The sequence below is a fragment of the Pseudomonas sp. AP3_22 TE3818 genome, assembly GCF_053628995.1.
In genome coordinates this window covers 1516881-1632223 of record NZ_JBRJHL010000001.1, presented here as the reverse complement: position 1 = coordinate 1632223, position 115343 = coordinate 1516881, and the positions used below count along the sequence as shown (strand labels likewise).

General features: G+C 58.1%; 102 protein-coding genes, 4 tRNA genes, 2 pseudogenes and 1 riboswitch (1 of these 109 only partly in view). Of the genes and pseudogenes, 50 read left to right on the top strand and 58 right to left on the bottom strand.

What is annotated here, in order from left to right:
* Window positions 1-131 precede the first annotated feature (131 nt).
* Entirely contained in the window at window positions 132-599 is a 468-nt protein-coding gene (locus tag AB7M25_RS07615; RefSeq protein ID WP_104449059.1) for a TlpA disulfide reductase family protein, read from the bottom strand.
* A gap of 114 nt (window positions 600-713) precedes the next feature.
* On the opposite strand from AB7M25_RS07615, the gene arsC reads away from it, so the two are divergent.
* The 3 genes from arsC to AB7M25_RS07600 are packed head-to-tail and all read left to right on the top strand — an operon-like array spanning window position 714 to window position 2087.
* Window positions 714-1067 (top strand): arsenate reductase (glutaredoxin), encoded by a 354-nt coding sequence (arsC, locus tag AB7M25_RS07610; protein WP_104449060.1) that lies wholly within the window; start codon window positions 714-716, stop codon window positions 1065-1067.
* A complete protein-coding gene (wrbA, locus tag AB7M25_RS07605) occupies window positions 1064-1660 on the top strand; it encodes an NAD(P)H:quinone oxidoreductase (protein WP_104449061.1) in 597 nt (198 codons plus the stop codon). Before arsC ends, wrbA begins: the two co-directional genes overlap by 4 nt.
* 1 nt (window position 1661) lies before the next feature.
* A complete protein-coding gene (locus AB7M25_RS07600) occupies window positions 1662-2087 on the top strand; it encodes a DUF2069 domain-containing protein (protein ID WP_429388511.1) in 426 nt (141 codons plus the stop codon).
* 100 nt (window positions 2088-2187) lie between these two features.
* Here AB7M25_RS07600 and AB7M25_RS07595 read toward each other — a convergent pair whose 3' ends face one another.
* Both AB7M25_RS07595 and ttcA read right to left on the bottom strand, forming a co-directional pair.
* On the bottom strand, window positions 2188-2862 hold the full coding sequence (locus tag AB7M25_RS07595; protein WP_429386340.1) for a DNA-3-methyladenine glycosylase I: 675 nt from the start codon (window positions 2860-2862) through the stop codon (window positions 2188-2190).
* A gap of 128 nt (window positions 2863-2990) precedes the next feature.
* A complete protein-coding gene (gene ttcA, locus AB7M25_RS07590) occupies window positions 2991-3815 on the bottom strand; it encodes a tRNA 2-thiocytidine(32) synthetase TtcA (protein ID WP_015096458.1) in 825 nt (274 codons plus the stop codon).
* 283 nt (window positions 3816-4098) lie between these two features.
* On the opposite strand from ttcA, the gene AB7M25_RS07585 reads away from it, so the two are divergent.
* Window positions 4099-4701: a Yip1 family protein gene (locus AB7M25_RS07585; protein ID WP_015096459.1), complete on the top strand. Its 603-nt coding sequence runs from the start codon at window positions 4099-4101 to the stop codon at window positions 4699-4701.
* 157 nt (window positions 4702-4858) lie between these two features.
* Window positions 4859-5353, top strand: coding sequence for a SprT family zinc-dependent metalloprotease (locus AB7M25_RS07580; RefSeq protein ID WP_007980095.1), 495 nt, complete (start codon window positions 4859-4861; stop codon window positions 5351-5353).
* Window positions 5354-5473: 120 nt separating this feature from the next.
* Here the strand turns inward: AB7M25_RS07580 and AB7M25_RS07575 are convergent, their stop codons facing one another.
* Together AB7M25_RS07575 and AB7M25_RS07570 are read right to left on the bottom strand one after the other, a co-directional pair.
* The gene (locus AB7M25_RS07575; protein ID WP_429386336.1) at window positions 5474-6655 is read right to left on the bottom strand and encodes a CaiB/BaiF CoA transferase family protein; all 1182 of its coding nucleotides are present in this window, start codon (window positions 6653-6655) and stop codon (window positions 5474-5476) included.
* Window positions 6656-6799: 144 nt separating this feature from the next.
* A complete protein-coding gene (locus AB7M25_RS07570) occupies window positions 6800-8134 on the bottom strand; it encodes a dicarboxylate/amino acid:cation symporter (RefSeq protein ID WP_429386334.1) in 1335 nt (444 codons plus the stop codon).
* A gap of 338 nt (window positions 8135-8472) precedes the next feature.
* Here AB7M25_RS07570 and AB7M25_RS07565 point away from each other — a divergent pair, with 338 nt between their 5' ends.
* Window positions 8473-9471 carry an AraC family transcriptional regulator gene (locus AB7M25_RS07565; protein ID WP_454237136.1) on the top strand — a complete coding sequence of 333 codons (999 nt, stop codon included), beginning with the start codon at window positions 8473-8475 and terminating at the stop codon, window positions 9469-9471.
* Between the two features lie 151 nt (window positions 9472-9622).
* Here the strand turns inward: AB7M25_RS07565 and AB7M25_RS07560 are convergent, their stop codons facing one another.
* From AB7M25_RS07560 to AB7M25_RS07550, 3 genes are all read right to left on the bottom strand, one after another.
* A complete protein-coding gene (locus tag AB7M25_RS07560; RefSeq protein WP_218479517.1) occupies window positions 9623-10969 on the bottom strand; it encodes an ATP-binding protein in 1347 nt (448 codons plus the stop codon).
* A complete protein-coding gene (locus tag AB7M25_RS07555) occupies window positions 10966-11643 on the bottom strand; it encodes a response regulator transcription factor (RefSeq protein WP_218479515.1) in 678 nt (225 codons plus the stop codon). Before AB7M25_RS07555 ends, AB7M25_RS07560 begins: the two co-directional genes overlap by 4 nt.
* A gap of 120 nt (window positions 11644-11763) precedes the next feature.
* Window positions 11764-12366 carry a hypothetical protein gene (locus AB7M25_RS07550; protein WP_454237135.1) on the bottom strand — a complete coding sequence of 201 codons (603 nt, stop codon included), beginning with the start codon at window positions 12364-12366 and terminating at the stop codon, window positions 11764-11766.
* A 146-nt stretch (window positions 12367-12512) separates the two neighbouring features.
* On the opposite strand from AB7M25_RS07550, the gene AB7M25_RS07545 reads away from it, so the two are divergent.
* Both AB7M25_RS07545 and AB7M25_RS07540 read left to right on the top strand, forming a co-directional pair.
* Complete coding sequence (locus tag AB7M25_RS07545) at window positions 12513-13304, top strand: dienelactone hydrolase family protein (RefSeq protein ID WP_454237134.1); 792 nt, start codon at window positions 12513-12515, stop codon at window positions 13302-13304.
* Between the two features lie 212 nt (window positions 13305-13516).
* On the top strand, window positions 13517-14242 hold the full coding sequence (locus tag AB7M25_RS07540) for a 4'-phosphopantetheinyl transferase family protein (protein WP_454237133.1): 726 nt from the start codon (window positions 13517-13519) through the stop codon (window positions 14240-14242).
* A 124-nt stretch (window positions 14243-14366) separates the two neighbouring features.
* Here the strand turns inward: AB7M25_RS07540 and AB7M25_RS07535 are convergent, their stop codons facing one another.
* On the bottom strand, window positions 14367-15977 hold the full coding sequence (locus tag AB7M25_RS07535; protein ID WP_258682191.1) for an ATP-binding protein: 1611 nt from the start codon (window positions 15975-15977) through the stop codon (window positions 14367-14369).
* A complete protein-coding gene (locus AB7M25_RS07530; protein WP_102699803.1) occupies window positions 15974-16696 on the bottom strand; it encodes a response regulator in 723 nt (240 codons plus the stop codon). Before AB7M25_RS07530 ends, AB7M25_RS07535 begins: the two co-directional genes overlap by 4 nt.
* Window positions 16697-17436: 740 nt before the next feature.
* Between AB7M25_RS07530 and AB7M25_RS07525 the strand changes: the two genes are divergently transcribed.
* Window positions 17437-20328, top strand: coding sequence for a ribonucleoside-diphosphate reductase subunit alpha (locus tag AB7M25_RS07525; RefSeq protein WP_007980117.1), 2892 nt, complete (start codon window positions 17437-17439; stop codon window positions 20326-20328).
* 271 nt (window positions 20329-20599) lie between these two features.
* Here the strand turns inward: AB7M25_RS07525 and flgE are convergent, their stop codons facing one another.
* The 6 genes from flgE to AB7M25_RS07495 form a co-directional block, all read right to left on the bottom strand.
* Window positions 20600-21913: a flagellar hook protein FlgE gene (flgE, locus tag AB7M25_RS07520; protein ID WP_428609640.1), complete on the bottom strand. Its 1314-nt coding sequence runs from the start codon at window positions 21911-21913 to the stop codon at window positions 20600-20602.
* A 31-nt stretch (window positions 21914-21944) separates the two neighbouring features.
* Entirely contained in the window at window positions 21945-22667 is a 723-nt protein-coding gene (gene flgD, locus AB7M25_RS07515) for a flagellar hook assembly protein FlgD (protein WP_454237132.1), read from the bottom strand.
* A gap of 15 nt (window positions 22668-22682) precedes the next feature.
* The gene (gene flgC / locus AB7M25_RS07510; protein WP_007980123.1) at window positions 22683-23126 is read right to left on the bottom strand and encodes a flagellar basal body rod protein FlgC; all 444 of its coding nucleotides are present in this window, start codon (window positions 23124-23126) and stop codon (window positions 22683-22685) included.
* 3 nt (window positions 23127-23129) lie between these two features.
* A complete protein-coding gene (gene flgB / locus AB7M25_RS07505; protein ID WP_454237131.1) occupies window positions 23130-23537 on the bottom strand; it encodes a flagellar basal body rod protein FlgB in 408 nt (135 codons plus the stop codon).
* Window positions 23538-23904: 367 nt separating this feature from the next.
* The gene (cheR, locus tag AB7M25_RS07500) at window positions 23905-24732 is read right to left on the bottom strand and encodes a protein-glutamate O-methyltransferase CheR (protein ID WP_007980127.1); all 828 of its coding nucleotides are present in this window, start codon (window positions 24730-24732) and stop codon (window positions 23905-23907) included.
* A gap of 45 nt (window positions 24733-24777) precedes the next feature.
* Window positions 24778-25710: a chemotaxis protein CheV gene (locus AB7M25_RS07495; protein WP_015096472.1), complete on the bottom strand. Its 933-nt coding sequence runs from the start codon at window positions 25708-25710 to the stop codon at window positions 24778-24780.
* A gap of 83 nt (window positions 25711-25793) precedes the next feature.
* Here AB7M25_RS07495 and flgA point away from each other — a divergent pair, with 83 nt between their 5' ends.
* The 4 genes from flgA (at window position 25794) to AB7M25_RS07475 (ending at window position 28403) form a co-directional block, all read left to right on the top strand.
* Window positions 25794-26552, top strand: a complete 759-nt coding sequence (gene flgA / locus AB7M25_RS07490) for a flagellar basal body P-ring formation chaperone FlgA (protein ID WP_429386322.1) — start codon at window positions 25794-25796, stop codon at window positions 26550-26552.
* A 169-nt stretch (window positions 26553-26721) separates the two neighbouring features.
* On the top strand, window positions 26722-27048 hold the full coding sequence (flgM, locus tag AB7M25_RS07485; protein ID WP_007980134.1) for a flagellar biosynthesis anti-sigma factor FlgM: 327 nt from the start codon (window positions 26722-26724) through the stop codon (window positions 27046-27048).
* 48 nt (window positions 27049-27096) lie between these two features.
* Entirely contained in the window at window positions 27097-27564 is a 468-nt protein-coding gene (locus AB7M25_RS07480; RefSeq protein WP_218479498.1) for a flagella synthesis protein FlgN, read from the top strand.
* Window positions 27565-27656: 92 nt separating this feature from the next.
* Entirely contained in the window at window positions 27657-28403 is a 747-nt protein-coding gene (locus tag AB7M25_RS07475) for a flagellar brake protein (protein WP_429386320.1), read from the top strand.
* Between the two features lie 64 nt (window positions 28404-28467).
* Here the strand turns inward: AB7M25_RS07475 and AB7M25_RS07470 are convergent, their stop codons facing one another.
* The 4 genes from AB7M25_RS07470 to AB7M25_RS07455 form a co-directional block, all read right to left on the bottom strand.
* Entirely contained in the window at window positions 28468-29856 is a 1389-nt protein-coding gene (locus AB7M25_RS07470; protein ID WP_429386319.1) for an MFS transporter, read from the bottom strand.
* A gap of 70 nt (window positions 29857-29926) precedes the next feature.
* Complete coding sequence (locus AB7M25_RS07465; RefSeq protein WP_429386348.1) at window positions 29927-31171, bottom strand: glutamine synthetase family protein; 1245 nt, start codon at window positions 31169-31171, stop codon at window positions 29927-29929.
* A gap of 201 nt (window positions 31172-31372) precedes the next feature.
* Entirely contained in the window at window positions 31373-32065 is a 693-nt protein-coding gene (locus tag AB7M25_RS07460; RefSeq protein ID WP_429386317.1) for a sensor histidine kinase, read from the bottom strand.
* Window positions 32062-33666, bottom strand: coding sequence for a response regulator (locus AB7M25_RS07455; RefSeq protein ID WP_429386316.1), 1605 nt, complete (start codon window positions 33664-33666; stop codon window positions 32062-32064). Before AB7M25_RS07455 ends, AB7M25_RS07460 begins: the two co-directional genes overlap by 4 nt.
* A 1013-nt stretch (window positions 33667-34679) precedes the next feature.
* Between AB7M25_RS07455 and AB7M25_RS07450 the strand changes: the two genes are divergently transcribed.
* A complete protein-coding gene (locus tag AB7M25_RS07450) occupies window positions 34680-36905 on the top strand; it encodes a calcium-binding protein (RefSeq protein ID WP_454237130.1) in 2226 nt (741 codons plus the stop codon).
* A 288-nt stretch (window positions 36906-37193) separates the two neighbouring features.
* On the opposite strand, the gene AB7M25_RS07445 is transcribed toward AB7M25_RS07450, so the two are convergent.
* A tRNA-Arg gene (locus tag AB7M25_RS07445) sits at window positions 37194-37270 on the bottom strand.
* A 290-nt stretch (window positions 37271-37560) separates the two neighbouring features.
* Between AB7M25_RS07445 and AB7M25_RS07440 the strand changes: the two genes are divergently transcribed.
* Together AB7M25_RS07440 and AB7M25_RS07435 are read left to right on the top strand one after the other, a co-directional pair.
* Entirely contained in the window at window positions 37561-37791 is a 231-nt protein-coding gene (locus AB7M25_RS07440) for a hypothetical protein (protein ID WP_429516600.1), read from the top strand.
* 21 nt (window positions 37792-37812) lie between these two features.
* Window positions 37813-37992: a PA3371 family protein gene (locus AB7M25_RS07435; protein ID WP_413427698.1), complete on the top strand. Its 180-nt coding sequence runs from the start codon at window positions 37813-37815 to the stop codon at window positions 37990-37992.
* Between the two features lie 92 nt (window positions 37993-38084).
* Here the strand turns inward: AB7M25_RS07435 and AB7M25_RS07430 are convergent, their stop codons facing one another.
* Complete coding sequence (locus AB7M25_RS07430; RefSeq protein WP_429386311.1) at window positions 38085-38294, bottom strand: hypothetical protein; 210 nt, start codon at window positions 38292-38294, stop codon at window positions 38085-38087.
* A 110-nt stretch (window positions 38295-38404) separates the two neighbouring features.
* Here AB7M25_RS07430 and AB7M25_RS07425 point away from each other — a divergent pair, with 110 nt between their 5' ends.
* The 3 genes from AB7M25_RS07425 to AB7M25_RS07415 all read left to right on the top strand — a co-directional run bounded on the left by AB7M25_RS07425 (window position 38405) and on the right by AB7M25_RS07415 (window position 39474).
* Window positions 38405-38731 (top strand): Arc family DNA-binding protein, encoded by a 327-nt coding sequence (locus tag AB7M25_RS07425; RefSeq protein WP_003178899.1) that lies wholly within the window; start codon window positions 38405-38407, stop codon window positions 38729-38731.
* 91 nt (window positions 38732-38822) lie between these two features.
* Window positions 38823-39191 (top strand): hypothetical protein, encoded by a 369-nt coding sequence (locus AB7M25_RS07420; protein WP_454237129.1) that lies wholly within the window; start codon window positions 38823-38825, stop codon window positions 39189-39191.
* Entirely contained in the window at window positions 39181-39474 is a 294-nt protein-coding gene (locus tag AB7M25_RS07415; RefSeq protein ID WP_454237128.1) for a hypothetical protein, read from the top strand. Before AB7M25_RS07420 ends, AB7M25_RS07415 begins: the two co-directional genes overlap by 11 nt.
* Here AB7M25_RS07415 and mgtE read toward each other — a convergent pair.
* Complete coding sequence (gene mgtE / locus AB7M25_RS07410) at window positions 39437-40879, bottom strand: magnesium transporter (protein ID WP_007971042.1); 1443 nt, start codon at window positions 40877-40879, stop codon at window positions 39437-39439. The genes AB7M25_RS07415 and mgtE overlap by 38 nt on opposite strands.
* 321 nt (window positions 40880-41200) lie before the next feature.
* Between mgtE and AB7M25_RS07405 the strand changes: the two are divergent.
* A pseudogene (locus AB7M25_RS07405) lies at window positions 41201-41419 on the top strand (cell envelope protein SmpA); the annotation flags it as partial.
* A gap of 19 nt (window positions 41420-41438) precedes the next feature.
* Here AB7M25_RS07405 and AB7M25_RS07400 read toward each other — a convergent pair.
* The 7 genes from AB7M25_RS07400 to ltaE form a co-directional block, all read right to left on the bottom strand.
* Window positions 41439-41515: transfer RNA gene (locus tag AB7M25_RS07400), tRNA-Arg, on the bottom strand.
* Window positions 41516-41587: 72 nt separating this feature from the next.
* Window positions 41588-41664: transfer RNA gene (locus AB7M25_RS07395), tRNA-Arg, on the bottom strand.
* A 107-nt stretch (window positions 41665-41771) separates the two neighbouring features.
* Window positions 41772-41862, bottom strand: a tRNA-Ser gene (locus AB7M25_RS07390).
* A 62-nt stretch (window positions 41863-41924) separates the two neighbouring features.
* Window positions 41925-42113 (bottom strand): carbon storage regulator CsrA, encoded by a 189-nt coding sequence (gene csrA, locus AB7M25_RS07385; RefSeq protein WP_002554426.1) that lies wholly within the window; start codon window positions 42111-42113, stop codon window positions 41925-41927.
* Window positions 42114-42301: 188 nt separating this feature from the next.
* Window positions 42302-43543, bottom strand: a complete 1242-nt coding sequence (locus tag AB7M25_RS07380) for an aspartate kinase (RefSeq protein ID WP_007971040.1) — start codon at window positions 43541-43543, stop codon at window positions 42302-42304.
* A 91-nt stretch (window positions 43544-43634) separates the two neighbouring features.
* Window positions 43635-46256: an alanine--tRNA ligase gene (gene alaS, locus AB7M25_RS07375; protein ID WP_454237127.1), complete on the bottom strand. Its 2622-nt coding sequence runs from the start codon at window positions 46254-46256 to the stop codon at window positions 43635-43637.
* A gap of 146 nt (window positions 46257-46402) precedes the next feature.
* A complete protein-coding gene (ltaE, locus tag AB7M25_RS07370) occupies window positions 46403-47407 on the bottom strand; it encodes a low-specificity L-threonine aldolase (RefSeq protein ID WP_429561096.1) in 1005 nt (334 codons plus the stop codon).
* Between the two features lie 285 nt (window positions 47408-47692).
* A riboswitch (FMN riboswitch) is annotated at window positions 47693-47863 on the top strand.
* Window positions 47864-47966: 103 nt separating this feature from the next.
* On the opposite strand from ltaE, the gene AB7M25_RS07365 reads away from it, so the two are divergent.
* Complete coding sequence (locus tag AB7M25_RS07365; protein WP_102699825.1) at window positions 47967-48476, top strand: 6,7-dimethyl-8-ribityllumazine synthase; 510 nt, start codon at window positions 47967-47969, stop codon at window positions 48474-48476.
* 127 nt (window positions 48477-48603) lie between these two features.
* Here AB7M25_RS07365 and astE read toward each other — a convergent pair whose 3' ends face one another.
* From astE to AB7M25_RS07330, 7 genes are all read right to left on the bottom strand, one after another.
* Complete coding sequence (gene astE, locus AB7M25_RS07360) at window positions 48604-49614, bottom strand: succinylglutamate desuccinylase (protein WP_429386303.1); 1011 nt, start codon at window positions 49612-49614, stop codon at window positions 48604-48606.
* Window positions 49615-49626: 12 nt separating this feature from the next.
* Window positions 49627-49914: a topoisomerase II gene (locus AB7M25_RS07355; protein ID WP_103397753.1), complete on the bottom strand. Its 288-nt coding sequence runs from the start codon at window positions 49912-49914 to the stop codon at window positions 49627-49629.
* A 61-nt stretch (window positions 49915-49975) separates the two neighbouring features.
* Complete coding sequence (gene astB / locus AB7M25_RS07350; RefSeq protein ID WP_429386300.1) at window positions 49976-51322, bottom strand: N-succinylarginine dihydrolase; 1347 nt, start codon at window positions 51320-51322, stop codon at window positions 49976-49978.
* Between the two features lie 153 nt (window positions 51323-51475).
* Window positions 51476-52945, bottom strand: coding sequence for a succinylglutamate-semialdehyde dehydrogenase (gene astD / locus AB7M25_RS07345; RefSeq protein ID WP_454238338.1), 1470 nt, complete (start codon window positions 52943-52945; stop codon window positions 51476-51478).
* Window positions 52942-53967, bottom strand: coding sequence for an arginine N-succinyltransferase (gene astA, locus AB7M25_RS07340; RefSeq protein ID WP_008049558.1), 1026 nt, complete (start codon window positions 53965-53967; stop codon window positions 52942-52944). Before astA ends, astD begins: the two co-directional genes overlap by 4 nt.
* A gap of 82 nt (window positions 53968-54049) precedes the next feature.
* The gene (aruF, locus tag AB7M25_RS07335) at window positions 54050-55069 is read right to left on the bottom strand and encodes an arginine/ornithine succinyltransferase subunit alpha (protein ID WP_007971023.1); all 1020 of its coding nucleotides are present in this window, start codon (window positions 55067-55069) and stop codon (window positions 54050-54052) included.
* A 214-nt stretch (window positions 55070-55283) separates the two neighbouring features.
* Complete coding sequence (locus tag AB7M25_RS07330) at window positions 55284-56504, bottom strand: aspartate aminotransferase family protein (protein WP_007971021.1); 1221 nt, start codon at window positions 56502-56504, stop codon at window positions 55284-55286.
* A 310-nt stretch (window positions 56505-56814) separates the two neighbouring features.
* On the opposite strand from AB7M25_RS07330, the gene AB7M25_RS07325 reads away from it, so the two are divergent.
* Entirely contained in the window at window positions 56815-61767 is a 4953-nt protein-coding gene (locus tag AB7M25_RS07325) for a dermonecrotic toxin domain-containing protein (RefSeq protein ID WP_454237126.1), read from the top strand.
* Between the two features lie 12 nt (window positions 61768-61779).
* On the opposite strand, the gene argR is transcribed toward AB7M25_RS07325, so the two are convergent.
* From argR to acs, 6 genes are all read right to left on the bottom strand, one after another.
* Window positions 61780-62772: a transcriptional regulator ArgR gene (gene argR / locus AB7M25_RS07320; RefSeq protein ID WP_429516592.1), complete on the bottom strand. Its 993-nt coding sequence runs from the start codon at window positions 62770-62772 to the stop codon at window positions 61780-61782.
* A gap of 234 nt (window positions 62773-63006) precedes the next feature.
* On the bottom strand, window positions 63007-63771 hold the full coding sequence (locus AB7M25_RS07315; protein ID WP_046042317.1) for an ABC transporter ATP-binding protein: 765 nt from the start codon (window positions 63769-63771) through the stop codon (window positions 63007-63009).
* A gap of 37 nt (window positions 63772-63808) precedes the next feature.
* On the bottom strand, window positions 63809-64507 hold the full coding sequence (locus tag AB7M25_RS07310; RefSeq protein ID WP_008004231.1) for an ABC transporter permease: 699 nt from the start codon (window positions 64505-64507) through the stop codon (window positions 63809-63811).
* Window positions 64504-65193 (bottom strand): ABC transporter permease, encoded by a 690-nt coding sequence (locus AB7M25_RS07305; RefSeq protein WP_007971008.1) that lies wholly within the window; start codon window positions 65191-65193, stop codon window positions 64504-64506. The genes AB7M25_RS07310 and AB7M25_RS07305 overlap by 4 nt, the downstream gene beginning before the upstream one ends.
* A 91-nt stretch (window positions 65194-65284) precedes the next feature.
* Window positions 65285-66061, bottom strand: a complete 777-nt coding sequence (locus tag AB7M25_RS07300; protein WP_429386289.1) for an ABC transporter substrate-binding protein — start codon at window positions 66059-66061, stop codon at window positions 65285-65287.
* A gap of 700 nt (window positions 66062-66761) precedes the next feature.
* Window positions 66762-68717: an acetate--CoA ligase gene (gene acs, locus AB7M25_RS07295; RefSeq protein WP_454237125.1), complete on the bottom strand. Its 1956-nt coding sequence runs from the start codon at window positions 68715-68717 to the stop codon at window positions 66762-66764.
* A 498-nt stretch (window positions 68718-69215) separates the two neighbouring features.
* On the opposite strand from acs, the gene AB7M25_RS07290 reads away from it, so the two are divergent.
* From AB7M25_RS07290 to AB7M25_RS07275, 4 genes are all read left to right on the top strand, one after another.
* Window positions 69216-69479 (top strand): DUF2790 domain-containing protein, encoded by a 264-nt coding sequence (locus AB7M25_RS07290; protein WP_429516588.1) that lies wholly within the window; start codon window positions 69216-69218, stop codon window positions 69477-69479.
* A 188-nt stretch (window positions 69480-69667) separates the two neighbouring features.
* Entirely contained in the window at window positions 69668-69943 is a 276-nt protein-coding gene (locus AB7M25_RS07285) for a hypothetical protein (RefSeq protein ID WP_008049543.1), read from the top strand.
* A 527-nt stretch (window positions 69944-70470) separates the two neighbouring features.
* Window positions 70471-71718 (top strand): ribonucleotide-diphosphate reductase subunit beta, encoded by a 1248-nt coding sequence (locus AB7M25_RS07280; protein WP_007978181.1) that lies wholly within the window; start codon window positions 70471-70473, stop codon window positions 71716-71718.
* 480 nt (window positions 71719-72198) lie between these two features.
* Window positions 72199-72423, top strand: a complete 225-nt coding sequence (locus AB7M25_RS07275) for a DUF2188 domain-containing protein (protein ID WP_454237124.1) — start codon at window positions 72199-72201, stop codon at window positions 72421-72423.
* A gap of 84 nt (window positions 72424-72507) precedes the next feature.
* Here the strand turns inward: AB7M25_RS07275 and AB7M25_RS07270 are convergent, their stop codons facing one another.
* From AB7M25_RS07270 to dcm, 3 genes are all read right to left on the bottom strand, one after another.
* Window positions 72508-72939: a very short patch repair endonuclease gene (locus AB7M25_RS07270; RefSeq protein WP_454237123.1), complete on the bottom strand. Its 432-nt coding sequence runs from the start codon at window positions 72937-72939 to the stop codon at window positions 72508-72510.
* A 160-nt stretch (window positions 72940-73099) separates the two neighbouring features.
* The gene (locus tag AB7M25_RS07265) at window positions 73100-74311 is read right to left on the bottom strand and encodes a type II restriction endonuclease (protein WP_454237122.1); all 1212 of its coding nucleotides are present in this window, start codon (window positions 74309-74311) and stop codon (window positions 73100-73102) included.
* Window positions 74312-74478: 167 nt separating this feature from the next.
* Window positions 74479-75915 carry a DNA (cytosine-5-)-methyltransferase gene (gene dcm, locus AB7M25_RS07260; RefSeq protein ID WP_454237121.1) on the bottom strand — a complete coding sequence of 479 codons (1437 nt, stop codon included), beginning with the start codon at window positions 75913-75915 and terminating at the stop codon, window positions 74479-74481.
* A 577-nt stretch (window positions 75916-76492) separates the two neighbouring features.
* Here dcm and AB7M25_RS07255 point away from each other — a divergent pair.
* Window positions 76493-77002 carry a BRO-N domain-containing protein gene (locus tag AB7M25_RS07255; RefSeq protein ID WP_454237120.1) on the top strand — a complete coding sequence of 170 codons (510 nt, stop codon included), beginning with the start codon at window positions 76493-76495 and terminating at the stop codon, window positions 77000-77002.
* Between the two features lie 81 nt (window positions 77003-77083).
* Here AB7M25_RS07255 and AB7M25_RS07250 read toward each other — a convergent pair.
* A pseudogene (locus AB7M25_RS07250) lies at window positions 77084-77472 on the bottom strand (hypothetical protein).
* 311 nt (window positions 77473-77783) lie between these two features.
* Between AB7M25_RS07250 and AB7M25_RS07245 the strand changes: the two are divergent.
* From AB7M25_RS07245 to AB7M25_RS07225, 5 genes are all read left to right on the top strand, one after another.
* Entirely contained in the window at window positions 77784-79250 is a 1467-nt protein-coding gene (locus AB7M25_RS07245; RefSeq protein WP_454237119.1) for an ATP-binding protein, read from the top strand.
* The gene (locus AB7M25_RS07240; protein ID WP_454237118.1) at window positions 79251-81941 is read left to right on the top strand and encodes a Z1 domain-containing protein; all 2691 of its coding nucleotides are present in this window, start codon (window positions 79251-79253) and stop codon (window positions 81939-81941) included.
* Window positions 81931-82914 (top strand): PD-(D/E)XK motif protein, encoded by a 984-nt coding sequence (locus AB7M25_RS07235; RefSeq protein WP_454237117.1) that lies wholly within the window; start codon window positions 81931-81933, stop codon window positions 82912-82914. The genes AB7M25_RS07240 and AB7M25_RS07235 overlap by 11 nt, the downstream gene beginning before the upstream one ends.
* Window positions 82911-84986, top strand: a complete 2076-nt coding sequence (locus tag AB7M25_RS07230; RefSeq protein ID WP_454237116.1) for an AIPR family protein — start codon at window positions 82911-82913, stop codon at window positions 84984-84986. The genes AB7M25_RS07235 and AB7M25_RS07230 overlap by 4 nt, the downstream gene beginning before the upstream one ends.
* Window positions 84987-85099: 113 nt before the next feature.
* Entirely contained in the window at window positions 85100-85609 is a 510-nt protein-coding gene (locus tag AB7M25_RS07225; RefSeq protein WP_454237115.1) for a BRO-N domain-containing protein, read from the top strand.
* A gap of 313 nt (window positions 85610-85922) precedes the next feature.
* Here AB7M25_RS07225 and AB7M25_RS07220 read toward each other — a convergent pair whose 3' ends face one another.
* On the bottom strand, window positions 85923-89426 hold the full coding sequence (locus tag AB7M25_RS07220; RefSeq protein ID WP_454237114.1) for an alkaline phosphatase family protein: 3504 nt from the start codon (window positions 89424-89426) through the stop codon (window positions 85923-85925).
* A gap of 151 nt (window positions 89427-89577) precedes the next feature.
* Entirely contained in the window at window positions 89578-91344 is a 1767-nt protein-coding gene (locus AB7M25_RS07215; RefSeq protein WP_454237113.1) for a SulP family inorganic anion transporter, read from the bottom strand.
* 262 nt (window positions 91345-91606) lie between these two features.
* On the opposite strand from AB7M25_RS07215, the gene AB7M25_RS07210 reads away from it, so the two are divergent.
* A complete protein-coding gene (locus AB7M25_RS07210) occupies window positions 91607-92572 on the top strand; it encodes a hypothetical protein (RefSeq protein WP_454237112.1) in 966 nt (321 codons plus the stop codon).
* Window positions 92573-92691: 119 nt separating this feature from the next.
* Window positions 92692-93009 (top strand): helix-turn-helix domain-containing protein, encoded by a 318-nt coding sequence (locus AB7M25_RS07205; RefSeq protein WP_007978167.1) that lies wholly within the window; start codon window positions 92692-92694, stop codon window positions 93007-93009.
* A 144-nt stretch (window positions 93010-93153) separates the two neighbouring features.
* Here the strand turns inward: AB7M25_RS07205 and AB7M25_RS07200 are convergent, their stop codons facing one another.
* Window positions 93154-94212: an MBL fold metallo-hydrolase gene (locus AB7M25_RS07200; RefSeq protein WP_429386269.1), complete on the bottom strand. Its 1059-nt coding sequence runs from the start codon at window positions 94210-94212 to the stop codon at window positions 93154-93156.
* 215 nt (window positions 94213-94427) lie between these two features.
* Here AB7M25_RS07200 and AB7M25_RS07195 point away from each other — a divergent pair, with 215 nt between their 5' ends.
* On the top strand, window positions 94428-95039 hold the full coding sequence (locus tag AB7M25_RS07195) for a TetR/AcrR family transcriptional regulator (RefSeq protein WP_429386266.1): 612 nt from the start codon (window positions 94428-94430) through the stop codon (window positions 95037-95039).
* Between the two features lie 124 nt (window positions 95040-95163).
* On the top strand, window positions 95164-95694 hold the full coding sequence (locus AB7M25_RS07190; protein ID WP_429386264.1) for a DUF1003 domain-containing protein: 531 nt from the start codon (window positions 95164-95166) through the stop codon (window positions 95692-95694).
* A 6-nt stretch (window positions 95695-95700) separates the two neighbouring features.
* Here AB7M25_RS07190 and AB7M25_RS07185 read toward each other — a convergent pair whose 3' ends face one another.
* Window positions 95701-96642: a LysR family transcriptional regulator gene (locus AB7M25_RS07185; protein WP_454237111.1), complete on the bottom strand. Its 942-nt coding sequence runs from the start codon at window positions 96640-96642 to the stop codon at window positions 95701-95703.
* Window positions 96643-96657: 15 nt separating this feature from the next.
* On the opposite strand from AB7M25_RS07185, the gene AB7M25_RS07180 reads away from it, so the two are divergent.
* A complete protein-coding gene (locus AB7M25_RS07180) occupies window positions 96658-97365 on the top strand; it encodes a CTP synthase C-terminal region-related (seleno)protein (protein ID WP_429386258.1) in 708 nt (235 codons plus the stop codon).
* Window positions 97362-97685 carry an antibiotic biosynthesis monooxygenase family protein gene (locus tag AB7M25_RS07175; RefSeq protein WP_429516563.1) on the top strand — a complete coding sequence of 108 codons (324 nt, stop codon included), beginning with the start codon at window positions 97362-97364 and terminating at the stop codon, window positions 97683-97685. The genes AB7M25_RS07180 and AB7M25_RS07175 overlap by 4 nt, the downstream gene beginning before the upstream one ends.
* Window positions 97686-97800: 115 nt before the next feature.
* Here AB7M25_RS07175 and AB7M25_RS07170 read toward each other — a convergent pair whose 3' ends face one another.
* Window positions 97801-98127, bottom strand: a complete 327-nt coding sequence (locus AB7M25_RS07170) for a DUF2025 family protein (protein WP_116583291.1) — start codon at window positions 98125-98127, stop codon at window positions 97801-97803.
* Window positions 98128-98338: 211 nt separating this feature from the next.
* Between AB7M25_RS07170 and AB7M25_RS07165 the strand changes: the two genes are divergently transcribed.
* The 4 genes from AB7M25_RS07165 to AB7M25_RS07150 all read left to right on the top strand — a co-directional run bounded on the left by AB7M25_RS07165 (window position 98339) and on the right by AB7M25_RS07150 (window position 103119).
* Window positions 98339-99463, top strand: a complete 1125-nt coding sequence (locus AB7M25_RS07165) for a glycerophosphodiester phosphodiesterase (RefSeq protein WP_454237110.1) — start codon at window positions 98339-98341, stop codon at window positions 99461-99463.
* A gap of 208 nt (window positions 99464-99671) precedes the next feature.
* Complete coding sequence (locus AB7M25_RS07160) at window positions 99672-99980, top strand: PepSY domain-containing protein (protein WP_102700541.1); 309 nt, start codon at window positions 99672-99674, stop codon at window positions 99978-99980.
* A gap of 201 nt (window positions 99981-100181) precedes the next feature.
* Window positions 100182-101204, top strand: coding sequence for a transporter (locus AB7M25_RS07155; protein ID WP_454237109.1), 1023 nt, complete (start codon window positions 100182-100184; stop codon window positions 101202-101204).
* A gap of 304 nt (window positions 101205-101508) precedes the next feature.
* Entirely contained in the window at window positions 101509-103119 is a 1611-nt protein-coding gene (locus AB7M25_RS07150; RefSeq protein ID WP_429386246.1) for an inorganic phosphate transporter, read from the top strand.
* Between the two features lie 103 nt (window positions 103120-103222).
* On the opposite strand, the gene AB7M25_RS07145 is transcribed toward AB7M25_RS07150, so the two are convergent.
* Window positions 103223-104119: a LysR family transcriptional regulator gene (locus AB7M25_RS07145; protein ID WP_429561082.1), complete on the bottom strand. Its 897-nt coding sequence runs from the start codon at window positions 104117-104119 to the stop codon at window positions 103223-103225.
* Between the two features lie 121 nt (window positions 104120-104240).
* Between AB7M25_RS07145 and AB7M25_RS07140 the strand changes: the two genes are divergently transcribed.
* Window positions 104241-104999, top strand: coding sequence for an SDR family NAD(P)-dependent oxidoreductase (locus AB7M25_RS07140; protein ID WP_429386241.1), 759 nt, complete (start codon window positions 104241-104243; stop codon window positions 104997-104999).
* 140 nt (window positions 105000-105139) lie between these two features.
* On the opposite strand, the gene AB7M25_RS07135 is transcribed toward AB7M25_RS07140, so the two are convergent.
* Complete coding sequence (locus AB7M25_RS07135; RefSeq protein ID WP_218478159.1) at window positions 105140-105571, bottom strand: multidrug/biocide efflux PACE transporter; 432 nt, start codon at window positions 105569-105571, stop codon at window positions 105140-105142.
* A gap of 90 nt (window positions 105572-105661) precedes the next feature.
* Here AB7M25_RS07135 and AB7M25_RS07130 point away from each other — a divergent pair, with 90 nt between their 5' ends.
* Window positions 105662-106516: a LysR family transcriptional regulator gene (locus AB7M25_RS07130; RefSeq protein WP_429516556.1), complete on the top strand. Its 855-nt coding sequence runs from the start codon at window positions 105662-105664 to the stop codon at window positions 106514-106516.
* Window positions 106517-106618: 102 nt separating this feature from the next.
* Here AB7M25_RS07130 and AB7M25_RS07125 read toward each other — a convergent pair whose 3' ends face one another.
* The 3 genes from AB7M25_RS07125 to AB7M25_RS07115 form a co-directional block, all read right to left on the bottom strand.
* On the bottom strand, window positions 106619-107854 hold the full coding sequence (locus AB7M25_RS07125; RefSeq protein ID WP_429386233.1) for an RNA polymerase sigma factor: 1236 nt from the start codon (window positions 107852-107854) through the stop codon (window positions 106619-106621).
* Between the two features lies 1 nt (window position 107855).
* Window positions 107856-108200, bottom strand: a complete 345-nt coding sequence (locus AB7M25_RS07120; protein ID WP_429386231.1) for a YciI family protein — start codon at window positions 108198-108200, stop codon at window positions 107856-107858.
* Window positions 108201-108266: 66 nt separating this feature from the next.
* Window positions 108267-108692 (bottom strand): YybH family protein, encoded by a 426-nt coding sequence (locus AB7M25_RS07115; protein WP_007985193.1) that lies wholly within the window; start codon window positions 108690-108692, stop codon window positions 108267-108269.
* Between the two features lie 141 nt (window positions 108693-108833).
* On the opposite strand from AB7M25_RS07115, the gene AB7M25_RS07110 reads away from it, so the two are divergent.
* Together AB7M25_RS07110 and AB7M25_RS07105 are read left to right on the top strand one after the other, a co-directional pair.
* Window positions 108834-109319, top strand: coding sequence for a GNAT family N-acetyltransferase (locus AB7M25_RS07110; RefSeq protein WP_429386228.1), 486 nt, complete (start codon window positions 108834-108836; stop codon window positions 109317-109319).
* A gap of 600 nt (window positions 109320-109919) precedes the next feature.
* Window positions 109920-110978 carry a hypothetical protein gene (locus tag AB7M25_RS07105; protein WP_429386226.1) on the top strand — a complete coding sequence of 353 codons (1059 nt, stop codon included), beginning with the start codon at window positions 109920-109922 and terminating at the stop codon, window positions 110976-110978.
* Window positions 110979-110994: 16 nt separating this feature from the next.
* Here AB7M25_RS07105 and AB7M25_RS07100 read toward each other — a convergent pair whose 3' ends face one another.
* Window positions 110995-111627, bottom strand: coding sequence for a hypothetical protein (locus tag AB7M25_RS07100; RefSeq protein ID WP_454238386.1), 633 nt, complete (start codon window positions 111625-111627; stop codon window positions 110995-110997).
* A 91-nt stretch (window positions 111628-111718) separates the two neighbouring features.
* Here AB7M25_RS07100 and AB7M25_RS07095 point away from each other — a divergent pair, with 91 nt between their 5' ends.
* From AB7M25_RS07095 to AB7M25_RS07080, 4 genes are all read left to right on the top strand, one after another.
* Entirely contained in the window at window positions 111719-112330 is a 612-nt protein-coding gene (locus AB7M25_RS07095) for an MATE family efflux transporter (RefSeq protein WP_429516738.1), read from the top strand.
* Window positions 112331-112419: 89 nt separating this feature from the next.
* Window positions 112420-113478, top strand: coding sequence for a hypothetical protein (locus tag AB7M25_RS07090; protein ID WP_429386225.1), 1059 nt, complete (start codon window positions 112420-112422; stop codon window positions 113476-113478).
* Window positions 113475-114311 (top strand): inositol monophosphatase family protein, encoded by an 837-nt coding sequence (locus tag AB7M25_RS07085; protein ID WP_429386223.1) that lies wholly within the window; start codon window positions 113475-113477, stop codon window positions 114309-114311. Before AB7M25_RS07090 ends, AB7M25_RS07085 begins: the two co-directional genes overlap by 4 nt.
* Window positions 114312-114334: 23 nt before the next feature.
* Window positions 114335-115343: the 5' portion of a radical SAM protein gene (locus AB7M25_RS07080; RefSeq protein ID WP_429386221.1), read on the top strand. 128 nt of this gene lie beyond the right edge of the window; only the first 1009 of its 1137 coding nucleotides appear in the window; it begins with the start codon at window positions 114335-114337; its stop codon lies off the right edge, out of view.

Genomic DNA, 115343 nt, shown 5'->3' with positions numbered 1-115343 from the left:
CTGCGAAGCAGCCCTAAACTCAGCCACAGCGCTTAATCAGATTCACGGTTTACGACTGCTACGCAGTCGAACGGGGGCAAGCCCCCTCGCCACAAAAAGCCCGCTCGCCAGCAGTAAATACAATCCTCTGATCAATTCTTCGCCTGCAACGCCTCAAGCTTGGCCATCACCCCCGCCGCCGTCTGTTCACCCATCAACTGCTCACGCACCTTGCCCTTGTCATCGATGATGTACGTCACCGGCAATGCCTCGCTGCGCGGCAATTCGAACAATTCGGCAGGGTCCTGGGCCAACACCGTGAACTTGATCCCCAGTTTCTCGCTCGCGCCCTTCAGTTCCTGCCCCTGGACGTTGTCGAAGTTAACCCCGAACACACCGATTTTCTTGTCCTTGAGTTGTTCGGCCAGGGTGTTCAACTCCGGGATTTCGGTACGGCAGGGTCCGCACCATTCTGCCCAGTAGTTGAGTACCAGCCATTTGCCATCCAGTCGATCGGCGGCGATCTTGTGGCCGTCCTGGTCGATGCCATAGTCATTCCCGCAGCCCCCCAGCATCAACGCTCCGATGATCGCCAATGCTGCTGCCAGTCGCCTTGTCATGTCGTGTTCCTTGTCAAAAATTGAATGCGCCTGCGACCCATCGCCTCTCACGGTTCTGGATTGCGCGCTGCACAGTTAGAATAGCTGCCACCTTACGCAAGATGCGACCCGCTCATGACCGATCTGACGCTTTATCACAACCCGCGCTGCTCGAAATCCCGCGGTGCGCTCGAACTGCTTGAAGCCCGTGGCCTGACCCCGACCGTGGTGCGTTACCTGGACACTCCGCTGGACGCCACGCAAATCCAGCACCTGCTGGGCAAGCTGGGGATCAGCGCGCGGCAACTGCTGCGCACCGGCGAGGACGAGTACAAGACCCTCAATCTGGCCGACGGCAGCCTGAGCGAAGCGCAATTGATCGCCGCCATCGCCGCTCACCCGAAACTGATGGAGCGACCGATTCTCGAAGTCGGTGACAAGGCCGTCATCGGTCGTCCACCGGAGCAGATCCTGGAACTGTTGCCATGAGTGCACCTTACATTCTGGTTCTGTACTACAGCCGCAGCGGCTCGACCAACGAAATGGCCCGGCAGATCGCCCGTGGTGTCGAACAGGCCGGGCTTGAGGCCCGCCTGCGCACGGTGCCAGCGATTTCCACCGAGTGCGAAGCCGTTGCGCCGGAGATTCCCGACGAAGGCGCGCTGTATGCCAGCCTCGACGACCTGAAGAACTGCGCCGGCCTGGCACTCGGCAGCCCGACCCGCTTCGGCAATATGGCCGCGCCGCTCAAGTACTTCCTCGACGGCACCAGCAATCTGTGGCTCACCGGCGCCCTGGTGGGTAAACCGGCCGGCGTATTCACCTCCACCGCGAGCCTGCACGGCGGCCAGGAGACGACCCTGCTGTCGATGATGCTGCCATTGTTGCACCACGGCATGCTGATCACCGGCCTGCCGTACAGCGAATCGGCACTGCTGGAAACCCAGGGCGGCGGCACGCCCTACGGCGCCAGCCACCACGCCGGTGCCGACGGCAAAAGCGGCCTGGATAGCCATGAAGTGGCTCTGTGCCGCGCGCTGGGCATGCGCCTGGCCAAGACTGCACAGAAACTGGAGAGCTGAAGTGGCCAGGAAGCCGAAGATTCTCCCCGCCATTGACTGGCTCGAGCCGCGGGTGCGGGCGATGCGCGTCATCAGCCTGCTGTGCTTTTTGGGGTTGGTGGGCCTGCTGTGCGTCTACTACCTGCTGATCGCCGACCTGCATGGCGCCCGGCCATGGGTGATTCTGCTGATCGAACTGGTGCCACTGCTGATACTGGCGCCGGGCATGATCGTCGGCAGTCCTCGCGGGCATTCATGGATGTGCTTTGTGGTGAACCTGTATTTCATCAAGGGCGCATTGGCCGCTTATGACCCGAACCGGCAAATCTTCGGCTTGCTGGAGATGGGCGCAAGCCTGGCGGTGTTTTGCTCGGCACTGTTGTATGTGCGCTGGCGTTATCAGTTGAACCGCAAGCTGGCGGGTGAAGGCGAGATTTCCGTCGCCTGATCAGTCGCCCTCGCGAGCAAGCCCGCTCCCACAGGGGGATTTGTGAACGCCACAGATCCCATGTGGGAGCGGGCTTGCTCGCGAAGGGGGCGACTCGGTCTTAATGATTCACTGTGTAGGCCAGCATCATCGAAATCTGGCTCATCGGCCGCCCGCCACTTTCCACATGCCACTGGTTGAACACGTCCTGCACCAATGCCAGGTCGCGCAGACTGCTCGGCACCTTGTCGATGATGTCTTGCGCATTCAAAGCCGCGACCACGTCGTAGCTCGGCACAAAGGTGTCCTTGCCGATCATCCGCAGGAAGCGCGGGGCTGACAGGCCACCCAACTGATGCCCGCGTTTTTTCAGGAAGGTCCAGAGCCCGACGATATCGGTCACCGGCCAGTCGGCGATCAGTTCGCCGAAGCTGCCCTTTTCATGGGCCACGTCCAGTATGAACTGCGCATTGCGCGGCACACTCTTGAGCTTGCCCAGGTGACGGATGATCCGCGTGTCCTGCATCAGCCGCTCAAGGTGCTCGGCGCTCATCAGCACGACTTTTTCCGGGTCGAACCCGAAGAACACTTCTTCGAAGGCCGGCCACTTGGCGTCCACCAGGCTGTGCTTGAGCCCGGCGCGGAATACCCGTAGCGCCATCATCGAGAGGTAGCGATCGTCGCTGATCTTGCGCAATTGCGCCGGGGTTTTGGGAACGGGCAGATGGGCTTCCAGTTCAGCCGCTGAACCGAAGCGGTTCAGACAGTATTCATTGAGCCACTTGTAATCACGCATGCCCTCTCCTGAGGATTGAAACGAAAACCTGAGTGGGAGCGGGCTTGCTCGCGAAGGCGGTGCGTCATTCAACATTGATGTCGACTGACACTACGCATTCGCGAGCAAGCCCGCTCCCACAGTTTTAATCAGAGGTTGACCACGTTGACGAAGCGCGATGCAGCGCTTTCGTCGATCTTGAGGCTGGTGAAGTCAAACAGGTTGCGGTCCGCCAGTTGCGACGGGATCACGTTCTGCAGGCTGCGGAAAATGCTCTCGGTACGGCCCGGGGTCTTGCGTTCCCAGTCCTGCAGCATTTCCTTGACCACCTGACGCTGCAGGTTTTCCTGGGAACCACAGAGGTTGCACGGAATGATCGGGAATTGCTTGAAGTCCGAGTAGGCCTGGATGTCTTTTTCGTTGCAGTAGGCCAGCGGGCGGATCACCACGTTTCGACCATCGTCGGCGCGCAGCTTCGGCGGCATGGCCTTGAGCGAGCCGTTGAAGAACATGTTCAGGAAGAACGTTTCGACGATGTCGTCGCGGTGGTGACCCAGGGCCATCTTGGTCGCGCCAATTTCATCGGCAAAGGTGTAGAGCGTGCCGCGACGCAGGCGCGAGCACAGCGAGCACGTGGTCTTGCCTTCCGGAATCAGCTCCTTGACCACCGAATACGTGTCTTTCTCGACGATGTGGTACTCGATACCCAGCTCTTTCAGATAGGCCGGCAGCACATGTTCCGGGAAGCCCGGCTGCTTCTGGTCCATGTTCACGGCCACGATCTCGAACTTGATCGGCGCGACCTTCTGCAAGTGCATCAGCACATCGAGCATGGTGTAGCTGTCCTTGCCACCGGACAGGCAGACCATGACCTTGTCGCCGTCTTCAATCATGTTGAAATCGGCAACCGCCTCACCGGCCTGTCGGCGAAGGCGCTTTTGCAGTTTGTTCTGGTTGACCGTGAGAGTGCCCATGACGCGAAATCCGTGAGGTGTGACGAAAGGCGGGCATTTTACGCAAAAACGCCTCAAGGGCGAAGTGCAACGCCAAAAGGGCTGCCCGGCACAGACCCGGTGGCGATTAACATGGGGGTTTACAGCGCGATTTGCTCTAAAGCCCCTACTCCACCCGGGGAAACTCCTCCCTATACTGCGACATAAGGTCGCTTACAAATTTCAGACCTGTGACTTGCTTGGCCGCATTGGCCCGTAGGCGCTCCACTGGGGGGCGACGGTAAAGACAAGAGGAGTGACTGGCATGATCCATCACGTAGTGGGGCTCTTCACCCACCCTGACCAAGAATGGAAAGAAATCCGTGGCGACCAGGAGGAAAGCATCAGCCACATGTACCTGACCCATACGCTGATCCTGGCGGCCATTCCCGCCGTGTCTGCCTTTATTGGCACCACACAGGTCGGCTGGGTCATCGGCAATCGGCCTCCCGTGATGTTGACCGTAGAAAGCGCGATATGGATGACGGTCATGTCGTACCTGGCGATGCTCGGGGGTGTCGCGGTAATGGGCGCATTCATTCACTGGATGGCCCGCACCTATGACGCCAACCCAAGCCTGGCCCGCTGCATTGCGTTTGCAACCTACACCGCGACCCCCTTGTTCATCGGCGGCCTCGCGGCCCTGTACCCGCACTTGTGGCTGGGGATGATCGTCGGCACCGCAGCCATCTGCTACACGGTGTACTTGCTGTATGTGGGCTTACCGACGTTCATGAACATTCCATCTGACGAGGGCTTCCTGTTTTCAAGTTCTGTGCTCGCCGTAGGCCTGGTGGTGCTGGTCGCCATCATGGCGTTCACTGTGATTGTCTGGGGACTCGGCGTGGGGCCGGTCTACACCAATTAGCCGCTCATCACCGAAAATCAGAACTGCCGACAAAGGCCGCCGCGAGGCGGCCTTTTCATTCTTCAGCAACGAGAAAGCCCACGACCATTCGGCGACCTGGTGATTCGCAAGGCCCGAGGGTTGCGGCATACTCGACCGCTCTGGAGATCCATCAAGCATGCCCGAGCAACTCAATTCCCGCGTCGAAGACTGTTTCCAACTAGCCGAATCCTTTTTCAAACGACCTTTCAAGCGCCCTGTGGTGAGCCTCAAGCTGCGCGGACAAAAAGCCGGTGTCGCGCATTTGCACGAGAACCTGCTGCGCTTCAACCCGCAGCTGTACCGGGAGAATACCGAGGATTTCCTCAAGCAGACCGTGGCCCATGAAGTCGCGCACCTGATCGCCCACCAGCTGTTCGGCGACCGCATCCAGCCCCATGGCGAAGAGTGGCAGTTGATCATGCGCGGCGTGTACGAACTACCACCCAACCGCTGCCACACCTATGACGTCAAACGCCGTAGCGTGACTCGTTACATTTACAAATGCCCGTGCGCCGACAGCGACTTCCCGTTCTCGGCCCAGCGCCACAGCCTGGTGCGGCAAGGGCGGCGGTACCTGTGCCGGCGGTGTCGCAACACCTTGGTGTTCAGTGGGGAGATGCGGGTCGAGTAGCGAGATTTGCGGTGGCTGTACTGGCCTCTTCGCGGGCAAGCCCGCTCCCACAGGGGACCTCCGGTATGGCATAGATCCAATGTGGGAGCGGGCTTGCTCGCGAAGAGGCCGAAGCAGACGCTAGAGAATCACCTTGGCTCGCCGCAATTCAGCAATCCGCTCAGCACCAAACCCCAACTCCCCTAACACCTGATCCGTATGCTGCCCCAGCGCCGCGCCGATATGCTTCGGCTCAGGCAAGCCCTCTGAAAACTTCAGCGGACAAGCCATCTGCGCCTGGGTTGAGCCATCGTCCCGCGGCACCTCGGTCACCAACTCCCGCGCTTGCAACTGCGGATGACACAGCGCTTCTCCCAGGCTCAACACCGGTTCGACGCACGCATCCAGCTCAGCGAACAGCGCACGCAACTCGGCAAAATCATGCTTTTCAAATTCGACCCTCAACGCGTCCTTTAGCTGTTTCTGGTGCGCCGGTTGCGGTGACAGGCCGAGGCCAGCCAGTTCCTCCAGCCCCAATGCCGTGCACAACTGCTTCATGAACACCGGCTCCAGGCTGCCCACCGACAGCCAACGCCCATCCCGGGAGCGGTAGTAATCGTAAAAACTGCCGCCATTGAGCACCTGGTTTTCCGGCCCCGGCTCGACGCCACAGGCCAGATATCCGGCACCCGCCAGCGCATTCAGGCTGAACGCGCAGTCGGTCATGCTGACATCCAGGTGCTGGCCCTGACCGGTTTGCTGCCGGGCGATGACCGCCGCCAGCAAGCCAATCACCCCGTGCAGCGAACCACCGGCGACATCCGCCACCTGCATGCCCAACGGCAGAGGCCCACTGTCGGCTCGGCCGGTGTAACTCGCCAGCCCGGACAAGGCCAGATAGTTGATGTCATGGCCGGCGCGGTCCTTGTAGGGGCCGGTCTGGCCGTAGCCGGTGATCGACACGTAAATCAGTTTTGGGTTGATCGCCTTCAGGACGTCATACCCCAGGCCCAGTCGCTCCATGACACCGGGGCGAAATTGCTCCAGCACGATGTCGTAGTCCTGCAACAGCTGCTTGATGACATCCAGCGCCTCAGGCTGTTTGAGGTCCAGGGCGAGGCTGCGCTTGTTGCGGTTGAGGTAGGCATGACTGGCCGATACCCCTTGATCGTGGGGTGGCAACACCCGCAGCAGATCCAGGCGGGTCGGTGATTCGATGCGCAGCACTTCGGCGCCCATGTCCGCCAGCAGCAACGAGGCGAACGGCCCCGGCAGCAGTGTCGAGAAATCCAGAACTTTGAGTGATGCCAATGGACCGAGCATGAACGTTCTCCCTTAACAATGCCTCCAGCCTAGGCAGCCAACGACATTGCAGCAATCACCTTATGCGCCACTTGCAATGACCGTTACGCTCAAACGCCGGGCATGAAAAAACCCGCCGAAGCGGGTTTTTCATTACAACAAGGCTTACTTGGCGTTCGTCGGGGTTGCCCCTTCGACGTGGCCCAAAACATCGTCTTTAGGCTCGTCGGCGATGCCGCGACCGCCCGAGGCCAGTTCCGCTTGCAGCACGTCGGTGTCCAGTTCCTTGACCCACTTGGCCACAACGATGGTCGCCACGGCGTTACCGATCAGGTTGGTCAGGGCACGGGCTTCGGACATGAAGCGGTCGATACCGAGGATCAGCGCCAGGCCGGCAACCGGCAGGTGGCCGACGGCGGACAGGGTGGCTGCCAATACGATGAAGCCCGAACCCGTTACACCGGCGGCGCCTTTGGAGGACAGCAACAACACCACAAGCAGGGTGATCTGGTGCGTGATGTCCATGTGAGTGTCAGTTGCCTGGGCAATGAACACCGCGGCCATGGTCAGGTAGATGGCAGTACCATCGAGGTTGAACGAGTAACCGGTCGGGATCACCAGACCCACGACGGATTTCTGCGCGCCCAGACGCTCCATCTTGACCAGCATGCGTGGCAGCACCGATTCCGAAGAAGAAGTGCCGAGCACGATCAGCAGCTCTTCACGGATGTAGCGGATCATCTTCAGCACGCTGAAGCCATGCATGCGAGCGATGGAGCCCAGCACGATCAGGATGAACAGCAGGCAGGTGATGTAGAAGCACGCCATCAACTGACCCAACTGCACCAGCGAGCCGACACCGTAGGCACCGATGGTGAAGGCCATGGCACCGAAGGCACCGATCGGCGCGAGCTTCATGATCATGTTGATGATGTTGAACATCACATGGGCGAAGCGATCGATGAAGTCCAGCAGCGGCTTGCCGTAGGCACCCAGGCGATGCAGGGCGAAACCGAAGATCACCGAGAACATCAGCACTTGCAGGATGTCGCCCGTGGCGAATGCGCCAACGATGGTGGCCGGAATCACGTTGAGGAGGAAGCCGATCACACTTTGATCAGCACCAGCCGCTACGTAGGTAGCGACTTTGGAGGCATCCAGGGTGCTTACGTCGATGTGCATGCCAGCGCCTGGCTGCACGACGTTGACCACGACCAGACCCACCAGCAAAGCGATGGTCGAAACGATTTCAAAGTAAAGGAGTGCGTAACCGCCAGTCTTGCCGACCGCTTTCATGTCCTGCATGCCGGCGATACCGCTGACGACGGTGCAGAAGATGATCGGGGCGATGATCATTTTGATCAGTTTGATGAACCCGTCACCCAGCGGCTTTACCGCCACACCGAGCTGCGGATAGAAGTGACCGAGCAAAACACCGATGACAATTGCAACGATCACCTGGAAATACAGGGATTTGTACAGTGGCTGACGAGTCGTCATTGCAAAGTTCCTCAAGGGTGTCCGGTGACAACATCCAACTGTTGCCCGCAACACCGCAATTGCGAACCCTCCTGCACTGGAGGGATTTGTTTTTTCGAGCTGCGCAACGGCAGGCATCTGCTCGTTGTATCGCAAGGCCCGTGCCACCTTCCGTAAAAACCCTGCAAGCCTTTTGATATCAGGGGTTGCAGCGAATTCCCTGTCACCGGGCGGTTACAACGGTGTGGCGGATTTCCGCCCTTCCACTAAAAGTCGTCCTGCAATTTGGCGGATATCCGCCCTGTTCATACCCGCAGTGCCCAGCTACCATCCGTCGTTCAACGGTCAGGCCTGCTGCCATGCGCGAACGCACCATCGCCAGTCATTTCGCCCGCGCCGCCCTGGGTGGTGCACGTCGGCACGGCTACGATTATTCGGGCCTGCTACAACAACTGGGAATCAGCCCCGAGTTGCTCGACGAACCCCGGGCGCGCATCACTCCAGAGCAATTCACCCAACTGATTCAAGCCTTATGGTTGGCACTGGACGACGAGTACCTGGGCTTCGGGCAAGCCCCGAGCAAACCGGGCAGCTTCGCGATGATGTGCCATGCCGTGATCCACTGCCGCAGCCTGGATAAGGCTCTCAATCGCGGCTTATTGTTTTATAGCCTATTCCCCGGGACTCCGCGTTTGACCCTGACTCACGAGGACGAATGGGTCCGCCTGAGCCTGGATGACTCGCAGCTTTGGGACCCGGACCACTTTCTGACCGAGGCCCTGCTGGTGATCTGGCACCGCTTCGGTAGTTGGCTGATCGGCCAGCGCATTCGCCTGGAGCAGGCCACGTTCAGCTACCCCCGACCGGAACACGGCGCCGAGTACGACCTGCTGTTTTCCTGCCCGCTTGAGTTTTCACGCCCTCAGAGCAGCCTGTTGTTTCACAGCCGCTACCTGGCCATGCCGCTGTTGCAGGATGAGCGCACTCTCAAGCATTTTCTTGAGCACTCCCCGGCAAACCTGCTTTCGCGTCCGGATGACGGCGACAGCCTGAGCAGCCGTTTACGCCGCTTGCTGAGCCGAGACAGTTCACGCTGGCCCGACCTGGAAGCCGTGGCCGCACACCTGCACATCAGCCCGCAAACCTTGCGCCGGCATTTGCGTGACGAGGGCACGAGCTTTCAGGAATTGAAGGACCAGTTGCGCCGGGACATCGCGATTTACCACCTGAGCCGCGCCGACCTGTCGTTGCAACAGATCGCCGAGCAATTGGGGTTTTCCGAACCGTCGGCGTTTCACCGGGCGTTCAAGAAGTGGACCGGGCTGACACCGGGGGCTTATCGGGCGCAGGAACACTGATTTCCAAGGCCGAGTTTTTGCTGTCTCCACTGGCCTCTTCGCGAGCAAGCCCGCTCCCACATTTGGCCCTGTTCCGTCAGAGGGAACGCGGTCGAATGTGGGAGCGGGCTTGCTCGCGAAGAGGCCAGTAGAAGCACAATCAAACTCCAGGTTAAACCACCGGAAAATGAATCCGGAACGCCGCCCCGCCCATCGGTGAATCCCCCAGGGTCAGCTGGGCGCTATAGCTCTCGATGATGTCCTTGACCACTGCCAGACCGATGCCCTGCCCCGGATGCTGACGGTCCAGGCGCTCACCGCGCTCGAGAATCCGTGCGCGCTGATCCGGCGGTACGCCAGGGCCGTCGTCCTCGACACACAACTCGGTGCCACTAAGGGTTTCACGCACGCTGATGCGTATTTCGCCGAGGCACAAGCGATAGGCGTTTTCCAGCAGGTTACCCATCATTTCCAACAAAGCGCCCTGCTCGATCGGTACATGGCAAGGGTCGGGCAGGTCGAACGCAACGTGCACGCGCTTGTCGCGATAGACCTTGTCCAGTGTGTCGCACAGACTTTTCAGCACCGGGTGCAAGTGCACCTGATGACGTACCAGACCGCTCTTGCGCAGGCTGGCGCGCTGCAACTGGTAGCTGATCTGCTGGCTCATGCGCTCGATCTGGGTTTGCAGCACCCAGGCCTGATCGCGATCCTCCGGACGCTGGGCCATGTCTTCACTAACGCCCTGCAACACCGCCAGTGGCGTTTTCAGGCTATGGGCCAGGTCATCGAGGGAATCACGGTAGCGACTGCGCTGCTCACGTTCACTGTGCAGCAAACGGTTGAGGGAGCCGGTCAGGCGTAGCAATTCCCGGGGATGCTCCTCGCTGAGGCTTTCGCGGGTACCACCTTCGATCTGGTCCAGCTCCTGACTCAAGCGCCGCAATGCCTGCAAGCCCCAGGTCAGGCCGATCCACAGCAATGCCAACAGCACCAGGAGTGCCGCACCAAAACCCAGATAGAGATTTTCCCGCAGGCCTTCGAGGGTCAGTTCGTACTCGCGAACCGGTTGCAGGGCCACGATGCTGAAGGCTGCACTTTTGCCGCCGAGCAACTTGACCTCGACGTCGTAGACGAAGAATTCCTGGCCGTTGGCTTCGCGGATGCGCGCAAACTCGTTGCCACGTCCGTCATAGCGTGGCTTGTAATTGATGCGTTCTTCCCGGGTTGCCTTTGAGCGCCAGACCAGATGCCCTTCACGGTCATAGATATAGCCGAGCAGTCGGCTGTCGGTGAGGTTGAAACGTTCGTCGGGCAATTGCGCCGGCATCTGCAGGCTGTTGTTCTCCACCCGGGCGGCGGAGATCAACGTGGTCACGTCCGATGCCAGACGCTGCTCGATGGAGTCCTGCAACGCCAGGCTGAAGGCGCCCTGCATCGCCGGCAACAACGCCAGCATGAACAACACCGCCAACAGCGTGGCGGCGAGCATCAAGCGAATGCGCAGCGAACGGATCAAGTGCAACGCTCATTGAACAGATAGCCCAGGCCGCGCACGGTGTCGATCGGCTTGAAGCCGCCCGGCCCCTCCAGCTTGCGGCGCAGACGGCCGACCAGCACCTCGATCACATTCGGATCACGCTCGTCGTCATCCGGGTAGAGCTGTTCCATCAAGCGGTCCTTGGGCACCACTTGCTGATGGTGGCGCATCAGGTATTCGAGAATGCGGTACTCATACGCGGTCAGTGCCAGGGGTTGTTCGTCGAGGGACGCCTGTTTGCGATTGAGGTCCAGCAAAAGCGGGCCAGCGACGATGGTCGACTGGGTGAAACCGCTGGAGCGGCGCAGCAAGGCATTCAGGCGAGCGTCCAGTTCTTCGAACTGGAACGGCTTGACCACGTAATCGTCGGCGCCGGCGGCCAGGCCTTCGACCTTGTCCTGCCAGTTGCCGCGCGCGGTGAGGATCAGGATCGGGAAAGTCTTGCCACCTGAACGCAACTGGCGGATCAGGTCGAGCCCGCTCATGCCCGGCAGACCGAGGTCGATCACCGCCAGGTCAAAGTTGAATTGCGCGGTCTGGTACAGCGCCTCCTCGGCGTTGGCCACGGACTCGACCACGTGGCCGCTCTCCGTCAGGCGGGTTTTCAGGTGATGACGCAGCAACGCTTCATCTTCGACGACCAGCAGTTTCATAACACTCTCCCGGGCAACTCAACATCTCCAGAGGCGCAACTTCGCACCTCAATAGCTAACATGGCAACGCCGGATCAGTCACTCGGACCGATCCGGCGCAGGCCGCTCACGAAACGCTTGTCAGAAAGCGTAGTTGGCGGACAGGTAGGTCTGGGCGCTGCTGGTCAGGTCCAGCGAACCCTGCTTGCTGCCACCGCGCTCACTCATCTCGGTGCTGGCGTTGCTGCGCAGGTAACGGTAACCCAGTTCAACCGAGGTGTTCTGCGAAACCTGTTGCAGCACCCCCACCTGGCCACCGATGGCGTAGCCGATATCGCTGTCGCGGCTGAAACCTGACGACTCCTGGGTCATTTTGGTCAGGCCCGCCGTGGCGCCGCCGAACAATTTGGTGCTGCCGCCCACCGGGAAGAAAAGATCGTAGCTGCCCAGGAGGTTTTCCTGACGCAGTTTAATGCCGTTGTGCGAGCCCGACACGTTGTCGTAAGTGGCGTAGTAACGGCCCTGGCTATTCTGCTGGCCCAGACGCACACCCCAGGTGGTGTCCTTGCCGATCACACCATCGGCGTTCGGGTGATTGAGGTTGTCGTTCAGTGCGTGGGATTTTTTGACCTTGTCGCTGGTCTGTCCAAGAGTAAGGCTGGCGAAGTTGTCGTCGGACGCGAAGGCTGCGGTGCTAGCGCCCAGAACCGTGAATGCCAGAAGCAGTTTTTTGAATGCAGTCATTGGGGAGTTTCCTCATGTGCCGTTTGTTTTTTGGGTACGGGGCAAGGTTACGCACCGCGCCCTGAACTCCCCCTGAACGCACTCTGAACCTGGGCTGAACCGCCCTTTCCCGAATGTTTCGACACGTTTCAACAGGAGTTCCGACCATGCGCATGTTCTTCGCCGCCCTCCTGCTGGCCTTGAGCGGGCTCAGCCAGGCTGCCATCCAGACCCGGGAAATCCCCTACCAAAGCGCCGACGGCACGAAAATGATTGGCTACTTCGCCTACGACGACACTCTCAAGGGCCCGCGCCCCGGGGTCGTGGTGGTGCATGAGTTCTGGGGCCTGAACGACTACGCCAAGCGCCGCGCCCGGGATCTCGCCGGCCTGGGCTACAGCGCCCTGGCCATCGACATGTACGGTGACGGCAAAAATACCGAGCACCCCAAGGACGCCATGGCGTTCATGCAAGCGGTGAACAAGGACAGTGCCGTGTCCAGCGCGAGGTTCCAGGCCGGGCTCGACCTGTTGAAAAAACAACCGCAAACCGATCCGCATAAAATCGCCGCCGTCGGCTACTGCTTCGGCGGTGGCGTGGTGCTCAATGCCGCCAGACAAGGCGTGCCACTGGCAGGCGTGGTGAGTTTCCATGGCGCGTTGGCGACCCATACGCCGGCAACGCCAGGCAGCGTCAAGGCGAAGATCCTTGTGGAACACGGGGCCCTGGACAGCATCGTCACCCCGGAAAACATCACGGCTTTCAAGAGCGAGATGGACAAGGCCGGCGCCGACTATGAATTCGTCAGCCTCGATGGCGCCAAGCATGGGTTCACCAACCCGGATGCCGATCGACTGGGCCATGGCGATCATGGCGGGCCGGACATTGGCTACAACAAGGCGGCGGATGAAAAGTCGTGGGCGGATATGCAGGCTTTCTTCAAAAAGATCTTTGGTTGACACCGCCCTCTGTGGCGAGGGGGCTTGCCCCCGTTGGGTGGCGAAGCCACCCCAAAACCTGCAATCGCATTGGGCCAGATAGGGCGCGGTTGCAGGATTTACGACTGCTTCGCAGCCGAACGGGGGCAAGCCCCCTCGCCACAGCAAGCTCCCTCACCACAAAAGCCATCTGCTACTACCCAGTCCCAAGCCAACCCGGCAAAATGCCTGACATGAATTCAACCCCCGCCCTGCCCATCTGCTGCACCCCCCTCGATGACCATTGGCCGCTGCCGTTCGCGCTGCCCAATACGGTTCTGTTGAGCACTCACTTCGATAGCGCCCGACTGGCCAGCGATGACTTTCAGCGCAGCGCAGTGGAGGTGCCGGCGAGCATTCAGCGCTCTGTCGCCAAACGGCAGGCGGAGTTTCTCGCCGGGCGGGTGTGTGCCCGGGCCGCGTTACAGCGCCTGGAAGGTTTGAGCGTCATTCCGGCCATTGGTGAAGACCGGGCACCGGTCTGGCCTGCTCATATCACGGGCTCGATCACTCATAGCACGGGCCGGGCCGCGGCGATTGTCGCGAACAAAAGCCATTGGCGCGGCCTGGGCATGGACCTGGAAAACCTGCTCAATGTCGAACGCGCCGAACGCCTGGCCGGGGAAATCCTCAACCCGCCGGAGCTACAACGCATGGCGCTCGGTCCTCGCGAGCAACGGGCCTTGCTGGTGACCCTGACGTTCTCGGTCAAGGAAAGCCTGTTCAAGGCACTCTATCCGATCGTTCAACAACGGTTTTATTTCGAACACGCCGAAGTGCTGGAGTGGCGTGAGTCGGGTGAGGTGCGGTTGCGACTGCTCACGGATTTGTCCCGCGAATGGAGCAACGGCACCGAGCTGGATGCGCAGTTCGGGGTCAAGGATGGGCAGTTGTTGAGTCTGGTCAGTATCAAGGCCTGACGATTTTCGGTGTTTGGCAGGGCCCCTTCGCGGGCAAGCCCGCTCCCACAGGTTTTGTGTCGTACACAAGTCAACTGTGGGAGCGGGCTTGCTCGCGAAAGCGGTTGAACATTCACCGAAAATCTCAACGCTTCTCCTGATTACGCGGCCAGCTCAGGCTGAAACACGCCCCACCCAGACTCTTGCTCTTGCCGATCAACGCACGCCCGTCGTGCCAGTGGATGATGCGCCGCACGATCGACAACCCGAGCCCATGCCCACCTGACGCACGGGTACGGCTGTCGTCCAGACGCAGGAACGGCGTGAAGATCTTCTCCCACGCCGACTCTGGCACCCCCGGCCCGTCATCCTCGATATCCACCCGGCAGCGCTGCTGCCCCACCTGATAGCTGATGGTCACCCGTGATTGCGCATGGCGCATGGCGTTGCTCACCAGGTTCTGGATCGCCCGGTGCAGATAACGCGGTTCGGCCTCGACCCAGGCATCGTCGTTATCGGCGGCCGACAGGCACAAACCCCGCTGTACCGTGACGTCGGCACGCAACGGCGCCAGTTCTTCAATCACTTGGTTGACCAAGGCATCCAGATCGATCCGCTGGAAGTTCAGTGCCGGAGAACCCTGTTCGAGCCGCGCGTAAGTCAGCATCTCGTCCACCAGCCGGTCGAGATCCTCGATGTCGTTGTCCATGCCCTGGCAGTATTTTTCCAGGGCTTGCGGCGTGGTGGCCGTGCCGATCATCTCCAGGCCAAAGCGCAGGCGCGCCACCGGCGTGCGCAATTCGTGGGACACCGCGCGCACCAGTTCGCGCTGGATCGCCAACAACTGCTGCAAGTGTTCGGCCATGCCGTTGAACGCCGAAGCCAGCCGCCCCACCGAGTCCGCGCCGCGCGCCGGCACGCGGGTTTCCAGGCTGCCCTGGGCAATGCGCGTGGCGGCGGCCTCCAGGCCACGCAAACGCCGCTCGAGCTGGCGCACCAACAGATAAACGATCAAACCGATCAGCGTCAGGCCCAGCGCGGCGATCAGCACCAGCCATTGCGGGGGATAAGGGTTCATCTGATACAACGGGCCGATTTCCAGGACCCACGGCGTGCCGACCATGCCGGCAAACACCCGGATCGAATCGCCTTCCTTGCCCAGCGCCATCACGGTGTCGCCCTCGGATACCCGACGGCTCTGGTCTTCGTCCATGTCCGCCTCGTCAACCGTGACCAGACGCAGGTCGAAGCCAAAGCCCTTGTCTTGCTTCAATTGCGCCAGACGCATGGGCTGATCGGCTACGGGGGTGCGCACCAGCTCATCGGTCAACAGGTAGATGGTCGCCCGGGCCAGTTGCTCGCTGATCTGCTGCACTTCCCCGGTCAGCATCAACTGTTCCTTGTCGCTGACCAGCTTGTAGACCTTCGCCGCGTGCGGGCCGGTCTGTTCCACCAATGCCTGGCCGCGCAACACACGGGTGCGCTGGGTAAGGTCGAGGTCAGTCTCGGCAAAGGTCTTCAGCGCCAGCGGAATGCCCAGCAACCGCTCCCACACCAGCAAGGCCCGATGGCGCTCGGTCTGGTTCATCGGTTGCAGGTTGTCGGCCATCAGCGAAAAGGTGCCGTGGGCCAGGCGCTCGCGGTATTGCTCGCTGCGCACCTGATTGAGCAGGTGCAACGCCAGCACACCAAGCACCGCCACCAGAATCAGCGCGGCACACATGCCGCCATAGATACGCAGGAAGATCGAGTTCACAGGGTCTGGTCTACGCAAGCCTCGGGAACGAACAGATAGCCTTTGCTGCGCACGGTCTTGATCAGCCGTGGATGCTCCGGGTCATCGCCGATCTTCGGGCGGATGCGCGAGATGCGCACATCAATGGAGCGATCCTGACCGTCATAACCGATACCTCGCAGCGCAGTGAAGATTTCTTCCCGGGAGAGAATGCGCCCGGCATTGGCCACCAACAGCCAGAGCAAGTCGAATTCGGCGCTGGTCAGCTCGATGCCGTTGCCCTGCAACCAGGCTTCACGCAAGGCGTTGTCGACGATCAGCGGGCCGAACTGCAGACGCCGCTGTTTTTCCGGGGCGACTTCGGGCGTTTCGCTACGGCGCAGCAAGGCCTGGATGCGCGCCAGCAGCAGGCGCGGGCGTACCGGTTTGCAGACGTAGTCGTCAGCCCCCAGGTCCAGGCCGAGGATCTGGTCGGTATCATCGGTGCGGGCGGTGAGCATCAGGATCGGGCCGTCATAACGGGCGCGGACCTTGCGGCAGATGCTCAAGCCATCTTCGCCGGGGAGCATCAGGTCGAGGATCACCAGGTCCGGTTGCTCCTTGATAATGCGGTTCGCAGCGAGGGCACCATTCCCTTCGATCGACACCCGCAGGCCATTGGCTTCCAGGTAATCGCGGGTCAGTTCGGCCAGTCGCTGGTCGTCCTCCACAATCAATACCTGCCAGGCTTCTTGCTCCACGGGTGACCTCTGCTTGCCAAAACCACTAATAAGGAAGGATCCGCCCGTCTTTTTGTAATGATTCGGGGGGACAAATATGTATACACGCTGAGCCGAATGTATAAACGCCGCCCGTCGAGAACACAAGCAGGTAAATGCGTTCGGACAACGCGGTTTTTTGTGATAGGGTTCGCGCCCTTAAAAATCCGACCGAGCGTTTTCGATCGCAGAAAATCACTGAAAAAAGGTCCGGTCCAGCAGCGTCGCGGCCTACACGCCGGTTCCCTCTTTCACACACAATTTACGCACAGGTTTATCCACAGGTAGTACGTTGCAATCCTCCCCTAAAACGCATTATCTTGTAGCCCGGCGCTAAAAAAACCCTAGATATAGGGTTTTGCGCAAAAAACCAAACACAAACCAGACACCAATTTCAAGCGCTTTTATTGCCTCTGTCCGGTTGAACCAAACGTATTTTCGAAAGACCAAACCGCGCATGCGGATGGCTACTGTGTTTCGGCCCCGAGTGGTGAAAACGGTACGGGTGTTGCAGTCCCAACTGTCACCTGCAAAGGACCAAGGTTTCAGGCCCAAGGCGTGAGACCAAAGACTTCGGCATGGAAGCGGCGCCCCATAAAGCCCCCTTCCTACTGTCCCGAAGTTGTTATGCCCGGCGCTCGCCGGTTGTAGTGCTTCAGGACGGAACGGTGGGCACCGTGATGGTGCCCAAACAAACATAGAGAATGTGGAGACACTCCCCCATGCAAACCGACACAACTCGCGAGAACCCGCAGGGCACCTTGCCGCAGGCCGCTGATTCGAATTCGGATCTGTCCGCCACCGCGCCTGGCCAACTGCGCGTGATCAAGCGTAACGGCACTGTCGTTCCCTACACCGATGACAAAATCACCGTCGCCATCACCAAAGCGTTTCTCGCAGTTGAAGGCGGCACCGCTGCTGCCTCGTCGCGAATCCACGACACCGTTGCCCGCCTGACCGAACAGGTCACCGCGACCTTCAAGCGTCGCATGCCATCGGGCGGCACCATCCACATCGAAGAAATCCAGGATCAGGTCGAACTGGCCCTGATGCGTGCCGGCGAACAGAAAGTCGCTCGCGACTACGTGATCTACCGTGATGCCCGTTCCAAGGAACGTGCCGTTCGTACCACCGAAGAGCCGGTACAAGCGCACCCGTCGATCCGCATTACCCGTGCCGACGGCAGCCTGGCGCCGCTGGACATGGGCCGCCTGAACACCATCGTCACCGAAGCGTGCGAAGGCCTGGAAGAAGTCGACGGCGACCTGATCCAGCGCGAAACCCTGAAGAACCTGTACGACGGCGTGGCCCTGACCGACGTCAACACCGCCCTGGTGATGACGGCCCGTACCCTGGTTGAACGCGAGCCTAACTACTCGTTCGTGACCGCCCGCCTGCTGATGGACACCCTGCGTGCCGAAGGCCTGGGCTTCCTCGGCGTCGCCGAAAGCGCCACCCACCACGAGATGGTCGACCTGTACGCCAAGGCGCTGCCGGCCTACATCGCCAAGGGTATCGAATACGAGCTGCTGAACCCTGAGCTGGCCTCCTTCGACCTGGAAAAACTGGGCAAGGCGATCAACCACGAGCGCGACCAGCAATTCACCTACCTGGGCCTGCAGACCCTGTACGACCGTTACTTCATCCACAAGGATGGCGTGCGTTTCGAACTGCCGCAGATCTTCTTCATGCGCGTGGCCATGGGCCTGGCGATCGAAGAGAAAGACCGCGAAGCCCGTGCCATCGAGTTCTACAACCTGTTGTCGTCCTTCGACTACATGGCTTCGACCCCGACCCTGTTCAACGCCGGTACCCTGCGTCCACAGCTGTCGAGCTGCTACCTGACCACCGTGCCGGATGACCTGTCGGGCATCTACCACGCGATCCACGACAACGCCATGCTGTCGAAATTCGCCGGCGGCCTGGGCAACGACTGGACGCCGGTTCGTGCGCTGGGTTCGTACATCAAGGGCACCAACGGCAAATCCCAGGGCGTGGTTCCGTTCCTGAAAGTCGTGAACGACACCGCCGTTGCCGTTAACCAGGGTGGCAAGCGCAAAGGCGCTGTGTGTGCCTACCTGGAAACCTGGCACATGGACATCGAAGAGTTCATCGAGCTGCGCAAGAACACCGGTGATGACCGTCGTCGTACCCACGACATGAACACCGCCAACTGGATCCCTGACCTGTTCATGAAGCGTGTCTTCGATGACGGCAAGTGGACCCTGTTCTCGCCATCCGAAGTGCCGGACCTGCACGACCTGACCGGCAAGGCCTTCGAAGAGCGCTACGAGTACTACGAAGCCCTGACCGAGTACCCGGGCAAGGTCAAGCTGTTCAAGACCATCCAGGCCAAAGACCTGTGGCGCAAAATGCTGTCCATGCTGTTCGAAACCGGCCACCCATGGCTGACCTTCAAGGACCCGTGCAACCTGCGCAGTCCGCAGCAGCACGTCGGTGTGGTCCACAGCTCGAACCTGTGCACCGAGATCACCTTGAACACCAACAAGGACGAGATCGCCGTTTGCAACCTGGGTTCGATCAACCTGCCGAACCACATCGTCGACGGCAAGCTGGACACCGCCAAGCTGCAACGCACCGTGAACACCGCCGTGCGCATGCTCGACAACGTGATCGACATCAACTACTACTCGGTGCCGCAAGCGAAGAACTCCAACTTCAAGCACCGTCCGGTCGGCCTGGGCATCATGGGCTTCCAGGACGCCTTGTACCTGCAGCACATCCCGTACGGTTCCGACGCTGCCGTGGAGTTCGCCGACAAGTCGATGGAAGCGGTCAGCTACTACGCGATCCAGGCTTCCTGCGACCTGGCCGACGAGCGCGGCTCGTACGAGACGTTCCAGGGTTCGCTGTGGTCCAAAGGCATCCTGCCGCTGGATTCGCAGCAGATCCTGATCGAGGCCCGTGGCCAGAAGTACATCGATGTCGACCTGAACGAAACCCTGGACTGGGCACCGGTTCGCGCCCGTGTACAGAAAGGCATTCGTAACTCCAACATCATGGCCATCGCACCGACCGCGACCATCGCCAACATCACCGGCGTATCGCAGTCGATCGAACCGACCTACCAGAACCTGTATGTGAAATCGAACCTGTCGGGCGAATTCACCGTGATCAACCCGTACCTGGTTCGCGACCTCAAGGCTCGCGGCCTGTGGGACTCGGTCATGATCAACGACCTGAAGTACTACGACGGTTCGGTGCAGCAGATCGAGCGCATCCCGCAGGAACTCAAAGAGCTCTACGCGACCGCCTTCGAAGTGGACACCAAGTGGATCGTCGACGCTGCCAGCCGTCGTCAGAAGTGGATCGACCAGGCTCAGTCGCTGAACCTGTACATCGCCGGCGCTTCGGGCAAGAAGCTGGACGTGACCTACCGCATGGCCTGGTACCGTGGCCTGAAAACCACTTACTACCTCCGTGCCCTGGCCGCGACCAGCACCGAGAAGTCGACCATCAACACCGGCAAGCTGAACGCTGTTTCCAGCGGCGGCAACCACGGTGAAGATTCGGTCCTGGCAGCGCCTGCCGGCCCTGCTCCAGTGCCGAAGGCTTGCGCCATCGACGAGCCGGATTGCGAAGCTTGCCAATAAGCTGAGCCGGTAAGCACTGAAAGGTGCTGACTAAAAACCCCCGATCTGCCTCTGGCGGGTCGGGGGTTTTCTTTTGCCTCAAGGAAAGCGGTGACTGATCTGACGCTTTCGCGGGCAAGCCCGCTCCCACAGGGAACCGATTCTTTCCAGATAAACATGATCAGCTGTGGGAGCGGGCTTGCCCGCGAAGAGGCCATCACCTCCAACACAAAACCACAGGCCACAAAAAAGCCCCTCTCTCGAGGGGCTTTTTATGCAGCACTGTCCAGCATCAAGTCATCTGAATGATGGTCTGCATGATGGTGCTTTGGGTCGAGATGGTCTTGGCGTTCGCCTGGTAGTTGCTCTGCGCCTTGATCAGGTCGACCAGCTCGTTGGTCAGGTTGACGTTGGACTCTTCCAGGGAATTGGAAACGATCGAACCCAGGGTGCCAGTCTGCGGCGCATCGTAGCCCGGGATGCCCGACGTGTAGGTTTCTTTCCAACTTGTGCCGCCTACCGGCTGCAGGCCTTGCTCGTTGGTGAAGCTGGCCAGGGAAATCTGGCCGATCGGCTTGGTCTGGTTGTTGCTGAAGTTGGCCAGCAGCACACCGCTGCCGTCAATGGTCAGGTTGGTGATCTGGCCAGTGGCGTAGCCGTTCTGCGCAGGAATCGAACGCGCGGTGTCGGCGTTGAACTGCGTGGTGTTGCTCATGGAAGTGGTCACGCCCGCCGGATCGGCGGCGGCGCCGTTGGCTGCCCATACACCGTTGGTCACCTTGCCTGGGACCCAGTTGGTGATCTTCAGATCCGGGCTGACGACAGGCGGAGTACCTGGAGTGGTAACCGAAACCAGCTTGCCACTCGAATCGAAAGCCATGGTCGAAGGGATTGGAGCCGTCACGGCAGGATCACTGCCATCCGGGTTGCGACCATCGATCAGGGTGTAGGTATCCCAGGTGTTCGGCCCCGTCTTGACCATGTACTGGTCCATGGGGTGCTGGTTACCCTGCGTATCGAAAACCGGGGTGGTGAACTGCTTGGTGTAAGTGGCGGGCTTGCTCGGATCGAACTTGTTGGCCACCACCGTCTGATCGATCACCGGCGCCGTGGAGTTCAGGTTGATCGTCGACGAAACGGTGCTGGTGGCCTTCGGCGCCAGGTTGGAGGTGTCGATTCGCAAGTCGGTCAACACGCCATTGAGAATCTTGCCATTGGCGTCCACACCGTAACCCTGCAAACGGGCCGTGCCGTCACTGTTGGTGACGTAGCCTTCCTTGTCGGTCTTGAACGTACCGGCACGGGTGTAGGTCAGCGAACCGTTGTTGTTCAGAACGAAAAAGCCGTTGCCCTGGATACCCATGTCGAGGACGTTGCCGGTGTTGCTCACGTCACCCTGGGTGAACTGCTGGGAAACGTTGGCCAGGCGTACGCCGTTGCCGATGGTCTTGCTGCCGGTGCCCAGGCGGGTCGCCGAGTACACATCTTCGAATTCTGCACGGGACGATTTGAAACCGGTGGTCGCGACGTTGGCGATGTTGTTGCCGGTCACGTCCAGTTGTTTGTTGGATGCAAAGAGACCGCTAAGACCGATGTTGAAAGACATGTTTCACTCCTTTGTGCCGGGTTAGTCGGCTTTACATACCAATGGTTTGTACTTTGGACAGGGCAACACTGCCCAGCCCGGCCAGATTGAGCATCAACTCACCGCCGGTCTGGCTGATGGTCACGCTGTTGACGGTCGCGGGCAGGTTGGTGATCAACGCGACGGACTTGCCATCGATCTCGGTCGTGGCGCCGAAGGTGTAGGTGCCGGCAGGTACCGTCTCACCCGCATCGTTCTTGCCGTCCCAGATGAAGCTGGCGTTGCCGGCCTTCTGCGAACCGAGGTCGATGGTGCGCACGGTCTTGCCGGTTGAGTCGGTGATCTTCAGGGTGGCGGACGCCACCGAAGACGGCACCACCACCGTGCCGCTCAGGCTCTTGGTGGTATCGACCACGGCCTTGTCGCCCGGCGCGATGACCGAACGGCCTACCAGCGACGACGCCTGCAAGGCCTGGGACGAGTTGTAGTTGCTGGCCAGGCCGCTCACGGTGTCGTTGAGCGCGGTGATGCCTTCCAGGCTGCTGAACTGCGCCAGCTGGGCCACGAACGCACCGTTGTCCTGAGGCTCCAGCGGGTTCTGGTTTTTCAGCTGGGTTACCAGCAACTGCAGGAACGCATCCTTGCCCAGGGCCTTGTTGCCCGAGGCGCTGCCGGCTGCCGAGGCGAGGCCGTCAGTCGTGGTGTTGGTCTTGATCGAAGAGTTGGCCAGGATGTCGTTGAGGCTCAAACCACTGGTGGAATCGGTAACACTCATCTGAGTCGCCCCTTATCACTGACCGAGGGTCAGGACTTTCTGCATCATGGTTTTGGCGGTGTTCATCATTTCGGCGTTGGTCTGGAACGAACGGCTCGCGGAAATCATGTCGGCCATTTCTTCAACCACGTTGACGTTCGGGTAGTAGACGTAACCCTTGGCATCGGCGGCCGGATGGTTCGGCTCGTAGCGCGCCTCGAGATTGCTCTGGTCTTCGACTACACCCAGCACCTGCACACCTTGGCCGGCGGCGTCCTGGCTCTGGAACAGCGAATCGCTGCCGCCGCTCTGGCCACCCTGGAACATGGTGGCGAACACCGGGTGACGCGCGCGATAGGTCTGGTCGATGCTCGACGAGACGGTCTCGGCGTTGGCGATGTTCGAAGCGACGGTGTTCAACCGCGTGGTCTGCGCACTCATGCCGCTACCGGCAATGTTGAAAACACTGGATAGAGACATGGCTTACTCTCCGCGCAGGGCTGATACCAGCCCTTTGAATTTGCTGTTGAGCAGGGTGAAGCTGGCCTGGAAGCCGATCGCGTTTTCCGCGTAGTTCGACTGTTCCAGCTGAGCGTCCACGGTGTTCTGGTCGATCGACGGTTGCATCGGCGTGCGATACAGCAACGACTCGTCGCCATTGCCCATGCCTTCAGCTTCGATATGCCGGCTGTTGGTCATGTTCAAGGCGAAGGTGCCGCTTTTGGTTTTCTCGTTCTGCTCGGCGAGCACTTTCGAGAAGTCCAGGTCCCGAGCCTTGTAGTTCGGGGTATCGGCGTTGGCGATGTTATTGGCCAGGACTTCGGCACGCTGGGCGCGGAAGCCCAGGGCTTGTTCGTGGATACCGAGCGCTTTATCGAAGCTGATGCTCATGTCGGGAAACCTTCGGGTGACCTGATTTTTCGTAGGATCGACATAGCAAGCCCCATGCCAATTCAAAAAACCCCGGAAACCGGGGCTTTGCCGGACATGGCAACGCGGCAATGCCAGAAAAGCGGCAACGGTTTTCCGCCGCCTGCCGCTTTTCTGCCGCTTGGCACCACTCTTGAGAACACCACCTCCCCCTGTAGGAGCTGGCTTGCCAGCGAAAGCGGTGTGTCAGCAAATTAAACGTCGGCTGACTCGACGCCATCGCTGGCAAGCCAGCTCCTACAAGGAGATTGAGACAACCGTGAGAAATCACCAGGCATAAAAAAACAGGAGCCCCTGAGGACTCCCGTTTTTTGACAATGCCAACCGTTCATTTCGCCTGGTAAATGATCCCCGGGCTGCACTGGACCATCTGGTAATGATCCGGCAAACCGTTCAACGCTTCGGAAGCACCGAGGAACAGGTACCCCCCCGGCTTCAACGTGCTGTGGATGCGCAACAGGATGTCCTTCTTCACCTCGGCGGAGAAGTAGATCAGCACGTTGCGGCAGAACACGATGTCGAACTTGCCGAGGCTCGCGTAACTGTCCAGCAGGTTGAACGAACGGAACTCCACCCGGCTCTTGATCGGCGCCTTGATCGCCCAGCGTCCCGGCCCTTTCGGGTCGAAATAACGCTGCAGACGCTCGGGCGACAGACCGCGGCCGATGGCCAGGCTGTCGTACTCGCCGGTCTTGCAGTTGTTCAGCATGGTGCCGGACAGGTCGGTGGCAACGATCTGTACGCCCATCCTCAACTGACCCATGTTGACCCGTTCGAACTCGTCGATGGACATCGACAGCGAATACGGTTCCTGGCCCGACGAGCACGCTGCCGACCAGATACGCAGGCGCTGGCCGGGGCTGGCCTTGATCGCTTCGGGCAGGACCTTGTTCTTCAAGACTTCAAACGGGTAGGTGTCACGAAACCACAGGGTTTCGTTGGTGGTCATGGCATCCACCACCTGTTCACGCAAACCGCTGCGCGGCTGGGTCTGCATGCGCTGAACCAGCTCCCCCAAAGACTTGATGCCTTGCTGTTCCATCAGTTTGTTGAGACGGCTGGAGACCAGGTATTGCTTGTTTTCACCGAGCAAAATGCCACAGGCTTTTTCCAGGAATACCCGGAACTGTTCGAAATCCAAATTACCCGTAGACAATGATGCCGCCTCTTAAATCGTGTTGACTGCCAGGGGCGCAGGCCCCTAGCTGATATCTGCTGCTTTGATCCGGTCGACTACCCGGGATGCCAGGTCATCAGGACGGAACTTGGCCAGGAAGTCATCGGCACCGACCTTCTTGACCATCGCCTGATTGAATACCCCCGACAACGAAGTATGCAGGATGATATGAAGCTTTTGCATGCGCGGGTCGTTGCGGATTTCCGCCGTCAGGGTGTACCCGTCCATCTCCGGCATCTCGATGTCGGAGATCATCATCAGGAACTCTTCTTCCGGCTTCTTGCCCTCGTCGACCAGTTTGCGCAGGTAATCCAGCGCTTGCCGACCATCGTTCAACGCCACCACTTCGACGCCGACCGTTTGCAGGCAACGCGTGACCTGCTTGCGCGCCACCGAGGAGTCGTCGACCGTCAGCACGCGCAACGAAAGCGCCTTGTGCTGGGTTTCGACATCCACCACGCCGACGGAAATCGCTTCCGGCGTCGGTGCCACTTCCGCGAGTACCTTCTCGACATCGATGATTTCGACCAACTGATTGTCGACCCGCGTCACCGCCGTCAGGTAGTGATCGCGCCCGGTGCCCTTGGGTGGCGGATGGATCTCCTCCCAGTTCATGTTGACGATGCGCTCCACCGAGCGCACCAGGAAACCCTGGGTCTTGGTGTTGTACTCCGTGATGATCACGAACGGATTGTTCTTGTCCTTCAACGCACCGGAGCCGGTCGCCATCGCCAGATCAAGGATCGGAATGGTCGCCCCCCGGATGTTCGCCACGCCGCACACGACAGGACTGGACTTGGGCATCAGCGTCAATTGGGGGCATTGCAGCACCTCCCGAACCTTGAATACGTTGATCCCGTACAGCTGCTGACCGTCGAGACGGAACAACAACAGCTCAAGGCGATTCTGCCCCACCAGTTGCGTGCGCTGGTTTACCGAATCCATTACACCAGCCATGCCCAGACTCCTACACCAACGCCAAGTGTTGTTGCGACGCGCCTTCATCACTAAACGGCACGGCGCTTGCTTTTTTAATCGTTATGAACACAGAACCGACATTTTTCCGACGCCTGACCACACCCTATCGCAAATTGCTCGGCGTGCTGGCGGCTGTTTGCCTGTTCAACGCTGGCAGCCCTGCCCTTGCTGACGCGGTTACCTTGCCTGACATGCTTATCGGCGTCACTCAGGGCTTTCTTGAATTCACCGTAGAAGACTATCTGGCAACCAGTCAAACGGAAGGTCGCTACGAGATCCAGGTCAACCCGCTCGACCCGCGCATGCACATGCCCATGTGCGACAAGGAGTTGACAGCAACGCTCGAGAGTCCCAAGCCGCTGGGACGGGTCACGGTCAAGGTCCGCTGCGAGGGCGCCGCCCCCTGGACTGTCTTCGTACCCGCTCAAGTCCGCCTGTTTCGCGAGGTAGTGACCACCGCCCGGCCACTGCGTCGCGCCGCCATTGTCGAGCCTGGGGATGTGGTGCTGCGAGAGCGCGATATCAGTCTGATCAGCCAGGGCTACCTGACGTCCCTCGACCAGGCGATCGGGCAGCGATTGACCCGACCAATGGTCACCGACCAGGTGATTACCCTGGTGCATATCGAACAGGCCGAGGTGATCCGCAAGGGCGATCAGGTGGTGATTACCGCCCGCAGCGGTACGCTCAGCGTGCGCATGCCCGGCGAAGCGCTGTCGAACGGCAGCCTGAGCGAACAGATCCGGGTGAAAAACCTCAACTCCCAACGAGTCATCAAGGCGCAGGTCATGGCGCCGGGGCAGGTGGAAGTGTCCATGTAAGGCGCTCTGTTCATCGGAATGTGGCGCTCGCCGCGGCGGTTCCCTAGACTGTGCTCCATGCAGGGCAAGCGCTGACGCGCGCGAGGTTCATTGATAAATGAGCCTAAAGTTTTCCAGGGAATGGCCGAAACCATGGCAAGCGTCCAAATTCCCAGAGGTTTTTTTTATCATGGTCATCGATTTCAGCCGTTTGAACAGCTCCTCGTCCCTTACGGGCAGTACACGTACCAGCGCCAGCAAGGAAAGCGCCGAAGCCGGCAAAACCGCGCCGCTGGAATCCGCGGCCGAACAGGCCGGTACCGTCAACAGCGGGGAATCGGTACATATCAGCAATGAGGCTCAACAGTTGCAGAAGGTCACTGACACGCTGCGCGATCAGCCTGCCGTCGACAAAGCCCGCGTGGCCGAGTTGAAAGCAGCGATTGCCGATGGCAGCTATAAAGTCGACAGCAACCGTGTAGCCAGCAAACTGCTCAACTTCGAAGCCCAGCGCTAGGCCACCGCCGGCGCCAGGCTTTTGGACGCTTAAAACCCAAGGCCAGCCATGCACGACACTCAGCTACTGCAACTGATCACCGACGACTTTGCTCCAGCGCAACACCTGCTGGAATTGCTGCAGACCGAATCCCTCGCCCTGCATGGCCGTGACATGCCATTGCTCGAGGGCATCCTGGCGCAGAAACAGGCATTGGTCGTCTTGCTCGAACAGCATGGCCGCAAGCGCAGTGAAATTCTCGCCAGCCTCAACCTGCCGACCAACCGCGGCGGGCTGGAGCAACTGGCCAGCCAGTCGAGCATCGGCGACCAGTTGCTGGCGCAAAGTGACGTTTTGAGCGATCTCCTGGTCCAGTGCCAGGCCAGCAATGCCAGCAACGGTCAATCAATCCTCACTCAGCAGGCCGCTACGGCCACCCAGCTGAGAATTCTCAACGGTGGTGAAACCCCGGCGCTCTACGATGCCAGTGGAACATTCTCCAAGCTTGCTAAGCCGCGCCCCCTCAGTCAGGCTTAGGCCGCTTGATGTGCCGCTCTATCCAAGACGCGAAAGATGCTGGCAGAATGCTGGCCAGTCGTAGTCAAATTTTGTCTGGAGATTGATTAACCGTGTCCAATGCCTTATCCGTGGATGATGCTCCGCAGCCACCCAAGGTGCTCTCCACGCCCTTGGAAATCTCCAGCAATCTGCGCCAGCTGCTCGAAAGCCATGACCCGCTGATCATCACATTCCACGAGCGCAGCCAGCGCTTCCAGAGCTATCTGGTGGACCTGGACCGTGACAGCAACATGATCGCCCTGGACGAAATGATCCCTCGCGATGGCGAGCGCTACCTGATGGCGGGCGAACCCTTCAGGGTCGAAGGCTTCCACGAAGGTGTGCGCATTGCCTGGGAAAGCAACGGCCAATTGAACATCGACGAATCCGGTGGCAGCCGCTGCTATCGCGGCGCCCTGCCCGATGAAGTGGTGTACCACCAGCGCCGCAATGCGTTCCGCGCGGCATTGAAGCTGGCACAACTGGTCAACGTCAATCTCGACGGCGAAAAGCTCAAGGCCCCCATCAGCGGCAAGCTGCTGGATATTTCCGCTACCGGCTGCAAACTGCGTTTCGACGGCGACATCACAGGCAGCCTGCAACTGGGTCAGGTGTACGACCGCTTCAGCGCCGACCTGCCCTTTGGCAAGATGACGGCTCCGGTCGAGTTGCGTTATCTGCACTTCGAAGAAAAGATCTCCACCACCTTCGCCGGCGTTCGCTTCCACAACATGAGCGGACTGGTGCAGCGTCAGGTCGAACGTTTCGTCTACCAGTTGCAGCGTGAAGCGCGCCGCTTCGACAAAGACGACATCTGATGGAGCCTCCACAAAAAACGGGCAGTCCCTTGCGGTGACTGCCCGTTTTTTTTGTGCCCCGGCCTTAAGGCCTGGCCTCGCTGAAGTTAGGGTCCCGCCCGGTATCAGGGTCTTGAGGCGGTTGATCGGTTTCAGTTTCGCTGACAGCTTCAGGTTCTAACTCAGGCTCGGGCTCTGGCCCGGTACTCACCGGAGTGTGCATCTGCTCCTGCACCACCTGCTCATCCACACGCGGGTCGAGGCAGGCCACCAGTGGCGAACTCGTCATATTGTCCGGCATGGCCACGTGATGCAGCGGTGCGTCGTCGACCTGATGCAGGTTGGTCACCGCTTTCGGGCGAATTCGCCACACCAGCACCAACGCAAAGAAACTGAAGAACGCATAGAGCATCTGGCTGCCAAACAGCTTCATCAGCACACCTGCCACCAGCGGTCCGATACTCGCACCCACGCCATAGGTCACCAGCAACATTGCCGTCAGGGACACCCGGCGATCGCCTTCGACGTGGTCATTGGAGAACGCCACCGCCAACGGATACAGGCAGAACTGCACCAGCGAGCAGAGGAACCCGGCGATGAACAAGACCTCCAGCGGCACCTGCGGCATGATTGCCAGCGGCAGTGCTGCCAGCGCCAGGCTGAACGCGAAACTGCGGATCAGCACGGCCCGGTCGTAGCGGTCGGACAGCCAGCCCAACGGCCACTGCACCAGCAGACCGGCAAAAATGCAGCACCCCATGAACAGACCGACCTGCTCCGTGGACAACCCTTGCTGTGAGGCATACAGCGGCGCCAGACCGTAGAAGGAACCGACAATCAGGCCCGCTCCGAGCACCGTACTCAATGATTGTGGGACACGCTTGATAAAGAACCGTGGCTCCATCGGTGCAGGATGCAAGGGTGCAGGGTGAATCCGCCGGGTCAGGGCCACAGGCACCAGGCACAGGGCAAAACACAGGGCGACCAGCATCAGCAGTTCCAGTCCCAGCGCCGGGTGCATGACCAGAATCAGCTGCCCCAGCACCAGGCCCAGGTACGAAGCGATCATGTAACCGCTGAACACCATGCCGCGCTGATTGGCATCGGCCTGCTCATTGAGCCAGCTCTCGATCACCATGTACTGGCACATCATGCCCAGACCCACTATGACCCGCAGGAACAGCCAGGCCGGCAACCAATCGACCAGGCCATGGCCGAGCACCGCCGCGCCGACGATCCCGGCACAGGCCGAGTAGGCCCGGATATGCCCGACCCGGGCAATCAAGCGGTGACCGATCTTGCCCCCCAGCACCAGGCCGAAATAGTTGGCGGCCATCAACGCACCGACCCACAGGCTGTCGACATGGTCGGCCGCCAGGCGCAGGCCCAGGTAAGTGCTCAACAGGCCCGAGCCGATCAACATCATCAGCGAGGCGAAATACAGTGCTCGAAAGGATTTCCAGATTTGGCGCATCGGCGTTCCGAGCGGCTCCTTGCAGTGAGAATCGGCTATCGCTAAACGATAGCCGGATGTCGACAGATCGTCAGGCCTGGGCGGCTAAAACACGTCGTTCCCAGGGCGTAATTTCATCATGGAAACTGGTCAGCTCCAGGCTCTTCGAAGCGATGTAGCCTTCGATGAATTCCGTGCCGAACAGTTCCTTGGCCAACTGGCTACGTTTGAGACGCTCAAGTGCCGCATGCAAGGTACACGGCAACGAAAGATTGTCCGGCACTTCGAATTCACCCTGGATCGGGGCGCTCGGCTCCAATGCGTTCTCGATGCCATGCAACCCTGCCGCCAGGCTTGCGGCAATCGCCAGATACGGGTTGGCATCGGCCCCGGGCAAGCGGTTCTCGACCCGACGGGCCACCGGCAAACTGGCCGGGATGCGCAGGCCGGCCGCCCGGTTGTCGTGGGACCAGCAGGCATTGTTCGGTGAGGCGTAAGGATGGCACAAGCGCTGATAGGAGTTCACGTTCGGCGCAAACAACGCGGTGAAGTCGGCCATGCACACTTGCTGACCGGCAATGAAATGACGGAAGGTGGCCGTCTCCTGCCCCGCCTCGTCACTGAACACGTTACGCCCCGAATCGATCTCGACCACGCTCTGGTGAATATGCATCGAACTGCCCGGTGTATGCGCCAACGGCTTGGCCATGCAGACTACGCTCAGGCCATGCTTGAGAGCCACTTCCTTGAGCAGGTGCTTGAACAGGAACGTCTGGTCGGCCAGCAGCAATGGATCGCCATGCAGCAGGTTGATCTCGAACTGACTGACGCCCATCTCGTGCATGAAGGTATCGCGAGGCAATCCCAGCGCCGCCATGCACGCGTAGACTTCGTTGAAGAACGGCCGCAAGCCGTTGTTGGAACTGACGCTGAACGCCGAATGACCGTCCTCGCGGCGACCGTCCTGGCCCACCGGTGGCTGGAACGGCTGAGTCGGGTCGGTGTTAGGCGCAAAAACGAAGAACTCAAGCTCGGTCGCCACCACGGGCGCCAGGCCGCGGGCCGCGTAACGGGCAATCACCGCCTTCAGCTGGCCACGGGTCGACAGGTTGGAACTGGTGGTAGTGCCCAGTTCGTTCGCGTCGCAAATGGCGAAAGCACGCGGCGGGTTGCTCCAGGGCAAGCGGTGGATTTGTGCAGGGTCCGGAATCAGCGCCAGGTCGCCATCATCGCTGCCGTAAAACCGCGCCGGCGGGTATCCGCCCATGATGCATTGCAGCAGCACACCCCGCGCCAGCTGCAACCGTCGACCGTCGAGAAAACCCTCGGAGGTCATCACTTTGCCCCGTGGAACGCCATTCAAATCCGGCGTGACACATTCAACTTCATCAATGCCCGTCAATCGCTGCGCGAGTGAACTCAGGCCAACGGTCGTCATGACGCTATCCTTGTTATTGTGCGGGCCGCGAACGGCGACCGTACAAAATAGGCTCCGCGTGTTCGGAATTTCAAGCAGCGTCGATAAATATGCGGCCTGTCAGGGCAGGTAAAGACGAAACACCCCACCGCCCAACGGACCGCCATTGCTGATTTCGGTGTGCCCGCCCACGCCGTTGCGTTGATGCAGCGCGGCAATTCGTCCGGCAAAGTACAGACCCAGGCCGGTGCTGCCGGTGCTTTGATTGATGCCCTGGGCGTAATCGGCCTGACGCTCGATCATCGGCGCCGGATAGCCCTCGCCATCGTCATTGATGGTCAACACCAGTTGCCCGGCTTCGTCACTGACACTGATCAGAACGGCATGCCGTGCAAAACGAATGGCGTTGTTGATGCAGTTGGCCAATACCGACGCGATCAACTCGCGGTCAAAGAAACCCAGCGGGCTCAGCGGGTCCACTTCATAGGTGGCCATGATGCCGCGGCTGGCGAACACCTCTTGATGACACGCCAGTTGCGCTTCGATGAAGTCGTCCAGCTCATGGTAGGCCGGTTGCAACGGCATCTGGTTGACGCCGAGCTTATACAGCCCCAGCAACTGCACCAGCATGCCGTTGAGGTGGGCGAACTCGAAGTCGATCACGCCCTGCTCCGGCGTCTGCTGCGCCGATTCCGGCAATCGCGCCAGCCACTGGCTGTGGGCCTGCATCAGCATGGCCAGCGAGTTCTTCATGTCGTGCACGGTGGAGGCGATCACCGTGGAGAAGTCCAGTGCCTGTTCGTGTTCGTTCATTGGCCAAACGCCTTGCTTTTGAGCTTTTGGTAACGTGGAAAACGCGCGTCGGTGTCGGGCATCAGGCCGACCATTTTCAGGCAGGTCCGACATTCCTCCAGCTCCGCCGAAGCAACGCTGGTATCGGTGCCGTGCAACAACGACTGCGCCATGTTCAGGGCGATACTGATGTTCTTCGGTTGCATGGCCAAGGCTTTGCGAAAGACCTGCCGGGCCTCTACCAAGTTGCCGGTCTTGTAGACGCGCACGCCCTGACGGTTGAGTTCAGCGGCGGCGTTGCCGGCATTGAGGATGCTCGGGTCGTCGGTCTGCTTGGCGATGTCCTTCATCACCGCCGGATCGTCGCCGTAGATTTCCACGCAGTTTTTCAGCATCGCGGTGCCGGCCTCGGACTGCCCGAGCATTTTCAGTTGCTTGGCCACCAGCAACGCCGCTTCCGCGCTCATGAATTGCTCCATGCCATCGAGACGCAACAGTGCCTGCTCGGTGAGCTTGTCGGCCGTTTCCGCATCGTTGATCAGCAGACTGGTGGCCTTCATCAAGCGCGCACGAATTTGCAGGCCAGGGTCGCTTGGGTTGTCCTTGGCCACTGCGCTCAGCGTGGTGTTGATTTCCAGCCGGGTGCGGGTATCCAGCCCCCTGTCGCTGCCCTTGCTGATCAAGGCGTGAGCCAGGCCGAGGTTACTTTCAGGGTCCTTGAAACGTGACTGCGCACCTTGCGCTACCGCCTGACGATAGGCTTTGGAGGCGGTATCGAAGTCCTCGTTGGTCATTGCCAGCTTGCCCAGCATCGCTTGCCGGCGCACCGCCAGCGGCGACAGGCGAATCGCTTCTTCGAGAACGCGCTGCGCCCCCTTGGTGTCCCCTTCGGCGACCAGCACGTCAGCCATGCCGTCATACAACGACGGCATCATCGGGAACACTTTCAGGGCTTTTTCGTAGATACCTTTGGCCTGCCCGACCTGACCGCGCTTGAACAGCAACTTGCCCAACCCGGCAAACGCCCAAGGCAAAGGACGGTCGGCGATGATGCCGTCGTACAGCCGCTCCAACGCTTCGTTCTGATTGAGATCGCGCAAGGCATCGGCGCGATAGCGCAGGCACAACGGCGAGTAACGGATGTCTTGCTTGCACAGAGCGATGCAGGCGTTGAGCACTTCCATCGGCTTGCCCCGGTCGAGGGCCTGCAGGATCGGCTTGAGCAAGGTCTTGCGCTGCTCCAGGCGCTCCAGGCGCTGGGCCAGGCTGGAACGGTTGAACGGCTTGGTCAGGTAGGCATCGGGCTCATGCTCCAATGCACTGAGCACCATGGCCTGGCTGGTTTCGGCGGTGACCATCACGAACACCGCTTCATGGCTGATCAACTTTTCTTCCATCAGGTCTTCGAGCACCTGCTGGCCGTTCTTCTTGCCGTCGCCCAGGTGAAAGTCCTGCAGGATGAAATCGTAGGCCTTCTGCGAACACATTTTCAGCGCCTGTTCGCCAGTATCGGCAGTGTCTACTTCCTTGACGCCCAGTTCGCGCAGCATCGAGCGAACCGAACTGCGGAAGTCCGAGAAATCATCGACGATCAGAAAACGCTTTTGGTGATACGACAGCATCGAAGATTTCCAGGCAATTTAAGAAGGAGAACCCAAAGGCAAATACACGGACGGACTCAGCTTCGCAGCCGTTGATTTGGCGCGCAGATGATAGCTGGTAGCCCTTGGCCATCAAACAGCTTCTCGTCGCCAGTCAGCACATGCACTGGACCGTCAGAGACGAAGAAGCTCGTAACTGTCCGGGTTATCGGCCAGCCATGGCATTCCCTTGAGAACTTGCCCCAACACTCACGCTGAAAAGGTGAACGCGTTAGATGGTCATACGGATGCTGACGGCAACGCCGAGTTCGCTATTGAGCTCATCGGGGTTACCCGAATGGCGACTTCGGACTTAGTCCTCTGATAGAGCAAAGGGGGGCAGTCTTCACCTGAAAACTTTGGCCCGCACCCAAGAGCATAAGAATCGGGCTCACCCGTGAATGCGTGCCTCAATGCGTTTTTCGTGTGGCCAGAAGGTTGATCGATTTTCGCATCAGCGATGCTGAACGCTTCCTATCCCCCCTGTGTAATCTACTTGACAGAGTCCATGCTCTCAGTGATATCGTTTTGATATTATCTCGGCATAGGGACTGCATGAGGAGTAATAGCCAAAAATGGCTGCTGATCCATTCTGAACAATGAGGTCAGGGTAGTCAGGCGTAGTGGAATGGCGTCAAAAAGCCCCTACGGCCCCCACGTACGGGGCATTTTTTTCCAAAGCCAATGTGGAAGTCGAGTCGACTTACGCCCCCAACCTGCCATCAGTCATCTGTGAACGGCTGTAGTGAATCCCCTTGGTTTCGTAGATACATCTATTAGCCAACTATTGATCGAACTTGGCTAGTCGCCAATGTCGGCTTTGGATTGTAGCTACGCAACTGGAGCAGGATTGACAATAGTATGCGCACCGTTTTTTAAACCAAGCAAGAGTTTGACATGAGTATGTACGAGGATGGGTTGCGCCTCGAGTTACTGCTTGGAGTTTAGCCTGTGGCAGAAGCCACTTTTTTAGCAGTAACGACAGGAGAGTCTAAATGGCAACAGTAAATGGAAAGACGGTAACCGGGTCCACCATCTATGGAACCACCGGCTACGATATAATTTATGGCGCCAACATCGCCGAAGTTATTTATGGCGGAACGGGGGACGATACCATTTATGGCAATGATGGTAACGATACGATCTATGGTGGCACTGGGTCGGACGCCCTGAATGGCGGCAACGGCAACGATATCCTGGACGCGGGCACTAGTAGTAATAGCATCCTTACAGGCGACGCAGGGGCAGATACTTTCGTCATAAATCGTGGAGCCAGTTATATAGGGCAAACCATCACGGATTTTGACGTGTCCGCAGATCGGCTGGATCTTCGTCTGGTCGGTATCTCCGATATCGAGACGCTTAATCGCCTATTTGAAGTCAACTACGATGACAAGCTTTTATTTACAATCAATACTAACGGTTATTATTCGACGACCAAACTAAACAATCTTTGGGCCACCGGGATCGAGGAGTTGGACACATCCAATGTGCTTCTTAATACGACCGTCAAAGACGATACGCTGACCGCAACCTCAAGGAGCGACCTGTTCGGAGGGTTGGGTAATGACAGCCTTACAGGTTCCTCGTCCAGCGACCGCCTTTTTGGCGAAAGCGGCAATGACACCCTCTTCGGCATGGATGGGAATGACCTTTTGGTCGGTGGTTCCGGCAACGATACCCTGAGCGGTGGTGCCGATGGAGATGTGCTCGAAGGCGGTAGTGGCAACGATATCCTGAACGGTGGCACCGGGAGCGATCGACTCATTGGCGGGGCTGGTAGCGACACATTCATCGCTCAGCGGGGGAGCAATTACTACGACTCGACCCGAATCATCGATTTCAGTCTCGCGGAGCAGGACAAGCTCGATGTCCGCACGCTCGGGATCAGTGATATCGATAGCCTCAAGCGCCTGGTGGAGGCGGTGGACGACAAAGGTGGCGATGTCATCACAAATTGGAACGGCGGCTACTCGGCTGAGCTGGCGCTCACGGGAGTATCGATCGCCGACCTGACAACGACCAACCTGCTCCTCAATACAAGCACGGCCAACTCTAATCAGTTCGCCACCGGCAGAAGCGATTTGTTCGGGGGCCTTGGCAACAACCGTCTCGTTGGCTCCTCGTCCAGCGACCGTCTGTTCGGGGAAGGCGGCGCTGACACCCTGGAGGGGGGCGATGGTTACGACCTACTGGTGGGCGGCAGCGGTAACGATAGTTTGTTCGGTGGCAATGGTAACGACACACTGGAGGGCGGCATTGGCGACGACAAGCTCGATGGTGGCGACAACTATGACATCCTCAGGGGGGGCATCGGTAACGATACTCTGAATGGCGGCCAGGGAAACGACGTGTTATCGGGCGGCACCGGTAATGACTTGCTGATCAGCAGCCTTGGCGACGACTTCCTGGACGGCGGTGAGGGCATCGATACCCTGTCCTACGCAGCAGAGGGATTGACGCTCAACGTCGATCTCAACCTCACGGGCGATCAGCGTGTCCAGGCATCCCGTTACGAGGATGATCGAATTCTCAATATCGAAAACGTTATTGGTGGTTACGCGAACGATCGCCTGGTGGGTAATGCCAATAACAACAGCCTCGATGGAGGCAACGGTGACGACACACTCAGTGGTGGACTTGGTAATGACGTCCTGCGTGGTGCAGTTGGCAATGACACCATAAATGGGGGCGGCGGCGTGGACACGGCTACCTACGAGGGAGCAGCTTCCGGGGTCAAAGTCGACCTGAGCATTACGACTGCCTCGCAGAATACACTCGGTGCAGGTGTCGATCGCCTCCTCTCCATCGAAAATCTCACCGGATCCAGCTACGCCGATACGCTCAAAGGCGATGCGGCAGCCAACGTGTTAACGGGCGGACTAGGCAAGGACACCCTCATCGGCGGCGCTGGCAGCGATATTTTCGACTTCAATTCGTTGTTGGAAACGGGGACGATCAGCTCCACCTGGGATGTCATCAGCGACTTCGTGCGGGGTAGCGACAAGATTGACCTGTCGACGCTGGATGCCAACACCGCCACGACCGCCAATGACGCCTTCCTCGCGATCATCGGTAGCACGACCGCCTTTACTGCTGCCGGGCAATTGAAGGTTGCGAATGGCGTGCTCTACGGCAACACGGATGCGGACAACACCGCCGAGTTCGCCATTCAGATCACCGGCGTCACGAGCCTCTCGACTTCGGACTTCATACTTTGAGCGTGGGGGGGAGGCGAATAGCCCCCTCATCGAACCAAGGTTCTAAACGACCCTGACAATTTCATCAAAGCTGTTCAGTTATGGACGCTTGACGAATCCTTGATCAGCAGAAAAATCCGGAGCCTCCTAACCAGGTTCCGGATTTTTTATGCCTGGCTCACAGGATTGTTGTGGCGATTCACAAACCCTGTCTTTAAACAGGTGAGGTCAATGTTTACTGTGGCTGCTGACCCGCAAAGCCCTAATGGCGACTGAGGAACACCAAAATAGGTAAGCGCTTGAATTATATGGTGTCCCAGGGCAGGTTCGAACTGCCAACCTTCCCCTTAGGAGGGGGATGCTCTATCCAATTGAGCTACTGAGACACAAGTCGGCCGTGAGGAAACGCGGCGCGATGGACGGCGTGCATGTTAACGGCCGGGCTGGCTTTTGTCATGTCGTCCGTAGGCTTTTTAAGTGTAGGCAAACGCCTTGGCAGGACGGGGACTTGTTTACCGTGCAAATTGCATCACTGCAAAAAGCCATCATTGCAAAATGCAATATGGAGCTTTACCAAAAATAACTTAATTCATTGTTTTTAAAGAATTTAATTGTCGATAGACTCTGGCATGCGAGCTGCTTCTGCTGTTCTCACAGAACAACCGAGGTCCGCGCCATGAAATGCGCCCTTTTACTCTCGAATGCACTCGCACTGGCAGTTTTACTGGGATTTCATTTTTTCCCCCAGAGCAGCGCTACGCAGGTTGCCCAACGCATCCCGCATTACCTTCAGTTGCAGAAGGCTCCGCAGCTGGCAGCGATAAGCGACCAGCACGGCTTTGTCCAGGAGGCCAGCCAGGAAAACATCCCGGTGCCGAACCCGCCGGCCGAACGTTTGGTATTTTGAATCCCCCCTCAGGAGCATCGCATGTCCAGATCAGCCGCGAGTTTTTTCATCCTCGCCTTGTTGAGCGGCATTTTTCATCTGTCATTGACCCAGGACATGGTCGTCACCCTCCCCCTGATCGCCTGCGGTGTATTCACCGGTCTGTTCGTGCTCGCATTGATTGCCGGACGCAAGATCAAGTTTGATCCGGTACTGCGTTGACCCTGGCTTGGAAGATTCCGTGCCAGGGCCTGCCATCGATCCTGAATTCAGCCCCTCAATTCGACCGCCCCTAGTAAATCGGCCATTTGCCACTATTCTGTAAGGGCAAGGAGCAGGGATCGAGCCCGCTTTTTCCTCCCGCCAGAGACCTTTCGTCGGTCGGAGAAAGCGCCAAGCGAAACGGCCCGGTCAAACTTTTCAAACCAGTGCGCATTTCTGATAATTGGTGCTGGCAGAACGCCTTTATCCAGTTCAATATTTGTCACAGAATTGACGCCAAGGATCTGGCTGGTTTGAGGCATGATGCGCGCCTCTATCAATTCAGGTTGAACATTTGGTCAGAGAGCTTGTCCTACCAGACATCCTGCGGCCAATCCCGAAAACCGCTCCCCTGAACTAACCGGTTAAATATATGCGCCCATTGAAACAGGCAATTTATTCCAGCCGTACGGCTGACAAGTTCGTCGTACGTCTGCCAGACGGAATGCGTGAACGCATTGCCGAGGTGGCTCGCAATCATCATCGCAGCATGAACTCCGAAATCATTGCGCGCCTTGAGCAGAGTCTTATTCAGGAAGGCGCACTGGGAGAAGAGTTGAGCATGCGCCTGGACAGCCCGGAGCTTTCCTTGCACGAACGGGAGCTGCTGCAGCGCTTCCGCCAACTCTCCCATCGACAGCAGAACGCCCTTGTTTCGCTGATCGCTCATGACGCTGAAATGGCCGCCGACGCGTCCTGATTCAGCCAGAAAGCTCAAGCCAGCCTGATCGCTGGCTTTTTTTTGGTTCTTTCACTGGTCTGAGCATGGGCACGCCCCCCCCTTGCTGGCGATGGTCGCTAACGATAACGCGTGTAACCTGGATAAACGCGGCGCACTGGAGTCCATCGCCAGCAAGCCGGCTCCTACAGTTTCAGCATGGACATGGCCCCTTGTAGGAGCTGGCCTGCCAGCGATGGTCGTTAACGATAACGCGGGTGAACTGGATAAACGCAGCGCACTTGAGTCCACCGCCAGCAGGCTGGCTCCTACAGTTTCAGTGTGGGCATGGCCCTTTGTGGGAGCTGGCTTGCCAGCGATGGTCGTCAACGATAACGCGTGTAACCTGGATAAACGCGGCGCACTGGAGTCCATCGCCAGCAAGCCGGCTCCTACAGACTCGGTCCCCTGTGGGAGCTGGCTTGCCAGCGATGGTCGTTAACGATAACGCGGGTGAGCTGGATAAACGCGGCGCACTGGAGTCCATCGCCAGCAGGCTGGCTCCTACAGTTTCAGTGTGGGCACGGCCCTTTGTGGGAGCTGGCCTGCCAGCGATGGTCGTTAACGATAACGCGGGTGAACTGGATAAACGCAGCGCACTTGAGTCCATCGCCAGCAAGCTGGCTCCTACAGTTTCACCCGGGCACAAAAAACCCGCCAGAAGGCGGGTTTTCAGTGAGCAGGACGTCAAAGCAGGAAAATTGTCGCCAACCCGAGGAAGATGAAAAAGCCTCCGCTGTCGGTCATGGCCGTAATCATCACGCTGGCACCCATCGCCGGATCGCGACCCATCTTCGCCAGGGTCATCGGAATCAAGACCCCCATCAATGCCGCCAGCAACAGATTGAGCGTCATCGCGGCGGTCATCACCACGCCGAGCGACCAACTGCCATACAGCAGATAGGCGACCACACCGATCACCCCGCCCCATATCACACCGTTGATCAAGGCTACCGCCAACTCCTTGCGCATCAGGCGTGAGGTATTGCCGGTGCTCACCTGGTCCAGCGCCATGGCGCGAACAATCATGGTGATGGTCTGGTTGCCCGAGTTACCACCGATCCCTGCCACGATCGGCATCAACGCCGCCAGCGCCACGAGTTTCTCGATCGAACCCTCGAACAAACCAATGACCCGGGAAGCCACGAACGCGGTAATCAGGTTGATCGCCAGCCAGGCCCAGCGGTTACGCAGGGATTTCCAGACCGACGCAAAAATGTCTTCTTCTTCACGCAGACCCGCCATGTTGAGAACTTCGCTTTCGCTCTCTTCACGGATCAGGTCGACCATTTCATCGATGGTCAGACGGCCGATCAGCTTGCCGTTCTTGTCGACCACAGGCGCGGAGATCAAGTCGTAACGTTCAAACGCCTGGGCGGCATCGTAGGCGTCTTCGTCCGGGTGGAAACTCACCGGATCGCTGGCCATCACCTCCGAAACCTGTTTGTCCGGATCGTTGACCAGCAAACGCTTGATCGGCAACACGCCCTTGAGGACGCCGTCGTAATCGACCACGAACAGCTTGTCGGTGTGGCCCGGCAGCTCTTTCAGACGACGCAGATAACGCAGGACCACTTCAAGGCTGACATCCTCACGGATAGTCACCATCTCGAAGTCCATCAGCGCACCGACCTGCTCCTCATCGTAGGACAGTGCCGAACGCACACGCTCGCGTTGTTGCTGGTCGAGGGTTTCCATGAGCTCATGGACGACGTCTCGCGGCAGCTCGGAGGCCAGGTCAGCGAGTTCGTCGGCATCCATGTCCTTGGCGGCCGCCAGGAGCTCGTGATCGTCCATGTCGGCGATCAGCGATTCACGAACCGAATCGGATACTTCAAGGAGGATGTCGCCGTCGCGATCAGCCTTGACCAATTGCCAGAGCGTCAGACGATCGTCCAGCGGCAAGGCTTCAAGGATGTAGGCAACGTCGGCGGAGTGCAGGTCATCGAGCTTGCGTTGCAACTCGACGAGGTTCTGCCGGTGGACCAGGTTCTCGACCCGGTCATGATGCGGGCCTTCCTGGCGGTGAGTCAGGTCTTCTACCACTCGCTGGCGCTGCAGCAACTCAACCACCTGAGCCAGGCGATCCTGCAAGCTTTCCTGCGTTTTCTTTACTTCAACTTCGGACATAGGCGAACTCCACTCCCAGCAGCGGGGCACGCCGGAAGGATCAATCAGTCAATTCATGATTGGTAAAACGGGGTACTGAGTAACTACTGGGTAAGTCCATGGAGGTATTCCACAAGCCCCGGCGGGGCTGACGGGCGCAATGATACACCGCCTGACGGTTTTAAACGTTAAAAAATCTCGGCTGAAACAAGCGCTTGCACAACAAACCTGAGCATTGTCCTGATCCGTGAAAGTGCGACGACGTATTCTGAAAAGAAAACACACGCCCCTTCGAAAATTGTAGCCGCTCGCCTTGAAAGGAACGTCACTGAGGACGCTGGGGAAGGTGCAGAGGCAATCATCCATCAGCGAGTGATCATCCGCATGACCCGGCAAGACGTCGAAAGCGCGCTCGGCAAGCCGGACAGGATCAGTATTCGCAACTCAGCCACGAGCTACCGCTACGACACCCTGCGAGGTCGCAGCGCAAACGTAGAGTTCGACGAGAAGGGATGCACGAAAGGAAAAGCAAAATCCCGGACGGCAAAAAGCCCGCATTAAATGCGGGCTTTCTGTTGTATGGTGCACTCGACAGGATTCGAACCTGTGACCGCTCGGTTCGTAGCCGAGTACTCTATCCAGCTGAGCTACGAGTGCAATTTGTGTTTTTATACCAGATCACAACTGGTTGAAGCCAAGTCATTCACATTACTGCAGATGACTCTTAAATGGTGCACTCGACAGGATTCGAACCTGTGACCGCTCGGTTCGTAGCCGAGTACTCTATCCAGCTGAGCTACGAGTGCATTTGTTGCCGCGCATTATAGGCCGTCTAATCTCTATGTCAAACACTTTTTCTAGTAATTTCAACAACTTACCGAAGAAGCCAGATTACAACGTACTAAGCAAATAATGGCGGAGAACGGGGGATTCGAACCCCCGACACCCTTTTGAGGTGTACTCCCTTAGCAGGGGAGCGCCTTCGGCCACTCGGCCAGCTCTCCGCAACACGGGGCGTATATTAACCAGCTTCTTCCCCGTTTGCAAACATAAAAAACGATAAAAATTAATGGCTTGGTTCTTCGTCCTTCTCTTTCTTGATACGCAGGTAAATTTCTTCGCGGTGAACAGCTACCTCTTTGGGGGCATTAACACCGATGCGCACTTGATTTCCTTTGACGCCGAGTACGGTCACGGTGATTTCGCCATCACCGATAATCAGGCTTTCTGCACACCGACGAGTCAGAATCAGCATACCTTTCTCCTCACGCATTTCATTTCAGGGACAACAGTCTGCAAAAAAAAGGCACTCGACCCACAACCGGAGCGGTCGCAGCCCTACATGCCTGAGTATTGACTAGCGCGAGCAAAAGAACAGGCTCGGGGGTCACGCCATTCAAAAAAACAAAAGGCGCGGTCAGACCGCGCCTTCCGGCAAACGCATCACTCGCCCTGGCGGGCCGGTGCGTCCAGTTCGAAAGCCGTGTGCAGAGCGCGCACAGCCAGTTCCAGGTACTTCTCTTCGATCACTACGGAGACTTTGATTTCCGAGGTCGAGATCATCTGGATGTTGATGCTTTCCTTGGCCAGGGATTCGAACATGCGGCTGGCCACGCCTGCGTGGGAGCGCATGCCGACGCCGACGATCGAGACCTTGGCGATCTTCGTATCGCCCACGACTTCACGGGCACCCAGCTCGCCGGCGGTTTTTTCCAGCACGGCTTGCGCCGCCTGGTAGTCGTTACGGTGCACGGTGAAGGTGAAGTCGGTGGTGTTATCGTGCGCGACGTTCTGCACGATCATGTCGACTTCGATGTTCGCGGCACTGATCGGGCCGAGAATCTTGAAGGCAACGCCCGGGATGTCTGGCACGCCACGGATGGTCAGCTTGGCTTCATCGCGGTTGAAAGCGATACCGGAAATGATCGGCTGTTCCATGGTTTCCTCTTCATCAATAGTAATGAGGGTACCCGGACCCTCCTTGAAGCTGTGCAGTACGCGCAGCGGAACGTTGTACTTGCCGGCGAACTCGACCGCACGGATCTGCAGTACCTTGGAACCGAGGCTGGCCATTTCCAGCATCTCTTCGAAGGTGATCTTGTCCAGGCGCTGGGCCACGGACACCACACGCGGGTCGGTGGTGTAGACGCCGTCGACGTCGGTGTAGATCTGGCATTCGTCAGCCTTCAGGGCTGCCGCCAGCGCCACGCCGGTGGTGTCGGAACCGCCACGACCGAGGGTGGTGATGTTGCCGTGCTCGTCGACGCCCTGGAAACCGGCGACAACCACCACACGACCGGCCTTCAGGTCACCGCGAATCTTCTGGTCATCAATCTGCAAGATACGCGCTTTATTGTGCGCGCTATCCGTCAGAATCCGCACCTGGTTGCCGGTGTACGACACCGCCGGCACGCCGCGCTTGATCAGCGCCATGGCCAACAGGGCAATTGTCACCTGCTCACCGGTGGAGACGATCACGTCCAGCTCGCGCGGAACCGGTTGGCCGTCGCCACTGATTTGCTTGGCCAGATCGATCAGACGGTTGGTTTCGCCGCTCATTGCAGACAGCACAACCACCAGGTCATCGCCGGCATCGCGGAATTTCTTAACCTTGTCGGCGACCTGCTCGATTCTCTCGACAGTGCCGACCGAGGTGCCTCCAAATTTCTGTACGATCAAAGCCATTTCAAAGCCGCCTCTGCCCATGAAGGGCGCCCAAATAATCACTCAAACAGCGTTGCGGCCCGCCACTAGACTACGAGCCGCAAGCACTGCCTTATAGACCCTGCTCTACAAACGGAACGGTCAGTGCCAGTGCCGCATCCAGTGCGCCAGCGTCGGTACCGCCGCCTTGCGCCATGTCTGGACGACCACCGCCCTTCCCGCCCACTGCCGCAGCGGCTTGCTTCATCAAATCACCGGCTTTGAGTTGGCCAGTCAGGTCTTTGGTTACGCCTGCAACCAGAACGACCTTTTCCTCATGGACACTGCCGAGCAGGATCACTGCGCGGCCGAGTTTGTTTTTCAGTTGATCGACCAGCGCCAGCAGCGCCTTGCCATCCTGACCGTCCAGACGCACGGCCAGCACTTTCACACCCTTGACGTCCTGCGCCTGGGCCGACAGATCGTCGCCCGCGGCACTGGCAGCCTTGGCTTGCAACTGCTCGAGTTGCTTCTCCAGCAGACGGTTGCGCTCCAGCACAGCCGACAGCTTGTCGATCAGATTGTCGCGGCTGCCCTTGACCAGGCTCGCCGCTTCCTTGAGTTGTTCTTCCGCCGCGTTCAAGTAAGCCAGTGCCGCTGCACCGGTGACGGCTTCAATACGACGCACACCCGATGCCACACCGCCTTCGCTGATGATTTTCAGCAGGCCGATGTCGCCGGTACGGTTGGCGTGGATACCGCCGCACAGTTCGACGGAGAAGTCACCCATGCTCAGTACGCGCACGTTGTCGCCGTATTTCTCGCCGAACAGCGCCATGGCGCCTTTTTGCTTGGCGGTTTCGATATCGGTTTCTTCGGTTTCAACCTCGGAATTCTTGCGAATCTGGGCGTTGACGATGTCTTCCAGCGCTTTCAGTTGCTCAGGCTTGATCGCCTCGAAGTGGCTGAAGTCAAAGCGCAGGCGCTGACTGTCGACCAACGAACCTTTCTGCTGGACGTGGTCGCCCAGGACCTGGCGCAATGCGGCGTGCAGCAAGTGAGTCGCCGAGTGGTTCAGCGAAGTCGCGTGACGCACTTCGGCGTCGACATGAGTCTCCACCGGAGTACCTACGATCAGGCTGCCCGAATCCAGCACGCCGTGGTGCAGGAACGCACCACCGGTTTTGGTGGTGTCGCGCACGTCGAAACGCGCAGCACCGGCCTGCAGGAAGCCGCAATCACCAATCTGGCCACCGGACTCCGCATAGAACGGCGTCTGATCAAGGACGATCACACCCTCTTCGCCTTCGCTCAGTACGTCAACCGATTGCCCGTCCCTATAGAGAGCAACGATTTTGGCGGAACCGCTGTGAGCGGTGTAACCGGTGAATTCGGTGTCCACATCGACCTTGACCAGGCTGTTGTAGTCCATGCCGAAGGAGCTGGCGGAACGGGCACGGACGCGCTGGGCTTCCATTTCACGCTCGAAACCTTCTTCGTCGATGGTCAGGCTGCGCTCGCGAGCGATGTCGCCGGTCAGGTCCATCGGGAAACCGTAGGTGTCGTAGAGTTTGAACACCACGTCGCCCGGCACCACGTCGCCTTTGAGTTCAGCCAGGTCCTGCTCGAGGATCTTCAGGCCCTGCTCCAGGGTCTTGGCGAATTGCTCTTCTTCGGCCTTCAGCACGCGCTCGATGTGTGCCTGCTGGGATTTCAGCTCAGGGAAGGCCTCGCCCATCTCGGCGACCAGAGCCGCGACGATCTGGTAGAAGAAGCTGCCCTTGGCGCCCAGCTTGTTGCCGTGGCGGCAGGCGCGACGGATGATCCGGCGCAGCACGTAGCCGCGGCCTTCGTTGGACGGCAGCACGCCGTCGGCGATCAGGAAGCCGCAGGAACGGATGTGGTCAGCCACGACTTTCAACGAAGCCTGGGCGTCGTTGGTGCAGCCGATGGCCTTGGCCGACGCGCTCAGCAGGCTCTGGAACAGGTCGATTTCATAGTTCGAGTGAACGTGCTGCAGCACGGCACTGATCCGCTCCAGGCCCATGCCGGTGTCCACCGACGGCGCTGGCAGCGGGTGCAACACGCCATCGGCGGTGCGGTTGAACTGCATGAACACGTTGTTCCAGATCTCGATGTAGCGGTCGCCGTCTTCTTCCGGCGAGCCCGGTGGGCCGCCCCAGATGTCGGCGCCGTGATCGTAGAAAATCTCGGTGCAAGGACCGCACGGGCCGGTATCGCCCATAGTCCAGAAGTTGTCGGAAGCGTACGGCGCGCCCTTGTTGTCGCCGATGCGCACCATGCGCTCGGCCGGAACACCGATTTCCTTGGTCCAGATGTCGTACGCCTCGTCATCGCTGGCGTAGACGGTGACCCAGAGCTTTTCCTTCGGCAGGTTCAGCCACTTGTCGGAAGTCAGGAAGTTCCAGGCGTAGCTGATGGCATCCCGCTTGAAATAATCGCCAAAGCTGAAGTTACCCAGCATTTCGAAGAAGGTGTGGTGACGAGCGGTATAACCGACGTTTTCCAGGTCGTTGTGCTTGCCGCCGGCGCGCACGCATTTCTGGCTGCTGACCGCGCGGGTGTACGCGCGTTTTTCCTGGCCCAGGAAGCAGTCCTTGAACTGGTTCATCCCCGCGTTGGTGAACAGCAGGGTTGGGTCGTTGCCCGGAATCAAAGAGCTGGAGGCTACACGGGTGTGGCCTTGCTCTTCGAAGAAGCGAAGGAAGGCTTCACGGATTTCTGCGCTTTTCATTAGGTTCTTCCACGGAGGCTGCGGCCAAAGGCCTGTTCGAAACGTCAACAGACGAAGCGACGGCAAAGGGCCGCATTATATCGGCCCTGCGCGCGGGGTACAGCGTGTTTATACGATAGAAACGGTCAATTGGAGCGCTAACGCTATCACTTGCGCGAAAAGTCGACGAATGTCGCGACGACTTGCTCGATTTGCCCACGGCTGACGTCCATGTGCGTGACCATGCGCAGACGCGCGGCCGCACTGAGCCTGATCCCGCGCTCGGCGGCAAAGGCCTTGAGCGCTTCGGCCTGGTCGCCCATTTGCACATATACCATATTGGTCTGCACCGGCTCGACCTCGAAGCCCGCCGCACGCAGGCCTTCGGCCAGCAACTGCGCGTTGGCATGGTCATCGGCCAGGCGCTGAACGTTGTGATCCAGCGCATACAGGCCCGCCGCCGCGAGAATACCGGCCTGACGCATGCCGCCTCCGACCATCTTGCGCAGGCGCCGGGCCTTGCCGATCAGCTCGACCGAGCCGCACAGCACCGAACCGACCGGGGCACCCAGCCCTTTGGACAGGCACACCGAGACCGAATCGAAATACCGGGTGATTTCCCGGGCATCCACACCCAGCTTCACTGCCGCGTTGTACAGGCGTGCGCCGTCCAGGTGCAGCTGCAAACCCTGCTCGCGGGTAAAACTGCGCGCCCGGGCCAGGTATTCCAGCGGCAGGACCTTGCCTTGCATGGTGTTTTCCAGCGCCAGCAAGCGCGTGCGGGCGAAATGGAAGTCGTCCGGTTTGATCGCCGCCGCGACCTGTGCCAGGTCCAGCGAGCCATCGGCCTGCACTTCCAGCGGCTGCGGCTGGATCGAGCCGAGCACCGCTGCGCCGCCACCTTCGTACTTATAAGTGTGGGCCTGCTGGCCGACGATGTACTCGTCACCGCGCTCGCAGTGGGCCATCAACCCCAGCAGATTGCTCATGGTCCCGGTCGGCACGAACAGCGCCGCGGCAAACCCCAGGCGCTTGGCCAGTTCGGCTTCCAGACGATTGACCGTCGGATCTTCGCCATACACGTCGTCGCCGGTGGCGGCTTTGGCCATCGCGTCCAGCATGCCGGCGCAGGGTTGGGTGACGGTGTCGCTGCGAAGATCGATAACGCTCATGAATCTGGCCTCGGTAAGCAGGGGAAATCCCTTTCAGGAAAGAATTACTGCGGGCATGGCGACGATTAATCAACCCTTGAACGAGTAAAAGACGAATTGCGCCCATGTGGGAGCGGGCTTGCTCGCGAAGGCGGACTGACAGTCGACATTTGCGCTGGATGTAAAACCGTCTTCGCGAGCAAGCCCGCTCCCACAGGTTCCACACCTTAACTGACCGGTATTGGTCATGCGCATATCGGAAATATGTGATAAAAACGCTGCGCCGCCAAACATTCCGGCGGCAAAAAACGTTCTCAGGGCGGGGTGCAACTCCCCACCGGCGGTAATTGCGCGCAATGCGCATAGCCCGCGAGCGCTTGATGGCAGCACGGCTTCGGCGGTGCCTGACAGCAAGGTCAGCAGACCCGGTGTGATCCCGGGGCCGACGGTCATAGTCCGGATGAAGAGAGAACGGGATTGACACCAAAGGGCCGACCGCCGGCATTCGTGCGAGCGTGCGTACCCTCAGATCCCCTTCGATTCATAACGCCCTGTTTTTCACACAAACAGGAGTCAGAACATGCAACCCACCGCAATTGACAGCAAAAGCAAACACCATCACGGCGAGCGCGTCGCGTTCATCCAGGCCTGCTGGCACAAGGAAATCGTCGATCAGAGCCGTAAAGGTTTCCTCGCCGAAATGATTGCCCAGGGTTATCAGGAATCCGACATCGACTTCTTCGAAGTCGGCGGCGCCTTCGAAATGCCCCTGCACGCCAAGTTGCTGGCCAAGACCGGTCGTTATGCCGGCATCGTCGCGGCCGCCCTGGTGGTGGACGGCGGGATCTACCGTCACGAGTTCGTCGCCCAGTCGGTGGTCAGCGGCCTGATGCAGGTTCAACTGGAAACCGAAGTGCCGGTGTTCTCGGTGTCCCTGACCCCGCACCACTTCCATGCCGGCGAAGAGCACCAGAAGTTCTTCTTCGAGCATTTCGTGCATAAAGGCCAGGAAGCGGCGAAGACCTGTGCGGATACGTTGATGAAAATCCGTGCGCTGCGCCGCACTGAACCGCGTGCGGTAGCCGTGTAATCACCGAAAACCTTGTAGGAGCGAGCTTGCTCGCGATGGTCGTCAACGATAACGCGGGAAGCCTGGCACCCCGCGGCGTTTTCCGGTTCATCGCGAGCAAGCTGGCTCCTACAGGGGGGTTATCAGATCAGGCGAGGTTTTCGTCGGTGGTCGGCACGACCAGGATGCCGGCACGCAGGCCATTCTTCACCCTGGGGTTCGGAAAGATGATCCGGGCGCCCTCTTCCTCGATGATCCAACGGGTGTTGGCGATGTCTTCCGCCAGCAGGTAACCCACTTCCAGCTCCGAGAAGTTCTCGACGTCCGCCGGCAGGTTCAGGCGAAAGCTGTCGCTGTGCTTGATGATTTCCCGTGCCACGCTGTACAGCTGCAACCCGTCCAGCGCTTCTTCAGTCAGATCCGGCTCGGTGCCTTCGATGATCTGCTTGAGGCGCGCCTCCAGCAGCGAGACGTTGACCCCGGCGTTCTGCCCGAACGGCCGCGCCTTGCCCAATTCCAGGGTGAAGGCCTCGGCACCGAGCTTGTCGTAGGTGTAGGCGCTGAACACGATGGACGGTTTGTTCTGCAGCAACACCGCTTCCATGCCGGCGGCACGCAGGCGTGCCAGTTCCTGGCGCGAATGCTGGCGGTCTTCTTTCCATGGGTACAAGGCGAACTGCTCGATTTTCGAGCCACGAATCGCCGTGTGCAGGTCGTAATGCAGACGCTCACGGTTCGGCAGGCTGAAGAAACTGGCGGCCAAACGCTCCAGCTCACAGGCGCGCAGGGCTTCGGAGCCGCTGCTTTGTTCGTGACGGCCATTGAACAGCCGATTGACGTCCTGCTCGATAAAACGCTCGCCTTTGCGAATCGCTTCGGGGTTGCCGAACAGAAACAGAATACGTGCGCGCGGCTTCAGATCGCCGCGGGCAATGTCGTGCAACAGGCGATCGAGCAACTCGATCGGCGCTGTTTCGTTGCCGTGGATCCCCGCCGACAGCAGCAGGTCCAGGCCATTGTCACGCGCTTCAGGTGGCCGGACTTCCAGCGCACCTTCGCTCAACCAGCGCATGCGCACGCCTTCGACAGTCAGTTGAGTCTTCTCCGCCGGTTCGCGGCCGGCGAGGGTCAGTTCAAGCAGTTTGCCGAGGGCGAGCATAGAGCGGTTTCCTTAGTGATCGTGGTTGCAGTCCGGGCCGTGAACGTGGTCCTCGTCGGTGAGGTCAGCCGGTTCCATCTCCAGTTGCAGACTTACCAGATTAGTCGCCAATGGGCGCAGCAGCAGGTTGGCGTATTCGGCATCGCCTTCTTCGACGTCCACGCCGATCAGCAACTGGCCACGGCCGTCCTGCTGGATCCACAGCTCTTTGCCTTGCCACAGGACCGCGACGCGGGTGCAGGAAGTCTCCAGTTGCGTGCCGTCGGTGTCTTCAAGGATCAGCTGCAGGGTATCGCTCATGTGTTTACGCTCTCGTTTGAGATGAAGCGACGCGCTGCCATCCGAGGCAGCGCGTCGTCGATCAATTGATCTGGAATGGATAAACCGCGCCCAGTTTAAGGATTTGCGTCAGTTCATCCAGTGCCGTCCGGCACTCAAGCAACAATTGCGGGTCCGCCAGATCGTTTTCGGTCATGCGGTCGCGGTAGTGCTTCTCGACCCATTCGGTCAGTGTGCCGTACAACGGTGCCGTCATGATAACCCCTGGGTTGACGGCCGCCAGTTCGGTTTCATTGAGTGCGACGCGCAACCGCAGGCAAGCCGGGCCACCGCCGTTTTGCATGCTCTGCTTGAGATCGAAGACTTTCACTTCGCGGATCAGCCCGCCGGAGCTGGTCAAACCCTGCAAGTATTGCCAGACACGCTCGTTGCCACGGCATTCTTCCGGCACGATCAACAGCATGGAGCCGTCAGGACGCGACAGCAGTTGACTATTGAACAAGTAGGAACGAACCGCATCTTCCACACTGACTGCGGAACGCGGTACGCAGACTGACTGAAATTTCCCACCGGCCTTGGCGAGTTTGCTCTGCAACTCGGCCAGCATCTGCTCGGTCTCGAGGAACGCATCCTCGTGATAGAACAGCACTTCGCCGTTGCCGACCGCGATCACGTCGTTGTGGAACACGCCCTGATCGATCACCGACGGGTTCTGCTGGGCGTAGACCACGCCGTCATCGCTCAAGCCGTGCAGACGGGCAACAGCCTGGGACGCTTCGAGGGTCTGGCGCGCCGGGTACTTCTGCGGAGCCGGGTAGCGGGTGTCGAACGCGCTGCGGCCGAACACGAAGAACTCGACGCCGGCTTCGCCGTATTCACGGCAGAAACGCGTGTGGTTGGCCGCCCCTTCGTCACCGAACTGCGCCACGGCCGGCAAGGCGGCATGGTGGGCGAAGTGTTTCTGGTCAGCGAACATCGCACCCAGCACGCGACTGGTGGTCGGGTGCTCGATGCTGCGGTGATATTTGCAGTTGAGGTTGGCAGCGGTGAAATGCACACGGCCGTCAGCGGTGTCAGCGCTCGGGCTGACGGTGGCGGCGTTGGCCACCCACATGCTCGAGGCCGAGCAACTGGCTACCAGCAGCGGCATCGCGTCTTTGGCAGCGCGCTCGATCACTTGAGCGTCAGTGCCGCCAAAGCCCAGGCGACGCAGTGCGGCCACATCCGGGCGCTCTTGCGGTGCCAGCACGCCTTGCTGGAAACCCATTTCCATCAGCGCTTTCATCTTCGCCAGGCCCTGCAGCGCCGCTTCCTTGGGGTTGGAAGACTGCTGGCTGTTGCTCTGGGACGCGACGTTGCCGTAGGACAGGCCGCCGTAGTTATGGGTCGGCCCCACTAGACCGTCAAAATTGACTTCATAGGATTTCATCAGCGAGGCTCCACGAATCTGTTGTTATAGGCATCAGTAACAAAGCATTGGCGGCCGCTTTGCGGCCGATCGCTGGCAAGCCAGCTCCTACAATGATCACTGTAGGAGCCGGCTTGCCGGCGATGAGGCCCACAGGGCCTCCCGGCGTATTTATCAGGAAAGCCGAACACCCGGGGTCAGCGCGCTTGGCAACACCAGGCTCGGTGTTTCCAGCGAGGCCACCGGGTACGCGCAGTAATCCGCCGCGTAGTAGGCACTGGCGCGATGGTTGCCCGAGGCGCCGACGCCGCCGAATGGCGCGCTGCTCGCGGCACCGGTCAGTTGCTTGTTCCAGTTGACGATACCGGCACGGCTTTCCAGCCAGAATTGCTGGTAACGCGCTTCGGAATCTGACAGCAGGCCGGCGGCCAGACCGTAGGCGGTGTCGTTGGCTTCAGCGATCGCCGCTTCAAAATCAGCGTAGCGGATCACTTGCAGCAACGGGCCGAACAGCTCTTCGTCAGGACGATCGGCAACGGCGGTCACGTCCAGGATGCCAGGAGTCAGCAAGGCCGACTGAGCCTGAGGCTGGGTCATTTCCAGCAATGCCACGGCGCCATTGGCCAGCAGGTGTTGCTGGGCATCCATCAGCGCTTTTGCCGCGCCGAGGGAAACCACCGAGCCCATGAACGGCGCCGGCTGTTGATCAAAGGCACCGACTTCAATAGTCGCGCTGACCGCTACAAGGCGCGTCAGCAGCGAGTCGCCCCAGGCGCCCTGCGGCACCAGCAAGCGGCGGGCACAGGTGCAACGCTGGCCGGCAGAGATGAACGCCGACTGAATGATGGTGTACACCGCAGCATCGAGGTCGGCGACCTGATCGACCACCAGCGGGTTGTTACCGCCCATCTCCAGCGCGAGGATCTTGTCCGGACGACCGGCGAATTGCTGGTGCAGGTGATTGCCGGTACGGCTGGAACCGGTGAAGAACAGCCCGTCGATGCCCGGGTTCGCCGCCAGGGCGATACCGGTTTCGCGAGCGCCTTGCAGCAGGTTCAACACGCCCGCCGGCAGACCGGCCTCGATCCAGCACTTGACCGTCAGTTCGGCCACTTTCGGTGTCAGCTCGCTGGGCTTGAACAGCACGCTGTTACCCGCCAGCAGTGCCGGCACGATGTGGCCGTTCGGCAAGTGGCCCGGGAAGTTGTAAGGACCAAACACCGCCACCACACCGTGGGGTTTGTGGCGCAGCACAGCGGTGGCGTCGCCCAACGGGCCGCTCTTCTCGCCGGTACGTTCGCGGTAGCTCTGTACCGAGATGGCGATCTTGTTGACCATGCTGGTGACTTCGGTCGCCGCTTCCCACAGGGGTTTGCCGGTTTCTTCGCCGATGGTGCGGGCCAGTTCGTCCGCATGATTCTTCAGCGCGCCAGCAAAGGCTTCCAGCACCGAGATACGTTCTTCCAGGGTACGCCTTGCCCAGCCCGGGAACGCCTGGCGTGCCGCCTGCACAGCCGACTCGACCTGAGCGGTGGTGGCACCGACGCCGGACCACAGCACCTGCTGGGTCACCGGGTTCAGCGATTCGAAGGCTTCGCCCTGACCAGTCAGCCATTCACCTGCGATGTAAAGCGACTTCATTATTTCGACTCCCGAGCTGCGGACAACGCCACGGCGCGTACTTGATCGCCAGCGTTGAGTTGAAGACGTTTGGCGGTCTGCGGATCGACCACCAGGGTGCCGGCGGCCAGACGTGCCGGCGCAGCAGTGATGCGGCAGTCTTCGCGCTTGCGGTTGTGGATGATGAATGGCGTGGCGTCGTCACCCGGCGTGCCGACGGCCAACACCAGCGCCTGGCTGTCGCGTACCGCACGGATCTTGCCGGTTTCGCATTCGATGGCCGGGCCTGCGTCGAAGATGTCGACGTAGCCCTGGTAGCTGAAACCTTCGCTCTTGAGCATGGCCAGCGCCGGCTCGGTGTCCGGGTGCACCTGACCGATCACGTTGCGCGCATCCGGCGACAGGAAGCAGGTGTACAGCGGGAATTTCGGCATCAGTTCGGCGATGAACGCCTTGTTGCCCACGCCGGTCAGGTAATCGGCCTGGCTGAATTCCATCTTGAAGAAGTGCCGACCCAGGCTTTCCCAGAACGGCGAACGCCCGGCTTCGTCGGAAACACCGCGCATTTCGGCGATGATCTTGTTGCCGAACAGTTGCGGGAATTCGGCGATGAACAGCATCCGTGCCTTGGACAGCATGCGGCCATTGAGGCCACTGCGGTAATCGGCGTGCAGGAACAGCGAGCACAGCTCCGAGTTGCCGGTCAGGTCGTTGGCCAGGAACAGCGTCGGGATTTCACGATAGATGTTCAGCTCTTGCGAAGCGCTGACTGTCAGTCCGACCCGGAAGTTGTACCAGGGCTCACGCAGGCCGACGGCGCCGGCAATGGCGGAAATACCCACCACGCGACCGTCGTCGTCTTCGAGCACGAACAGGTAGTCCGCGTCGCCCCGCCCGGCTTCGCCGCGAAAGGTCTTCTCGGCCCAGCCGACCCGATGGGCCAGACGTTCTTCGTTGGCCGGCAAGGTGGTCAGGCCGGTGCCGGTGCTGCGGGCCAGGTCGATCAGAGCGGGTAAATCGCTGCTGCGTACGGGACGAACGATCATGCTATCTCCTCAAACGGGCCGCTTGCGCCACCCGTGAAACTTCGCTGCTTTCCAGGCAATGCCTTAGGGATTAAAGCAGGCGTTAAACCGCCACCAGGCGCACGCTGGCACCTTCACCGACGCCCAGGGCTTCGGCCGCTTCCAGGTCCAGGGTCACCGGTTTACCCGGCGCGTAGTCAAGCTCGAGCATGACTGCGCGGTAGTCCTGCAACTGGGCGTTGGCCACCAGGTACTGGCGACCGACACCTTTGACCGGCTCGCCGATCTTCACCGGCACTACGCGGCTCTGGGCGATCGAACGGATCCCCGAGACGCGGGCATGCAGGGTCGGGCCGCCGTCGAAAATGTCGATGTAGTGATCGGTCTCGAAGCCTTCGCGCATCAGGATGTCGAAGGTGATCTGCGCCCGCGGGTGCACCTGGCCCATCGCTTCTTGCGCGGAGTCCGGCAGCAGGGGCACGTAGATCGGGTAATGCGGCATCAGTTCGGCGAGGAACGTACGGCTCTTCAGGCCGCACAAACGCTCGGCTTCAGCGTAGTTGAGGTCGAAAAAGTTGCGCCCGATGGCATCCCAGAAGGGCGAGTCGCCGTTTTCATCGCTGTAACCGACGATCTCGGTCACCACGGAATCGGCAAAACGCTCCGGATGGCTGGCCACGAACAGCAAGCGGCCACGGGAGTTGAGTTCCGACCACGGCGAACCCACCAGATCGCGCTGCACGTAGAAACTGGTCAGCAAGCTGTTGCCGGTCAGGTCGTGGCACTGGGAGAGCACGTGGATCTTGTTGTGAATCTTCAGCTCGCGCGAAGCGTGCACGAAGGTCTCGTTGCGAAAGCTGTAGAACGGCTCGGAGTAACCGGCCGACGCCACGATGGCCGAACAACCGACCAGCTTGCCGGTGGCAGAGTCTTCGAGGACGAAGAAATAGCTTTCCTCACCGTTGAAGCTCACTTCGGCAGCGAACGAGGCTTCGCTTGCCGCGATCTTGTCGCTCAGGCGCTCAACGTCATCCGGCAAGGAAGTGACACCAATCGGACTGTCCGCAGCCAGACGCTGTACCTCGCCCAGATCAGCCATTTGCGCGGGGCGCATCACCAGCATGGTGTCACTCCTTAATCTCAGAACTTACAGAAGAAAAATCCCGGGCCTACACAGAGATCAGTGTGGGAGCGGGCTTGCTCGCGAAAGCGGTGGGTCAGACAGTAAAAATGTTGACTGATACACCGCTTTCGCGAGCAAGCCCGCTCCCACATTTGATCGTGCCCGGCATCAAAATTGGGTTCGACGCCTGAAAGGTCAGGCGTCGAAGGGTCTATCAGGCTTGCGTCAGTTTTGCCGCGGCACGTTCGAAGCGGTCCAGACCGGCATCGATATCGGCGTCTTCCACCACCAGGCTTGGCGCGAAACGCACCACGTCCGGACCGGCTTGCAGGACCATCAGGCCTTCTTTTTCAGCGGCGTTGAAGATGTCCTTGGCCTTGCCTTTCCACGCATCACTCAACACGCAGCCGATCAACAGGCCCATGCCACGAACCTTGGTGAACAGGCCGTATTTTTCGCCGATCTGCTCAAGGCGCGCTTTGAACTTGTCGTGCTTGGCCTTGACGCCGGCCAGCACTTCAGGGGTGTTGATCACGTCGATCACAGCTTCCGCGACCGCACACGCCAGCGGGTTGCCGCCGTAGGTGGTGCCATGGGTGCCGACGACCAGGTGCTTGGCCAGGTCTTCGGTAGTCAACATTGCAGCGATCGGGAAACCACCGCCCAGGCTCTTGGCGCTGGTCAGGATGTCCGGAGTGACGCCGTAATGCTGGTAGGCGAACAGGTGGCCGGTGCGGCCCATGCCGGTTTGCACTTCGTCGAAGATCAGCAATGCGTTGTGCGCGGTGCACAGTTCGCGGGCACCTTGCAGGTATTCGAGTTCAGCCGGGATGACACCGCTTTCGCCCTGGATCGGCTCCAGCACCACAGCGCAAGTCTTGTCGGAAATGGCGGCTTTCAGTGCGGCCAGATCGTTGTACGGCACGTGGGTGATGCCGGTGATCTTCGGACCGAAGCCATCGGAGTACTTCGACTGGCCACCGACGTTCACGGTGAACAGGGTACGGCCGTGGAAGCTGTTGAGCGCGGCGATGATCTCGTATTTCTCGCTGCCGAAACGGTCGAAACCGACACGACGGGCCAGCTTGAAGGCGGCCTCGTTGGCTTCGGCGCCGGAGTTGCAGAAGAAGGCGCGGTCGGCAAAGGTGGCGTCGACCAGCTTGTGCGCCAGGCGCAGTGCCGGCTCATTGGTGAACACGTTGGACACGTGCCACAGCTTGTTCGCCTGCTCGGTCAAGGCACCGACCAGCGCCGGATGCGCGTGGCCCAATACGTTAACGGCAATCCCGCCGGCGAAGTCGATCAGCTCGCGACCGGACTGGTCCCAGACGCGGGAACCGGCGCCACGCACAGGAATGAATGCGGCAGGCGCATAGTTGGGAACCATTACCTGATCGAAATCGGCGCGTTGTACCGCAGCGTGCTCAACGGACATCGGAGTCTCCTGAAGAGAAAACACTCGCCTGAAACTGGCGAGCTTGGTGAGGATTGTAAGGACAGTTTTCAGCCCGGCCTTGCCGCCAAGCGACAACTTCTTATAGCGCAAACCCCGGATTTTCCCGGGTTTACGGCAATGCGACATATAGGGTCGCAAAGGCGCAGTTTAACTGGCGGCGGGCGTTTGCGGCAGGTCGCTGTGTTGTAACCCATGTCGACTCAATGAAGGCGGTAGATATGTACCGCGCATCGTCTTCGATTACGGGTTTTCCTGACGGTCTATCAACCGCGATGGTGGACCTATCCCCATGAATACCGAAAATCCCGACATCCCTGAGACTTTCAGGCCCGACGCGCATTACCAGCATCTGATGAACGTCATTCCGCCTTGGCTTCGCCAATCCACACCACAACGGCGTGAGGCCCTGGGCAACATCAAGCCAGGGTTGCCCACCCGCATCAGGGATGCCTCTAAAGATCAGCACGCCGAACTCGGCCGACTCATTACCCGGCAGACAACAAGCCAGAACCGGGTTGATCAGGCCCTGGCGAATCTGCTGAACCCCGCAGCCTTCGCCGAACCACTGCTCAAGGGCGCACTCAAGACACGTTTCGGCCTGGAAGTGGACGTCAGTAAAACCTTTCTGCGTCTTTACATTCCCGCGCACATACCCTGGTTGCGCCTGAAGTCCGGGGCCGCCCGCATCTGGACCGTATCGTTGCTGGACGCCGCGCTGCACAATTTCGAAAGCGCCGAAACCGAAGCCGACGCCTTTGAACCCGCCTCGACTTACATCACTGCGCCCTCCTCCGCCGGTCTATTCAGCACCCTTCCACAGATTCTGGCGAAGATGCCCATCGCGGCGTTCACCCGGCTATGCCGCGAGCTCGACATCGGCGAGCGCTATAAAAGGTACCTGGACGACAACCTTGGCATCAGCAACCCGGTGGTTGCGGCGATCCTGCAACCGAAAATTCGCGAAAGCCAAAAAACCGCGCTGACCGCGGCCTTGCAGATGGCGCAGATGCAAAACCTGTTGGCCAGCGACATTCATCAGCCGCTCCTTCGCCTGCTCTCCGATGCACGCGGCCAATCCTGGCGATGCCATGAACTGACGATCATGAATGCCCGCCTGACCGGCATCGTGCTGTTCGCCCCGGAACTGGAGCGCGCCCGCGAAGCGGTCCGGGTAGTGGCCTACATTCCTGACGACCCCGAACATCCCATCAAGCAATACCCCTCAACGGCGGCGTTCGCCGAGGAACTGAGCCAGCGCCTGCGAGCGCCCGACTATCAACGGTTTTTCAGTCGTTTTATCAATCATGAAGACCGCGGTTACTTCTTCGCCGAGCTGAACAACCGCCTCGACCCCATCACCTGGCAACCGCTCCCACCCGGCGATCCACGGCCGACCTGGAGAGAAAATCCCAACCAGCGCCCCGACCTGCAAATGGCAGTATCGCCGATCAATGGCGACCTGTGGGTTCATCTCTATCAACGCAAACTCGACAAGATCCTCAATGACGCGCGCGCGATTGCAGTGTCGACGGCCACGGTCGACCGCAAGGCCCGATGGGCGTTATGGGACTCTTTCACGGAAATCGCCTCGGCGCTGCTGAACATCGCCGCCTTCATCGCGTTGCCGTTCGTCCCGTTCCTTGGCGAGCTGATGCTGGCTTACACGGCCTATCAGCTGCTGGATGAGACCTTCGAAGGTGTTGTCGACTGGGCAGAAGGCCTGACGAGCGAAGCGTTCGAGCATTTCATGGGGATGGTTGAATCTGCAGTGCAACTGGGCACCTTCGCTGCCGGAGGCACGATTGCCGCCAGCGAATTTCGCGCGGTCCTGCCCCGGGAAGTCGTGCAATTCTTCGACCGGTTCAACGCCGTGAAACGCCCCAATGGCGAAACCCGCTATTGGAAGCCCGACCTGACGGCTTACGAACAAACCGTCGCGATTGCCAAAGACGCGAAACCCGACTCGATGGGACTGCACGCCCATCAAGGCAAAACCCTGCTGACACTGGACGACAACCATTACTCCGTGGTCGAAGATCCGTTGACCGGGCGCCATCGCATCCAGCACCCCACTCGTCCCGAAGCTTACCAACCCACCCTGAGGCACAACGGAAAAGGGGCCTGGCACACCGAACTCGAGCAGCCACTGACCTGGGACCAGGCCACCCTGCTGCGGCGCCTCGGCCCGGACATGCAGCGTTTTTCCGAGAGCGAGCGCGAGCGCATCCTCACCATCAGCGGCTGTCACGAAAACGCCTTGCGCAAGATGCATGTCGACGCCGAACAGATACCACCGCTGCTGGCCGACACCCTCAAACGCTTCAAAATTGATCAGGACCTGCAGATCTTCATTGATCAAATCGGCAGCAATCGTGCGGACGATTACCGGAAGGCTGATCCGCTGATGCAACTGGAACTGCTCTGCGACTACGGTAGCTGGCCAGCGGACAAGGGGCTGCGACTGATCGACGCAACAGGAGAAACCCTCTGGGAGCGCGGCATAGGCAACCGGGTCGTGGTGCAGATCAACCGAGCGCAACTGGACAATGGCGACCTGATCACCCCCCTGCTGCAACACCTCGACAGGACCGACGCAAGCTCAGTGCGCCGCTACCTGACAACGCTTGCCGCCGACAAACGGGAAACCCTCTTCAGCCAGCGCTACCGCAAAATCGAACAAGGTGCGCGCCCCTTGGTCCAGCGCATTATCGACAGCGAACCCGGTTTGCCAACCAGCCTCGCCGAAGCACTGCTCGACAGCGCCAGTGCCGCCGAACGCGAGCAACTGGAGCGTGGAACATTGTCCAAACGCCTCACGGAACTGGCACAGGAGGCCGGCCTGCAGGTGCGCGTCACTCGCGCTTATGAAGGGCTCTACCTGTACTCGACGCGCAACCATCTCGACACCGATCGCCTGGCGTTACACACCCTGGAACGCTTGCCTGGCTGGTCGGGACAACTGCGCCTGGAAATCCGCCAATACACCCACAATGGGCCGCTGATCGACAGCATCGGCGAGCCGGACGCGCCCTTGCGCAAGGTGCTGGTGTTGACCGATGAAGGGGCGTATCAGGCCTACGACGACGCCGGCGAACAGCTCAGTAGCACTGACACCCTTTATTCCAGCCTGTTACAGGCGCTGCCCGACAGCGAGCGAATCGCCCTGAACATCAACATCGGCGAGGGCGAAAGGCTCAAGCGGCTGATTCGCACCCACGCCGTCACTCGTGAAGCACTGCGTGCGCTGCTGGCGCAACGGCCGAACCTCAAGACGGCCTATGATCCGGCGGTCATGCGTTTGCTGGGCGGAGGCGATGGTTATCGCCGGATGCCGGCCAATACCCCATCATTACAAAGCCACATCCACCGGCTGTTTCCCCATCTGAGCGCAGAGGAACTGGAAGCCTTTGCCGTACGATTGCAAGGCAATCCCGGCGGGGCGCGCGCAGAACTCCAGCGCCTGTTTTATCAACACGCGCAATTGTTTGACCAATTGAGCACCTGGCTCGACGAGATCCCGCTGTATGTTCCGGGCACGCAAACCCGGTTGAGCGTCGAGCAGTTCGCCAGTCAACGGCATGCGCGCCGGCAAATGGTAGCCAGGTTGCTCGATTGCTGGCGGCGTCAGGCCACTTACGACAGCGCCCATGGCGAACCGGTCTCCTTTGAATTTTCCCAGCCGGTTTTTGGCGAGCTGCCAAGGCTGAGCGTCGATTTCCCTCAGGTGCGCAGCGTGACGCTTGAAGGTCATCGTGCCACCCGTGGTGTGAATGAGTTTTTGAAGAAGTTTTCCAGTCTCAACCGCCTGGCGCTACGCAATTTCGAACTGGGGGAGTTGCCGGATGCCATTGCCCAATGGCCACAACTCGACGCACTCATCCTCAGCGACTGCGCCGTGACCCTCACAGATCAGAGTCGCGCCACCCTTTCTGCCCTGAACCAGTTGAGCGCGCTGGACCTGTACAAAAACCCGCTCGGTGTGTGCCCTTCCCTGCAAAACATGCCGAACCTGAACTACGTCGATCTCTCCAGTACCGAACTGTCCGAACTCCCCCCCGGCCTGTTGACGCGGCCACGCCTACGAACCGCCCTGTTCAATGACAATCGGATCGAGGAACTGTCCCCCGAGCTGTTCAAGCTGCCCGGTAAAACTCAAGAAGGGTTCGATCTGGGCGGCAACCCCATTTGCGCCGCCGACCGCGAACGGATCAAGGTCCATTTCAATCAGACCGGTCGCGACTTTGGCGTCTTTGCCGAACAGGTCGATATCCAGCGTTTGCAACAGCTCTATCCGCGACTGGATCAGGAAGAGGCCAGCGCATTCATCTATCGCCTGCCCGGAACCCTGGCCGAGGGTCGAATTAAACTGACGCGCCTGGAAACCGAGTACGACACCCTGCGCAACGAATTGGCGGCCTGGACTGCCGACATCCCCCCGCTTCACCCCGTCAGCGGCGAACCCTTCACCCCCCAGCAGCTACTCATCGAACACGCCACCCGCGACGAATTCAAACAACTCATTGAACGCTGCTGGCGCAGGGAAACCGATCTCGACGATTTCAATCAGGACATGGCGCCCAGCTATCAACTGACCCTGACGACCATCGTCACCGGCGACTTACCGGCGCTGAGTGCGGATTTCAGCCACGTCACGCTGCTGTACCTGCACAGCGACTCCGGGCTGACGTCCGGCGCCGGGCGTTTTCTGGAGCGCTTCCCGAAGCTCATGTCCCTGACCATCCAAGAATACAACCTGGGTGAAATTCCAGAAGCCGTCTTCAGAATGGGGCGCCTGACGGCGCTGTCGCTAAGCGAGTGCCAAATAACCCTGACCGCGCAATCAGTGCTGGAGCTGGCACAACTGGAACATCTCGACTATCTGGACTTGAGCGTAAACCCGCTGGGGCTAACTCCCGACCTCAGCCAGATGCCCGATATCGCGACGCTGAAGTTGAACGATACCGGCATCACTGAACTGCCCGCCGGACTGCTGCAGTTAAGGTCGCTGGATATCGCGGATTTAAGCGCGAATGCAATCACCCGGATCCCCCGCGACATTCTCGAGCTGCCATTGGAAATTGCAGAAAGCATCAACCTGAGAGGCAATCCGCTGGACGAACAAAGCCTGCAGACACTGATCGCCTACTTCAAGAAAACCAGTACCGATTTCGGTGTCGAAGCCGTGATCGAACGGGCTGAATTGGAGATGTCGACGTCGGAGGATTCCGAACCGGACGAATAACCGGTAGCCGGCTCAGCCGCGCTCCGGCGGCACCGATGACAATTCGAACGGGCTGCTGCTGCGCCGCTGGTTGCGATCTTCCCGCGGCGTGGCACCGAAGAAATTGCGATAGGCGCTGGAGAAATGCGGCCCCGAGGAGAAGCCACAGGACAGGCCGATCTGGATGATCGACTTGCTGGTTTGCATCAACATCTGCCGGGCCTTGTTCAGGCGCAGTTCCAGGTAGTACTGGCTCGGCACACGGTTGAGGTATTGCTTGAAGATCCGCTCCAGCTGCCGACGGGACACGCACACGTGCTGGGCGATTTCGTCGGTGGTCAGCGGCTCTTCGATGTTGGCTTCCATGAGCAACACGGCTTGCGTGAGCTTCGGATGGCTGGAGCCGAGACGGTTCTGCAACGGGATACGCTGGCGCTCGCCGCCCTCGCGGATGCGCTCGACCACCAGCTCTTCGGAGACTGCACCCGCCAGCTCCGCACCATGGTCGCGGGCCAACACGGCCAGCAGCAAGTCGAGCACCGACATGCCGCCGCACGCGGTCAGACGATCGCGATCCCAGTCGAACAGGTGGCTGGTGGCGATGACCTTTGGAAAGCGCTCGGCGAAATCGTCCTGCCAGCGCCAATGCACAGCTGCGCGATAACCGTCGAGCAAACCGAGCTGCGCCAACGGGTACACACCGGCCGACAGACCGCCGATCACGCAACCGGAGCGCACCAGTTGCTTGAGCGCACTGCTGAGCGCCGGCGCCAGTGCGGTCGGTGGCTCGTCAGCGAGCAGGAACAGTTTCTGGAAGTTTTCCAGCTTGCCGGTCCATGCCTCACCCGGCAATTGCCAGGCGCTTTCCGCTGCGACTTCTGTAATGGCTTCGGCCTGCAGGAACGACAGTTCATAGACCACGTCCGGATGCACACGCTGGGCAACACGCAAGGCCTCCTCAGCCAGCGCAAGCGTCAGTGCTTTAGTGCTGGGCCAAATCAGGAAACCAATTCGATGGGCAGTCATGGTGAGCAATCCGAAGCGAAGAACAGAGATGAAGGCATGGGCCAATGCTAGCCCGTAAATGAACGCAAATCTCGAAACCCTGTAGGAGCCGGCTTGCCGGCGATGGCGGTATGCCTGTGCCAGATATGCAAACTGACCCACCGCTATCGCCGGCAAGCCGGCTCCTACAAAAGATCGGGGCTGGCCTTTAGGTTGCGAAGCATGCACTAACCCGGTGCACAACGGCAGTCCTGATTACTTCAAGCTGCCGGACAGGAATTGCTGCAGACGCTCCGATTGCGGATTGACCAGCACTTCGCGCGGGTTGCCGCTTTCTTCGACCACACCTTTGTGCAGGAACACCAGCTGGTTCGACACTTCACGGGCGAAGCCCATTTCGTGGGTCACCACGACCATGGTCCGGCCTTCCTGGGCGAGGGCCTGCATGACTTTCAACACGTCGCCCACCAGCTCCGGGTCGAGGGCCGAGGTCGGTTCGTCGAACAGCATCACCTCAGGTTCCATCGCCAGTGCACGGGCAATCGCCACGCGCTGCTGCTCGCCGCCGGACATGTGGCCAGGGTAAGCGTCTTTGCGATGGGCCACGCCGACCTTGTTCAGGTAGTGCTCGGCTTTTTCCCGAGCTTCGGCCTTGGACATGCCGAGCACATGCACCGGCGCTTCCATGATGTTTTCCAGCGCGGTCATGTGCGACCACAGGTTGAAATGCTGGAATACCATCGACAGGCGCGAACGCATGCGTTGCAGCTGTTTCGGGTCGGCGGCTTTCAACGCGCCGTCCTTGTTCGCCACCAGCTTCAACTCTTCGTTGTTGAGCAGGATCTTGCCCGCGTGCGGCTGCTCCAGCAGGTTGATGCAGCGCAGGAAGGTACTTTTGCCGGAGCCACTGGAGCCGATGATGCTGATCACATCGCCGGCTGCCGCTTTCAGGGACACGCCCTTGAGCACTTCGTGACTGCCATAGCGTTTATGCAGGTCTTGGACTTCAAGTTTGTACATGCGGTCGGTTCTCACAAAAACAGTCAGTCAGTGGTATTCAGTGCTTGCGCGGGGCCAGGTAGCCCAGCCAGCGGCGCTCGGCCATCTTGAACAGCTTCACCAGCATGAAGGTCAGGCACAGATAGAACACACCGGCCGTGATGTAGGCTTCGAACGGCAGGTAGAACTGGGCGTTGACCGTGCGCGCGGCACCAGTGATGTCGATCAGGGTCACGATGGACGCCAGACTGGTGGTCTGCAGCATCATGATCACTTCATTGCTGTACTGCGGCAGCGCCCGGCGCAGGGCCGACGGCAGCAGGATGCGCTTGTACATCTTGAAGCGCGACATGCCCATGGCCTTGGCCGCTTCGATCTCGCCGTTCGGCGTGGCCCGCAGGCTGCCGGCGATGATCTCGGCGGTGTAGGCGCTGGTGTTGATCGCGAACGCCAGGCACGCACAGAAGGTTGCGCTGGACAGCCATGGCCAGAGGAAGCTTTCACGCACCGCTTCGAACTGCGCCAGACCGTAGTAGATCAAAAACAGCTGCACCAGCATCGGTGTGCCGCGAATCACGTAGGTATAGAGCCAGGCGGACATGTTGACCACCGAGTTCTTCGAGACGCGCATCAGGCCCAGCGGCAATGCGCACAGCAAGCCGAAGAACAGCGACAGCGCGAGCAGTTTGAGGGTGGTCACCAGGCCGCCGAAGTACAGCGGCAAGGCCTCCCAAATGACGTTGTAGTCGAAGATCATAGATCAGCCGCCCTTACGCCTACCGAGTAGCGCTTCTCAAGGTGACGCAATGCCAGCAACGACACACTGGTGATCACCAGGTACATCGCCGCCACTGCGAGGAAGAAGGTGAAAGGCTCGCGGGTGGCGTCGGCCGCCTGCTTGGCCTTGAACATCATGTCCTGCAGGCCCACCACCGAAATCAGCGCGGTCGCCTTGGTCAATACCAGCCAGTTGTTGGTGAAACCCGGAATCGCCAGGCGAATCATCTGTGGCACCAACACCCGGAAGAACACCTGCAAACTGCTCATGCCGTACGCCATGCCGGCTTCGGCCTGACCTTTGGGGATCGCCATGAACGCGCCCCGGAAGGTTTCCGACAGGTACGCACCGAAGATGAAGCCCAGGGTGCCGATACCGGCGGCCAACGGATTCAGGTCGATGTACTCGTCAAAACCGAGCAGCGGTGCGACGCGGTTGAGCAGGTCCTGGCCGCCGTAGAAAATCAGCAGGATCAGCACCAGATCGGGAATACCGCGGATCACCGTGGAATACAGGTCGCCCAGCCAGGCCAGCCAGCGCACTGGCGACAGACGCAGTGCCACGCCGATCAGGCCCAGAACGATGGCCAGGGCCATGGACGACAAGGCGAGCTGAAGCGTCAGCCAAGCGCCATCGAGGATGACAGCCCCGTAGCCTTTCAACATGATTCAGGTCCTCGAAAGTTGGGATGAAAAAATGGCGCAAACCTCAGAGATCCTGCTGCTTGCGCCATTTCGGACTTGTCGCCGGAGCGTGTTACTTGCCGTAGATATCGAAGGCGAAGTATTTGTCCTGGATTTGCTTGTACTTGCCGTTCTCGCGAATGGCGGCAATGGCGGCGTTGAGCTTGTCCAGCTCAGCCTTGTCGCCCTTGCGCACCGCGATGCCTACGCCGTCACCGAAGTACTTGACGTCGGTGAACGCAGGGCCGACGAAGGCGAAACCTTTACCGGCGTCGGTTTTCAGGAAACCGTCATCCAGAAGCGTAGCGTCTGCCACGGTGCCGTCGAGGCGGCCGGCGGCCACGTCGAGGTAAATTTCGTTCTGCGAACCGTAAGGCTTGATCTCGGCACCCAGCGGGGCCAGGACTTCGCGGGCGAAACGCTCGTGGATCGAACCACGCTGCACGCCGATGTTCTTGCCCTTGAGCTCGGTCAGGCCGTCGCTGACCTGGGTGCCGGACTTCATGACCAGGCGAGCCGGGGTGTTGTAGTACTTGTTGGTGAAGTCCACGGACTTCTTGCGGTCTTCAGTGATCGACATGGACGACAGAATCGCGTCGATCTTGCGCACTTTCAGTGCCGGGATCAGGCCGTCGAACTCTTGCTCGACCCACACGCACTTGACCTTCATCTCTTCGCACAAGGCGTTGCCGATGTCGTAGTCGAAACCAACGATGCTGCCGTCCGGTGCTTTGGAAGCGAACGGAGGGTAAGCCGCTTCGATACCAATTTTCAGAGGCTTTTCATCGGCGAAGGATGGCAGCGACAGCACGGACAGTGCCAGGGCGCCAAGCAGCACGAGTTTCTTCATCTTGGGACTCCATCGGTAAAGGGCAAAAACGGCAGAGTGAGCAACAGCCCAATATGCGAATGAGTGGAACCGGAAAGCAGTGCTGCGTCCTGGGAAGCCGGTGTTTAAATTCAACACGGGCAACGACGAGCGAGTGATCGGCATTCTAACGACAGGCCCGAGGCCGATATTTCTTCAATGCGACAACTAATTACAGAAGCACCGAGAAAGTCGTTTTAGCGCGTTGACAGCCCTGCAAAATCATGCAAGAGCAAAAGACATTGAACCGATCTATGTTGCAAATTGCGGGCCTATTATTGGCAAACCCTTCTAATCCGGCAAGCGCAGCGTGGAGTCTTATTTTTTATCCGTGGTTTTTAACCCCTGCTATGGGGCTGGGCGTTTCCCAATGCCCCGCATTGGCGCGATGCGGTTACACATTCAGTAACCTGAAAGATCTCGGGTAACAGTAGGAAAATACCGACAGAGGAAACCGATATTTATTGGTAGATGTTGCTGTAGCGCATAGCAGATCGCCATCGCGGGCAAGCCCGCTCCCACAGGGATTTGCGCCGTATATACGATCTGAGCCACACCACAAAAACCTGTGGGAGCGGGCTTGCCCGCGATGAGTCCAGCCCAGCCAACACAAAAACCCAGGCACAAAAAAGCCCCACCAGGCTCAACACCTGACGGGGCTTCGATGGCTCAGAATCGACGCTTACGCGACATTCATGGTCTTGTGCGTATCAATCAAATGCTGCACCACACTCGGATCCGCCAGGGTGGAAATATCCCCCAACCCATCATATTCAGCGGTCGCAATCTTGCGCAGAATCCGCCGCATGATCTTGCCCGAACGGGTCTTCGGCAGCCCCGGCGCCCACTGGATCACATCCGGCGAGGCAATCGGCCCGATCTCCTTGCGCACCCAGTTTTTCAGTTCCAGGCGCAGCTGCTCGTTCGGCTCCTCACCGTTTTTCAGGGTGACGTAGACATAAATGCCCTGTCCCTTGATGTCGTGCGGCACACCGACCACCGCCGCCTCGGCGACTTTCGGGTGCGCGACCATCGCGCTTTCGATCTCGGCGGTGCCCATGCGGTGGCCCGAGACGTTGAGCACGTCGTCCACGCGCCCGGTGATCCAGTAGTAGCCATCGGCATCGCGACGGGCGCCGTCACCGGTGAAGTACATGCCGCGGAAGGTCTTGAAGTAGGTGTCGACGAAGCGGTCATGATCGCCATACAGCGTCCGCGCCTGGCCCGGCCACGAATCGAGAATCACCAGGTTGCCCTCGGCCTCGCCTTCGATGATGTTGCCCAGGTTGTCCACCAGGGCCGGCACCACGCCGAAGAACGGACGCGCCGCCGAGCCCGGCTTGAGGGCGTGAGCGCCCGGCAGCGGGCTCATCATGTTGCCGCCGGTTTCGGTCTGCCACCAGGTGTCGACGATCGGGCAACGGGACTTGCCGACGTTCTTGTAGTACCAGTCCCAGGCTTCCGGGTTGATCGGCTCGCCCACCGAGCCCAACAGGCGCAGGCTGCTGCCGTCAGCGCCTTCTACCGCGGCGGTGCCCGAGGCCATCATGGCGCGGATCGCGGTCGGCGCGGTGTAAAGGATGTTGACCTTGTGCTTGTCGACGATCTTCGCCACCCGGGTGATGTCCGGGTAGTTCGGCACGCCTTCGAACAGCAGGGTGGTCGCGCCGTTGGCCAGCGGGCCGTAGACGATGTAGCTGTGGCCGGTGACCCAGCCGACGTCGGCGGTGCACCAGTAGATTTCGCCCGGACGGTAGTCGAACACGCGCTCGTGGGTCATGGCGGCGTACAACAGGTAGCCGCCGGTGGTGTGCTGCACGCCTTTCGGCTTGCCGGTGGAGCCCGAGGTGTAGAGGATGAACAGCGCCTCTTCGGCGCCCATCTCTTTGGGCGCGCACACGGTGCCGGCCACTTTCATCAGGTCCTCGAACCAGATGTCGCGATGCTGGTTCCACTTGATCTGGCCACCGGTGCGCTTGCACACGATGACTTTCTGGATGCTGCTGGTTTCCGGGTTGGTCAGCGCGTCGTCGACGTTGGCCTTGAGCGGGATCTTCTTGCCGGCACGAATGCCTTCGTCGGCGGTGATCACCACCTTCGAGCGGCAGTCGATGATGCGACCGGCCAGGGCTTCCGGCGAGAAGCCGCCGAACACCACCGAGTGGATCGCGCCGATCCGGGTGCAGGCCAGCATGGCGACCACGGCTTCGGGGATCATCGGCATGTAGATCGTCACCACGTCGCCGCGGTGCACATCCTGGCCACGCAGGGCGTTGGCGAACTTGCACACTTGCTCGTGCAGCTCGCGGTAAGTGATGTTGCGGCTTTCGGCAGGGTCATCGCCCTCCCAGATGATCGCGACCTGGTCGCCGCGCTCGGCCAGATGACGGTCCAGGCAGTTGTAGGACACGTTCAGGGTGCCGTCGGCGAACCACTTGATGTCGACATGGTGATCGTCGAAGGAGGTCTGTTTCACCGTGGTGAAAGGCTTGATCCAGTCGAGGCGCTTGGCTTGCTCGCGCCAGAAGCCGTCCGGGTTGACGACCGACTGCTGGTACATGGCCTTGTAGGTCGCCTCGTCGGTCAGCGTGTTGGCCAGAACCTCGGGACGAACGGGATACAGGGAAGCCGCACTCATCTTTCTTACCTCGGTGGAATAGTTGTTTTTGTATGACCCTGTTGTAGCCGGGCCGGGCCTATAGAACCATTCGACGATGGTAGTAACAAGCCCACACAATCTGTCCTGAATAGCGGCATACCCTGCCAAATCGGGGTTTCCCTGTCGTACCCCAAACGAAGTAGATACCTCACCGCCCCCTGTAGGAGCTGGCTTGCCAGCGATGACGACCCACCTGACACACCGCGTAGCCAGGATCGCCGGCAAGCCGGCTCCTACAATGGCATTCACACATGATTCCCGGGGATTGTTACGAAAACTGTCAAAGGTGTTTATCAAAACCACGGCTATATGATCGAAACGCCCACGCCTAAAATCTGCCACGCCAACAAGGCAACCTGATTAACCAAGTTACAGCCCCCACGAAGGCAGTTAATCAAACACCCAGGTACTGAAGCTCCACACGCAATCTCAAAAGGATTGCGTGCCCCCTCTCGACCTTAGAAAGGTAAAACTCAAATGAAAGCTTTATGGGTTCTGGCCCTCGGCAGCGTGTGCGTAACCGCCATGGCAAGCGAGGCCCCGACTGATGTCGCGCAGCAACAACCGCCTATTGAGGAATACACTTACTCGATGAATCTGGACATCGCCAAAGTGATCTCGATGAGCGAAGCACCGAATGTTTGTGAAGTTGTCCCCATGAAAATGGAATACGAAGATTCCAACGGTCAACGGCATATCCTGCGTTACAGCGCGATGGGCAACGGTTGCTCCAACGGCTGACCCCAGCTTCACCCCTCCCCAATAACGTTCGACCCACCCGCCACGATCAGGCAGATGAAGCGCCGAACCTTAATGATCGATTAATTAGATTGTTTTAAGCATTTATTTGCGCTTTTTAATCGAATTAATCGGCGTAGTATCAAATTCAACCCAAGACACACAACGCCCACGAATCCGGAGCACTGACCATGAAAACCCAACTGATCCTCGCCCTGACCCTCTCCGTCCTGGCTGCCAACACCTTCGCCGCCGATGGTTACGACCGCACCGGCTCGGCCGCCTACACCACTGAAGCGGCTGTTGCTTCCGACGGTTACGACCACACCGGTTCAGCCTCTTTTGCCGCCGATGGCGCTGACCATGTAGGTGCCGGCAAACTGGCTTCCGATGGCGCTGACCACACTGGCGCCGCCCGCCTCGCCGCCGATGGCGCCGATCACGTCGGTGCAGGTCGCCTGAGCTGATCCACCCGCGTGACTTCACAGCCCGACTTCGGTCGGGCTTAGTTGTGTCTGGAGCCTGAGAAAACCCCACCGAAACACAAGATGTAGTAAAAAACATCCATTTTGGTTATTTCTTGAGCAAAAATAATCCGGGGCAAAAAATTAAGAAAAAAAATCTTCCCCCGCCAAAACCGTTCAAAGCCCTGTAAACCCTCGCTCCGACCGAAATACGGCCCCCGTCGACCGATCCGTGAGCCATTTCGCCGCACCACAGCACGCAAAACTTCCCTATAATGCGGCCTTAAACGGGCCTGCAATATCCCCTTACAGGGATGAAAAGCCAGTCTGAAGCCCCGCACAGGCGCTTGCCGCTTGCTGCGCCCATCAGTGGCTCTCGGAACCCCGTACAAAATTCTGTTTGATGCCTGCGTATAGCTGCTGCAAAAAACGATTCCTTTAGATCCAACGCGGCCAGTAAGGCCGTGTGAAAAACCAACCTATCCATTTTCACACGGGCACTCTGGCCCTCACGCAGGAGACGACACGTCATGCTGAGCTGGGACGAATTCGACAAAGAAGACACGGAAGTAGCAGTCAAGAGCGCCAACGCTGGCCACGCCACCGAAGCCAACATGGACCGTCTCGACAGCGCCGGCGGTGCCGCCGCCCTGGAAGCCCGTGCCGTGACCGCCGCTGACTCCGCCGCCGTTGCCCGCGCCAAAGCCGCCCTGGATTCGCTCGACGTCGCCGAAGGCCTCGCCGAACTCGAAGGCGCCTCCGCCCGTGTCGCCGTTGACGAAAAGCGCATGATCAACTGCCGCGCCGACCTCAACCAACTCGTGCCATTCAAGTACGACTGGGCCTGGCAGAAGTACCTGGACGGCTGCGCAAACCACTGGATGCCGCAAGAAGTCAACATGACCGCCGACATCGCCCTCTGGAAAAATCCGGAAGGCCTGACCGACGACGAGCGCCGCATCGTGATGCGCAACCTCGGCTTCTTCTCCACCGCCGACTCCCTGGTTGCCAACAACCTGGTCCTGGCCGTGTACCGCCTGATCACCAACCCGGAATGCCGCCAGTACATCCTGCGCCAGGCCTTCGAAGAGGCGATCCACACCCACGCCTACCAGTACTGCATCGAATCCCTGGCCATGGATGAAGGCGAAATCTTCAACATGTACCACGAGATCCCATCGGTCGCGAAAAAAGCCACCTGGGGCCTGAAATACACCCGCTCGATCTCCGATCCGAAGTTCGAAACCGGCACCGTCGAAACCGACAAAGAACTGCTGCGCAACCTCATCGCCTACTACTGCGTCCTGGAAGGCATCTTCTTCTACTGCGGCTTCACCCAGATCCTCTCCATGGGCCGCCGCAACAAAATGACCGGCGTCGCCGAGCAGTTCCAATACATCCTGCGCGACGAATCCATGCACCTGAACTTCGGCATCGACGTGATCAACCAGATCAAAATCGAAAACCCGCACTTGTGGGATGCTGAAATGAAGGAAGAAGCTTCGCAGATGATTCTGCAGGGCACTCAGCTGGAGATCGAATACGCGCGGGATACCATGCCTCGTGGGGTATTGGGCATGAATGCGGCGATGATGGAGGACTATCTGAAGTTCATCGCTAACCGTCGTCTGTCGCAGATCGGCCTTAAAGAAGAGTATCCAGGGACCACTAACCCGTTCCCTTGGATGAGCGAGATTATGGACTTGAAGAAAGAGAAGAATTTCTTTGAGACTCGGGTTATTGAGTATCAGACTGGTGGGGCTTTGAGCTGGGATTGATTTCTGAGTGCACAGCCTGAAGTATTGAGGCGGCCCATCGTACTTTCTGAACTTAAAGTAAGTCAGAACGAAGTCGCAGTCATTGAGACTAGCGGCTTCTGTTCGGTGTTTCTGGTGCAGAACGGCCAACCACTGAACATTTCCCACAGAAGTAGCTACGAATAGCCTAGGCGTCTGCTTTCGAGAGATTGCAAAAAGATGAGGAGGCAATAACAAGAAACCCACAGCAACCGTTGGAGCGAGTGCTGTGGGTCTTGACCGTACTAGTGAACAAAGCCCACTCGTACGGGCCGTAATCGGGGGAAACCCACAATCACGAAAGCATTTGGGAAATGCGGGGCGTGATTATGGACCACCTTTGAGCGGTGTCAATGGCTGATCGTCGGAGAATGGGTTTCGTAAGAAATTTTGTTTCCATTGTAAATCGGCAAGCTAGGCAAATTTGCCAATGCAGACATCCATATTGAGAGGATCTTGATCATGTCCAAGAAAAATCAGCATGTAGTTCCACATGGAGACGACTGGGCCGTCAAAGGCGCAGGAAACTCAAAGGCAACAAAGGTTGTGACCACGCAAGCGGAAGCTATTCAGCTCGCGCGCGAGATCGCAAAAAACCAAGGAAGCGAAATGTTCATTCACGGACAGAATGGGCAAATTAGAGAGCGCAATACCTACGGAAATGACCCGTTTCCTCCCAAGGGTTAATTGTATCGGCTCAAGGAAGAGCCAACTCTTGCTACAGAGCAAGCAGTGCTTCTCGAGCTTACTCAGAGACCTCTGCCTACGCCATCAGCATGCTGATTGGTCCAAGGCGATAACGCGCAATTTCTCCACCAGTCCCTCCAAAGTGTCGGGATCGTTCTTAAGACGGCATTCCCAAACTATCAGAACATGCCAGCCGGCAGATTCAAGAGCGTCGATATTGGCTAAATCTCTGATGACATTCTTCTGAAATTTTTCCTTCCAGAATTCATGGTGTGTTTTTGGAGTAGTTGCGTAGACGCAACCCGGATGGCGATGCCAGAAGCAACCATGGACAAAAATGCAGACTTTCAGACGAGGAAGTACAAGGTCTGGCTTTCCAGGAAGATCTTTCCTATGGATTCGGTAGCGATAACCCCGAGCATGCAGGAACCTTCTGACCAGCATTTCCGGGGTAGTATTCTTTCCGCGAATGCCGGACATCATTCTGGATCGAGTTGCTGAATCAACTACGTCCATATCAAATCTACCTAGAAAACCTCATTACCAAGCAAGGTTTAGCTACCCGTCATATCGAACTAACTTTTGAAATAATAGCCTCACCTCGATCATGAATCGAGGTGAGGCCTGGGGCTAATATCCTTGCCCCCCCCCCCGAAGACATCAGTGTTTAGGTGTGTCAGCGTATATCTTTGGTTTCCACGATGAAATCATTCAGCGTCATAAGTTTGTCACGAACCTCATCTGGGTATTTCGTATGCAATGGCTTAGGAACCACTAGCTTGACGTTCGCATCCTTCATCTCTGCAAATTGATGAGGAGAAACACCCTCTTGAAGCGTAAAAAGATGAATTCTGTCCACTCTGTTAGCCTCATTCAAAACCTGCCGCCAGCGATCCTTGCAGGTTGTCTTGACTGCCAACATGCGCAAATTCTGCTCAGGGAACGCAGGGTCATGATAATCAGCACATGAAGGGAAGATAAAGTCTGGCCGTTTGTTACCTTCAGTTCTGCACTGGGTACTAAATTCCCCAAGTCCGAATTGTCGAAAAAGATGCTCAAGATGTATCTCTAGAGATCTACCAGACCTTGATTTACGCCGGTTGCTTACCGAGTTCGCTACCTGCATGAATTCGTCAACGGAAACGAACCCCTTCTGAACTCGATGCAGAATATGAAGTTCTTCAATTTGGCGGAACAGTTTGTATTCGTTGTCACGCCGCTCGATGATGAGTTCATCAGGCGTTGTCTTGCCGAAACGAAATACCGACGGGAGATAGGCAATAATTTCTTCGCCACTTGGGAATCTATCCTGCCAGTCTCGAGGTATCGCAACATGGCTAGGTTCTTTATCTGAGCCTGCTGCGAAACCAGCGAACAGTCTGTCCCCTCTCTCAAAAAGCGAGCTGCCGGGAATCACTTCGCCGATCTTGTTCTCGACAAACTCCTCCTCCTCCAGACCCTTGCATATCCAGATATCTAGAAACTCGGAATCTCGCCCCAACTGGGGCACATGAAATGCAAAGATCGCTAATGCTCCCGTGTTCTCGGGATCTTGGGCGGGGCTGTTTCTAAAATCTGTATTCCATCTCGTCAAACGGTGCTCGTTGCGCTTACCTGATCCTTCGAAATGGCGATTGTTGTAGTAAATGCCTCTCAGCGTCTGCTCTGGAAAACCATGTGAGGTGATCTGTGCAGTCAGATTGCAGTCAGGATTCAGGCAGCAGGTGCTCGAAATGGACGGTAGCGCTGTTGCTACAACAGGTTTGGGCACATAAATACCTACCCCATTCCCCCCCGTGAGTCCTGTGTCGTTGGCAGACAGCCGCTTGATGAATATCCACCACTCATCCTGGTTCTTGTCTTCAATCCATTGGGAAAGGCTTGTCATGGGTAAGTCCGCTGAACAATTGAGGAGTCAAAAAGTAAGTATTTTCGACAGGTTCGCAGAATCGCCTTTCTGAGTGAAGCCCCAAGCGGAGGGATAATGAGATTACATAAAGGCCTGCCTCCATCGCTCAGGCCTTTACTCATCAGCTTGTTGAACGGTACGACTGATTACTCAGGAAGAGCGAATTCCAACTGTGGACGCTCCTTGTCAGCAGTTTTTTCCTTTGCTGCCAAAATGCGATCCTTCATCAACCGAGCCACTGCCTCAAAAACAGGAACTGCCACTGAGTTGCCAAACTGGCGATACGCTTGGGTATCGGACACAGGAATCACAAATTTGCTTTCCCCCGGCTTGTCAAAACCCATCAGGCGTGAGCACTCATGCGGAGTCAATCGACGCGGGCGATTGAGTTGATTCAACTCACTGTTAAAGTCCAACGTATCCACAAACCCGCGGTCGACCAGGATTTCCGAACCATCCTTGTGATATCTCGCCGAGAGCGTACGAGCAACATCGTTTGGACGAGTTAAGCCAAAGCCAAAACCATTGCCCTTCTCGCGATGCTTTTCGGCATACCGGTAGAGGTAGTCCCAAAGCTTTGGAGTAAGGATGTACTTCTCGTCCACGTTTTTATCGAGCAGATCACCAAAACTAGGTCGCTGCTTCGGTATGAGCTTACTGATGTCGCTCAGCGTGAACCCTTGGTGAACATTCAAGTCACGACGGAACCCGACCAGCACGATTCGCTCGCGATGTTGTGGCACGAAGTGCCTGGCATCGATGACCTTGGGATCTGCCCCCTTCGGCGCATTTACATCTGCAACTTCGTAACCCAGTTCATCCAGCGCTTCACAAATGATCCGGAACGTATTGCCCTTGTCATGGCTTTTCAGGTTTTTCACGTTTTCGAGCAAAAATGCGGCCGGACGCTTCGCGGCGATAATTCGGGCAACGTCGAAAAACAGAGTGCCTTGGGTCTCACATTCGAAACCGTGCTTGCGCCCCAATGAATTTTTCTTCGAAACACCTGCAAGCGAGAATGGCTGACATGGGAAGCCTGCCAGCAGGACATCGTGATCAGGGATTTCGCGATCAATGTTCTTGTAGGCTTCCTCGTCGCTGACTTCGGGCTTGTCTGAAAGCGTGACCGAACGGATATCCAGATTGAAACGATGACGAGCCGGATCGCAGAAGTGGTTTGCTTTGTAGGTTTTGACTGCGTATTTGTTCCATTCGGACGTGAACAGACACTCGCCGCCGATCGCTTCAAACCCTTTTCTGATACCGCCGATACCGGCAAAAAGATCGATAAAGGTAAAGGACGGTTTGTGGTTCAAGCGCTTGGGCAACAAATCCTCAAGACGAGTGAACTCAATGTGGGAGAGCTTCGGTGAGGCCTTCCCCTTGATCCAGCGATTGATGGTTTCACGACACCAGTGACTCGGGCTTACATCGTTGAGAATTTCGGCTAACTGCCCTTGATCGTAGATCTCGAGCAGCTTATGCAGCAGAGCAAGGTCAGTAACAGGATGAGTATCAGGCTCATGGGAACCCGAGGTCGTTTCGCTCAAGGATTCAAAAGATGGTGTTTCAAAAAGATTCATGAGCTGGAATTCCCTCTGGGTCAAAGCTGTGACGAATGGTCACCATTCTAGCCCCGTAAACTTCAAAGTAAATGAAATTTCCTGGATTCCGTGAGATGAGTCGTGACGACACGGATTGGAGGAATGGCGAAGATCAACGGCAAACATATACTGGATATAAACACAGCATAATTTACTCTGCGACATTGTCCAGATTTCGTTTCGCCTCATAAGCTGTAGGAAAAGTCGCTGGTTGACGGCTATCCATGATCCCCCCTACCCTCAGCTCCGAGCCTAAGAAACTCTAAAAACCAGAGCGGTCCTCCGCACCCGACAGTCATGCGGCTTTTTTTCGTCTGCGGTTTCTCTACGCCTGCGAGAAAATCCCCGTTATGTCGGGAGTGGGCGAATACAAGACCCGAAAGGGGAATATGTCCGGCCCGTCTCTGGTGGGTTTCTTAGCTCCCGACACCCTTAACGAATGCCCTAAGAAAGCAGCCAGAGGTAAAGGAAATGCCTGACTATCCGACCTACACGATGAAGGTGAATCGCCGTACCCACAGATCCGACCACGCGCTTCCGCTCCAGGAGGCCCGCCATGCCTGAATCACTCGAACCCACCCTTTTCACTCGTCACAACGTCCACCTGCATGCCCTTCTTTTGGAGAACCAAGCGTGGTTCTGCGCGCATGATCTAGGGCGGCTGATGGGCAAACACCTTGATGAGCGCGTGACGCGCAAACTCGATGCGGACCAGAGGCAAATGATGCTCGTTGACCTCTATGGCGCCGCTAAAGAGCGTTTGATGGTGAGCGAGTCAGGTGTGTATGCGCTGTTGATTTATCACTACTGCCCTGAATATCGATTGCTGCGTGAGTGGCTGACTCATCAGGTTGTGCCCGCGCTTCGTGATGCACGGCCATCACGAACGGTCGAGCGTCCAATGCTGAGCGTGCTGGATTGGCCGAAGATGTCGCTCTGCATGCTGCATTGGCAGGATGAGCCGTGGATTCGACTGCGAGATATGCCGTGTGTGTTGGCGGAGAATCCTTTCAACCAGCATGAATCCTGGTGGCGTAAGGCTTCACGGTTGATGCGCGGATTCTGAATGCTCAAATTCATCAAACGATCCGCTCCTTGAGTTTTCAAGCAGCGGATTTTTCTGTGCTAATCAGCGAATCCCAAATCGCTACTTCAAAACCTCCACATAACTCGACTCCCCACCACCCTCCGCACCCGACAACCAATCCCATACACACCAGCGTCGGTCCGCCCTGCTTCATCAACTCCCACCGTGCCACGCGACCAGCCGGCCAGAATCTCACCCTCGTTGGTGATGCAGTGAAAAAGCAGCTCGATGGTATCGGGGCCGGTCACGCGGCCTACTTGGAGGCCCGTGCGGATTCGGCCGCCTTGGTAAGTGCTTGAAATTGCGTTGCCTTCGACCTTGTAGTGAAAGACGCTGCCTACACAGGAGAGTCCATGGGTGTTGCCGGCTACGGTGAAGCGGCGGTTGTTCAGGCGTTCGATGATTTGGGAGTGGGTTTTTGCATGGGGGGCAGTTCCATTATTTGAAATGTTCCATTCTGGTCTCCAATGACTGCGTGTGACTAATGAAGCATCTGTCACCCATAAGGCTCGCGTCAGCATGGGATATTGCGTTGTTTTTTTGGGAATCGCGAGCAGGCTCGTCCCCACACATATAGACGTCTGCGAACAGCGAAAAAGGCAATTTGCTACTATAGTAGTGTGATTTTAAGTGGCAGATGCCACATTCGAGGGCTATCGACAACCACCGAATTTCAGATCCGCTTGGGCTGGTCGAAGACAAAAAATCTTTAAGCAGGGGCTTTTCCCCAGCGTCTTGTGGCGAATTGAGTGGGGGATATATGAGGCATGAAAATAATCCTCCTGACGCGTCTGCGCTGATGACGTCGGCGCGTAGCTTTGGGAGTTACGACCTGTCGAGTGCTCTCGCCGATCTTCTCGACAATAGCATCAAGGCGAGAGCCTACAGCATCGATATCAAATGCATCCGGAAGGATGATGGGCCCGAGGTCAGGATTCTGGACGATGGATCCGGAATGACGGCGGTCGAACTTCATCGGGCGATGAGACCCGCCAGCACCAATCCCAATGAGGAACGGGCTCCTGATGACCTCGGCCGTTTCGGGTGGGGCATGAAGTCGGCATCACTTTCACAATGCCGACACTTGACCGTCGTCACGAGACAGAATGGTGTTCTGTCCGGGGCGTCCTGGAATCTGGATGATATCGCCGACTGGAAGATGGGAATTTTTGAGTCCGATGAGATTGAAGCTCTGGCCGATCAGCGGCTGCTTGAGCGCGACGGGACGGAGATCATCTGGCGCGTGTGCGATCGCCTGTCCGAATATGGTCAAGTTGGCGGCAAGGGTTTCAACGATCTAGTCGCGCACGCCCAAAAGCAGCTGTCGCTCATCTTCCATCGATATTTGGGAGGCGAGGAAGGCCTTCGGAAACTCAGAATCAGTTTCAATGGTAGCGCGCTGAAGCCAACAGATCCTTTCCTGCGCCACCATGATGCGACGCAGGCCCAGCCGAAGGAAACGCTTATCCTCGGTGGCCAGCCAATTGAGGTGCAGGCCTTCATCCTACCGCACTATTCGAAGATAACTGCGGGCGAGCACGATCAGCTCAGCGGTGAAGAAGGTTTCGTTCGCAATCAAGGTTTCTATGTCTATCGGCAGCACCGGCTCATCATACACGGAACCTGGTTTCGACTTGTGAGGCACGGCGAGTTGTCGCAACTTGTCCGGATCGCCGTCAACATCCCCAATTCCCTCGATGAGATATGGAAGATCACGCTCGACAAGGCAGACGCACAGCTTCCCTCAGGGCTCAAGAGCCGTTTGAAAGACATCGTCGGCGGACTCAAGAGCAAATCGGGAAAGGTATTTCAGTCCCGCGGCGGGCGAATCCGCGAAGGAGCTGGAAAAACATCGGTCTGGGCGAAATACGTGCGAAACGGTGAGGTTCGCTATTATGTCAACCGCGAGCACCCGCTGATCGCCGGTATGCTAGAGGACGAGGATAGAGACAGAGCCAAAACCTTTGCGGTAGCGCTAGGAATCATCGAGGACTGCTTCCCAATTATAAGCATTGGCGAGGATTATTCGTCTCGTCCGGAAATGATGAGTCAGGGCGTACTAGACAGGGACAGGTTTCTCGACAAGCTCGACACAGCCCTCCCCTCACTGCTGCTCCACTCAGGCGGCGACATGAAAGCGCTGCGTGAACTCCTTGCATCAACTGAACCGTGGGCTAGTCAAGCAGACATCGTCGTAAAACACATCAAGGACAAAGGGTGGTGGTAAATGTTTGATAGTGAACTTGCGTATTTCCGCTCGATAATCAATCAGCAATATGGCGAGGACATAGCCCTAGGACAGGGCTTACCCGAAGGTGCGATCACTTCAATCGTTCGAGACGGTCCGTTTCAGCACCTTGGTGAACCAGCCATCAATACGATTATCCGTGAACTGGAAGCGAGCTTTACGGTTACCCAGAAGCGGGGGGCGGTTATTACAAACGGCCACCGGCCATGGCTCACAACAATGCGGCCGGGGCTTGATTTCTATTACTGGAACCGCCTCCGTAAATACTATCTCGAGTCGGGTATTCTCCCGTCGCACGTGCTTGCTACCCTCGACTCCGACACGGATGAAATTCTAGACCGATGCGGCAATCCGAAAGACGATTCCTACGGCGCAGTTCGCGGCATGGTCATGGGAAATGTCCAGTCGGGCAAGACCACCAACTACTCTGCTCTAATCTGCAAGGCAGCCGACGCGGGCTACCGTGTCATTGTCCTGCTCGCCGGGATAACCAACTCACTGCGTGCCCAGACGCAGGAACGAATTGACGAGACATTCATTGGCAAGGTCTCAATGTTTGGCGCAGCTGCACAGCAATCGCTGCCGATCCAGAATTATGCAGCGACGCGGCGAATCCCCTCCTATGGTACAACTCGGGTAGCCGATTTCTCGAGCGGTACGGATGGAATCTATTTCGGCCTGTCAGGCCATCAAGAGCCGATGATCTTCATTACCAAAAAAAACAAGTCCATCCTTGAACGTCTCGCACACTGGATCGAGAAGCAGGGAGAGACCGGCGGTTATGACCTGCCACTTCTGCTGATCGACGACGAAGCCGACAATGCGTCGATCAACACAGCCAGTGACCCCAAGCGCACTACCGCCATCAACGGCGTCATTCGGCAGATTCTGTCGCGTTTTCCGCGCTCCGCATATATCGGCTATACCGCTACACCGTTCGCCAACATCTTCATCGACCCGGAAACGACGGAAGAAATGGCGACGGACGACCTTTTTCCCGGAAACTTTATCAAGGCGCTTGATCCGCCTACCAATTATGCAGGTTCACATCGGATTTTCCGCGAGGGCGGTGACTTACGCCCGAGCATGGTCAAGGTCATCAATGACTATCGAACGCTGCTGCCGCTGGGGCACAAAAGCGGAGACAATGTTGCCGACATCCCGGAAAGTCTGCGCCACGCCATCCGCGTATTCTGCATAACGAGGGCCATAAGAGCACGCCAGGATAAGGGTAAAACCCACTGTTCAATGATGATCAACGTTAGCCGATTCAATGCCATCCAGGACAAGATTCTCGGACTCGTTTACGAATATCTTACGGAGATCAAAGACGCGGTCTCAGTCCATGCATCGCTACCGCTCGATGAAATCAGCGATGACATCATGGATGATCTCGAAAACAGTTTCACGGTCGAGTTCGGCAACACTGGGCTCAACTGGCACGATCTGCTTGGAGTCCTCAATGAAGGTGTCCAGTCCATCGAAGTCCGCACCGTCAATATGCGGGGTGGCAAGCTCGATTACTCACTGCACAAATCAGAAGGTCTTCACGTCATCGCCATCGGCGGACTGGCGCTTTCACGCGGCCTAACACTTGAAGGTCTAACGGTCTCCTATCTCCTGCGGAACGCTACTGCGAGCGACACCCTTATGCAGATGGCGCGCTGGTTCGGCTACCGACCGGGCTATGAGGAATATTGCCGCCTCTATCTGCCGCAGGTGTCCTTTGACCATTACGAATTTGTAGACGAGGCGACCGAAGAATTGAGAAGCGAGATCAAGCGTATGCAGGCCGCAGGCCGCACGCCGCGCGATTTCGGCCTGAAAGTCCGGCAGAGCCCGCTCGCCATCCGGGTAACTGCGGCAAACAAGATGCGGACGGCCGAGAAGCTCAAAATTGCTCAGGACTATTCCGCGCGTCACATCGAGGGTTTCGCTCTTCTAAATGATCTCGTCATCGGAAAGGCCCATCGCAATGCGGTCGAACAATTTCTCATCGCACTAGGAAGCCCCGCTGAAACTAACAAGGGCTACATTCGCTGGGCCGCAGACGGTCGCGACGTTCTCAGTCTCATGCGCAAATTCCAGTTCGTGGATCATCCCGATCTCTCGGTGATTTCCGACACATCCCTTCTCGGGGACTATGTTCAGGACCGCGTCACGGATGAACTCGAAAAATGGGATGTGGTACTTCCGATGCGCCAGACGGGCGACTCTATTCCATTTGCTGGTCAGAAGGTCAATCTGAGGTCTCGGGATCAAGGAACAGTTCAGAAGGGTACTTATCGAGTATATGGCAGCAAGAACCGCGTCGCCGATCCCGGGGACGCGCAGATCGGCCTATCCGACACACAAAAGGCGGCGGCGGATGCTGCCTACCGGGCTGAAACTTACAAGAAGGAACGCGCCGCCTGCTCTGTGCGCAAACAGCCGATGATGTTGGTGCATGTTTTCAGCGCGAAGCTGCGCGCCGATCGAGACGAGTGTGATGACGATCTCAAACTTGACGGTCCTATCGTCACGCTTTCCTTCTGCATGCCCGAGACCGGTAAACCCGCCAAAGAGAGAACCTACCAAGTGAATGCTGTCTATCGGCAGCAACTTGAGCACTTTGTCGCAGAAGAAGACGATGACTCCGAAGCGATGATGGAGGCTCAGGATGCTGAGTGAATGGAAAGCGATCGTCCCGCCAACTGACCCAGGTTTCTACAACATTCGACTTGCTGACAGTGGCCATCCGCTCGATTTCAGGATCGGCCGCGACTTTCACGGACGTTTTGTCTTTCAGCTCGATGTCGAGTGCGCGGAGCCTGGGATGCTTGATCTGCCGAAAATGTCGACAGTGACCTGCGAAGTCCATCCGGTGGCCTCTGGGCGTTCAAGATTAATGCTGAGCCTGAGTGATGCTGCCAATTTCCAAAACTTCGCCCTTATGTGCAAGAGCCTCATGCTCGCGACCGACAAGCTAGCACCGACACAGTCCGGAAAGGGGCTGCTGCAAGCCATCAAGGAAGTCCACCGTTGGCAGGAGATGCTGCGCCATAGGGCCGACCGCCTATTGTCAAAAGGTGAGCGAATTGGCCTGGTCGGCGAACTGTTGTTTCTGCGAGATGTTCTTGGTGACCGCATCGGCTGGAATACCGCCATCAAATGCTGGAATGGCCCTGGCGGTCATGAGCAGGATTTCGTGGTCGCCAGCACCATCATTGAGGTCAAGACGCAGGTGGTGACTGCCGACCGGCGAATCCGGATTTCTTCCGAAGATCAACTCGATCCGGTTCAGGGACGCATCTTGCTCTGCAATCAGGGCATCGCCCCGCTGCCATCCGCCAACCCAGCGGCTCGGACTCTCAATGCTCTTGTTTCAGAGATTCGAGACGCTGTTGCCGTGGCTGGTGCAGGCGCATTGGAACTCCTTGAGATCGCTCTACTGGAAGCGGGATATCAGGAGCGGCCGGAATATAACGAGGAAAGCTGGGTTCTCGTTGACCGCATTTTCTATGAGGTCTCCAGTGAATTTCCACGTATCGAGCGCGGTGATCTCCGCCCGGGCGTAGAGATGGTTAACTACAGCATTCGCGTGAGCGACTGCGCTCCCTTCATCATCAGCCAGGATGATGCCTTCGAGGGAATCGAAGTATGAGCGAGTTGCAGGAAGTATTCGAAGTGCTACGAGAGGATATTCTTCTAGAAGCGGAGGCACGGGGTATCTTCCAGCAAGAGGCTTTTTTCGAGCTCTATGCCGCAGCGGCGTCAGACAACGGTGACACCATCGACTTGGAGTACACCCACAGTCACAAGGAAGGTGGACGGCGGCCATACCGAATCGACGGCTACGGGCTTGATACCGATCGCGGAACGCTTTATCTCGCCGTCTGCGATTACCGGGACGGAACGGAACTGGAATCTCTACAAAATGACCGCCTAACCTCAGCGTTCAAGCAAGCCACCGCCTTCTTCGAGAATGCCTGTTCATCGGTGTTCATCAATTCAATTGAAGAAACAAGCCCAGCGTTTGCCGCGGCCTATCCCATCTATTCAGCACGTGATCTCATCAAGAGAGTTCGCATAATCCTTTTTTCCAACGCCCGTCTGGCGACCAAACGGCCGCCGCAGCTAGACGAGCAAGTAGGCGGACTGCCTATTGTTTATAGCGTGCTTGACGCGATTCGCTATTTCGAAATCCAGAAAAGCTTTCGAATTCCAGAGTCTATCGAAGTCAATATCGCAGACATTGCCGGAGCGCCTGTTGCCTGCCTCAAGGCATCGACAAACACCGAGGAACATCAATCCTACCTTCTTGCCATTCCAGGCCCAGTGCTTGCTGAAATCTACGGTCTATACGGAGCGCGACTGCTCGAACAGAACGTCCGGACCTATCTCCAGGCTAAGACGAAGGTGAACAAAGGTATTCTTGAAACGATCAAGAAGACGCCGGAGATGTTCTTTGCTTACAACAACGGCCTAACCGCGACCGCATCGGCGGTTAAGCTCGAGACACTCGAAGACGGGCAGCTAGGAATCGCAGCTATTCATAACCTTCAGATCGTGAATGGCGGCCAGACGACGGCGTCTATCCTATACGCAAAGGATGTCGCAAATTCACCGCTCGAGCGTGTCCACGTGCAAATGAAACTCTCAGTAGTTCCACCTGCCCATATCGATCAGGTAGTACCAAAAATTTCGCGGTACGCCAACACTCAGAATCGTATATCAGAGGCAGACTTCTTCTCGAGCCATCCGTTCCATCTGCAAATGGAGCGTTACTCCCGGATAATGACCGCACCGCCTCAGAACGGCGCGATGACGGGCGACAAATGGTTCTATGAGCGCGCGCGCGGGCAGTACCGTGACGGCATGGCGTACGCCTCCGTGGCAGGAAAGAGAAAATATCAGCTGGAGTATCCGAGGGATAAACTTATCGAAAAGACCGATCTTGCGAAATATGTCCTGAGCTTTGAAATGAAGCCTTACATTGTATCCAGAGGAGCGCAAAAAGCGTTCATGGCCTTCGCTGATCAAACCGCGAAGGCATGGAAGTCTGCACCTACCCAATTTAACGAAGTTTGGTATAGAAATGCTTGCGCGATGGGGTTGATATTCCGCTGGACCGACAAGCATGTTGCTGGCTCCGACTGGTACAAAGATGACCGCGGCTATAAATCCCAGACAGTTGCCTACACACTTTCTTGGATCACCGAGGAGATCTATCGCCAAGGGAAGGCAAGCCTAAACTGGGGGCAAATCTGGAATACTCAATCCGTCCCAGACGAGCTTCAAGAGCTAATCGCCTCTCTTGCCCCACAGGTTGCTGCCGCTTTCAGAAGTACTTCTGCAAATGTTCGGAACGTCGGTGAGTACTGCAAAATGGAACTTTGCTGGCAAAATATCAAGGCTGCAGAGTTTAACGTTCCAGCCGTACCTGATCATCTGGTGCTCGACGCAAACGAGATGACGCAAGAGAAAAAGGAAGCCAAGTCGTCTGCAAGGATCGATCGTGAAATCGACTTCGACGTGCTCCTTCACATGCTAGTGCCCAAGGCCGAAATTATCCGTCGGACTGCAGAGCAGCGTAGATTTCTGTCGCCAAAGGCCGACAGGGCCCTTCAGAAGCTCGGATCAGGAAACATCAACTTGGCGAGGCCGGATAAGAATGCAGTTAAGCTGCTTGTGAAGCGAATGGCGGAGGAAGGAATGCCAGTCGAAGATATGTAGGACAGCCAAAGCTAAAGTATCCTGCCGAGCAGGAGGCAATCCGACCTTCAAGATGAAGATGAATCGCCGTATCCACAGATCCAGCCACGCGCTTCCGCTCCAGGGGGCCCGCCATGCCTGAATCACTCAAACCCACCCAGTTCACTCGTCACAACGTTCACTTGCATGCCCTTCTTTTGGAGAACCAGGCTTGGTTCTGTGCGCATGATCTCGGGCGACTTATGGGCAAACATCTTGATGAGCGCGTGACGCGCAAGCTCGATGCGGACCAGAGGCAATTGATGCTCATCAACCTCTATGGCGCCGCTAAAGAGCGTTTGATGGTGAGCGAGTCAGGTGTGTATGCGCTGTTGATTTATCACTACTGCCCTGAGAATCGATTGCTGCGAGAGTGGCTGACTCATCAGGTGGTGCCTGCGCTGCGTGATGCGCGGCCTTCGCGAACGGTGGAGCGCCCGACGTTGAGTTTGCTTGATTGGCCGAAGATGTCGCTCTGCATGTTGCATTGGCAGGATGAGCCGTGGATTCGGTTACGGGATATGCCGTGTGTTCTGGCGGATGATCCATTCAATCGGCGTGAATCGTGGTGGCGGAAGGCTTCACGAGTGATTCGTGGGTACTGATTTTTCGCTCATATAGAAAATTGGCTGCCTGAGTTTTAGATAGCCAAATTCTTATCGCTGGCAGTCGTCAATCCGCAGAGGTTGGCATGTCTGATGCTCCCAAGTTGCAGCATTTGGGGCCGCTTCGCAGCCCAACGGGGGCAAGCCCCCTCGCCACAAGGTTGGTGGCTAGCTTGGTTGTCGTGTTGATCTTGCGAATCGCGAGCAAGCTCGCTCCCGCAGGGGGTCGGCGGCTGACTTGGGAACGTTGGTGTTATCAGGGCCGCTGGATTTTTCAGCGGCCCTTTTCTTTGCCCGCGATAACGCTAAAGCATCATTTCCCCAACCCACTAATCCGCCACGGACACACCGCCGCCCTCACCCCACTCGGCCCAACAATCTCCGGCGTCTGCCCCAACGACCTCGCACTCAGCACACTCCCCACCCGCTCAATCAACTGATCAAACCCCAACGTCGCATCCTCCTGATGCAATTTGCGCAGTTGCTCAACCAAGGCATAAGTGAACGCCCCATAGCTGTTCGACCCCACCTCATACTCACTGGCTTTTTCATTTTCCCTCGCGGCATAGAGCATCAGTGGCATGTAGGGCCCATGGTGACCATAGAGTTTGCCCTGGCGCAGCAGTTGGGCTTTTTTCTCGGGGCGCAGGCCGGTGGCGGCGCCTTGGGTGGTGCGGGTGCGGGTGAGGCCGCGGGTTTTGTTGTCTTGTTCGCTGAAGTCGCGGCGGTCGGTGTCGACGGCGTAGACGCGGCGGTCCCAGTCGCCGGCGTAGGGGTCCCAGCGCAGCATGCGGTGGCGGATGTCGCTGGGTGGGGTGATGCCGCGCACGCGGCCGTTGCCGCGGGTCATGCCGCCGGCGTAGCAGCAGTCAAACATGACAGTGAGCTTGGCGCCGTGGCCGTCCGGGTCGAATGGCAGGTGACTGTAGAACTGGCGGAACAGTTTGTCGGTGAAGTGGGTGCTTTCGTCGTCCCAGTCGAAGTCGTGGAGCACCAGGGTTTCGTCCATGCAGTCGGCTTCGCCGCTGCTGCTGTAGACCGGCAACTGGGTGCCGTGGCCGGAGTAGAACAACACGCGCTCGTCGCCGGCGCGGGCGCCTTCCACCAGCCATTCGAGGCGCTCGACGAAGTTGGCCCGGGTCGCTCGGGCGTCGTGCAGCAAGCGGATGTCGCCGGCGTCGTAACCGCTTTCCTGGAGCATGCGGCTGATCAGGTAGGTGTCGTTGATGCAGCCGTCGAGGCGTGCGCTCGGGTCGAGGTAATCGTTGATGCCGACCACCAGGGCGCGGCGTTTGCGTTGGCCGCTGCGGGAGAGGAACGCCGGCACTTCCAGTGCCCGCGCGGCCACCACGTCGCGGGCCAGTTGTGGCCACAGGCCGGTCTGGCTGGTGGCTGACGACAAGTAGGCCTGGGCGGCGTGATTGAGGTCGAGCAGGTCATCACGCAGTGGCACGCTGAACTCGGTTTGCAGGTCGACCCGCGCTGAATCCGGCGAGGTGATCGGCCGGCTCAGCAAGCCGTCGTTGGGGTTGTAGAGGTGGAACCAGCGGCGGATACCTCGGCCGTTTTCGCTCAGGCGCAGGACCCGCCCGCCCCACACTTCGCGCATCACCAGCGGCAGTGCGATCGGTGAACCGAAGCTGACGAATACGCGGCCATCGATGCGCTTGAGCGCCGAACCTTTTTTCACCACTGACCGGCGCAGGGCGTCGTAGCCGATCAGGCTGCCCAGGCCTTGGGCGAAGATGATCTGCGGATTGAATGCCTCGATCTTCGCCAGCAGATGTTGAGTCAACGCCGTGCGCAACTCGGCGTCTTCGATCCACTGCACGATGGCGCCCACCGTGATGCGCAACATCTGATTGACCGGCAGGCCCCAACTGCCGAAATTCTCGTCGGCCTTGCTGCTTGCGTCGGCCCTCAGCATCGCCAGGCCTCGGGTGATCTGGGCGAAGTCCGGCCCTTCCTTGAGTTGGTCATCGAAAGACAGAAATTCGATGTCCTGGTCATCAATGAACCGACCGTTCTGCGCCAGTTGATTGCGGATCAATGTGCGCCATTGCTCCTGCCAGTTCGCATCGATGCCACCCTGACCGCCCGTTGCCCGGCTGAACCCCACTCCGGGCAGGCACAGGATGCGCAGCCGCGTTGGCGCGACGTCCAACCCTGGTTCTGCCAAGGCTTTACTGGCAGGCGCCGCAATCGGCGGAACCGCTTGCCCTTGGGCGGTAACCATCAAATCCTGCAAGCGCCGCAGTTTCGCCTCCAGGCTGTCGGCACTGGGCGCGGCGGGTGTCAGCGCGGCCTGAGCCGGATCTGCCAAGGCTCGGCTGCGATTGCCGAGAAAACCGCTGACCCATTTGGCGCTGCTCTTCCAGATCTGCTCGGGATCGAGGCCGTCGAGGTAACCGGTAACGCTGTCCACCACCTGCCGACTTTGGGTCGCCAGTTCGGACTCGATCAATGGCAACCCGGCACGACTTGGCACCACGGTGGCCGCCAATGTCGGCGCAGCCGTTACGCCCGGTGCAGCGCGCCAGATAGGCGCATTGCCGAAGTGCTGCGCCGCAATCACCCGTGGGCCAAGGGCACTGCGTGGCAATTTGAAGTGATCGCAAAGAAACGCCAGCAGGCTGGTGTGATCGTAATGCTGCGCCTGGACGTTGCCCGTCCAGGGAATCAACCCGGGCTTGAGCCACGGCGAAGCCAGGATCGCCGGAACACGAACGCCGAGGCGGGTGAAGGGATTTTTCCAGGGCACATCGACCGTTGAACCTGTCGCCACGCAAGTCGGCGGCACCACGTGGTCGTGGAAACCGCCGTGTTCGTCGTACAGCAGCACGAACAGGGTTTTGTTCCAGACAGTGGTGTTGGCCGACAAGGCGTTGAACACCTCACCGACAAACTGATCGCCAAAGCGCAGGTCCTCCGGTGGATGATGGGACACGTTTGGCCCGAGTTTACCGTTGAGCAGGCCATAGCTCGGCTCGATCCAGGACAGTTCGGGGAGTTTGTCAGCGGCGACGTCCGACTTGAAGGCCTCGATGCTCAGGTGCTGCAAACCACCCTTGACCAGCGCCGCCAGCGGAACCGCGCCGTCAGAGTAAATACGCGCGTCGTGGCCGTTGCTGCGCAGCAGCGAAAAAATACTCTCGCCGCCGAACTGTGCGATCAGGCTTTTGATGCCGGCCAGCACCGTGCCAGTCGAGGGCATCAGCAAGTGGCCATTGCAACTGCCAAGCATGGCAAAGAAACGGTTCGGCCAGGTCGGGCCTGGCACCGAGGAAAACCAGCGATCACACACGGTGAAATTGCGCGCCAGCCCGTGGATGGCCGGCAACGTATCGTCGGCCGGCTTAGCGCCGAACGGGATGTAGTTCATCGCCCGTTGGGCCATGGACTGCGACCAGGTTTTGTACACCTTCAGGTCCTTGCGGGCCTTGTCGTAGGCGTCCTGGGCAAAACCATCGAGCTTGGGATTGGCCGGGCTGGTCTTGAAGGAGACGCCCAGCTGCGTCTCTACGTTGACGAACTCATGGCCAAGGTCGAAACCCTCACTGTTGCTCGGTGGCAGCGCCGGAGGCAGAGGGGGCGGCGGCGCCCACAGGTTGTAGTTTTCCGGGAACTCCGACGCCTGGGTGATGACCGTCGAATTGCCATTGGCCAGCTTTAGCGGATTGGTGCTGGGTGCATTGCGGTTGATACCGTCACACGCAGGGTTGATACGGGTGTAATCCCCCAGCAAATGATCGAATGATCGGTTTTCCATCATCAATACGACAACGTGCTCAATTCCGTCGGGCCAGTTGTTCGGCATGGTGCGCTCCTTGATGTGAAGTCTCGATTTCGACCTCTCGGGTTTCACCGCAATCAAGGCTTGGATGGCTGGACAATATGAGGCATGCGGCGATTCGATCTGCCAGACAACGCTAGTCAGGCGATGGGGGCTTGTCCAATGGCGGGAGCACCTATCCTTTCAGCCAATCCACCGAATACATCGCCACATAACTATCCACCGCCGCCCCAATCGTAGGAAAAAACGCCGTCTCCCCCAACCGCGCTAACAACCCAAACCGCTTCAGCTTGTCCTTCACCGGGTCCTTCATCTCGGCAAAGCACAACTCGATACCTGCCGCGTGCAGGGTGTCGTCCAGTTCCGCGAGCATGTCGGCGGAGGTCACGTCGACGCTGGTCACCGGCTCTGCCGCGACCACCAGCCAGCGCACGGGTGTGGGCGATGCCGCGACGGCGTCCAGTACGCGGTCGCTGAACAGTTCGGCGTTGGCGAAGAACAAGGGGGCATCCCAGCGAAACAGGACCAGGCCGGGGATCAGGGACGCGTCGGGGTAGCGTTTGATGTCGTGGTAGCCCTTGACCCCGTCGGCGCGGCCCAATACGGCGGAGTACGGGCGCCACGCGTCCCAGAGGAATTCGATGATTGCGATCACGATGGCCAGGCCGATGCCCTCGATCGCGCCGAACACGGCCACGCCGATCGTGCAGACGATCGATAGCCAGCATTCCCAACGCTGGATGCGATAGATCCGGCGCAGGTCGGTGATTTCGATCAGGCCGATGGCCGAGGCGATCACGACCGCCGCCAGGGCGCTGGACGGTAGATGTTGCAGCAGGTCCGGTGCTACCACCAGCAGCAAGGCAACCGCGAGTGCGCCGACGACGCCGGTCATTTGGGTTTTGGCGCCGGCGGCTTCGGCCACGGGCGTACGCGACGAGCTGCTGCTGATCGGGAAGCCCTGGAAAAGTCCGGCCGCCAGGTTGGCGATGCCGAGGCCGACCATTTCCTGGTTCGGGTTGACGTAGGTTCGGGTCCGCGCCGCATAGACACGAGAGAGCACGCTGGTGTCGGCGAACGAGACCAGTGCGACGGCGCAGCCGCCGATCACCACCGGGACGATGTCGGCGGTGGTGATCCAGGGGATGGCGAACCCGGGCAAGCCTTGGGGGAGCGAACCGAGGACCGACACACCGGCGCGTGTCGCCAGGTCGAGGACTCCCACGGCGACCGTCGCGCCGACCACGGCGATCAGGATGCCCGGCAGTCGCGGCCATCTTTTGAGTAGCAGGATCACCGCCAGGGTGAGCCCGCCTACCGTGAAGGTGGTCCAGTTGACTTTTCCTTCCATCAGCGCCGAGGCGATGGCCCATATGTTTCTCAATGGGCCGTCGGACTCAATGGAAAAACCGAACAGTTTGGGCAACTGGCTGATCAATACGGTCAGTGCGATGCCGTTCATGTAGCCGTAGCGGATCGGTTTGGACAGCAGCTCGGTGATAAAACCCAGGCGCGCCATGCCGGCCAGGATGCACACCGCTCCCGAGACGATCGCCATCATCCCCGCCAGGGCGACGGCACGCTGCGGGTCGCCGCCGGAGAGTGGAATGATGACGGCGAGGATGACGGCCACCAGGGAGGAATCCGGCCCCATCACCAGAATCCGGCTGGGGCCGAACAGGGCATAGAACAGCAGCGGAACGATGGTCGCGTAGAGGCCATAAATGCCGGGCACGCCCGATGCCACCGCGTAGGCGATACCGACGGGCACCAGCATCGTGGTCAACACCAGGCCGGCCACGATGTCGTAACGCAACCACGCCCATTGGTATTCGCGCAGCACGCCCAATCCCGGTAGCCAGCGACGCCAACCGGTCTGTTCGTCCCGGCGGGCTATGCGGCCAGGCTCCGGGTGAGGGGGCGAAGCATCTGAATGGCTCATTAACCGCCCTCGTTGATGTAATGCTGTTCATTTAAAATTTTGTAGGAGCGAGCTTGCTCGCGATGGACTCAAGAGCGCCGCGTTTAGTCAGTAAATACGCGGCATCGTTAACGACCATCGCGAGCAAGCTCGCTCCTACAATGGAGCACTCCCTCGTTGATGGACTGTGCAGGCTCGGCGATATCGAAGTGATCTCAGTGTAGCTATTGCTTCGATTGCGCCATCACTGGAAGCTGTTCACCTAAAGGACTTGGAAGCCGACATGAAATTCGACCTCGCCTACTGCCTCAGCCTCAACGACAAGTTGTCGATCTACGACGTTCGGGATCTGAATTTCGACGAGACGATGGATTTCGACTCCACCAGGGAACACTTCCAGTGCCCCAACGATGCCTGTCGCCTGGCGTTCGATACGGCCAACGAGTTGGGCACGTTCAACGCGAAGAATGTGAATTACGTGCGCACCCCGCACTTCAAGAACTTGCCGAGTACGCGGCATGTCGAGGGCTGCCCTTATGTCAGCTTGAAAACGCCGGCGTCGGGTGTGGATGAGGCGGAAACGGATGACAGCCGCGAGGAACATTTCCCGTCGGAATTGTTACTGACCCGGCGTGAGTATGTGCGTAAGCCGTCCAGCCCGAAGGTTGCGGCGGACGGGGGGCGGGATGAGTCGCCACCACCTTTGGTGAACCGTAACGTCGAGCAACCGGGCAGGGAGTCGGCCCCGGACAAGACCAGCGTCTTCGCCCACCCGGTGGAGTGTTTCGTATCGAACTTCGACGACAAGGATTTGCTCAAGCGCATGCCGCTGAAGATTGGCGAGCACACCGCGCCTTATGGGTCGTTTTTCAAGAAGATCGAATACCTGCAGGACAACAAGGGGCTGATTTACTGGGGCAAGGTCAAGGAGATCAAGGACTATACCCAGAGCTTTCGCATCGATTTCGAGAAGAAGGTCTGGTTCGAAAAGAGGCCTTACTCGGTCAATATCTACCTGAGCAAAAAGCTGATCGACAGCTACCGCAAGCGCAAGGCGTTCCTGGAAGAAATCAAGCATGCCATCGAGAGCGGGCATGAGTTGTACTGCTTCTTTTATGGCGTGACGCCTGAGCTGAAGCAGGTGCCGAGCAAGAAGAACCCCAAGCAGACGTTCGGGGTGTTCAGTGCCAACATCGAGAATCTGGATCACTTTATTGTGCGGGAAGCGCCGGGGTTGGCGGACAAATAAGTGCAGTGCCGTTCGTCTGCCTGAAAAGAATAATCAAAAATTGCGTTTGATCCGGGCTCAAAACAACTGTACAAAAACACAGTATATTTTGACCAACACTCTCGAGCCCGGAGAACACCATGGCCTCTCAAGCGATGAAAATCACCCTGGAACGTATCGCCCTCTTCCAATTCACCCCGGCCCACTGCGCCCAGGCCCGAGCGATGCTGGGCTGGAGTGTGGAAGAGCTGTCGCGCGAATCCCGAGTCTCGGTGGAGGCCATTCAACGCTTCGAGGCGCGCCAGGAGGTACTGGATGTCACGCGCCTGGCGCTGGCCTATCGGTTCGAATCGGAAGGGTTGGTGTTCTTCCCCGGGTTTGCGCCGGGGCGGGGGATGAATGTGAAAGGGTCGACGCCAAATCCGGTTGGGCGGGCAGATTTTGCGATGGTGGAGTGAGCCAATCCACCGATTGACGATAAATGGCCCCCTGTAGGAGCGAGCCTGTTCGCGATGGACGTTAACGATAACGCGCAAATCCTGGATAAACGCGGTGTCCTTGAGTCCATCGCGAGCAAGCTCGCTCCTACAGGGCCCAGCACACTACGCGTTCTGCACCACCCCCCGCTCACTCTCCCCTTCCACCGCCAACCACCACGCCCCACCCCGCTGCGGATGCATCAAATTGAACGCCTCCCCCATCTGCGGTGTGGTAATCGATACGTTGCGTTCCCAGGCCAGGGCCAGGATGCGATCGAAGGGTTCGTACCAGGCGTGCATCGACAGGTCGAAGGTGCCGTTGTGGATCGGCAGCAGCCAGCGGCCCTTGAGGTCGATATGGGCTTGCAGGGTTTGTTCGGGTTGCATGTGCACGTGCGGCCAGTCGACGTTGTAGGCACCGGTTTCCATCAGGGTCAGGTCGAATGGGCCGTACTGTTCGCCGATGCGTTTGAAGCCGTCGAAGTAGCCGCTGTCGCCACTGAAGAAAATGCGCGTGTCAGCGTCGATCATCACCCACGAGGCCCAGAGGGTGCTGTTGCTGTCGAACAGGCCACGGCCGGAGAAGTGTTGCGATGGGGTGGCGATGAACCGGATGCCTTCGACTTCCGTGCCTTGCCACCAGTCCAGTTGGCGGACTTTGCTGGGGGCGATGCCCCACTTGATCAGGGTGTCGCCTACGCCCAGCGGGGCCAGGAAGTGTTTGGTCTTGTCCGCGAGTTTCAACACAGCCGCATGATCCAGGTGATCGTAGTGGTCGTGGGACAGGATCACCGCTTCAATCGGTGGCAATTCCTCCAGGCTGATCGGTGGCTGGTGGAAACGCTTGGGGCCGGCCCATTGCACGGGCGAAGCGCGCTCGGCGAAGACCGGATCGGTGATCCAGAATTTGTCGCGCAACTTGAGCAGCACCGTGGAGTGGCCCAGGCGATAGACGCTGTGGTTGGGCGCTGCGATCAGCGCGGCTTGCGTCAGGGCTTGCACCGGGACGGGGGCGCTGGGGCGGGTGTTTTGCGGTTTGTGGAACAACGCGTTCCACAGGATGCCCATGGTTTTGCCAAAGCTTAAACGTTGAACCGGCGTGAAGTTCTGATACTGGCCTTGAGCCTGTCGGGACGCTTCAGGTGTGGAGGCGTTGTCCGCCGGGGAGTTTGAATTGGCCATGACTGAATGACTCCAGAAAAACCGCGTTTGACGCGATTCTCCGTTTTGGGACGATAAATGGCCAAGGCACGCACGCATCAGCCGGACTTTCTATTTTTACCGGGCAGGATTAACAAAACATTACACTGCACAGTGTAGTTTCTAGGTTGCATCAAAGTCGATGACAAGTAAACTGCTGAGTGTAATTTCCATTTTCTTCCTGCCGAAGCGTACTTATGACAGCTCCACAGCGCCTCACCGACCGAAAACGCCAAGCGATCATTCAAGCCGCGATCAACGAGTTCCGTGACAACGGTTTTGAGATCACCAGCATGGACAGGATTGCGGCAACTGCCGGTGTGTCGAAGCGCACGGTGTACAACCACTTTCCCAGCAAGGAAGAGTTGTTCGCCGAGATCCTCAATCAGTTATGGATCCGGGTGACGGCAGAACAGGAAACGGCCTACCGTCCCGACCTGCCGCTGCGCGACCAATTGCGCGTATTGCTGATGGCCAAGCTGCAAATATTGGGCGATGACAATTTTCTCGATCTGGCCCGGGTGGCGATAGCGGCGACGATTCATTCCCCGGAGCGGGCGCAGGATATGGTGGCGCGAATGGGCGAGCGCGAAGAAGGGCTGACGGTGTGGATTCGGGCCGCACAGGCCGACGGTCGATTGAAAGCCATTGCCCCTGATTTTGCCGCACAGCAGGTGCAGGGGCTGCTCAAGTCGTTTGCCTTCTGGCCGCAGATTTCCATGGGCAAGCCTGGCTTGTCGCCCGAAGAACAACGCCAGGTAGCCGAGTCCGCGCTGGACATGTTTCTGGCCTGCTATCAGTTGCAATAAATGACAAGGTCAATGGCGATGCCGAAGGATGGACGGCTCTGATTTGAATGGCACATGTGTTTCAGAATGAAACCGGTGCTGAGGCTATAGTGAGCTTCAGTCCCAGCGCCAGACAGAGAGCATCATGACCACCAGCCACGAAACCGCCGCCCCCGTCGATCACCTGCGTTTCCATCGCCATCACGCCCATCTGGCGCCGACCTTTGGCAATGACAAGTTCGCCCTGCGCGCCGAAGCCTTTGCGCGGTTCTTCGGTACCCCGACCTTTCTCGGCGCCCAAACGCTGATCGTGGTGGTCTGGGTGTGCCTCAACCTGTTCGGTGTCACCCACTTCGATGCGTACCCGTTCATCCTGCTGAACCTGGCGTTCAGCCTGCAATCGGCCTATGCCGCGCCTTTGATTCTGTTGGCCCAGACGCGTCAGGCCGCGCGGGACAAAGCCCAATCCGATGCCGATGCGCAGCACCGCGAAGCGCTGGCGACCGCCAACAGTGAGCGGCAGGCGGAAGCCGCGAAAAATACCGCGCAACTGATGGAGCTGCTTGAGCAGAACACCCGCCTCACGGAGATGACCAAGGCCCTCACCGAGCGCATCGAAAACCTGACGACGCAAATGCATGAGCAGTTCGTGCCCAAGGACAAGCCACAGCCTTGAACGGTTTCACGGCAGTTTCAGCGCCCGCCCCAGCTCATCGAACAAGGTGACCACCGAGCGCAAGGCGCGGCAGTCGGGACGGGTCAGCAGCCACAGCGCGGTGTCGTATCCGTGCAAGGGCTCGCCCAACGGGCGTAATCCCTCGCCGATCAAGAAGCCCGGCAACGCCGCGACACCCAGCCCCGCCCTGACCAGCTCGGTAACCGACAGCATGCTGTTGCAACGGTAACCCGGCGTTACGCCCGGCAAGGCCTGACGACGCCAGGTCACGGTCGGATGATCCGGCAGGAAGTCATCCGGGGCGATCCAGGTCAATGAGGCCAGGTCTGTGGTGGTGACCGATTGCAGGTATCGCTCGCTGGCGCAGACGCGGTAGGCAATATCCGCCAGTCGCCGTCCTACTAGATGCTCCGGTGGCGTGCGGGTCAGGCGCAGGGCGATATCGGCATCCCGGCGGCTGAGGTTGGCAAAATCATTGGACGTGCTGAGTTCGAGCGTCAGCGCCGGATAGTTCGGCATGAACTGCGCCAGCGCCGGCAACAGCAAACCTTGCAGGACCGAATCGGTACAGGTCAGGCGCACGATGCCGCTGATCACTTCACCGCCCTGCTCCACACCGATGCGCGCCGCCTCCAGCGCCTGTTCAGCGCGCTCGGCCTGCTCGGCCAGTGACTGCGCCAGGGTGGTGGGCAGGTAACCGGCGCGGCTTTTTTCGAACAAGTGCTGACCCAGCGCAGCCTCCAGCCGGCGCACCGCTCGAAACACTGTCGAGACGTCCACCTTCAACAGCTGCGCGGCCCGGGCCAGAGAGCCGCCGCGCACCAATGCGAGGATCAGGGCCAGGTCCGGGTAGTCCAGTCGATAGTGCGTCACTGCATTGATCACTTGGGAAAACGCCAATATTGAGTGCGTGAACGCCAATCTATAGTGGGCCTCAGGAATCAACAAGTGCAGAGGCCCCACATGGAAAACCCTCCGATTCGCATCGCCCTGATCGGCGACTACGACCCGCAAGTCACCGCCCACCAGGCCATTCCCCTAGCCCTTGAAATGGTCACTGAACACAGCGGCCTGAACGTGCAATGGCAATGGCTGGCCACGGATAAAATCCACGCCGAGACACCGCTGCCCCCGTTCGATGGTTTCTGGTGCGTACCGGCCAGTCCGTATCGCCACATGGACGGTGCTCTGCTGGCGATCCGTTTTGCCCGCGAACAACGGCGACCGTTCCTCGGCACCTGCGGCGGTTTTCAACACGCGGTGCTGGAATATGCGCGCAATGTGCTGGGCTGGTCGGATGCCGAACACGGCGAGACGACGCCCGATGCAGCACGGGCGCTGCTGACGCCACTGTCGTGCGCGCTGGTCGAGGCCGTCGATTCCATTCAGCTGGCTGAAGGCTCGTTGATCGCACAGGCGTACGAAAGCGCCGAGATTCGTGAAGGCTATCGCTGTCGCTATGGGGTGAATCCGCAGTTCGAAGGGGAGCTGCTCCAGCGCGAGCTGCACGCCGTCGGCCACGATTCGCAACAGGGACTGCGCGCGGTCGAACTCAGCGGCCATCCGTTCTTTGTCGCGACCTTGTTTCAACCCGAGCGGGCGGCACTCGCGGGTGTCTTGCCGCCGCTGGTTGGCGCCTTTGTCGAAGCCTGTGCGGGGCGCTCGTCATGATCGCGGATACGCCAACGGCGCCTTATTACGCGGTGATCTTCACTTCGCTGCGCACCGAGGGTGATCAGGGTTATGCCGAAGCGGCCGCACGGATGCTGGAACTGGCCCGTGAACAGCCGGGGTTTCTCGGCGTGGAATCGGCTCGGGGTGAGGAGGGGCTGGGAATAACCGTGTCGTATTGGGCCAGTGAGGCGGCAATTCTGGCGTGGAAGCAGCATCCAGAGCATACGGCGATTCGCGAGCGTGGGCGTTCGACCTGGTATGCGCGGTGTCATACGCGGGTGTGTCGGGTTGAGCGGGCCTACGGGTTCAGTCTGTAAATGATGCGGTGTTCTTGAGGCCGTCTTCGCGGGCGAGCCCGCTCCCACAGGGATTGATGACAACCTGTGGGAGCGGGCTTGCCCGCGAAGAGGCCAGAACAGTCACCACAAAAACTCAACCCTGAACAAGGCTGCGAACCGCCGATATCTCCGGCACTTCCCGCCGATTCATATACACCCGCAACGGCTCGGTGATGTTGATCCGGTCATCGATGTTCTGGTCCAGCAACAACTGGATCAATTCGCGCTTGAGCGTCATGGCCTGCCCAGGCCCCGCGCCCCAGACGAATTCGCTGGTCGGGATGATGCCGTCGTCCGCCACGTCCATGCCGAAGGAATCTTCGCTGAAGCGCACGAGGTAGTGGCCGGTCTTGCGGTTGAGGCCGACGAAGCCTTTGAGTTGGTCGGCCGCCTGGCAGATGAGCTGGGAAGTGATGCGCATGGTAAACCCCGCAATGGTGATCGTTGGTTTACACGCAGGGCCTGCGTTTCCCTCTGCCGGGGAAATTGCAGGGCCCCAGCGTACTGCAAACGGGCGCACAAAAGTGCTGACGAAAATCAGCTTCAGGCAGATTTATGTCGGTCTCGCGATAGCGTCTGCAAAGATCAGTTGTTAAAAGGGACCGCTCACTCATTGCGAAAGGATCTCGACCATGCCCGTAACCTTTACGAAAAGCGCCCTGTTGTTGAGCCTGCTGCTAGGCCTCGGCCAGGCACAGGCCGCCAGCGAACCCGGTCCCACGGAACTGGCGACTCGCCTGGGCATTCCGCACCCGGCGGTGATCGCCCACCGTGGCGCGTCTTTCGATGCGCCGGAATCCACCGCCGCGGCCTACAAGACGGCCCGCGACCTGGGCGCCGATTACCTGGAATTGGATCTGCAGCGCAGCAAGGACGGCGTGCTGTTCGCCCTGCACGACAACAACCTGCAACGCACGACCGACGTCGCCAGCAAATTCCCCGAGCGCAAGGACAGCCCGGCCAATGCATTCACCATGGCCGAGTTGAAAACCCTGGATGCGGGCAGCTGGTTCAATGCCGCCTACCCGGATCGTGCGCGTCCTGCTTTCGCCGGCCTGAAGATTCTGACCCTTGATGAAATCATCGACATCGCCGAGGGCAGCGCCCAGCACAAGCCCGGGCTGTACATCGAGACCAAGGAGCCCAAGCAGTTTCCCGGCATCGAACGCGACCTCAAGGAAAAACTCCAGGCCCGTGGCTGGCTGAACCCGAGCGAATCGAAACCGGCGAACAGCGCGCTGGCGGTTGGCCAGGGCAACGGCAAGGTGGTCCTGCAGACCTTCGAGAAGAGCAGTCTCGAACTGCTGCAAAAGGAAATGCCGAAGGTGCCGAAAATCCTGTTGCTGTGGGTCGGTGAAGGCAGTATCGAGCCCAAGTCCAAGGTGACCTTTGCCGAGTCCGGCGAAAAAGATAAAGCCGCTTACTACGCCAAACAACAACCGAAGGACAAAGCCGAATTCCAGCGCTGGGTCGACTACGCCAAGGCTCAGGGCGCCATCGGCACCGGCCCGTCCGCCGCACTGACCCAGGGCGGCGACCAGAGTTACTCAGACCTGGTGCAACCCTGGATGAACCAGTACACCCACGATCAGGGCCTGCTGGTGCACGTCTACACCATCGACGATGCGGTGGACTACCAGAAAGTCATGGACGTCGGCGTCGACGGGATCTTCACCAACCGCGCCAGCGAGCTGTTGAAGTTCTATAAACGTCCGGCGGCGAGTGTGGCGCAGGTGCTTCAGAACAACGGCTACTGATCCAGAGTCGCGCAAAACCCTGTGGGAGCGGGCTTGCTCGCGAAGAGGCCATCAGCTTCAACATCAACGTTGACTGACACTCCGCTTTCGCGGGCAAGCCACGCTCCCACAGGCGTTGATGCAGGACAGGTAGCGGGTTTTAAGGATGAATTAAGTTGCTACGACTAACCTGATTCCACTTAAACGACTTAACCAAGGAAAGAAGCCCATGAAGACCCTGACTGCTCTGTTCACCGCTGCGACCCTGATGCTCACTGCGGGTCTGGCCCAGGCTAAAGATGTGCCTGTCGACCAGATCCCTCAACTGGTCAAGGAAGGCAAGATCAAGCCGCTGGAAGAGTTGAACCAGATCGTGTTGAAGTTGCACCCGGGCGCCACCATCACCGACAGCGACCTGGACAAACACTCCACTATCTACGAGTACGAAGTCGAACTGCGTGACGCCAGCAATGTTGAATGGGACGTGGATTTGAACGCCGCCACCGGCGAAGTCCTGAAGAACAAACAAGACGACTGATGCACCCAGCAAAAGCCGCACGATTTGAAAGTCGTGCGGCTTTTTTGCGTCTGGATGATTGATCAGGCGCACGAGCTGACCAGCGAGCCCGGCGTGGTTGCCGACACTACTGGCGTCACGAAAAAGTCATCGGCGCTTGCGATGATGCCGCTCAAGTGAACCTGTAAAACACGCGACAGGCGCCTCCCCTTGCGAGTCCTCATGAACCACAGCATCGATCAAAGCCATCGCGACACGGATCTGTTCGGCCTGCTCTACGGTTTCAGTTTTCGCCCCGGTGAGGCCGGTCGGGAAATCAACTCCGCCGAGGCCTTGCAGTACCTGCAACAACCGGAAAGCGACGAACAGTTTCTCTGGCTGCACCTGAACCTCGCCCATGCCGCGTGCGAGCGCTGGATGAAAAGCCATCTGGAATTGCCCGAGGAATTTTTCGAGGCGCTGCACGAAGGCTCGCGCTCGACGCGCATCGAGCATGTCGACTCGGCGTTGCTGGCGGTGGTCAACGACGTGGTATTCAACCTCAGCAACCTGGTCTCGTCGGATGTCTCGACCTTGTGGGTATGCGCCTACAGCCGGCTGATCATCAGTGCCCGTCTGCAACCGCTGCACTCGGTGGACAAATTGCGCTCGTCGGTGAAGGCCCGGGAATGCTTTCGCTCCCCGCTGGAGCTGCTGGTGCATCTGCTGCGCGACCAGGGTGAAGTGCTGACCCAGATCGTGCGCAAGACCAGCCAGAGCGTGGACCAGATCGAAGACGAGTTGCTCTCCTCGCGCCTGTCGACCAACCGCGCCGAACTGGGCGCCAATCGCCGGGTACTGGTGCGTTTGCAACGGCTGCTGGCGCTGGAGCCAGGCTCGTTGCTGCGCCTGCTCAACCGGCCACCGCAATGGCTGCAAAAGGAAGACGTGAAGGAGCTGCGCAAATCCACCGAGGAGTTTGCACTGATCATCAACGACCTCACGGCGCTGGGTGAGCGGATCAAGCTGTTGCAGGAAGAGATCGCCGCCAACATCAACGAACAAACCAACCGCACGCTGTTCACCCTGACAGTGGTGACGGTGCTGGCACTGCCGATCAACATCATTGCCGGTTTTTTCGGCATGAACGTTGGCGGCATTCCACTGGCCGGTGACCCGGAAGGTTTCTGGATCCTGGTGGCGCTGGTCGCGACCTTTACCGTGATTGCCGGACGCTGGGCGTTTCGTAAGCAGCAGGATTATTGATTCCCCGTCCTCTCCTGACACTGATCAACTGTGGCGAGGGGGCTTGCCCCCGTTGGGTGGCGCAGCCGCCCCAAATCCTGCTAACCGGTTTCTTCGGACATTCCGCACTCAATCGTTTTACGCCTGCTCCGCAGCCGAACGGGGGCAAGCCCCCTCGCCACAGGGTTTTGCACAGCCTTCAGGCAATGTATGAAAATTTGGATCAGCGGCCCTGCAAAAAACCAAACACTGATCCAGAGCAGCCTCCCTGTAACAGTTGGCAACGATTATCACCGGTACACCTCCCTCCTCAGGAATGTCCGTGATGGCTACGCCCTCCTTCACCGCCCCGGCACCGGCCAGTAGCGCCAGACCGCAACTCGACAAGAAGCCCGGCCTGATCACCCTCGTGGTGTTTTTTGCCGTGCTGGCCATCGGCTTGTTGTTTACCGCCTACAGCCTGATGCACGACATGAACGAACTCGGCACGGTGGTGACCACCTGGACGCCATTCCTGCTGCTCGGCGTGGCGCTTTTGATCGCCCTGGGCTTTGAGTTCGTCAACGGCTTCCATGACACCGCCAACGCGGTGGCCACGGTGATCTACACCCACTCGCTGCCGCCGAACGTGGCGGTGGTCTGGTCCGGCTTTTTCAACTTCCTCGGGGTGTTGCTGTCCAGCGGCGCGGTGGCGTTCGGCATTATCGCCCTGCTGCCCGTGGAGCTGATTTTGCAAGTCGGCTCGTCCGCCGGTTTCGCGATGATCTTCGCCCTGCTGATCGCCGCCATCCTGTGGAACCTCGGCACCTGGTGGCTGGGACTGCCGGCGTCGTCCTCGCACACTCTGATCGGCTCGATCATCGGTGTCGGCGTGGCCAACGCCCTGATGCACGGCCGCGACGGCACCAGCGGCGTGGACTGGGCGCAAGCGACCAAGATCGGTTACGCGCTGCTGCTCTCGCCGCTGGTTGGCTTCGGCTGCGCCGCGCTGCTGTTGCTGGCCCTGCGCGCGTTCGTCAAGAATCGTGCGCTGTACAAGGAGCCCAAGGGCGAGACCCCGCCGCCATGGTGGATTCGCGGCCTGTTGATCGTCACCTGCACCGGCGTGTCCTTTGCCCACGGTTCGAACGACGGCCAGAAAGGCATGGGCCTGATCATGCTGATTCTGGTGGGCACACTGCCCATGGCTTACGCATTGAACCGCACCATGCCGGCCGATCAGGCCTTGCAGTTCGCGGCGGTCGCCGAAGTCACCCAGCAAGCCTTGGTCAAAGCTGCCCCGCTGCCAACGCCAGCCGACCCGCGCTCGGTACTGTCCGATTACGTGCGCAGCAAGGAAGCGACCCCGCTCCTGGTGCCAGCGCTCGCTGCACTGACTGGCAGCATCGGCGCCCAGGTCAAGGGTTATGGCTCGCTGTCGAAAGTCCCGGCCGAGGCCGTGGGCAACGTGCGTAACGACATGTACCTGACCAGCGAAACCATTCGCCTGATGGACAAGAACAAGGTCGGCAACTTCGACACCGACACCAGCAGCAAGCTGCAACTGTTCAAGCAACAGATCGACAACTCCACGCGCTTCATTCCCCTGTGGGTGAAAATCGCCGTGGCCATCGCCCTGGGACTGGGCACCATGGTCGGCTGGAAGCGCATCGTGGTGACCGTCGGCGAGAAAATCGGCAAGACCCACCTGACCTACGCCCAGGGCGCCTCGGCGGAAACCGTGGCGATGCTGACCATCGGCGCCGCCGACATGTTCGGCCTGCCGGTGTCGACCACCCACGTGCTGTCCTCGGGCGTGGCCGGGACCATGGTCGCCAACGGCGGCGGCCTGCAGATGAAGACCATCCGCAACCTGCTGATGGCCTGGGTGCTGACCTTGCCGGCGGCGATCCTGCTGTCGGGCAGCCTGTACTGGTTGTTCACGCAGTTGTTCTGAATGTGGGAGCGGGCTTGCTCGCGAAGGCGGCGTGTCAGTCGACATCGATGCTGAATGTCAGACCGCTTTCGCGAGCAAGCCCGCTCTCACAAAAAGCCTTGTATCAGGTTTCCGAGCGGATCACTTCCCCCAGCCAATCCATGAACACCCTCACCCGCAACGGCAAATGCCGCTGCCGGGCATAGAGCAGCGACGCCTCCATGGACGGCGCATTGAACGTCGACAACACCTCGACCAGTTCACCGCTTTGCAGGTATTGCTGCATGCCCATTCTCGGCGCCTGAATCAGGCCGAAACCACCCAGGCAGGCGGCCTCATAGGCATCGGTGCTGTTGACCGTGACACTGCCGACCATCGGCAGTCGCTGCACCTGCCCCTTGTCGACGTACACAAAGCCTTCCGAACGCGCACCCAAAACGCCGACGTAATGCACCAGCCGATGCTGTGCCAGATCCTCCAGTCGCTCGGGCACGCCATAGCGCTGCAGATACGCAGGGCTGGCGCAATTGACCATGGTGAAGTCACACAGGTGTCGCGCCACCACCGATTGATCCGGCTGGGCGCCGATGCGCAGCACGCAATCGAACCCTTCGGCGAGCAGATCGACCCGACGGTCGGTGCTGCTGATTTCCAGCTCAAGCAGCGGGTGCTGCGCCATGAACGCCGGCAGGCGCGGCATGACCACGCGACGGGCGAGAATGTTCGGCAGGTCGATGCGAATGCGCCCCACCAGCGACGCCTCGTCCTGGCGAAACAAGCCCTCGATTTCGTCCATGTGCGACAACAGGTCCTTGCTGCGCTCATACAACACCAGGCCATCCTGGGTCGCCTGGACCTTGCGCGTGGTGCGCTGCAACAGCCGGGTGCCGAGCAATGCCTCCAGCGCCTGCACATGCTCGGACACCGTGGATCTGGGCAGCCCCAGACTTTCTCCGGCGAGGGTAAAACTCGACATCTCGCTGACCCGGACAAAGGTGCGCAGCAATTCCAGTTTGTTCATCAGCCCGCTCTTTATTGTTCGGTTTATCCGACCAGTGATTCCGGTTTCACTCTGTTTATCACCTCTGTTCGGATAAATAAACTTCCTCACATCAACCGCCCACTGCACCTGAGGAAGTCCCATGAACCGTAAAATCGCACTGATCACCGGCGCCAGCCGCGGCCTCGGCAAAAACGCCGCCCTGCACCTGGTTGCCCAAGGCATCGACATCATCGGCACCTACAACAGCCGCGTCGATGAGGCCCAGGCACTGGTGGCCGAGGTCGAAAGCCTGGGCGGTCGCGCCGTCATGCTGCAACTGGACGTTGCCCGGAGTGAAAGCTTCAGCGCCTTCGCCAGCGAAGTCGCGAAGGTCCTGCGCAGCCAGTACGAGCGCGAGGGTTTCGATTTTCTGATCAACAACGCCGGGATCGGCCTGCACGCCAACTTCGTCGACACCACCGTCGAACAGTTCGACCTGTTGGTGAACATCCAATTCAAGGGGCCGTTTTTCCTCACGCAGAGCTTGTTGCCATTGCTCAATGACGGCGGGCGCATCATCAACATTTCCAGTGGCCTGACCCGTTTCAGCCTGCCGGGCCACAGCGCCTACGCGGCGATGAAAGGTGCGATGGAAGTGTTGACCCGCTACCAGGCCAAGGAACTCGGGGCACGCAACATCGCGGTGAATATCCTCGCACCCGGCGCGATTGAAACCGATTTCGGCGGTGGCGCCGTGCGCGACAACCCCGGGTTGAACTCCCTGGTGGCGAACAACACCGCCCTGGGTCGCGCCGGCTTGCCGGATGACATCGGCGCCGCGATTGCACTGCTGCTCGCGCCGGGCAGCCAGTGGATCAATGGCCAGCGCATCGAGGCGTCGGGGGGGATGTTTTTGTAAGGCTTACTGTTAAACATCAGACCAAACACAATCTCTGTGGCGAGGGGGCTTGCCCCCGTTGGAGCGCGAAGCGGTCCCAAGCTTTTTGCGACTGCTTCGCAGCCGAACGGGGGCAAGCCCCCTCGCCACAAAAGCGTTTGTCAGCAAACCTGGCGCAGCACCACCCGCTCCCGAACCACGTCATACACCCAGTGGTACACGTAGGTATACGGCAGGAAGAACAGCAACACGCCGATATCCAGCAAGAACGCCTGCCACAGACTGACATTCAGCCACCAGGCAATCAGCGGCACGCCAAGCGCGACCAGACCGCCTTCGAACAACAGCGCATGCACCACGCGGACCCAGGCGTTGTGGGCGATGGCGAGACGCTTGAGCACCCGGTCGAACATACCGTTGAAGACCACGTTCCAGGCCAGGGCCAGGGCGGCGATGAGGACGGTGACCATGCCCATTTCCAGCATCGGCTTCTTCATGATCCAGGCCAGCAGCGGGGTACAGATCAGGATGGCCAGCAGTTCAAAGCCGATGGCCTGGAAAATACGTTCAGTAATGGATTTGTTGGCGCTCATGGCCGAACTCCCTTGAGTGACTGTGGTTGCCATGATCTGTCATCACACCGATACTTCATAACCAATAACCATCGATCAAGGCGATAGTTCATGGCTTCTCACGAAGTGTTGCTGGCGTTTGTCGAAGCCGCGACCCAAGGCTCGTTTTCCGCCGCGGCGCGCAAGCTGGGCCGCAGTCAGTCGACCATCAGCGCGGCGGTGGCCAGCCTGGAAATCGACCTCAACCTGACGCTGTTCGACCGCAGCAGCCGCAAGCCCGGGCTGACCCCGGCCGGACGCGTCATGCTGCAACGGGCCGAAGACATCCTGGCCGCCAGCAGTCGTCTGGAAATGACCGCCCGCCAACTGTCCCAAGGGGTGGAAGCGAAGCTGACGGTGGCGCTGTCCGACACCTATCAGTCGGACCGTTTCGAGGCGTCACTCAGTGCCTTCGAGCAGCGTTATCCCGACCTGGAGCTCGAATGCCTGATCGCCGAGTGCGATGACCTGGTGTCGCTGGTGCAAAGCGGCCGGGCGCAGATTGCCTTCGCCGAAATGCAGGACAGCTACCCGCCGGACCTGGTCAGTTCGACGGTGGACGAGCGCACGGAAATCGCCCTGTTCGTGTCCCCTGCCCACCCGCTGGCAAAGCTGGAATACGTCGATCAGGACGTACTGCAGCAACACCGCGAACTGCGCCTGGCCACCATCATCAATCCCTATGAAAGTCGGGCGAAGGGTCGCGTCTGGTCGGCGCCGAGTTATCTGATGCTGCTGGAAATGGCCCAGGGCGGATTCGGCTGGGCGCCGTTGCCCCGCTGGCTGGTGGAGCGCTTCGGGCCCGGCACCCTGCAGGAACTGGTGGTGCGCGGCTGGCCGAAAACGGTGTCGGTGGATGCGTTGTGGTCGCGGCTCAATCCGCCCGGGCCGGCGGGGAGCTGGTTGCTGGGCAAGATGCTGGAATAGCGGCGCGGCCATTCGCGGGCAAGCCCGCTCCCACAGGGAATGGTGGCGCTCACAAGACCTGTGGGAGCGGGCTTGCCCGCGAAGAGGCCATCACATACAACATCACTCCAACGCCTTGAGCCGCGCCTCGATAAACCGCCGCTCCGGCTCTTGCCGGGTCAACCCCAGTGCCCGTTCCCACGCCGCCCGCGCCTCTTGCTTGCGACCCAGTTGCCGACAAAACTCCGCCCGCGCCGAATGCGCCAGGTGGTAATCCTGCAGCTCGCCCCGCGCCAGAATGGCGTCGACCAGCGTCAGCCCCGCCTGCGGTCCATCGCGTTGCGAAATCGCCGCCGCACGATTCAACTCGATCACCGGCGACGGCACCGCCCGCAGCAGCACGTCATACAGGCCGACAATCTGCGGCCAATCGGTTTCCCCCGCCGTCGAGGCTTCGGCGTGTACCGCCGCGATGGCCGCTTGCAGGCAATAGGGCCCGAATCGCCCCATGCCCAGCGCGTGCTCGATCAGCGCGCAACCTTCAGCGATCAACCCGGCGTCCCACAGCGAACGGTCCTGCTCGTCCAGCACAATCAGCTCGCCGCTCGCCGAAGTCCTGGCCGGACGCCGCGACTCGTGCAGCAACATCAACGCCAGCAAGCCCATCACCTCCGGCTCCGGCAACAACTCCACCAGTAACCGGCCGAGACGGATCGCCTCGCGGGTCAATTCCTCGCGGACCAGTTCGGCGCCGATGGACGCCGAGTACCCCTCGTTGAACACCAGATAGATCACCCGTAATACGCTGTCCAGGCGCTCGGGCAACTCAGCCAGCGTCGGCACTTGATAAGGGATTTTCGCGTCGCGGATCTTCGCCTTGGCACGCACGATACGCTGGGCGATGGTGGCCGGGGCCGAGAGAAAGGCCCGGGCGATTTCTTCTGTGGTCAGGTCGCAGACTTCCCGCAGTGTCAGCGGCACTTGCGCGTCCGCCGCCAGGGCCGGGTGGCAGCAAGTGAAGATCAGCCGCAGGCGATCGTCTTCCACGTCTTCATCACTCCAGTCTGCCTGTTCCAACGCCTCCAGCTGCGCGATCAGCAAGGGCTGCGACGCGGCAAAACGGGCGCGCCGGCGCAAGGCATCGATGGCCTTGAAGCGCCCGGCGGACACCAGCCAGGCCCGCGGATTGTCTGGTACGCCGTCACGCTGCCAGCGTTCGACCGCGATGAAAAACGCCTCGTGCAAGGCCTCTTCGGCGAGGTCGAAATCACCGAGCAAACGAATCAGGGTCGCAAGAATGCGCCGCGACTCTTCGCGATAGACCCGCTCGACCTGCGCCTGAACCGGCAGCCCTGGCATCTTAAGGATTCAACTGCCGAACGGGGCGCACTTCGACACTGCCGACCCGGGCCGCCGGAATGTTCCCGGCGACCTGGAGGGCTTCGTTGAGGTCCTTGGCATCAATCAGGTAAAAACCGGCCAACTGCTCCTTGGTTTCAGCGAATGGACCATCGGTGATCGACAGCTTGCCGTTGCGCATGCGCACGGTGGTGGCGGTCTGCACCGACTCCAGCGCCTCGGCGGCGACCATCCGGCCACTGCCCTGGATCGACTCGGCATAGGCCATGCACTCATCGTCCTTCGGGCTTTCCGGTAGCGAATGCAGCAGGCGCTCATCGCTGTAGACCAGGCATAGGTACTTCATCACGCTCTCCTTATCGAACGATCAACTATGGTCGCTGACTGGCATTCTGGCTCGGCTTCCCGACGATCAGGGCTTGAGGTCGAACAGCGTCGCACCGCTGGTCATGTCGAACGGCGCCGACCAATGTTCGTGGACGATCTGCCACAACCCCGCCTCCTGTCGATAGCACTGCGAGACACGCATCCAGCAGGCCTGGGTTTCGCCCTTGTCGTTGGTGCCACCGCAATGGGCCAGCCAGTGAGCGAACGCAATTTCCTGGGATGGCTCGATGGTGATTTCGTGGAATTCGAAGATGTGCGGGCCGGGGCACATCTCCATGCAGGCCTGCCAATGCGCGCGATACGCCGGCTTGCCTTTGAATTGCAGGGCCTTGACCGCGTCGAAGGAGACGATGTCATCGGCATACAGGGCCATGACTTTTTCAATGTCCTTGGCCATGACCGCCTGACGATAGTTCTCGATGAGATTATGGATCTGGGTTTGCGAGTTCATGGTGGTTCTCCGTGGTTTTTATTGGAAGACACCCTTAGTCGTCTGGCGATCCGGCGAATCGACAGAACAAATAAAAATAATCCAAACGGCCAGAATCGCTAGAATCCGAGGTTCTATTCATGTTGGAAAAAGGACACTCCAGTGACAGCCCGACTTGTGCCTTACGAAAGCCTGAATGCGCAGCAGCGCCAGCAGATCGAGGCCATTGAAGTACATCCGGAGCAGATAAAGTTCTCCGGTGATATCCACGGTGCATTGCACACCTTGTTGTCCAGGCCCGGCCCGGGGGTCAAAGGATTTGCCCTGCTGGCCGATGCGGTTCCAGTTGCCTTCCTGCTGCTCAAGCGCCCACCCGTATTGCCTGCGTGGGCCAATGAACACAGCGCCACGCTACACGCGCTACAGGTCGATCAACGTGCCCAGGGCAAAGGCTACGGCAAGGCCTGCCTGCAGGCGCTGCCCGAGGCGGCGCGCCTGGCCTGGCCGGAAATCCGGGGGCTGGAGCTGTCGGTGGATGCCGACAACGCCGCCGCCATCGCCCTGTACGAAAGGTTCGGCTTTGTCGACAGCGGCGAGGCGTACAAGGGTCGGATCGGTTATGAGCGGCGGATGGGGCTGTTTTTCTAACTCGTCGAAGGATGAACGATGATTAATCAACCGAAAACGCTGAAAGCCATTTACGACCTTCCCCACAACCCAAACGAGCACTGAGCAAACGGATCAGCTCTCTCAACTACAAATATCAGGCAATGGCCCGCGCCTCGCTACTGATAGGGATCAGTTCGGTGGGCGTCGACAGTCTCAACAGTTCGCCAAGCGGCGAGAATATGTACGGATAATGATCGAGCGCTTACTCGCCTAACCGGATCGGACGCGCGGTTATGCTGAGGACGGTAGAAACCACGTATCACAAACGCTTTAATATCAAACGGTTCGATGCCCAGACTTACCACCACGAAACACCAATGCCGGTGAGGAACAGTCTTTACTGACACAACAGATTCAACGTTACTCCTACAAGACTTTGCGAATTATTCTGTAGGAGAATTCCCATCACAAAAAAAGACTTTTCCCGATCTAAAAAGTCATCCATCTGTCAAAGCCTGTACGGCACTTCTGATTTTCTTCCTGAATATTGACGAACATCTCCTATCAAAACTATGGTTTAGTCACGACTGCTCTACATAACATTCTAAAGATTCGACATTGTGCAAGGAGCGACACGCAATGACAGTCCTAATAAAAACTTCACAATCAAAAATATCGGACGCCGAAATAACAATATTAGATGGAAAAATTTCGATCCCGAAAGACTACATACGCCAAAAGGCATTTTTAGACGACACGAGCGTACTTATTGTTTCCGGATCTTTAATTGAAGGAATCGGCACCATACATTCCGACATCGACTGCATCATTCTTTGCGATCAACGCCCCAAAGCACGCAACATCAAAGGAGTTGAACACGCCTTTGTGACCGACATAAACTATCGGCACATCACCCAGGATGAGGAAGTTCATAACACAACCGATTTCTACGGCAACACCAGCATTCACATTGACGCTGACTACATAACGTTTTCAGAGATAGAAGAGATATTCGAAAAGATAGAAATTGCATTTAGCGAAATATCTTCCGACCAGCGCTTTCTCTATACCCCTATTTTAACGAATACAGAAAACAATGTTATCCACAGATCAATTATTGGGCATGCACTTAAAAATGAAGACAGATTTAACGATTTAAAATCAAGAATACCTCTGGAAAAACATATCTACGTAGCTCACCGTGAAAAGCTTCCTGTTTTTTACGCATTTCAGGATGTTCAAGGCTGCTGGCAATCAGGAAACCTCTGGATGGGATGCGAGATCGTCCGTGACATGATGTTAAAAACCACAATGAGCTTCACTTACCTTACTGGCACGACAAACAAACACTACAAGTGGGTTTATTCAAACATGTATCGAATCGAAGGATTTGATGAAATAAAGAATAAATTCTTCATTTTGGCCAGACAAGGCGCAACCACTGAAACAGAATGTAGGTCATTCATTGAAGAAACACTCAAATATATGGACTTGGTATTTTTGGCAATTGAGACTCTTCTAAAAAAATCGGAAATCTATCCCACAACGGAAAAGTCACTTATTGCACTTGATAACGAATTTAACGAACGCCAGCAAACCAAACACAAAGCTTCGATGTGCGAGTATTACTTCAGAAAAAAATACTTCGCTGCAACTGAAACACCAGCATTGGCAAACCTACTAAAGGAATGGGATTAACCAAACAACTTGAAAGTCAACCTGCTGTTAGAATTTTAATCGGCGGCCTATTTATGGAAGTTTTCAGGATAGCCATTCCGCTCATATTTTCTAGATTGGGCGATTTGACAGCTTCATTAATATACTTCTCCTTTGTTGGCCACTTTATTGTAGATTCACTTAGCTCCGCATCGTTTGCCCTGGCATCAATTTCGTTCCTAACAGTCCTCGGCTTCGGTTTCTTTTTGCCGACGCTACTAAAAGTGGCAGGATCATGTGATTTAAATACAAGCGAAATAGAATCAGAGATAGTTATCTCGATAAGACTTGCCATCTTATTTGGAGCACTTATCATAGGCGCAATATTTTTCACACACACAACAACACTTGATTCAATCGCGAGCCAAAGTAAAACAGAAGAGTTCAGAGCACTACTAACACTTTCACTCTCAATGCCTGCAATATATCTACAGATAACAATTTTCAATTTCTTTAATGGAGTCAAAAAACCGCAATACGAGATCATATTTACATGGCTATTCAATTTCTCCCTCTTGGTAACCTGCACCATTTTGATTGCCACAGAGCCAGACAAAACTTTATCAAAATTTACTCTGACATATTCTTGTTTACGGTGTATTTTTTCTGCTCTAGCGTTATTATTTTTCAACCTTAAAATACAACAACATATCGAAAACTTTCTGCACACCAGATGCCTCCCCCCGAAAGAGTATATTAATTACACGATTCGAGGGCTCCCCATGGCACTGTGCCTTGGCGGTGAAAGCCTTCTCTTCTTTTTGCTTTCTATAATTTCAAAAAACATAAGTGAAAGCAGTTTATCCGCTTACCAGGCATCTCTCCACTTCATTAGTATTATATATATGATTTCTATCGGAGTGGGAAACGCGACAGGGATCGTCGCTGCACGCTATTACGCCGCATTGGATATACAATCGATCATAAAAATCTACACCCAAGGAATAATTCTTGGGTTAACAATACTGACACCGTTGTTATTTGGATGTTTCTTCTTTAAGGAAAACATATCCATAATGTATACATCAGACGCGCCAACCAGAAAATTAATTGAAAATAACATTCATATCTCGATCCCTTTCTTAGTATTTGAATTTGTTTACGTTGTGACCCGTATGACATTGAGGAGCATGGAAGACTTCTGGGTTCCCACACTGCTTACCATATTAATATTAAACATTCTTGGCATAGTTTTTTCAGTCTCCCTGCTATCACTTTACGATTACACGGTGCAATCCATATTTTTAGCCTTAGTGATTTGCTCATTCCTCTTAATGCTGCTTCTATTCTGGCGACTAAAGTCGATATCAAATAAAACCACAACGACAGACTAGCAAAACAAAATTAAAACCCACGAGAACAAAACACGAACCGAGAAATAAGTTAAAGCCCCTAACATTTCAATTTTCGTGAGAATCAAACCATGAAGCATACTCCCCCTTCACCTTACTCTAAAGATTCAAGCTCGAGCTTTATAACGATCATTAGTGAGCATCACGCTTGGCGAACACTCAGCGGCGTGCAAACAAATGACTATTACGCTTATCGCAATGCACTATTAAATGGTTGCCACCTTCAAAAAGCTTCTTTCGAACTTCGCCATCCAGAAGTAATGATCTACGACTTGAGCAACATTGAGCCAATTTTTAACTACCTGTCCGACGACGAAGTAGTGAACACATGGAAGTACCTAAACCTAAGAACGAGCCAATTAAACTCAAGTGAGCTTCGTAAAATAAAAGGAGATGGTCTATCCCCGGAAATAGCCATTTCTGGACCTTCCAAACCTTTACTACTCGAATACAAAAAATCTCTAATTAGAGAAGCACTCTCTAATATCCCTCACAACAAACAGTTCTTATCGATCGAATCAACGATTCGAGGCATAGCCAAGAACAGGTTACTGATAGCCACAAATGATGAAACAATGGACTTTCATAATCGATTCTGTGCGTTCTACAGCGAATACATCTCTCACGAACATTGGCACAGCAGCCTAGCGCTCAACACGAGATACATTTATGAGAATCATGCCATTTGGCACAAAATTAAAACGATAGCAAAGAACAAATTATTTTTACTATCGGCTGGTTTACCACTCGCACTTGGCTACTTGGCAACGACAGGAGATCGAAACATCTTCTTTTCAGAAATCCATCGTCAAAACGATCCCAGCTTACTAACTAGGGATGATGAATTCCTCGACATTTTCCCTCACACATCATCATCGAATGAGTCATGGTTAATTATAGATAAATCTTATACTGGGGGAAGCCTAAGAGCAGCATCCAATATGATCAGAAAAAAACTAGGCTATGAACTCGAAATCAAGACTCTAGCACTATTTCCAAAAACCTTCAGTGCTTTCATGAGCGCAGATTATGCCATCTATGCAGGAAAGCTTTTTGAGGTCAGATCGTACGCGTCACGACTGGATAGAGAGAACTGGCACACACAATTAATAACTGAGCAACCAATATGAGAGCGCTATTCAAGAGTGAATATGTTGCCGAACTGGAAGAATGCCTTTATGAAGCCAGGAAGCAATTACGTCGTTATTGGGCGGCAACACTGTCCCACCTACCAGACTTCAATATTGAAAACAAGATCTGGGACAATACCCAAACCAAATTTGATATAGATTGCCAAAATATACTATTTGAATGTCTTTCGAGTATTAGCATCCCAATTACTATTTTTTCCGAGGAAAGTACCTCGCCTATAAAATTTGGAGATCACGGTGATTTTTACTTATTGATAGATCCTTTAGATGGGACACACAATGCGGTACTAGGCTTTCCCGGTTATACATCTAGCGTAGCGCTTTATCATGATGGAAATTATGTCTTCGGTTGGGTTTATGACATATCAAGAGATTTAGTTTACACCGCTGCATACGGCGAAGGTGCCTATCTTCAATCTCCAATAATTGTAAAACGGCTTAAGACTCGAAAATCCAACTCAGTAGAGGACATGCGAATTTCGTTTCATCGCCCAAAAGGCAGTAGAGACATAAATAAAATTCAAACCCTTATATGGTCGGCGGCTAAAATTCGCGTTTATTCATGCTCTTCTTTGGAGATATGCCTGATTGCCTCCGGAGCTCTTGATGCTTTTATAGATATAGGTCCACCTGGGCATGAGCGGAGTTGCGACATTGCCGCTGCAGAATTAATTCTCAGAGAGGCAGGTGGAGCATTGTTCAATGATAAAGGTCTCCCCAGATTCTGCCCACCACCAACGACAGCCTCTCTATCAGACAACGAAACATTGATTGCCTTATCCTCAGAAGAACTGATACGAATAATTTTATAATGCAATTCAAACGGAGGCGAATCATGCTATTAGAAATAGTAAAGTTAAAACTTGAGTTGCTATCTAACGGCGTTAGTTTTACTCAGGAGTTCCTAGAGTACTTTCAGACCCACACAAACCACATTGAAAAAAGGCGAGCATATGGAACAGGTGATAGCGTAATCCTTAGCTGTGGCACTCGGACCCCACAGGAAATTATTCTAGGCGGCCAGATTATTGCAGCTGCTAACTACAACCCCAACTCAAACTTTAGAATTTTCTTAGAGGAAGAAACACCATCACTAAGGTACGGTAACAAATCGATAAAAATTGCATTTCCGGCAAGACCACGATCTTACGGAAGCCGCTTGAGCAATGGCGAACTGCTCGAAAGAAACTTGACTGTGTACGGAGATTCGACCCTCGGAATTTTCTCACCTGGTCATTGCTATTACTTCAACGATGGTCATGAATGCAAGTTTTGCTCTCTGGGCCCTGCAAGAGAAAGCTTATCTGATCACAAGATGCGTATTAAAGGTGATATCGCGGGAGAAGCAGTAGCAACAGCCATTGAAGAAGAGAACAACAGATTCAAGAGGGTGTTATTGAACGGCGGTACAATCCCAAACTATGACAAAGGATATTCAATGCATATAGATTTACTTGATCGAGTAAAACAAAAAAACCTACAAAACGACTTAGAATATCATTTAATCTCTATGCCACCTAAGGACTTCCGACTATTTGATCGCTTTAAAGCAGTTGGCAACAATATGTCAATGAGTCTGGAGGTGTTCAACTCAGACCTATTCTCCGAAGTTTGTCCAGGAAAATCTCGCGACTTCACTCGGGATCGATTTCTTGCTGCTTTTGAAGCTGCTGTAGAAGTTCTAGGTCGCGGCAAAGTATACGCAGGCTTTGTAGCTGGCATGGAACCGCTAGAATCAATCATTGAGGGTATAGAGTACTTTGGAGATATGGGAGTAGTTCCTGCAGTTGCAGCGTTCCACCCTGACGCCGGCTCGCAATACTCCACAAGAGAGCGGCCATCTG

Excerpts from the sequence above, each read along its gene's own strand:
- ttcA (WP_015096458.1), bottom strand. The coding sequence starts at position 3,815 with ATGGGCACTCTCACGGTCAACCAGAACAAACTGCAAAAGCGCCTTCGC.
- AB7M25_RS07285 (WP_008049543.1), top strand. The coding sequence starts at position 69,668 with ATGAAAACCCAACTGATCCTCGCCCTGACCCTCTCCGTCCTGGCTGCC.
- AB7M25_RS07085 (WP_429386223.1), top strand. The coding sequence starts at position 113,475 with ATGAGAGCGCTATTCAAGAGTGAATATGTTGCCGAACTGGAAGAATGC.
- AB7M25_RS07155 (WP_454237109.1), top strand. The coding sequence starts at position 100,182 with ATGAACCACAGCATCGATCAAAGCCATCGCGACACGGATCTGTTCGGC.
- flgE (WP_428609640.1), bottom strand. The coding sequence starts at position 21,913 with ATGTCTTTCAACATCGGTCTTAGCGGTCTCTTTGCATCCAACAAACAA.
- AB7M25_RS07580 (WP_007980095.1), top strand. The coding sequence starts at position 4,859 with ATGCCCGAGCAACTCAATTCCCGCGTCGAAGACTGTTTCCAACTAGCC.
- ltaE (WP_429561096.1), bottom strand. The coding sequence starts at position 47,407 with ATGAGCGTTATCGATCTTCGCAGCGACACCGTCACCCAACCCTGCGCC.
- AB7M25_RS07095 (WP_429516738.1), top strand. The coding sequence starts at position 111,719 with ATGGCACTGTGCCTTGGCGGTGAAAGCCTTCTCTTCTTTTTGCTTTCT.
- AB7M25_RS07235 (WP_454237117.1), top strand. The coding sequence starts at position 81,931 with ATGCTGAGTGAATGGAAAGCGATCGTCCCGCCAACTGACCCAGGTTTC.
- AB7M25_RS07220 (WP_454237114.1), bottom strand. The coding sequence starts at position 89,426 with ATGCCGAACAACTGGCCCGACGGAATTGAGCACGTTGTCGTATTGATG.
- wrbA (WP_104449061.1), top strand. The coding sequence starts at position 1,064 with ATGAGTGCACCTTACATTCTGGTTCTGTACTACAGCCGCAGCGGCTCG.
- AB7M25_RS07200 (WP_429386269.1), bottom strand. The coding sequence starts at position 94,212 with ATGGCCAATTCAAACTCCCCGGCGGACAACGCCTCCACACCTGAAGCG.
- AB7M25_RS07300 (WP_429386289.1), bottom strand. The coding sequence starts at position 66,061 with ATGAAGAAACTCGTGCTGCTTGGCGCCCTGGCACTGTCCGTGCTGTCG.
- AB7M25_RS07195 (WP_429386266.1), top strand. The coding sequence starts at position 94,428 with ATGACAGCTCCACAGCGCCTCACCGACCGAAAACGCCAAGCGATCATT.
- AB7M25_RS07280 (WP_007978181.1), top strand. The coding sequence starts at position 70,471 with ATGCTGAGCTGGGACGAATTCGACAAAGAAGACACGGAAGTAGCAGTC.
- AB7M25_RS07495 (WP_015096472.1), bottom strand. The coding sequence starts at position 25,710 with ATGGCTGGTGTAATGGATTCGGTAAACCAGCGCACGCAACTGGTGGGG.
- AB7M25_RS07170 (WP_116583291.1), bottom strand. The coding sequence starts at position 98,127 with ATGCGCATCACTTCCCAGCTCATCTGCCAGGCGGCCGACCAACTCAAA.
- AB7M25_RS07120 (WP_429386231.1), bottom strand. The coding sequence starts at position 108,200 with ATGAAGTACCTATGCCTGGTCTACAGCGATGAGCGCCTGCTGCATTCG.
- AB7M25_RS07130 (WP_429516556.1), top strand. The coding sequence starts at position 105,662 with ATGGCTTCTCACGAAGTGTTGCTGGCGTTTGTCGAAGCCGCGACCCAA.
- AB7M25_RS07330 (WP_007971021.1), bottom strand. The coding sequence starts at position 56,504 with ATGTCCGTTGAGCACGCTGCGGTACAACGCGCCGATTTCGATCAGGTA.
- AB7M25_RS07470 (WP_429386319.1), bottom strand. The coding sequence starts at position 29,856 with ATGCGCCAAATCTGGAAATCCTTTCGAGCACTGTATTTCGCCTCGCTG.
- AB7M25_RS07420 (WP_454237129.1), top strand. The coding sequence starts at position 38,823 with ATGGTCGCTAACGATAACGCGTGTAACCTGGATAAACGCGGCGCACTG.
- AB7M25_RS07105 (WP_429386226.1), top strand. The coding sequence starts at position 109,920 with ATGACAGTCCTAATAAAAACTTCACAATCAAAAATATCGGACGCCGAA.
- AB7M25_RS07570 (WP_429386334.1), bottom strand. The coding sequence starts at position 8,134 with ATGACGACTCGTCAGCCACTGTACAAATCCCTGTATTTCCAGGTGATC.
- AB7M25_RS07255 (WP_454237120.1), top strand. The coding sequence starts at position 76,493 with ATGCCTGAATCACTCGAACCCACCCTTTTCACTCGTCACAACGTCCAC.
- AB7M25_RS07575 (WP_429386336.1), bottom strand. The coding sequence starts at position 6,655 with ATGCTCGGTCCATTGGCATCACTCAAAGTTCTGGATTTCTCGACACTG.
- AB7M25_RS07275 (WP_454237124.1), top strand. The coding sequence starts at position 72,199 with ATGTCCAAGAAAAATCAGCATGTAGTTCCACATGGAGACGACTGGGCC.
- AB7M25_RS07225 (WP_454237115.1), top strand. The coding sequence starts at position 85,100 with ATGCCTGAATCACTCAAACCCACCCAGTTCACTCGTCACAACGTTCAC.
- AB7M25_RS07145 (WP_429561082.1), bottom strand. The coding sequence starts at position 104,119 with ATGAACAAACTGGAATTGCTGCGCACCTTTGTCCGGGTCAGCGAGATG.
- AB7M25_RS07310 (WP_008004231.1), bottom strand. The coding sequence starts at position 64,507 with ATGATCTTCGACTACAACGTCATTTGGGAGGCCTTGCCGCTGTACTTC.
- AB7M25_RS07435 (WP_413427698.1), top strand. The coding sequence starts at position 37,813 with ATGTCCAGATCAGCCGCGAGTTTTTTCATCCTCGCCTTGTTGAGCGGC.
- AB7M25_RS07175 (WP_429516563.1), top strand. The coding sequence starts at position 97,362 with ATGATCGCGGATACGCCAACGGCGCCTTATTACGCGGTGATCTTCACT.
- AB7M25_RS07245 (WP_454237119.1), top strand. The coding sequence starts at position 77,784 with ATGAGGCATGAAAATAATCCTCCTGACGCGTCTGCGCTGATGACGTCG.
- AB7M25_RS07525 (WP_007980117.1), top strand. The coding sequence starts at position 17,437 with ATGCAAACCGACACAACTCGCGAGAACCCGCAGGGCACCTTGCCGCAG.
- aruF (WP_007971023.1), bottom strand. The coding sequence starts at position 55,069 with ATGCTGGTGATGCGCCCCGCGCAAATGGCTGATCTGGGCGAGGTACAG.
- astA (WP_008049558.1), bottom strand. The coding sequence starts at position 53,967 with ATGATCGTTCGTCCCGTACGCAGCAGCGATTTACCCGCTCTGATCGAC.
- AB7M25_RS07415 (WP_454237128.1), top strand. The coding sequence starts at position 39,181 with ATGGTCGTTAACGATAACGCGGGTGAGCTGGATAAACGCGGCGCACTG.
- AB7M25_RS07210 (WP_454237112.1), top strand. The coding sequence starts at position 91,607 with ATGAAATTCGACCTCGCCTACTGCCTCAGCCTCAACGACAAGTTGTCG.
- flgD (WP_454237132.1), bottom strand. The coding sequence starts at position 22,667 with ATGAGTGTTACCGATTCCACCAGTGGTTTGAGCCTCAACGACATCCTG.
- astB (WP_429386300.1), bottom strand. The coding sequence starts at position 51,322 with ATGAAATCCTATGAAGTCAATTTTGACGGTCTAGTGGGGCCGACCCAT.
- AB7M25_RS07615 (WP_104449059.1), bottom strand. The coding sequence starts at position 599 with ATGACAAGGCGACTGGCAGCAGCATTGGCGATCATCGGAGCGTTGATG.
- AB7M25_RS07140 (WP_429386241.1), top strand. The coding sequence starts at position 104,241 with ATGAACCGTAAAATCGCACTGATCACCGGCGCCAGCCGCGGCCTCGGC.
- AB7M25_RS07550 (WP_454237135.1), bottom strand. The coding sequence starts at position 12,366 with ATGACTGCATTCAAAAAACTGCTTCTGGCATTCACGGTTCTGGGCGCT.
- mgtE (WP_007971042.1), bottom strand. The coding sequence starts at position 40,879 with ATGTCCGAAGTTGAAGTAAAGAAAACGCAGGAAAGCTTGCAGGATCGC.
- AB7M25_RS07465 (WP_429386348.1), bottom strand. The coding sequence starts at position 31,171 with ATGACCTCCGAGGGTTTTCTCGACGGTCGACGGTTGCAGCTGGCGCGG.
- AB7M25_RS07425 (WP_003178899.1), top strand. The coding sequence starts at position 38,405 with ATGCGCCCATTGAAACAGGCAATTTATTCCAGCCGTACGGCTGACAAG.
- argR (WP_429516592.1), bottom strand. The coding sequence starts at position 62,772 with ATGACTGCCCATCGAATTGGTTTCCTGATTTGGCCCAGCACTAAAGCA.
- AB7M25_RS07565 (WP_454237136.1), top strand. The coding sequence starts at position 8,473 with ATGCGCGAACGCACCATCGCCAGTCATTTCGCCCGCGCCGCCCTGGGT.
- AB7M25_RS07540 (WP_454237133.1), top strand. The coding sequence starts at position 13,517 with ATGAATTCAACCCCCGCCCTGCCCATCTGCTGCACCCCCCTCGATGAC.
- AB7M25_RS07115 (WP_007985193.1), bottom strand. The coding sequence starts at position 108,692 with ATGAACTCGCAAACCCAGATCCATAATCTCATCGAGAACTATCGTCAG.
- AB7M25_RS07480 (WP_218479498.1), top strand. The coding sequence starts at position 27,097 with ATGCACGACACTCAGCTACTGCAACTGATCACCGACGACTTTGCTCCA.
- AB7M25_RS07125 (WP_429386233.1), bottom strand. The coding sequence starts at position 107,854 with ATGCCAGGGCTGCCGGTTCAGGCGCAGGTCGAGCGGGTCTATCGCGAA.
- AB7M25_RS07380 (WP_007971040.1), bottom strand. The coding sequence starts at position 43,543 with ATGGCTTTGATCGTACAGAAATTTGGAGGCACCTCGGTCGGCACTGTC.
- dcm (WP_454237121.1), bottom strand. The coding sequence starts at position 75,915 with ATGAATCTTTTTGAAACACCATCTTTTGAATCCTTGAGCGAAACGACC.
- AB7M25_RS07190 (WP_429386264.1), top strand. The coding sequence starts at position 95,164 with ATGACCACCAGCCACGAAACCGCCGCCCCCGTCGATCACCTGCGTTTC.
- AB7M25_RS07230 (WP_454237116.1), top strand. The coding sequence starts at position 82,911 with ATGAGCGAGTTGCAGGAAGTATTCGAAGTGCTACGAGAGGATATTCTT.
- AB7M25_RS07365 (WP_102699825.1), top strand. The coding sequence starts at position 47,967 with ATGCAACCCACCGCAATTGACAGCAAAAGCAAACACCATCACGGCGAG.
- AB7M25_RS07555 (WP_218479515.1), bottom strand. The coding sequence starts at position 11,643 with ATGAAACTGCTGGTCGTCGAAGATGAAGCGTTGCTGCGTCATCACCTG.
- AB7M25_RS07135 (WP_218478159.1), bottom strand. The coding sequence starts at position 105,571 with ATGAGCGCCAACAAATCCATTACTGAACGTATTTTCCAGGCCATCGGC.
- csrA (WP_002554426.1), bottom strand. The coding sequence starts at position 42,113 with ATGCTGATTCTGACTCGTCGGTGTGCAGAAAGCCTGATTATCGGTGAT.
- AB7M25_RS07440 (WP_429516600.1), top strand. The coding sequence starts at position 37,561 with ATGAAATGCGCCCTTTTACTCTCGAATGCACTCGCACTGGCAGTTTTA.
- AB7M25_RS07315 (WP_046042317.1), bottom strand. The coding sequence starts at position 63,771 with ATGTACAAACTTGAAGTCCAAGACCTGCATAAACGCTATGGCAGTCAC.
- AB7M25_RS07595 (WP_429386340.1), bottom strand. The coding sequence starts at position 2,862 with ATGCGTGATTACAAGTGGCTCAATGAATACTGTCTGAACCGCTTCGGT.
- astE (WP_429386303.1), bottom strand. The coding sequence starts at position 49,614 with ATGCTCGCCCTCGGCAAACTGCTTGAACTGACCCTCGCCGGCCGCGAA.
- flgM (WP_007980134.1), top strand. The coding sequence starts at position 26,722 with ATGGTCATCGATTTCAGCCGTTTGAACAGCTCCTCGTCCCTTACGGGC.
- flgC (WP_007980123.1), bottom strand. The coding sequence starts at position 23,126 with ATGTCTCTATCCAGTGTTTTCAACATTGCCGGTAGCGGCATGAGTGCG.
- arsC (WP_104449060.1), top strand. The coding sequence starts at position 714 with ATGACCGATCTGACGCTTTATCACAACCCGCGCTGCTCGAAATCCCGC.
- AB7M25_RS07545 (WP_454237134.1), top strand. The coding sequence starts at position 12,513 with ATGCGCATGTTCTTCGCCGCCCTCCTGCTGGCCTTGAGCGGGCTCAGC.
- AB7M25_RS07450 (WP_454237130.1), top strand. The coding sequence starts at position 34,680 with ATGGCAACAGTAAATGGAAAGACGGTAACCGGGTCCACCATCTATGGA.
- AB7M25_RS07165 (WP_454237110.1), top strand. The coding sequence starts at position 98,339 with ATGCCCGTAACCTTTACGAAAAGCGCCCTGTTGTTGAGCCTGCTGCTA.
- AB7M25_RS07160 (WP_102700541.1), top strand. The coding sequence starts at position 99,672 with ATGAAGACCCTGACTGCTCTGTTCACCGCTGCGACCCTGATGCTCACT.
- AB7M25_RS07290 (WP_429516588.1), top strand. The coding sequence starts at position 69,216 with ATGAAAGCTTTATGGGTTCTGGCCCTCGGCAGCGTGTGCGTAACCGCC.
- AB7M25_RS07090 (WP_429386225.1), top strand. The coding sequence starts at position 112,420 with ATGAAGCATACTCCCCCTTCACCTTACTCTAAAGATTCAAGCTCGAGC.
- AB7M25_RS07265 (WP_454237122.1), bottom strand. The coding sequence starts at position 74,311 with ATGACAAGCCTTTCCCAATGGATTGAAGACAAGAACCAGGATGAGTGG.
- AB7M25_RS07180 (WP_429386258.1), top strand. The coding sequence starts at position 96,658 with ATGGAAAACCCTCCGATTCGCATCGCCCTGATCGGCGACTACGACCCG.
- AB7M25_RS07585 (WP_015096459.1), top strand. The coding sequence starts at position 4,099 with ATGATCCATCACGTAGTGGGGCTCTTCACCCACCCTGACCAAGAATGG.
- AB7M25_RS07215 (WP_454237113.1), bottom strand. The coding sequence starts at position 91,344 with ATGAGCCATTCAGATGCTTCGCCCCCTCACCCGGAGCCTGGCCGCATA.
- AB7M25_RS07150 (WP_429386246.1), top strand. The coding sequence starts at position 101,509 with ATGGCTACGCCCTCCTTCACCGCCCCGGCACCGGCCAGTAGCGCCAGA.
- alaS (WP_454237127.1), bottom strand. The coding sequence starts at position 46,256 with ATGAAAAGCGCAGAAATCCGTGAAGCCTTCCTTCGCTTCTTCGAAGAG.
- AB7M25_RS07355 (WP_103397753.1), bottom strand. The coding sequence starts at position 49,914 with ATGAGCGATACCCTGCAGCTGATCCTTGAAGACACCGACGGCACGCAA.
- AB7M25_RS07205 (WP_007978167.1), top strand. The coding sequence starts at position 92,692 with ATGGCCTCTCAAGCGATGAAAATCACCCTGGAACGTATCGCCCTCTTC.
- AB7M25_RS07325 (WP_454237126.1), top strand. The coding sequence starts at position 56,815 with ATGAATACCGAAAATCCCGACATCCCTGAGACTTTCAGGCCCGACGCG.
- AB7M25_RS07460 (WP_429386317.1), bottom strand. The coding sequence starts at position 32,065 with ATGAACGAACACGAACAGGCACTGGACTTCTCCACGGTGATCGCCTCC.
- flgB (WP_454237131.1), bottom strand. The coding sequence starts at position 23,537 with ATGAGCATCAGCTTCGATAAAGCGCTCGGTATCCACGAACAAGCCCTG.
- AB7M25_RS07305 (WP_007971008.1), bottom strand. The coding sequence starts at position 65,193 with ATGTTGAAAGGCTACGGGGCTGTCATCCTCGATGGCGCTTGGCTGACG.
- AB7M25_RS07240 (WP_454237118.1), top strand. The coding sequence starts at position 79,251 with ATGTTTGATAGTGAACTTGCGTATTTCCGCTCGATAATCAATCAGCAA.
- flgA (WP_429386322.1), top strand. The coding sequence starts at position 25,794 with ATGAACACAGAACCGACATTTTTCCGACGCCTGACCACACCCTATCGC.
- acs (WP_454237125.1), bottom strand. The coding sequence starts at position 68,717 with ATGAGTGCGGCTTCCCTGTATCCCGTTCGTCCCGAGGTTCTGGCCAAC.
- AB7M25_RS07455 (WP_429386316.1), bottom strand. The coding sequence starts at position 33,666 with ATGCTGTCGTATCACCAAAAGCGTTTTCTGATCGTCGATGATTTCTCG.
- AB7M25_RS07430 (WP_429386311.1), bottom strand. The coding sequence starts at position 38,294 with ATGCCTCAAACCAGCCAGATCCTTGGCGTCAATTCTGTGACAAATATT.
- AB7M25_RS07270 (WP_454237123.1), bottom strand. The coding sequence starts at position 72,939 with ATGGACGTAGTTGATTCAGCAACTCGATCCAGAATGATGTCCGGCATT.